Consider the following 106,524-nt stretch of genomic DNA (forward strand, 5'->3'; position numbering starts at 1 on the left):
TTTCTATTTGAGTTTATAACTGAACGGAAAAGGTCTGAATCGAATGTATAAGTTTAAAAACTTAGAGTGTATAGATAGTGTACCTTTTCCGTTCTTTAAAATATAAAAAATTTAAATGCAAATCTAAAGGAGTGTTTTGTCGTAATAAAATGAAGACAAAATGTATCGAGAATAGCTTTTTTTGATCAAAACCCTATTCTCGATACACTTCTCCTAAAGTCGAAGTACTCGAATTGACGGATTTTGGTCAAAAAAAATCTAAATGCACAACTAGTTAATCAACAAAAATTTTAAAAAATGGCATTAGAAAATCTAATCAGTATCGATTTTAGTAAAGAAGAATTAAAAGAACTGGATCATCATATGGCTGGTATCCAAAACATCTTTAAAGGCAAAACAGTCAATATCACCCCAGAGCAAAGAAAACAGTATGGTAGTATTGGTAATCATAATAAGCTTATCGTGGATAAAGCAAAAAGATATATGGAGCAACACCCAAATTGGATTCCGCGTTTTTTGGATAAAGAAGAGTTTGACAGGGATCATAAAACCAGAGAGCAGGTAGAAAGCCGCGTACAGTTACTCGACAACTTATCACAACAGTTATTAGATACCAAAACCTTACTTGATCATGATAACTATACCAATGCACTAAGTTTTTATCGTATGATGCGTTTTTTGGCCGGAGAAAACGAACCAGGTGCCAAACCCGTGTATGAAGACATGAAAGTGCTTTTTAATAAATCTTCGGCAACACGCACAGACGAAACCGAATAATAGTCATTATTTTTCTAGAGAAGCCGCTATACAGCGGCTTTTTTTATATACACTATTACCCCCTATCAATACCCCCCAAAGGGTGGTTCTGAACCACCCCTGACCCGGTTACGAACCCCTTCTACCCTATACCAAAGTGATTCGAAGCGGTTCTGTACCCTTTCGAATAGGTTATATAACGCCTTCGAGGTGGTTATGTACCGTTTATAATAGGTTCTTAACCCTTTCGAATAGGTCTGGAACCGTCTCGAACCACTACAACAACCTATTATAATGAGTATCGTATAGCTTCGAAGGGGTATGCTACCTCTTCGAGATAATAATGAACCCCCAAATCATAAGTAACAAACCCGCTAAAAACGATACATAACCTCCTCGAAAGACTAATCAACCTCTTATACTCATCAAAACATGAAGTCAAGAAATTAATTAGTGTAAAAAATAAAAAAAATAAGTTCTGGATCTTCAACAATATGAAGATCCAGAACTTTTGTTTTCTCTGAAGTACTTAAAATTGCCGAACCCAAACTACTTCTTTTTACTTCTCTGAAACATGCTAAGCAGAAAAGCATGACTAAAAAAAAGGGAAATCATATTTATATAAAACTCACTAGACCTTTAAAATTGAAAGAACTATCTATAGCATGAAAAAAACAATTTTTATCATTATTACACTCGCATGTAGCTCAATGTTATATTCGCAATCTTTACCAATTAATGGAAACAGTTACCATTACTACGGCCCAAATACCACATGGGGAGAATATCTAAAAGTTGGAGGTAATGGTAGAGGTACCACTAAAGCATCAGTAGTTTCTACCAATGGTAATCTGCACCTGGATTCAAAAGATGGTAATGCTACGTACTTGAACCATTATAGTAAAGGGAATACATATCTAAACTCTAGTGGTGGACGTGTCGGTATTGGTTTAACCAACCCTGCTGGTTTACTACATGTAAAAGGAGAAACCTATATTGATGGAGGATGGCTACGAGTTAAGGGAAGTAAAGGAATCTTTTTTCAAGATTTTGGAGGTGGGTTTTATATGACCGATAGTTCTTGGATACGTACCTACGGAAACAAAAACTTTTACCACAACTCTGGTGCTATGCGAACCGATGGTACATTACAGGTAGGACCATCAGGTAATCGTTTTGTTGTCAATACAGATGGTAAAGTAGGAATTAGAACCACATCACCAGAAGAAACATTACATGTTAATGGAACTTCAACCATAACTGCAAATATTGGGATACCCACTACTAATCATTGGCAAACCGGAAGCCACACCCTCGAACTTCAAAATAGTGATCAGGGAGATGTCGTACTATCATTTCATAGAGCCGGTCATACCAATGCGGCCATTAAGCACCCATCGACAGGAGGAATTGCATTTTCTGCTAATGGAATTTACAATCAAAATCATATGTATCTAAAGAGTAATGGGCGTTTGGGTATTGGAACTTCTAATCCTGGTTCTAAGTTTGAAGTAAGAAGCTCTAATAACCTTAGAGTATGGTTAAATCACAATGACCAATCTTCTATTTCATTTGTTCCAAATAACGGTAATTCAGTATTTCATATCAACCATGGTCTGAATAATGATCTTAACATTTCTCATGGAAGTACTGTTGGTGCCGTAAACATTATGACCATCAAAAACAGTGGATCAATAGGAATTGGCACCAATACTCCCGATGCAAAACTCACTGTGAATGGTGATATCCATGCCAAAGAAATAACTGTAGATCTAATAGGATGGCCTGATTATGTTTTCGAGAAAAATTACACCCTGCCTACTCTATTTCAAGTGGAACAACATATCGCGGAAAAAGGTCATTTGATTAATATCCCATCTGCTAAAGAAGTTGAAAAAAACGGAATTCAATTAGGAGAAATGAATAAAAAGCTCCTTGAAAAAATTGAAGAGCTTACCCTCTATACTATTTCACAAGAAAAAAAGATCAAAACTTTACATCAAAAAGTAAATACTCTCGAAAAGCAAAACATGAGAATTAAAAATCTAGAAGAAAAATTAAATACTCTATTAGAAAACTAATCAAAATGAAAAGAATACTCACAATTTTATCTATTAGCGCTTTAATAAGTTCTGGGGTTCAAGCTCAAGAATATGTACAAACAACAACGAATAGTGCTTATGCCAATAAAAGTTTCAGAACATCTGGTAATTTTTCAATTGGGGCCTCAGATACCGAGACTGTTGGAGGATCTCCATTAAATATTCAAAGAACCTGGGGAAACTGGATGGCTCTTGTAGATGGATATAAGAAGGATGTATATGCTTTTCATAACCCTAACAATGGCGGTCGTATGGAACTATTCATACATGATGGGGTAACCAATACTAAAAACTTTGGAGTGTTTTCTATCAGACGAGATGGAAACATTGGTATCGGTACTGCTGCACCAGAAGAAAAGCTACACATCAATGGTAGCATACGCGGTAATGCATCTGGTGGGGCTTTAAAAATAAAAAGTGCACATGGCTATATTGATGTAGGAGCACAAAACGCATCATGGGCACATATCTATACGGATCGACCTAAAATTATTTTCAATAAAGACGTGCATACAGTAACTAATGGATTTTCATCATACAATAATGATTTAATCCTAAAAACTAAAGGAACCGAACGCCTTAGAATTCAGGACGAAAATGGAAATGTTGGTATAGGGACCAATGGCCCTAAAGCGAAACTGCATATCAATGGGGATATGTTTATGAATGCTGGAGAAGGATTTAGAGTATTTGGGGATATAAATTATTTTGGACAGTACAAGGACGGGATCGTTTTTGAAATGCAAGACAGTAATGCAACAAATGGTAATACCGATGGTGGTTTTGTTTTTAGAGGTCATACTCCAACAGACGATATATCCAAAGACTGGATGGTTATAAAAACTGGCGGAAATGTAGGTATTGGCACAAACAACCCCGGAGCATATAAACTAGCGGTAAATGGTAACGTACATGCCAAAGAAGTAACCGTAGATCTAATAGGGTGGCCAGATTATGTATTTGAAGAAAATTACACCCTACCTACCCTATCTCAAGTAGAAAAACATATCAAAGAAAAAGGCCATTTGGTGAACATCCCATCGGCAAAAGAAGTGGAAAAACAAGGCATCCAATTAGGAGAAATGAATAAAAAGCTTCTTGAAAAAATTGAAGAGCTCACCCTATACACTATCGCTCAGGAAAAGGAAATCAAAAACTTACGATTAGAAAACAAAGCACAAAAAGTAAGTAGTCAACACCTGGAAAATCGTTTGGCTAAACTTGAAGCTTTATTACTAAAGAACTAAATGACATTTAATTTATGAAAAAGCTGCTTTTAATTATCATAACTCTAATGGCTATCCATACCAATGCTCAGTCATTAGATCAAAATTTTACCATGTCAATCACACCTAAGGTTGCCATGGATATTAATGAAGTTAATGAGTTAGTGGACATTTCTTCACCAACTTCAGGAAATATAACCATCACAACTCCTGAGAGTAATAAAGATTTTATAGCATCACAATCTATAAAATTAAATCCTGGGGCCAAATTGACTCCTAATGTGGTTCTCAAAATTAATGATGTTAATAATATCAATAGCAATGTTTTTAGAAGTATTACCTACTATGATGGATTAGGGAGACCTATTCAAGCCATCGACATAGGACAAAGTCCGAATAATAAAGATTTGGTTCAGCATTATGAGTATGATCAATTTGGTAGAACAGAGAAAACATATTTACCAATACCTGCGAACCAAAACACAGGAAATCTTATGTCTAATGCAGTATTAGAAACAAATGCATATTATCGTAACAAATATGGTGATACAAACCCATTTGCACAACAACGATTTGATGATTCGCCATTAAGCAGGGTTCTAGAATCTGCAAACCCAGGGAATGATTGGGAATTATCCTATGAATATGATACAGATCATACTGTCAAATATGGATATGACACCAACCGAGAAAATGAAGTAAAGCGATATGATCTTAATCCCGACGGTAGTTTTAATGTATCATACTACCCTGCTAATGTTTTAATGAAAAGCATTACTAAAAACGAAAATTGGCAACCTGAGGATGGTGCGTTAAACACTTCTGAAGTTTTTACTGATAAAAATGGAAGAACAATTGCGCAGATATACTATTCAGGAGAAGGTGCTAATATTGAAAAACTAGTAACTCAGCATGTATATGATGACGAAGGAAAATTAATTTATATACTTACTCCAAAAGCCACCCCAAGAACATATGGAGAAATGAACCAACCTAACCGTTTTAATTGGTCATATACGAAATTTTTACCGGATACTTTTCCAGGAGGTGGAGGTGGATCTTCAACTGTTTATATAGAGAATGGTGTTTTGAAACTTAGTGCAAGTGCAGGATTTAATGCTTCTCCTTTAAAAACAGGAAAAATTGCATTTATTCATGAAAACTTACCCGATATGGATTTAGGGCATATTGTTCCAAATGCTGGTTATTCGAATAATTATACAGCATATCTTAAAGATGGATATTTATGTGTAAGATATAATGCTTATCCTGCATCGGTTACTCTGCTTGGTTTTTCTTTTGAAGTACCAGTAGGAAATTTAACAATACCCACAGATCAAGAAATTATAGACAATTTAGCTTTTCAGTTCGAGTATGATGAATTTAATAGGCAAGTTGCCAAAAAAACTCCTGGTAAGGAGTGGGAATATGTTGTATATGATCAATTAGATAACCCTATCTTAATACAAGACGCCAACCTAAAAAGTGATAACCTATGGCTATTTACAAAACATGATGCTTTTGGAAGAGTTATTTATAGTGGAAAGTATGCAAGTTCCAAATCTAGAGAAGCATTACAATTAGAGGTTGACAATTTTATAAATGGTTCTTCTAACCTTCCAAATGTAGAAGAACGCATATCAGGAACTAGCTCTATTGCCGGTGTTAATATTAGTTATTCAAATAATGCATTTCCAAAAACAGGAATTACCGAAATTCTGGCAGTAAACTATTATGATGACTATAGTTTTATAGATCCTGACAAGCCTGCTACCCCCTCTACAATCGAAGGACAAGTGGTTAACAATAAGACTCGAGGCCTTCCGACTGGTAGCTGGACGAAAACTTTAGAAGAAAACTCATGGTCAAAATCATATACATATTATGATCAAAAAGGTAGAAGTATCAAAATATATGAAAAAAACCATTTAGGTGGCTCTACCACTACCAATAGTAAATTAGATTTTAGAGGGAAAATCGAAAAAGCATCAACTATACATAAAAGAACGGTTAATGCAACGACACTAAGTATTGTTGATCGATTTGAATATGATGATTCTGAACGTATAGAGGCTTCTTATCAAAAAATTAATAACCAACCCGAAGAACGCATTTCAAAATTTGAGTATGACGAGATAGGTAATATTCAAAATAAAAGTTTGGGAGGATTAGCCACAGCGAGCAATGGATTGCAAAAACTTACGTATAAATACAACATAAGAGGATGGTTAAAAGAACTGAATGATGTAGACAATATAGGAAATAACTTGTTTGCCTTTAAGCTAAACTATAATGATCCGATCGAAGGAACAAATACAGAAGCCCATAACCTTTTTAATGGAAATATTACTCAAAGCATTTGGAGATCAAAACTTGACAATACAAAAAAATCGTATGCCTACACATACGATAAACTAAATCGATTGACAAATGCCAATTATTTACGTGGTAATACGCTTATAAGAGATACCAATAACGCCTTCGAAGTTCATAATATAAAGTATGATCTCAATGGAAACATAACCTATTTGGATCGAAATGGTCAATCTGGAAACATGGACCAACTTTCATACAGTTATGGCCCTTTAGGTACGAACCAGGTAACATCGATAACCGATAATGCAAATAAAACCGTAGGCTTTATTGACGGGAACACCAATGTAGACGATTATTCATACGATGATAATGGTAACATGATCAAAGATCTTAATAAAAATATCACCGAAATAATATACAACCACCTGGATCTTATCAAAAAAGTAACTTTTAATGATGGTAAAAGTATTAGCTTTATTTATGATGCCTCTGGAAGAAAGTTATCTAAAATATTTAATTCTGGAAGTAATTCATATAGAACAGATTATTTAGGTGGATTTCAGTATCAGCAAAATCAGCTACAATTCTTCCCAATGGATGAAGGATATGTTTATAAAGATGCTTCTGGTACCTATAAGCATATGTATATAATTTCTGATCATTTAGGGAATAATAGAGTTACCTATAGTGATACTAATAATGATGGTACCATTAGTAGTGCAGAACTATTATCTAATACCGATTATTACCCTATGGGGTTAATCCAAGAAGGAGAGTTTAATAGCGCTGTTACTACAGCATTCAAATATAAGTATCAAGCCAAAGAATTACAAGAAGACAATAATATAGATCTCTATGATTTTGGGTCTAGAATGTATGACCCTACAGTAGGTCGTTGGTTTAACACCGATCCGCAAAACCAATTTGGTAGCCCTTATCTAGCTATGGGAAATAATCATATTTCTATGATAGATCCTAATGGAGAATATGCATCAGAAACCATAATCATTGCAGGAATAGTTGCAGCTACAATTATAGGAGGTACATACGCGGCAATAGCAACAGCAAGTAATGGAGGGGATTTTTATCAATCACTAGGAGCCGGTATCCAGGGAGCAACCGTTTCTGGGGTTAGTGCTACTGTAGGAGCAGCAACAGGAGGAGCCGTAACTAGTACCGGAATAGCCTATGCAGGAACCTTAGCCGCAGGAGCTAGTGCATTAGCCTCAACCACTTCTACCAACTTAATGACAGGTAAAGGCTTTTTTGAAGGTTCTGAAGGTGATGTTATTGGAAGTATGGCAGGTGCATATATTGGTGGCGGTATAGGCGCCTTTACGGGCGGTGCTATATCTGGAGGCATACGTAAAGGATCAGATGGTGGTAATTTTGGCGAGATTGCATCTTCTGCTGGGCTATCAGGTGCCATTTCATTAGCATCCTACGAGGTTGTAGAAGAGCTAAATTATCAAGAATATAAAAATGGTCCAAGAGAATTTGGAAACTTGACAAGAAGTGGTTACAGAAAATTTAGCAGAGCAGGGCAACGTAGCTTTGCAAGAAATAGAGAAAGTGGAGGATACTTTCTTGAGGATGGCAATGTGAGTGATATTAAATGGGGAGGGAAAAGGGATGTAAATCTAGGACCAAGACCCGATAATACAAGGTCCAGATTCCATTTTCATGTAGCTAATCATGCTTCTCCACATCCTTCTTTAATTTCGAACGAGCCAAATGACATTACTAATTTCCAAGATGGATTTGTTATATCATTTAATAATGAAGCTTATTTTGTTAGCGCAGTAGATAAAGTAAGAATTGCTAATAAATATAGAATTAGTGGTAATGAGTTCGATACTGGACTATATGGTTTATCTTTTAATAGAAAGATACAATTACAATATGGTTTAAATATTGCTGCCGAAATAGAATCTTTTTACCATAATGTTAATAGGAATAGCATTACTCTAAAATTATGGGAAGAAAAATATTATTAATCAAAGAAATTCAAGACCAATGGAGTCTTAATTAAACATAGCTTAAAAAATTGAAAACCAAAGTTATAACAATTCTATTATAACCTATACATAAAAAGAAATGAAGAAAATTCTTTTAATAATACTAATAATAATATCCAATCAAACTGTTGTTAGCGCGCAGGGAGTGGATATCGTTACTCCACAACAATCAGATTTTAATAGTGGACAAAATATAGAAGGTCTAGTACAAAGTTCTATTAACGAGCCTACAGGAAAATTGAGTTTTTCGGTTCCTATTACCAAAATAGCTTCTAGAACCGTGTATTATGATGTTTCTTTAAACTACAACGGTAATCTTGCATTTGACGAAGGAACATATACCAACAAGCATATGCCAACCAGCACTGCCGGAGTTGGATTTAAACTAAGTATACCAAGAATAGTTGTAGACAATAAGAATACGGCTGCTAAAGATGATGATGTATTTTATCTTCAAAGTGAAAGTAATAGTACAAAGCTTAACTGTTTCAATAAGATCAATTCTGGAAATTTTGAAGGAGATGAAATATGGGAATTTAATGCTGAAAATTATATGCCCTGGAAAATTAGGTATTACAAAAGCCGTAAAAGATTAACAGGAAACCCTATCAATCCATTTGAAACAAGAGAAACACCTCTTGATTATTGGGTAGTTGTTAATGATGAAGGGGCAGAATATGTATACGGAAACACTCAAAACTCAAGAGAAAACCTTGTTGCCTGGGGCAACTGGATGGGAAACTCTAATAAAAGAGGTGGGACTAAAGAAACTATAGCCTGGAATCTATCAACTATTCAGGATCAATGGAATAACACTATACAATTCGAATATGAGATCCAGGGCAGTACTATAGGAGGTATTCATCAAACCGAGGCATCCTATTTAAAAAAGATAACTGCCTCTGCGGGCGAAAGCATTAGATTTTTATATGCTAATAAAAGTCAAGGAGAAATTTATGAACCCCATATAGAACAATCAGAACCCGATGCTTATCAGGAGCGTTATGAAAAAAAATATCTAGCACAAATACGTACATACAATACTAACAATCAACTTATTTATAACTATAATTTTGCATATTCATTAGTCAATAATAGTTCTGCTAGTGATCAAAAACGATATTTACAAAGTATCACTCAAGAAAATGCAAGTGGTGAATTTTTACCTGGTCAACATTTTGAATATTATACCACAGGCACATTTAAGGGGGGGATTAAAAAGGTTACCTATCCTGCAGGAGGTTCTGTAACCTATGAATACAAAAACAAATACTTACGTTATAACGGTCATAATGCATTTGGCAATGAAGATCCCAGAAATACGGATTACCCATATTATGGTATAGTAACTCGCGATAAATATGCTTTAAGAATGTATCGAAGTCCTTCGCCTGTAAATGGTAAGTACTGGTTCCAAGCTATTAGAAACTTTTGGAATGGAAAATCTTGGATCAGAAATGCATTTAATTTCCCATATCTTATCCCTAATCCGGGAGGGCTTACAATGCAAAATTTTTATACTGCTTTTGGAGACGATTTTTACGCTTTTTTATATCATGAAGGTATTTATGGAAAATTAGATTTATTTCATTTAAACCCTGATGGAGTAACCTGGAATCATAGAAAATATTATAACTTGATTTTAGGAGGAGGAGGCCAACCTAAACTAATGTCAGGAGATAAATTTGTTGCAATTGGCACTAAAATTAATGGTTCTTTACATACATTCACTTGGGATGGTGATTCTTGGGCTAAAAAAACAATAGAACAAGGTACTGGAGAATATTTTTATGGAGCTACGAATAATTATGTTCTATCCCTTAATGAAAAACTTGATGGTTCTAATCTTGACTTTATTACCGGAGAAAACCGAGAAGATTATTATTACATCCATTATTTAGACATTACAAATAATTGGGTTAGTAAATCTTGGTCTGCTATGGCAGATCCTTATATTGCCGGTATTGAAAAACCAAGTTATTTTTACCCGGATAATGCAATGAGTGGTTTTGTTGCTGATGATAACCCAGAGTTATTTTTAAGATGGGATAAAAAGTATAATTTATTGCCACCAAATAATGTATTAGGTGCCTATGATGACAGTAATCCCATGACACCTACATACACAGGGATGTTTACCCTACAAAATAGCTTGTACCAATACCCTTTCAGATATGCAAGATTTACGGGTACTAATTGGAATGTAAGCAACTTACCTGATTCTTATGGAATAAATTTTGCAAAACCCTCTTATGGAGAAGATATTTTAATGTTTCAAAATTATAGAGGAATAAGAAGTATTGGATATGCACAATATGATCCAAACTCAAACCTGTGGTTCTTTAATACTCAGAAAAACAATTATTCGGCTAATCAGAATGAAACTCAAAAACTTACCGGAAATACTCGAGACTTTATTATAGCAGGAAATGATATTTATCTATCTTCAAATGCTTCTAAGTTTTCTCAAACCGTAAAAATCAATAATAATGATAACGTATTTACGCATACTGATGGGTTATCTAACGGTTTTGTAGAGTTAGCCTCGGGGTCTTCAACTCGCTCATCGTCAAGATTTTATTATATCAATAAAAAGACCAATCAATTAGCCTTTATCAACCTTGGCGCTAAATTTCATACCGATGGACCAACACCTTTTGCGGGAAGAACTCCTTTTTTGAGTAATAAATCTATGTGGTTAAGAAGCAATACTAATAGTAATGGTTCTTTTACTACTTATTTATATAGAATAATCGATGGTAAAATCAATAATTCTTTATATGACATTGTAGTGAGTAAAGTTAAAATTGATGATGCTAATGGTGAAATCAGAGAGACTATATACACGTATGATAATTTTAATTCATCTTCTAATAACGAAACGACCTTTTATGGTAATGTAATTGTTGAAAATAAAGGGCATGGAAATTCTTCAATAGGGACTATTGAAAAAAAGTATAACAACGGATCAGAAGATATACAAATGGCTGGGGTGTTGTTAGAAGAAAAAGTAAAAGATATAAATAATACTACTGTAAGTTCAAAAATAAATACCTGGTATAAATATAAACCTGTAGAAGGTTCTTATACGGTTAAACTAACCCAAGAAGAAAACAGTATGGTTTACAATGGTAAACAAATGATATCTAAAAAGTATAATTCTTATTCAACACCACATTATTTTCCATCGATAACCACTGTTACTAATAGTAAAGGGCAGACGGAGAGAACAGATGTTACCTATGCTAAAGATCAATATTCTTTTATGAAGGACAGAAATCTAGTAAGTCAACCCTATGAAACTATTAACAAAATAGATGGTAAAATTGTATCTATTAGCAGAACAATTTGGACAAAAGATGCAAACAATAGAATATACGCTTCCGAAACATGGTCTGGGCCCTCTTCTACTTCTTTAAGAAAAAATTACGAAGTAACAAAGATGAATGAATATGGTCAAATTATAGAAACGACTAATGGTAAAGGACAATATAGTTCTATACTATATGGCTACAATTACAGATTCCCGGTTGCAACTTTATCGAATGTAAGATATAATTCTGTTATAAGTAATCTTGAAGTTTCATTAAGTAACCTACAAAGCCTTAACAATGCAACACTTAAGGCTGAATTATCCAAACTTTATGATAAGCTTTCTAAATCAATGATAGATGCAAACATATACGATATAGAAGGAAAAATTATTACAAAAATTAATCAACGACAAGAAGAAATAAACTACTTCTATGACAGCTTTAATAGGCTGGATTATGTTACAGATTTAAATAACAAAGTATTAGAAAAAAATATTTATAACTATAAAACAAATTAAAATCCTATTATTTCTTATTTAACGAACAAAAGCTACTTGTACAAGTAGCTTTTGGATTTAAAAGGAGGGAATGTAGCTGTTAATTAACAAAGCGAACGTGTATGTAAACGATGATAAAGAAATTACATTAATACTAAATCATCCTAAAATCATAAAATAAGTTCTGAATCTTCAACTTTATACAAATACAGAACTTGAGATCCTTGTATTAACAGTATTATTGTAGTGTTGAGTTTGAAAGGGAAAATAAAAATGGGTACGGTATATTGGGAAAACAAAAATTGCCGTACCTCTTCCCTATTATCATGTACCTCGATTTAGATAAAATCTAAAAAAATAGTAAGTTTATCATTGTTCTCCCAAATAACTAAAAACTTTAAAGGAGCAGCTAACAGATGTACAATGATACAAAGCTATTATCACTTTTCCGAAGATGTAAAAGAAGCTTTTAAAGAGTATCTAAGTCATCACAGGTATACACTTAAAAAGGAAGTATGGTTTCAGGATCAATTTTGTTATAAAGTTGTACTTGAAAATGAGTACAACCTTTTAATCATAGAAGTCGATGAACTAAAATTGATCATTTCTATAGGTTTTAAGAAAGATCAAAAAGTATATCGTATTGATGATTTACTATCTTTCTTTTACCCAAAACTACATATAGATTCCGAAAAAGACATTTATAATATCCATACATATTATGACCTTGCCAAACAGAAAGGAGCCAACTCCAAAGAACTTTCGGAAATACTCGTAAAACATAATCTTTTAGGCGAGTTAATGGCGTATCAGACAATAATTAAAAAACACCTTTCTCACATAGCTTTTGATGGAGATTACTCCTGGTGTAATGATTATAACCAATCAGGAAGAAAAATATTCGATTTTGTTACTGATCCTTAAGCTAAGATCAGGTTTTTTCATGAACTTCACCTTAACCTAATCGTAGATATTTCTGATACAATACTATAAGTTAGAAGTATATTCATATTCAAAAAAACATGCAGCCAAATATGCATATATAATACCATAATCAGGTATTTTTCAACCACTTAAAGATATTGATTGTTGTAATTTTAGTAGGTAACACAAACTATATCTTATTATGAATCCTAGTATTAAAATTCCGACTATTTGTTGGTTACTATTTTCAGTTGTAACCATGACTGCCCAGGAAATCCTAAATGAACCTTGTTCATTTGACGAAATTAGAGAAGAATTCTATAAGGATAATCCCGGAGAACTTAAAAAAGCAGTTGCTTTCGAAAAAAAAGTAAAGCAATATGCAATAAAAAAGTCGACCCTTAATAAAGCTGCGTCTAGCTATATTATACCTGTAGTTTTTCATATCTATGACGCAAAATACCCATTTGAACAACCATTAAACTTAAAATCATGAAAAATCAACTTACCTTATTCCTGGGAGTATTCATTTTTAGTTGTGGTTTCTCACAAACCAATAATTTTTGGACAAAAAATCATGACCCAATTCAGAATAAAAATATTTCTTCCACAAAGAACAATACAGAAACTTCACACCAAAACATGAATAATCTTAGTGTTGAAAAATTTAAAGAAATTTTATCTCATTGTCCTAAAAGATTTAATTCATTTGGTTCATCAAATGTCATTATCACGTTTCCTACTAAAGGCGGAAAATTTAAAGAATATCGTGTAAAAGAAACAAGTGTTTTACATCTGGATTTAGCCAATAAGTTCCCAGATATTAAATCGTATATCGGTACATCTGTTAATGGAGAAGGTGAAGTAGTACATTTCAGTTTGGGGTATAATAACTTTAGGGGTATGATTATGAAACCTGATGCTACGATAACGAATATCAAACCTTCTACTAGTAATAGTAAAATGTATGTGGTTACTTCAAAAACGGATGAACCAGTAAAACCAATTAACTGTCAAACAATTGATAATGCAACTGAAACTTTTTCGGAAAAAAGTACAAGGCAAGCTGAAAAATCAAACAAAGCAAAAAAAGACGCTAATGATGGTCGTCTTAGAGTCTACCGAATGGCTATAGCAGTAACGGGAGAACTGTCTAAAATTTATACTGATGCAGCAAACGTTACAAATGGTTCAACTCAACAAAGGAAAGCCGCAGTACTTGCTGAGTTAAATGCACTCATGACAAGAGTGAATGCCGTTTATGAACGAGATCTTGGAACTACGTTTGAATTAGTACCTAATATTGAGAATTCCATTTTTCTTGATGGAAGAACTGACGGTATTACACACGGGAATACTTCAATATCAGTCAACGAGGGGCAAGGTGTTCTTGATGCTGCAATTGGTAACGCTAACTATGATATTGGTCATGTTTTAGATTCAGATGGGACTGGACGTGGAGCTTTAAATTCTGCATGTGTTGATAGTAAAAAAGCTCAGGGAGCTACAGGAGCACATCCTTTCACATCTGTCGCAGATTATTTCTTTCGCACATTCGTTCACGAAATAGCCCATCAATTCGGTGCTAACCATTCGTTTAATAACTCATGTGGTGGTAATCGTCTTGACGAAGGCGCCGTTGAACCAGGAGGAGGTAATACTATCATGGCATATACAGGTTGTGAGCCTAATACAGAAAATACACAATATGTTTTTTTTCATGCTAAACAAATAGATGAAATGTGGAATCATATTTTAGATGTAGCGAGTTGTGCTACGACAAGATCGATAGATAATAGTGCACCAACAGCTAATGCGGGACGTAATTATACAATTCCAAGATCTACTCCATTTGTATTAGAAGGATCAGGTAGTGATCCTAATACATCTGATCAATTAACGTATACTTGGAACCAAATGGATAAGGAAATAGCCCCTATGCCTCCTCGGGCTAATTCAACTAGCGGTCCTTTATTCAGATATAGACCTCCTGGACCATCTCCAAATCGATATATGCCTGATCTTTCCACTGTAAAAGCTGGAGAATCTTCTTCTGAGTGGGAGGTTGTACCCTCTGTTGCCAGAACTATGCATTTTAGATTTACAGTAAGAGATAATCATCCAGGTGGAGGTAATACAGATTCTGATGATGTTGTTGTTACGGTAAGTGGAACAGCTGGTCCTTTTGAAATAACTTCTCAAAACTCTAGATTTGATGCGCCAATAGGTTCTACTCAAACCGTAACTTGGAATGTTGCGGGAACCACAGGAAATGGAGTAAATGCAGCAACAGTGGATATTTTATTATCTACAGATGGTGGAAATACATACCCAATAACATTAGCTTCTGCAGTACCTAATGATGGTTCACATCAAGTTAGGATACCGAACAATGAAGGAGGTGTAAATAGAATTATGGTAAGAGGTACCAATAATATCTTTTTCGATATTACCAATGCTAATTTTAGTATAACCGATGGAAACTCCAATCCTATGCCCACAAATTATTGTGCTGCAGGTTATCAAGGTACAAATTATATAGCCGAAGTTATCTTTGGTGATATCTCTAATAAAAGTGGAAATGGTGGATTTTCTGACTTTACATACCTGGGAACTAATATTGTTAAAGGCGAGTCTGTTACTTTAACCGTTAATCCAGGAATAGATTTCTGGGATCCAAATTATTTTGGAGCATGGATTGATTGGAATAAAGATGGAGATTTTACAGACGCAGGTGAAGAAGTTTTAATGAAAACCAATGGTGCTGGTGGTGTAACAACAACAGTTGTAGTTCCTTTTTCAGCAAAAAATGGTGCAACTAGATTAAGAGTACGTTATAAACTACATACTGAACCCGACCCTTGTGGAACAGCATCAACAAATGGTGATGAAGTAGAAGATTATTTTGTATTTATTAAAGGGAACGGTACAACAAACCCAACCTGTAATGATGGTATCCAAAATGGTAATGAGACAGGTGTGGATTGCGGTGGTCCTGATTGTAACCCTTGTACAACCGATCCAACATTACCAACGGGTTATTGTAATGCAGGAAGGCAAGGAACCAATTATATAGCAGAAGTTACATTTGGCTCTATTAACAATACGAGTCAAAATAGTAGTTATACCGATTTTACTGCTAAAAGTACTAATGTTAGTGTAGGGCAAACCTTAATATTGACCGTTACTCCGGGAATCACATCTTCTAATTGGTCGTCTAATGTAGTTGGTGGCTGGATTGATTGGAATAGAGATGGAGATTTTACAGATGCTAATGAAGAAGTTTTAATGAAAACTCCTGGAACTGGTGGGGGAACAGCTTCAGTTACCGTACCTAATACTGCTCAAGCTGGAGCAACTAAATTAAGAGTGCGTTACAGATGGTATAGTAATCCTAACCCTTGTGGAACTAGCTCTAATGATGGTGATGAGGTTGAAGATTATACCATTAATATCAGCGGAGGAACTAATAATCCAACTTGTACAGATGGAATCCAAAATGGTGATGAAACAGGAATTGATTGTGGTGGTTCTTGTACCCCATGTATTAATGATGGAACAGTTGTTTACGTCGACATGGAAGATAAGATTACAAATTCAGCAAGTTCCTGGAGTTTCTTTAGGATAGATGTAGGTGATGACAATGGATTTGGTGGTTGGTTTACTAATAATTCTATTCGATTAGTTACATATGGAAAAGATGTCATCTGTAATTATTCATCAAGTAATATTACTCTTTTGGGAGAAGGAATAGAAGTTGGTACCTCTGGAAATTTCAGATCTAATTCTAATAGTTTCATAATAAGTGACTCTTCATATAGCAATTGGAATGGTAAATCAGGTTATGTTGGCTTTTCCTTCAAAATAAATGGCGCAACTCATTATGGGTGGTTCTATATTACTGTCGCTAATAATGGATTATCATATACCATATTAGATTACGCTTATAATACTAGCGCTAATCAAGGGTTATTAACAAAAAGGCCTACTAGATTTAAAGATGGTCTAGAAAAAAATCAGCTTAGATTGTACCCCAATCCATTTAAAGAAACAGTAACTATAGATGTTTCAAAACTGGAGAGTGATAGAATCACTATAAGAGTATATGATTTATTAGGAAAAGAAGTCATCCATGAAAACTACAAAACAAATCCAGGTAAAATAGTTTTGGGTAAAAGAATCAAAATATCCGGAAGCTATTTTGTAAAAATACAAACCGAGACAAAAATAAATATGCTAAGACTTATAAAGCTTTAATTATATAATAAGCTCTTTTATTAGCCTACTATAATAGAATATTAAGTTTTATAGTGAATATTAAACAGCTGTTCAAAAGTACAGCTGTTTTTTTATGATCATCCTGCAAAACACAAAGATTTAAAAATCAACAAATTACAACAAATCATATTTCTAATTACACAAATTATTGGAGATAAAAAAACGAGTTCGTCTTTAGATTTGCCCTTCTAAATTATTAATCAACCTTAATAGAAATCATCAGAAGTAATAAATCTATTATCATCTACTGATATTGTTTTAGAAAACTCCCTTGTACCAGTAGATTTTTCAGTCTCACTATTTCGTTTATATTTTATCAATAAAGAGTCATTATCTTGTACTTCAATTTTTGAACTAAACCTTACAATAGTATTATCGCCTTCAAATTCTTCTTTTGAGCTTAGAAGTATAGGAGAATTTAACATTTTATCCTTACTAAACACAGCTGCAAACCAGTACGAAGCCATTGTTCCTTTTAATGCAAAAGTAAACAACTTGAAGTCCCCCATTGTGTAAGCCGATCCAAGATAATAATCAAACTCACCTGGATTAATCATTCTCATGTCATAGCCTGGAGCTTGAGAATCAAACAAGCTTGCTGACCAACTTAACGAATTTAATAAGGTTTTTTCCTCAAGTTTGTTTGCATAATCAAATTTGAAATCGATATCATTCAGTTCTTCAGCTATTATTTCTTTTTTAGAGTCCTCTAAAAAAACCAGGCATATATGATGAATATTTGTAGCTCCACTTATAGGTGACAATACTAAGTCTAGACTTTCAAAATCATATTTCTCAAGGGTTCTATCAAACCAATCCTTGTCATAGATTTTGATTACCTTTTCGTGTCCGTTAAAAAAATCTTTTGCAGAACCGTCGATTAACCTTCGTAACCAATATCCTACGGCCACTTTTGGAGAAAGATAGGTAGTACTATTCCAAACTTCTTCGACTACATATTCGTCTAAAATTGATCCATAATGGTTCTCTAAATACTCATGACCTTTAAAATCATCATCCTTCATAGCTTCACGATATCGATGTACTTCTTGATCAATACCTTTAGTTCTGAGATAGATATAACTCTCCATCATTAGTCTAAAATATCGTGAACCTATCACATTATAAATATCCTGAAATGTTGCTTCATCCAATACCGTATCAGGATCGGGTATCATATTATCGAATAACCACTGTACCGTTTTAGGATTATAGCAATCAAAACTGACTTTTAGTGCCTCTTGTCGTGCTTTATCATATATTGGTAATCCTATAAAGTTTTCGGCATACGAGAAATCCCAAAAATCATGTTTCTGAAGTTCGTTATCTGCTCCACGCATATGATTAAATCGATGTACCGCGCTTTGCATCCCACTATAATATCCTAAGCCGTACGCTCCATTCAAAAATGCATCATACTCATTACCTAGAATACGAATGGTTTCGGTATCAGGTTCTTCATTATCCCCATAGTACACATAATCATCAACGTTATCCAAAAAAAGCGTCCAGTAAAAATCATAACGTATATTTTCAGTTAATGGAGTTGGTCCACCAGACCAATCAATTGTTTCCTGATAATATCCTTTATAAGGTATTTCTTCTTTACCTTCTTCTTCATATGGGTCTTGGTATGCGTCTTGAGCTTCAATAGCATCTACCCTATTTTTTGATGAAGAGACCACAGTAGCATTGTAAATTTCATATGTCCCAATTTTATTACCATCATAATCATATTCATACCATGTTCCGTCTGAAACATCAATACTACCTTTGCTATCAAAATCACTCAAATATAAATCTTCATATACCGAAACGCCAAGAAATTTTTCTTTTACGTAGACATAACGATAATCGTTGTAACCCGCCCGTTGAACTACATATTCGTCTTCTGTACCGGCTTTACGATAGCGAACATATCTATCCTCGAAAGAAGAATGATTTTCTGCAATTATAATCGCTATAACTCCTAAAGCAGAAATTGTTGCTATCACACCCCCTACTAATGCCACAACATATGTCCATTTTATTTTTTTCTTAGAAAGAAAAAGTAATACCATACAAATTAAAGCTGGTATTAAAACAATTATAACAGTGATCAACTTATCTGAAATTGCATTTTGTGTAAACGTTATAAATATTCCGAAAGAAAAAACAAAGCCGCATAACGAAAATAAAATCCACTTGATAATTTTAGGATTTCTAAGAAAAAGAACTCCAAGTAGAAAAAAGACCGCTAAAAGAAAAAACTTGAACGATATTAAAGATTCAGTTGTAAGATATAAATTACCTCCATTGGTATGTATATAGCCATAAAAACTTTTACCGGTAACTGTTCTAAGGAGGCTAAAAGTGCTAAGTACAAACAATATTATAAAAAAGACTCCCAGTTTCTGTTTCTTGCTAAAATTGATCAATATCATAAGTTATTCATATTATATGCATGGGTTGTATACTACTAAGTTCTAAAAATAATAGAATATTACCCAATCAAATATTATTTATTGAAATTCTATCTTTAACCTAGTGTATTTGTTTTAAAAGAAGCTTTATAACTAAATATATATCAAATAATTACAACTTAAAAACGCTACCCATTAACCACAAATTACGACCTCTACCTATATGATCAACGATTGGCATTTATTTTTTTGGCACGCTGCTTGATACTATAAAAGTGAGCATCGAAAAACACAAATTGAGATGTTTACTTAAAATCAAGAATTATGAAAAAATTTGTTTTACTTTTTACAGGGCTTTTGTTAGCAACTTTTAGTGCTAACGCATCAGAAACCAATACAGAATCAACTGCACGTTATTATAATAGTGGTAAATCTTTTATTTTCTCTGAAGGAGGAATAGATTTCTCAATATATGCAGATGGGCAATTCGATTTCTATCTTAATGGATCTAGAAACGGAGTAAGTGTTGGTGTTAACGCTCCTGGTGTAAATATCAGTTTTAATTCTGGATATGATTATGATGCATATGTACAATATGATGATTATGGTGCAGTAGTACAGATTGAAAATACCCCTATTTTTTATGATCATTATGGTAGAATCATACAGGCCGGAGATGTGTACATAGGCTATAATAGATGGGGAAGAATTGCAAGAGTTGGTGGATTATATGTGCATTATAACAACTACGGAAACTTTCTAAACTGTACTGGTTATATAAACACGTATAACAGACGATATATATACAGACCTTTTCATGCCTACTTTACAGTACCAGTAGTGAGCAGATGTATCGTATACAACAGACCCTATAGAAGATATTATACTCCTTACAGATGTTCGTATACTGTTTATAGAAGTAATTACTATAACGGATATTATCACAGACCTTATAGAAGCCGTACCTATTACAGGCCTCATAATAGAGTAGCAAGTTATAACAGAGGATATAGAGTTTCTAAAGCAAGAGCAACAAATTATAGAACAAGAGATCGTAGAGCGACTATGTATCAAAGAAATGATCGCAACTATAACAAGTATGCTCAAAGCAGAAGCAGGTCTAATACTTATAATACAAGAAATGCTACAAGAAGTAGAGCTAATAATCATTACTCAAAAAATACGGCTAGAAGCAGATCAAATTATAACGGAACAAGAAGCGTATCTAGAACTCGATCTGTAACTCCTGATCAAAGAACACGATCTGTAAACAGAAACGTTCAGTCAAAATCAAGAGTACAATCTAATAAAAGAACAGCACCTTCTAGAAGTTACACTCAAAAAAGTCAAAGAACAAGAAGTTCTGTTGCAAATAGGTCTCAAAATAACAATAGATCAAAATATCAAAGAAGCAATAGATCTCAGGTTCAAAAACCGAGAAGTACGACAAGAAATTATTCTGGAAGTGCAACAAAACGATCTAATAACAGTCGATATAGTAGCAGAGTACCTAGCAAATCTAGGTCTACAACAATAAAAAGACAAAGAAGCAATACTTCTAACAGAGCAACAAGATCAGGAAACTCTAGATCACGTACTGCACGAAGTAGAAGCTAAAAGCATAGAGAACATTTATTTTTTTGGTTGGTTAGTTGGAAAATCCCTTAGAGACAATGCATAAGCACCTCTGGGGATTTTCTTTTTAAAAAAAACGATCAACTATCTAGAAATATATTTCTTTAGCAAGGAATTAATATCTGCAGAAACTCTCAAGGCATAAACAATTACTATATAACTTATTGTAATTAAAAAGCTTTTTAGGGTAATATTGATTACAGGATGAAAGGGAAACTCCCAAAAGTAAAACCCTAAAACAAATAGAACAATAAGCAACACTGCTACAAATGTATTTCTTGAAAATGGATGCATTTTAAATTTAGTGTTAACAATCCATAATTTAGCCAGGTTATAACAAACTACAGAAGTGAATGTTGCCATAGCCGCGCCAGTAATTCCAAAAACAGGAATACAAATTAAGTTTAACACTACCATAAGCACCGCCATCCCTACACCGATATACAAGATAATTCTATAGTAATCAGAATTATAAAGGATCGAATTGTTATTCCCTAAAAAATTATCAAAAAGTTTTACCCCTCCAATAAGGATAACTACCCATATGTACAGCTCATACTTTTCTGGTAACATCGCAAACAATTCATGAACATTACAGATAATCAACACAAATAGCAACCCACTTATCGTCAAAAGAGTAATTGAGCTTTTAGTATATAATTCTTTTAATCCGCTATATGCTTTTTCGTTCATCAATTTTGCGGTAAGAGGATATGTAATTTGATGCATAGCTCTAGACGGAATAATAATTACTATTGCTATAAATGCAGATAATTGATAATCTGCAAGGTTTTCTATAGGCATGTACCGCTCAATCATTGCTTTATCCAAATCTATCAAGAGTGTGGCAACCGATCCGGCTATTAATATTAATGAAGAATACTTCAAAACCGAAACAACATTATCAGGAACAGAAAAGCTAAATTTAAATTGATGCAAACTGAAGGCATAGAGTAGCATTATTAACATTCTAAGAACATAAGCGATAACTAGTGCATAAATAAATTGATCTACAGAAAGTATCTTCAAATACACCATAAATAGTAATGCACTAATAGTTACTCTTAGAAACAGTTCTTTCATCAGGTTACCAAAAACGCTCTTCAGTTTTACCTTAGACCATGAGAAGAAAAGTTCGAAATATGCACCTGCAAATGCCAACACAAAAATTGTCCACACGTAGGGTTTTACAATCGTATTTCCTTCATTAAAAAAGTCAAGTAAGCTACTATAAAAAACGATGGCAATACTGCCTAAAACAAGTGCAATCCCTAGCGGCAATACCAGCATAAGGCTCAAAAACTTGTTTTGTTGTTCTTGATTTGTGTAGGATGAAAAAAATTTAACAAGTGTGTTTTGTACTCCAAAAGCTAACAATGGCCATATCAAATTAGAGGCCGAAATCAGGTAAGAAACCAATCCGTAATACTCTTTTTCTAAAAAATGAGTAAATAAAAACAGTGTGTTCACCGCCCCTATGCCAAAACCTAGACAGGTGATCACTACATTTTTAATAGATTGATTTACTACTATTCCCATTCTTATTTAAACCTCAAATATTTAGAGTTCTTGTTTTATGTTTTTCAATATTTCAGCTAAACTCCTTGTGAGTTCCCTCCTACTATATTTTTCAATTCCTGTTACCCGAGATACTAACTTTTGCTCTTTATACTGCTCAAAATATTCTTTTAAAAGCAATTTTATTGACTCACAGTCTTTATATGTAAAAAAGGAACCTGAATTTGTTTCAGAAATTATTCTTGAAATATCAGCGTTTTCTGGACCTACGGCCAAAATGGGTCTTTTGGATACCATGTATTCAAAAAGCTTTCCCGGAATAATACATTTGGTTTCATTACTGTTAATCTCTATCAATAAAAGAACCTGAGAGCGTTTCTGAATTGTAACAGCTTCACTATGGGGAACATAATCAACCAGCTCCAGAAATTGAGATAAACCATATTGATGCAATGTTTTTAACACGTCTTGACTTACTGTACCTACTAATTTAAGTCGAAACCATTCTGCAAATTCTTTATCGCTTTCTACAAGCTCGGCTAAAGCTCTCCATAAGTTTTCAGGATTACGGCCAGATAGTAACGATCCGATATGCGAAATTGTAAATTTTTGGTCTAAAGATACTTCTTCAACATCTTCAAAATCATATCCATTGGTTATTATGGAGATTGGTCTATTGGTAATATTTTGAAATTCTTCTTTAGTGGTAAAGCTAGTAACAATAATATGATCAGCGTTACCCAGGACTTCTTTTTCAAGTTCTTTATGCTTTAATAGTGATTTTGTTGTAAGCTTTAACTTATCATGATACCCAATAGTAGTCCAGGGATCCCTAAAATCAGCTACCCAATTAAGTTTCATCTGTGCTTTAAGTTTCTTTCCTATAAGATGAACACTATGTGGTGGTCCGGTAGTGATAATTGTCTCTATTTTATGTTCTGAAATATACTTTTTTAAGTATTTTACCGAAGGATTAACCCAAAATTTTCGTGCATCTGGGATAAAAAAGTTTCCACGTATATATAATAATATTCGCTGTACTAACGATTGTTTTTCTTTACCAGAAATGATTCCTTTACTAATTGTTTTAGTTTCTTTTTTTGAAAAAATCTCAGCAAAACGATACGGTTCGAAAATAGGTCGTTTTATTGCCGTTATATCATCCAAAATTTCGGTAAGTAAAGAGTCATCTTCTAGAGGATAGGTTGGGTTTTTAGGGGCATAGACTATGGGTTCTATATCAAATTCTTTTAAATACTTTACAAACTTTAACCATCGTTGCACGCCAGGACCTCCTGCCGGTGGCCAATAGTATGTTATGATTAGAGCTTTCAAAATTTGAGTTACTTATCTTCTTTGGTTAAAGATAGTAAACTACCCGTTTTTTTATATTGATATAACAAACTACCTGCAAACAACAACATAAAAATAATTGAGCTGGTTAGCATAATTGTAGTTCCTGTCTTTACAACTTGTGGTTCAAATTTAAACTCTATCTTATGATCTCCTTTTGGTATCGGTAATCCACGTAATGTATAATTTACCTGTGCATGTGCAGCAGGGACTCCATCAATATAAGCTTGCCAACCCGGGTAGAATATTTCTGAAAAGACAGCAAAACCATCTTCTATATTAGAAGACTTATATACCAAATGATTTGGTTTGTGGTCTGTTAGTGTCAAAGATGCTATGCTATCAACCGCATACTTTGTTTTGGATAACACATCTTCAAATTTAGAATTAACAACAGCTTCTTTTTTACTATCTATATCCTTTAATGCAAGGATTTCATCATTTGTGTTATCCACTGATTTTAACGTAGAAACAAACCATGCATTTCCATTGGCGTATGGGTTATTTAATGCTTTTACTCCATCCTTATCTTGGGTGATAATATACTTCACATTGAGCATATTCATAACTCCAACATCATTTTTTGCAAGATAAAACTCGAACAATTCTTGCATTCGACCTGGTTTTGCCGCATGATAACCACCTATAGCATTATGAAAATAAGAAGCTCTACCCGAGTTAAATGGATTTGCAGTTAGATCATACACTTTAAAATGACCTTCATCTTTCAAAATCTCTTTATCCGCTGCATTAGGAACAAAAGGTTTACTAAACTCTCTAGCAGAAACAAAGTTGCTCTTATTCACATATTTCCAGTCTATGGGCACTAAATCAACAACAAGTAAAACTCCTAATCCAATGACCAACAAGTTTTCTTTTAATTTTCCTTTCAGATAAAGCCAACATCCTGCTGCCGTAAGTAATACTAAAACTAGTGATCGCAAAGCATCTGAAGTAAACATAGCCTTACGGTCTTCTTTAAGTGCGCGAACAAAATCTGGACCTAATTGCTGTATAAAATAACTATCATTAGCTCCACTGAAATCAAATAAAGCCGATTTAAATAGTAGAAGAATTATAGTCAATCCTCCTACAATAGCGGTGGCATATTTTATGGCTTTGATTTTTGTTTCTTGTTCAACCTTTTGGTTTAACAGTTTATGAACTCCTATTATAGCAAGAATAGGTAAACATAGTTCGATAATCACCTGTATAGATGATACTGCTCTAAACTTGTCGTATAGCGGAAAGAAATTAATAAAAAATTCGGTTAGAAAACTAAAGTTTTTCCCCCAGGATAGTAATAATGCTAAAACTGTTCCTCCTACGATCCACCATTTCAATCTTCCTTTAACCAAAAATAAAGCAAGAACAAACAAAAATATCACTACAGCTCCTATATATGCAGGTGCTCCTATATAAGTTTGATCTCCCCAATACGTAGGTGCACCTTCAGTAATGGATTTGGCCTGCGTAGGTGGCATTCCTAGAGTTAGTAATTCTGCGTATATATTAGAATCGGTACCTATATCCTCAGAACTGGACCCTCCCATAAAACGAGGGATAAATAGATTAAGAGTTTCTGCTTTACCATAGCTATACTCGGTAATATAATCAAAATCTAAACCAGAACCATTTTGTTTTTCTTTTCCATCGGATTGGATTGTTAAGCCTGTATTTCCTCTGGTGCTATATTTTGTATATTCTCTGGTTGCAAGAAGACTTGTTGCGTTTAATAACAAAGAAAAAAGTACAGCTACTACCATTACTCCCAACGATTTAAAATAATCAGGAATTTGCTTTTTCTTATAAGCATCTACCAGGTATGAAATTCCGAGTACTACAACTAATAAGAAAAGATAATACGTCATCTGAAAATGATTAGCAGCAATCTCTAAAGCCATAGATACCGCTAACAAGAAGAATCCTAAAATATACTTTTTCCTAAATGTGAGAATAATGCCACTCAAAACCAAAGGCATATATCCTATGGCATGCGCTTTTGCATTATGCCCAACCCCTATAATAATTATAAAATATGTTGAAAAACCAAAAGCTAAGCTTCCTAAAAAAGCTAGTTTATAGTCGACCTTAAGCACGAGTAATAAAACGTAAAAACCTATAAAATATAAAAACAAATAGTCTGCAGGTCTTGGTAAAAATCGAATTAATCGGTCTAATTTCTTAATGTAACTATGCGGATATCGAGCCCCAAGTTGATACGTGGGCATGCCACCAAATGCATTATCAGCCCAATATGGTTCTTCGCCTGTTTGATTTCTAAAATCAGTTTGCTGTTTTGCCATCCCTGTGTATTGTACAATATCACTTTGGCGCATTTTTTTTCCGCTAAGAACGGGATTAAAATATGCTAAGGATGCAATTACAAAACCTAAGATAACAAGTATATGGGGTAAAAATCTTTTAATTAAAGACATGATTTGTGCAAGTTTACAAAATGAAGCGCCAAATTAAAAAATATAAGTTACTTCTGTTATAATATTATCCATTTTTAATTCTTGCATTCATTCATTAAAAAGAATTTGGTACTTGAAGTTTAATTGGTGGTGACTAATCCAATATTTACCATTTCATTTTTGCGAAGCATTATACTTTTTAAATTGATATTTAAGGAATAGAAAAGAAACAAAAAAAATCAATCGACCTCTTCAAAATCGATATATTCACCCACATCTTTATTAGAATAATTTTGCTTAGGTTTTTTGTCAATAGTTACTTCTCCTTCTGGGGATTGTTGTGTATGTTGATACTGACTAAATTGTTGTTGAAATTTTTCTCCAGCCTTCTTTGTCACGTATCTAAGCAATAGAGGACCAAATAAACGCGTTAATACTTTTAGTCCATAATATATTAGTAATATAATGAGAATTACCTTTAACACCCCTTGTAGAGAAGCTACTTGCATATCAATTTTTTTCAAAAATAAGGAACTCTCTATACAATTACATGTTGTTAGTCCTAAAAAAATGATAAAATCTGCTATATTTGAACCAAATCTATCGAATATGAGCCCTAGATCTATTCTATTCTTTTTAACCCTGTTTGTATTGGGTATCACAGCTTCTGCGCAGTATACAGAGAAAATCAATTCCAATAGGCCTGGTACTTCTCAAGGTGCTTTCTCTGTTGGGAATAATGTTTTGCAATTAGAAGGTGGTATGGGCTTTGGTAAAGAAAAGCATAAGATTTTTGATACAAAAACCAACGTCTTTAACTTTGATTATACAGTACGATATGGTCTTCTTATTGAACAGTTAGAGATTAGACTAAATGGTAGATTTAGAGCTGATGGTGTAAAACAAACTGTTGGTGCGAACGAAGAAAAAATAAACAGAAGTAACTTTGAAATCAATACTTTAGGAGCAAAATATCTTATTTATGATCCTTATAAAAAACCCAAAAAAGACACTACGAACTATGAAGCTCTAAAAAGCTGGAAAGAGCATTATAAATTTAGATGGAAAACTCTGATTCCTGCTGTATCAGCATATGTAGGAGCAAATTTTGTAACTTCAGATAATCCCTTTACGTTTCCTGATGACCCTGCGTTTAGTCCAATTTTTGCGGTAATTGCACAAAACAACTGGAGCACAGATTATGGTGGTGATTGGGCTTTCGTAACTAATATTATTGTAGATAAAGTAACGACTGATAATCCTGCTATTGGATGGATTTTAACGGCTACCCATACCGTAAATGATAAATGGGCAGGATTTATAGAATACCAAGGGCAAAAAAGCGATTTTTATAGTGATGATATATTACGGCTAGGTGGTGCTTATTTGTTTGATCAAGACCTCCAATTTGATGCCAATATAGCCTTCAATTTTAAAGATACTCCTTCTATATTTACATTTAGTTTTGGGGCGTCTTATCGTTTTGATTGGCACACCAAAGATGAAATTATCGAAAAACCAGGATTAGAAGGTGGTGTAAAAGAAGGAGAAGAGCAAGAAAATGAAGAACAAGAAGGAGAAGAAGGAATTGATGGAGAATTTGATGAAATTGAAGGTGTTGAAAATGACAGTCTTAAGCTTGAAAAAACACCATTTATCAATACTTTTGAAGATGATAGTTTTAGAGAAGAATTAGAACAAGATCTTGATGAAAGACGTACCGAAGAGCGATTGGAACGAGAACGTATCGAACAAGAAAAAATAGATAAGAAAGAAGGCAAAAAGTTCAAAAAAGAAGAAGCTAGACGTCTAAAACGTGAAGCAAAAGAAGCCCGCGAAGCCGAAAAAGCTGCAATAAAAGCCGAAAAAGAAAAACAAAAAATGATCGAAGATATCGATGCCGAACTGGATAAAATGGAAAAAGAACAAGGTGTTGATGGCGAACTTGATGATATCGATAAGCAGCTTCAGGAATTAGAGCGTATGGAAAATGAGCTCAATCAGGAAGAAAAAGAAGAACAAAAAGCTGAAGAAAAGAAAGCCGAAGAGAAAAAAGAAATACAGGAAGAAGATGTAGACGCTGAGTATGAAAAATATCAATTACAGCAAGAAAGAGCCAAAAAGGAAGAGGCAAAACGAAGAAAGAAAGAAGAAAAGAGACGATTAAAAGAAGAGAAGAAAAGAAAAAAAGAAGAAGAAAAGCGAAAGAGTCAGGAGAAAAAAGAAGATAATGAAAATCTTGATATCGATAAAGAATTAGAAATAATTGATAATTAGTCTATTTGACATCTTTGTGAAGTGATCTTGACCAGCAAGAAAAACCAACTCAATGATCAAAATGATCCAAACTCAATTATAATATTTAAAAAAGGACTTATATTTGCTTTGAATTAGAGATGACATATGATTTATGATTACGATTAAAGAAATTACTTCTAAAGGAGATTTAACAACATTTGTTAAGTTTCCTTTTCAATTATATAAGGAATCACCATATTATGTTCCTTCAATTATCAAGGAAGAACGGGATGTAATGAATCCAAAGAAAAATCCTGTTTTTAAAAATGCTGACGCGAAATACTTTTTAGCTTATAAAAATGACGCTATCGTTGGTAGAATTGCTGCAATAATTAATTGGATCGAAGTTAAGGAGCAAAAAAAACCAAAAGTTCGTTTTGGTTGGTTTGATGTTATTGATGATATAGAAGTAACCAAAGCGCTTCTTGAAAAAGTTGCCGAATACGGCGCTGAACATTCTTTAGAATATATGGAAGGGCCGGTTGGTTTTTCTAATATGGACAAAGCGGGGATTCTAATCAAAGGATTTGAAGAATTAAATACGATGATCACCTGGTATAATTATCCGTATTATGCCGAACATATGGAGCAACTCAATTTTGAACCTGCAGCTACCTGGGTAGAATACAAAATAAAAGTACCAAAAGAAACCAAAGAAAAAGTTATTAAGTTTGCCAAGGTAATTAAAGAACGCTACCAACTCAAACTTCTTAAGTTTAATAAAAGTAAAGAGATTCTTCAATACGCAGATGATATGTTTGATCTGCTTAATAAAACCTATAGTAGTTTACAAACCTTTGTTCCTATACAGCAGTATCAAATAGATATGTACAAGAAAAAGTACTTGCCATATCTTAATCCAGAATACATAACATGTATAGCAGATAAAACAGGTAAGCTTATTGCATTTTCTATTGTTATGCCTTCTTTTTCTAAAGCGTTAAAGAAAATGAATGGTAAAGTATATCCTCTTAGATTTTTACACATTTTAAAAGCGCAACGCAGAAATGATACTGCGGCCTTTTATCTTATAGGTGTAGATCCAGAATATCAAAACAAAGGGGTAACTGCGCTTATTTTCAAAGAAATGAATGAAGCCTTTCTTCGTAATGGAATTGAAATGGTTGAGACCAACCCGGAATTAGAAGAAAATAAAGCAATTCAAGCACTTTGGAATGGCTATGAGCATGAACAGCATAAAATGAGAAGGACGTTTAGAAAGAACATTTAAGTTTTTTCTAGCCCCTCTTTATTACTAACGTAGTAGTTTTCTAATATACTAGTAGTAGTTTTCTAATATACTATTTATTGTAATTCTCCTATTAGTAACCATATTGTTTTATCAGGGTCGTTTTCCCATTTACCAAAATCTGTAATTTCTTTAGTAATCAAAAAACCAGCATCTTGTAATTCAGACTTTACATAGGTATGTGATAAGGTATGTGCTTCCATTTGCTCTTCTCGCGATGTATTGCGCATATGTATTTTAAATTTCTCTATTATAATAATTCTACCCTGAGTTTTAAGAGAAGCTTTTATATGTGCTAATACGGTCAAATATTCATCTATTTCGTGATATGTATCCATTACAATAACGGCATCCAACGTTTCTTCAGGCAATTTAGGATCGTCATAATCGCCAACAATTGTTTTGACGTTTGTTAATTTTCTATGCTTTACATGTCTTTTTAGTTTCTCTAACCGGTCCTCTCTAACATCAACTGCATAGATATTACCAGACTCTCCTACTCTTTTTGCTAAATGAATCGTCAAATATCCTTCATGGCAACCCACATCTGCAACTTTACTACCAGATGTAATGCCAGCAAGTTCAAATATCCTTGAAACATTCATCCAGGTATCCCTATCTGCCCAGTCATTCTCTTTATACTGTGTATAACTTTCTTCCACAGTGATTAGAACCAATAGAAAAATTAAAGCCTTACTTTTTAGTTTCATATCCCTCCTATTTATATGCTAATACATGCTTCAAAATACCGTTTAATAGTATTTCATTGGGCTTCTTTATGAAAAATTTGGCATTTGACCACAGGGTATTTTATATCTCCCTCCCTTGTTTTTACGCTATAAATTGTTAATATTTGTTAAAATAGTACCTTTTTATACATAGTACTGTAACAAAAATGAAATCTTGGCGTCTAGTAAGTATAAACAATCAAAAAAAACAGAAACCATGAGAACTTTAAACAACAATCAAATCATTAAAAAATCAATAGAATCAAAAGGAAATATCTGGAATGCTAAAAGACGATACAGATAATCTTAAAAAAATAATTCATCAATCAAAAAAATATACACATGAGAACTTTAGACAACAATCAAATCACTAAAAAATTATCTTCAACAAAAGGAAATATCTGGAATACCAAAAGACGATACAGATAATCTTAAAAAAATAATTCATCAATCAAAAATATATACACATGAGAACTTTAGACAACAATCAAATCACTAAAAAATTATCTTCAACAAAAGGATATATCTGGAATACCAAAAGACGATACAGATAACCTTAAAAAAATAATTCATCAATCAAAAATATACACATGAGAACTTTAAGCAATAATCAAATCATTAAAAAATCAATAGAATCAAAAGGAAATATCTGGAACGCCAAAAGACGGTACAGATAACCTTAAAAAACTAATTCATCCATCAAAACTATCAACTATGAAAGCCTTAAGAAACTTCAAAAAAAAATTAAGAGAAACCAAACAAAAACAAAACGTGTTTTTAGGTTTCTCACAAAGTAGCCATGACTACGAACAACAAATACGCATACGGTTAAATCGTTATGCCTATTAATAATAAAGCATTACATACAATAATCTAAAAAACCAGGTTGTATTACAACCTGGCTTATGTTTTTACTTGACAATCGAATTTTAAACCCTTTGAGACCTGCCCCGAGGTAATTTACCTTTAGTACTTTAGTCTTATTTGTCTTCTAATTTTTCAGGTTCAAACTTTGCCCCTACTGGTGCACGATATCCATCAAACGGAAGCTTTAATAGCTTGCTGATCTTAGAATTAGAATCTACATCTGGATAAGTATCTACGCCATACACTAAGTCTTCATTTTTAATTTTAGCAAAAGTACCAAACATTCTATCCCAGATAGAAAAAATATTTCCATAGTTAGTATCTGTATATGGCAAAACATAATGATGATGTACTTTATGCATATCAGGAGAAACAATAACCCAACTGATAATATCATCTAATTTTTTAGGCAATGAAATATTTGCATGATTAAATTGTGATAATACTACTGATAATGATTGATAAAGCATTATAATACCAATCGGAGCTCCTACAATAAAAACAGCAAGTGTTGTAAATACAAAACGTATGACACTCTCTCCTGGGTGGTGTCTATTAGCAGTCGTAGTATCCACATGATTATCGGTATGATGAATCAAATGAAACATCCATAAAGGTTTTACCATATGCTCAACATAATGTGCTAACCAGGCCCCTATAAGATCAAGCAAAGCCACACCTAGTAGTATAGAAGCCCAAAGAGGTAAATCCAGCCATTGTAATACTCCAAATTTAGTAGCTACAGTCCAATCACTGGTTTTTAATAATATAAACGCCAGAAAAAAATTAATCAAGATTGTGGTTAACGTAAAAAATATATTAGGCCATGCATGTTTGAATTTTTTGTAATCAAATTTGAATAAAGGTGCGGCATATTCTACCAGCCAAAAGAAAGTAATCCCTCCTACCAAAATTAAACTTCGGTGAGACGATGGGATGGTTTCAAAATAATTAATAATCTCTTCCATAAAAGCAAAATATTATATTTTTTAAATGTAAACAACCTTTTTTAAAGATTATGCTATTAAAATCGTTTAATTTATATCAATTAACCAAACAAGCAACCAAAAAGTTGCGTATTAATATTTTTGAATATATATTTGCAACCAACAAGTTGCATATTAATATTAAATTTTCACAATCATGAACGACGTTATTAGTAAAGAACACATTTTCAGCCATCCAATTGATAAGGTATGGAGTGCAATTACGAAACAGGAAGAGATTTCTACTTGGTTTATAAAAGCGGACTTTAAAGCAGAACCAGGTTATAAATACACCTTTACTGCTCCAGAGGAACAGAACTGCACTCAGATAACTGGTGAAGTGAAAAAGGCCAATCCATATACGCTGATTTATACTTGGGTTGTTGCCAATACAGATACAGAGACTACGGTTAAGTGGGAACTTCAAAAAACTGAAAATGGAGGAACAAAACTACATCTTGAACATTCTGGAATTTCAAATTATCCAGGTGATACAGCTGTAAATATGTTTAACAGCTTTAATGGTGGATGGGACAATTGTGTTTCAGAATTAAAAATGTATTTAAAACAAATGGTCCATGCAGGATAAAATCACCAAAATACTAAAAGCGGTAGCAGACCCAACAAGGCGTGAGATTTTTCATGCTTTAGTAGTCGCGGCTACTGCTTTACCGATCACTCAGATATCCAATCAATTTGATATTAGCAGACAAGGAGTGACCAAACATCTTAAAACACTAGAAGATGCTGGATTAATACAAATAAGTACCAAAGGCAGAGAGCGTTTTTGTTATGCTGATGCTACTCCTTTACAAGAAGTTAACCAATGGCTAAAATTCTATGAACAATTCTGGGATGATACTATACATAACTTAGGCACTTACTTAGATAATAAAGCATAAGAATTTAGGATAAGTTTTACAATGTGTTATTTAAGCTTGTCTTTTATCCATTTTACAGCTTCTTCTATCTGTTCAAAAGTGACAATACCATCTTGATAAAACATATTTTCAATTCTTACACTTGCTTTCTGAAAGTTATTATACGCGACTACCGCAAATGCTTTTATATTAGGAAGTATTTCTTTTATTTTTAGATAATCCATAGGTTCTAAAGAATAAGAATTTATTCTATTAGAAATATACCCAAAAGGTTGATTACCAAAATGTAACTCTGTCAACCTAGATAGTTGTTTAGCTTTTTCATGATTGAAGGAAATACCTTCAGCCACTTCTATGATTAAATAGTTTTTATAGAAAGATACTTTTCCTATTTCTAGGTCATACTTTTTCACAAACTCTCCTTCATTTATAGGCCTTAACATACTTGATTATGGGGATTTTTAATTCAAGAATAAAATAAAACTTAACTCATCTATATTTTTGAGATTGCGAAGCTACTTAAAAACTTGTTAAAGTTATCAACTTTATCATTTCAATAACATTTTTTGTTAAAAAAAAGGGCCGCATATACAGCCCTTTTAGTTATTTCTTATTTGATTATCGATTAATCGTTTTCTTCTAATTCATTGATTAATGATTCTGCAGCGTCTATATTGTTTTGATAAGATTTATACACCCACCTAGAAAAAATAATAAAAAAAGATATTGCCAAGGGTATAGCAATACCGTAAGTCCATACCGAAATACTTTCAGCAAATATATCTTTCCCTTTAATTAATTTTGATGTTACCGGCATAATAACAAACATCAAAATAAACCCAAGATAATAACTAAGTTTCATTACTTTCATGAACTGCTTTTTACCTTTTGCATATTCTAATAATGTCTCTTTATAATTATTCCCCGCAATATCTACTTTGCTCATTCTATTAATGGATCGCAAAGATAAAATTGGAAATAGTAATAAAACTAGAATTGAAATAATGCCCGATACCTGTGTATACCAATTATCTAACATATTAAAATTCAACAAAATCATTACTGCAGCAGTAATGCAAATAATGGCTCCTAAAATTTCCGGATAGGCTATTTTATTAAGCTTATTTCTATACTTTTCTTGTATCATCATAGATATCATTTTATCGGTTAACTTCTTTTGTTTTTCAAGTTGGTCACCCATTTCAGACCATACGGCTTGCATTTCTTCTAATTTCATAGTTTGCTATTTTTTTACGATCTGTGATTTCAATTTTTGTTTTATTCTGGATATTCTTGTTCCCACATTACTTGGCGACAAGCCTGTAATTTCTGCTATTTCTTCATATTTTTTTCCTTCAAGAAGGAGTAACATTACTCCTTTTTCAAGCTCATTTAATCCATGTATATGCGTATAAAGAACTTTTAGTCGTTCCTCAAATTCTGTATCATACTGCTGGGTCTGCTGCATTATAATTTTATCAATTCCTATTTGAATTCCACGCCTCTTCTCTTTTTTTAGTCTTGTGATAGCAGTATTAAGGGCAACTCGATACATCCATGTACTAATTTTTGCTTCGCCTCGAAAGTTTGCATAAGATTTCCATAATTGATATACGATCTCTTGATACAAATCTTTTTGATCATCATGGTTATTAGTATAGATCGTTGTTATTTTAAAAATAACTCCTTCATGTTCTCTAATAATTCGAGTAAATTCAAGTTCTTTACTCATTCTATGGGTTTGTTTTTTTCTTATTAGTATTCTTTAAGAATAAAAAATCACAGAAATTCTAATAATTTATAGGTATCGTATATAAAACAGAAACAACAAGCCAAAAACTATATTTTGCTTATTAAAAGTGAATTCTAGAAAAAAGTTAATCCTTGATTACAATCATAGTGGCTCTCTTACCCGTGGCAAGGTTCCAAGCGTTAAGTGTGATAAGATTTCCTTGATCATCATAAAGATGGAACTCTGCAGTATTAGGTGATGCTGCTCCTTCGTTCAATGCTAACACATCAATTCTATTAAATCCTTTTATTAGATTGATTTTGGTTTTTTTAAAACCTCCACTAAGAAGCACTCTGGCCCCTATAACGTCATCATTAATAAAAACTCTAACTATGTCTCCATCTACTTCTCCATGATCTCTGTAAACCAGGTGAACAAATTTGCCATTACTTTTAAAATCTCCGAAATACTCATCCCCTGTCGTTTTTGATGCATCATCTTCAATTTTTTCAAACCATTTTGGGGTAATATCTGACTCAGGTTTTAAAAAACCATTATCTCCCGTCATATCAAAGGTCTTATTATTACGGCGACTATATTCTTTTAATCCCTCTGGCAAATCATAAAGTGTAGAATTTGTATTTGTATCAGAGTTTGATATGCTATATTTATCTGTAGAAAGATCACTTTCGCTATCAATACGCAATGAAGAGGAATTTTCTATCTGTGCAGATAGCCCCCCCGCTACAAACAATAATATAATTTGAAAAAATCTAAATTTCATACTCTTATTATGTGCATCACTACAATGTAAATATATATATAATATAGACGCTATGATTGTTAATTCCCTACAAAATCTTTGCCAAGATATTGACAATACTAAAAAAACATTCTTACAAACTTGTAAGATAAAACTGATATGATTTATTTTGTTACCTAAACACTGTATCAATGGCCTATTATATCATTGGAGGAATACTTCTAGCCATAATTCTTTTTTTATGGATACAATCCCAAAGTGCAAGAAAGACACTAAAAAATAAAAACAAAGAATTACAATCGTTATATACTGAAACTGAAAAACAGTTTCAATTACAACAAGACTATATTTCTGTACTAAGTCAGGAATTAAGAACTCCATTATATGGAATTATGGGGCTTACAAATCTGTTAGCTGAAGATCATCCTGAACTGAAAAATAATAGAAAACTAAAATCTCTGAAATTTTCTGGAGATTATTTGTTGACCCTAATTAATAACATACTTCATGTAAATTATCTTGACTCTGAAGAAATTCAACCCCAACACATCTTTTTTGATTTGAAAGAGATAACTCAAAATCTTGTCGATTCATTTAGCTATGCTACCGAAAACAGCGATAATATTTTACATTTTGATTTTGATTCGGAAATTGATCAATCTATCAATGGAGATCCTGCAATTCTTTCTCAAATATTAATGAATCTTATCAGTAATGCATTGCGATTTACTAAAAATGGAAATGTATATTTTTCTGTTAGTTTAATAAAGAAAAAAGGAAATACTGCTACTATTTCTTTTAAAATTAAGCATGATGGATTTGAAGTAACCAAAGAAGATAAAAATTCTATTTATCAAGAATTTATAGGGGTTGATAAAGCTAAAAAATCATATTTAGGTACTGGTTTAAACTTTACGATTGTAAAAAAACTTGCAAAGGCATTACAAGGAGAAATTATTATTCAAGATGACTCTCAGACTGGTTCTGAGTATGCATTTGCAACTGATTTTGAAGTTTTACAAAACGAAGACTCGAATAAGCAATTCTCTAAAACCTCTAGTACCAATACAAAATTAAAAGTACTTATTGTAGACGATAATAAACTGAATCTACTAGTCGCTGAAAAAATGTTATCCAAAGAAAATTATGATTGTACAACAATTGATAATGGCTTTGATGCTATAGAATTGGTCAGAGAAAATACATATAGTATCGTTTTAATGGACATTAACATGCCAAAATTAAACGGTATCGGTACAACAAAACGAATACGCGAATTTGACTCAAAAACACCTATTATTGCACTAACTGCAGTAGATGTAACACAATTAAACAGCCAAATTATACAAGCTGGTCTTAATGATTACATTTTAAAGCCATATAACAAGAATCATCTTTTGGAGATAATCTCTAAAAATTTAACCCCATAGTATAATTCTTAAAGTCATTTTTGTTTGTCTATCATGTGAGAAAATTTTTAGAGGTATCTATTTTTGTCACATAGCTTTATCCTCGGCACACGCATAAAGGGCCTATGAAAACAAATAGGTATAAATCAAAATTATAACATATTTTAACTTTTTAAAAAAAGTAATATTTCTCGAGTTAAACGGGGAAAATACACCCTATTCCTTTATTAGCAACTGGCAATCATCATATTATTTTTTCATTTGACGCCGAAATCAAAAAATGAGCGGTCATTTAGCAAAAACTCAATTAACATTTTTTAAGATATTCATATGAAAAGATTAATATTTTGAGTAACAATAAAAGAAATTCCAAATAGTTACAATAACAGAAATATTAATTAGATAACCATGAAAAAATCATTCACACTAATCGCACTGTCAGGTATTATAATGACATCATGCGTTTCGAAAAAAAAGTATGTTGCTTTAGAACAAGAATTGCAAGATACACGTAGCACACTGCAAAGAACCGCAGTAGAAAAAGATGAATTAGAGGATAAATTTGCAAAAATTGAAGCTAGAGTAGCTGATTACAATGCAAAAATAAACTCTTTAAGAGATGAAAGCAATGAAAAAATGGTTATGGTAGATGATATTGTAGCGATTTCAAACAATAGCAAAGAAAAAATGAGGGAGACACTTACAAAAGTAGACCCTAATAAGTTACAGAATGCTAAGACATTAAAAGATTCTATGAATCTGGCAGTTTCTCACAACTTAAAAAGTTCATTAGATGATAGCTTAAAAGATGATGAAGACATATCTATTAATATAGATAATACTGTTGTTATGATCTCTATTTCTGACAAAATGTTATTCAAAACGGCAAGTTATAGAGTGAGTGATAAAGCAAACGGAATTTTACAAAAATTAGCTAACGTTATAAACTCTGAACCGAGTATAGAAGTTATGGTTGAAGGTCATACAGACCCAAGAACAATAAGCAATGCTGTTGTACAGGATAACTGGGATCTAAGTGTTAAGAGAGCCACTTCTATTGTAAGAAAACTACAAAACAAATATAATGTTGCTCCAGAAAAATTAATTGCTTCTGGTAGAAGTAGCTACAAACCTCTTGTTGAGAACAGTTCAGATGAAAACATGGCAATAAACAGGCGTACGAAAATCGTTTTACTGCCAAATATGGATAAGTTTTTTGCAATGCTATCGGCTAACTAACTTAATATATTATTCTCTTTTATTAAAGAATGGGGATGAAACATTACAGTTTTCATCCCTTTTTTTATTGATTTAATTAAACCTTTTTATACTTCTTAAGTCTTAGAGATATACATCATTATAAAATTGAAATATTATGAAGAATATCATACTCCAAAGATCAACAGTCGTATCATTATTATTAGTTATACTTTTTCTAGGAAGCAGTTTTACTGCTACCACTATTAATTACAGATGGGATCATCTAGGTTCTAGAGTAGTAAATTATAGGTTAGATAAAGATGTTATCAAAGTGACCGCCAAAGAAGGTGGATTCAAAAAATTAAAAGTCAAAGTTACGGGAGGAGCACTTAATATGCACAGAATGGTGGTTCATTACGGAAATGGGCAAAAAGATGTGATTAAATTAAGGCATAACTTTTCGCGCAGGAGCGCAACTAGAATAATTGATTTAAAAGGTGGTAAAAGAATTATACGAGACATAACATTCTTTTACGACACAAAAAACTTATCTCAAAAAAAAGCAAAAGTACATGTATACGGAAGGCACTAAAAAATGTGATTTTTAATACAAAAAGCAGTCTAAATATGGCTGCTTTTTTATTTCATTTTAAAGTACCCGCATTTTAGATAAGCTCCCTCAGGAAAAGTAATTGGATGATCTATATCATGATATGTTTTTTCCACTATTTCAAAAGTTCTTCCGGTAGACATAATACTTTCTTCAGAAATTCTGAAAAATTCATCAGCTAATACACGAGATGAACAAGAAGCTAATATCAAAATCCCATTTGAGGATACTAATTGAGCCCCAAGTTTTGCTAATTTTTCATATCCCTTTTTGGCTTTAGAGATCTCACTCTCTCGCTTTGCAAAACTAGGCGGGTCAATTACTACAATATCAAAACGTCGTTTTTCATTAATTAAGTTTTGTAGCCCTTCAAAAGCATCGGCCACCATAATGGTATGCCTACCGCTATACCGATTTAGTTCGGCATTTTCTCTAGCCATTTGTAACGCATGTTTACTAATATCAAGACTGATCACTTCTTTTGCGCCGCCATATAGTGCATGAACAGAAAATCCACCAGCATATGAAAAAACATCTAACACACTTTTGTTTTCAGACAGCTCCCCTACTCGTTTCCGGTTATGTCTATGATCCAGAAAATAACCAGTCTTATGCCCTTTAATTACATTTGCAGAAAATAAAACTCCATGTTCTTTAAATACCACAACCTCATTGGCTAATGTGCCATATATCGTTTTTCCATCATACAAATCATATGTATCCCCTTTAGATTGTAATAACCTGCTTAACCGAAGCACAGCAGTATTACAACCCGTAACGGTTATCAAATGCGGTACAATCCAATTAAGATAAGGAAACCAAATATGAGAATACAGCTTAATTACCAGGACATTGTCATATATATCTGCAATAAAACCAGGAAGACTATCATTTTCACCAAAAAGTAATCGATAGCTGTTTGTGTTTGTTTCAAGAAGAGGTTTTCTAATGGCATAGGCTTCATTTATTTTTGAAGTAAACCATGTTTCATTAATCTGAGCCGGTTTTTGAAACTGAATTAGCTTAATACTAATAGGAGAATATGGATCATATAGTCCACAAGCAAGAAAATTATTCTTCTTCGTATCATAAATAATAACCAAATCACCGACTCCAGCCTCAGAATTTTGCTTCACTATACTATCTTCAAAAATCCATGGATGTCCGCGCTTCACCATTTTTTCTGCAGATGGCCTTAATTTTACAGCCAATCTTTTAGTATCTATATCCTGAATAATTTTCATAGTACACAAGAATACAGATATTTTTTCTATTCTAATACAAAACCAAAAGAAAAAGCACCTACCCCATTAACTAACAGGATAAGTGCTTTTATGTATCGTAAAACTAAACTTTGCATAAGCAACTTATACGTGCTTATACTATTCAGACGAATGGAGATTGATTTTGTTACATCATAACACTATAAAATAGGTATTTGAAATAAATAAAAGGGTAAAATCAAAAAAAGCTACCCTAAAGTAGCTTTTGAATATCAACAAAATAAATTAAAAGTTTTTAATATAATACATCTAAGGCTATTTTGTCATTATTATTAAACGAATCAGCAGGACCACAAGCTTGCATTAAAGAGGTAGCGTCAGAGATTGTTGGTGTACCAGTGATATGGATAGCTCCTACTCCAGCATTACCTTCATTAACATTTTGCCCACAACTTTCTCTTGTCATATAATCTGTATGACGAAAACCAATACAATGTCCTACTTCATGAGCCATTGTACCTGTAACCTCTGCCAGAGAAGGGTTAAGCAATTCAAACCATCTACTATTGATCCCAAATCCTTTAGCAGGATCTCCTTTTCTTGTTGGAAATCCAGCAGCTCTACCCAAAGTAATAAATCCTCCAGATTCCAATTCATAAAATTCTGTTACTTCGATATCAGCTTTTTTCTTTCCTTTTAATCCAAAAGTAGTACGTTCAAACGTTAATTGTAAATTTTCTGCATTATACATACTTATCATAGCATCTAATGCATCAGAACCAAGGTTACCTAAAGCCGGGTCTACGCTAACTTTGATAAGTCTTGGAAGCCCAGTAACCAAATTAGTAGTACGATATTGCTTTTGCAAAGGCCCTGAAATACCCTGTGATAATTCATCAATTTGGTCAAAAGTAAAAAACATATCTTCTACAGCAACACCTTGTTCCCCCATGAAATTAATCATTTTGGCATTTTCTGTACTAAAATGGGCTTTCTCTAATTTTATTAAAACATCTTTTGAGATTTCATTTGCAGATATTTCTTCCTCATTAGAATTATCAGTTTCACAAGAAACAAAAAGCGAAGCTGTTAATATTCCGGCAATACAAAGTGATAAAAATTTACTTCTTTTCATTTTTTAATATTTAAGTTGGACATATTTTAATCGGAGCCGAAATTAATTATTAAATTAACATAAACAAGTTTAATTATGTTAAATATCGACAAAATGTCAAAAATTAAGTTAATATTACGGTTTTCCGTAAATAACAATAGATAAAATATTTGTTTTGAGAGAAAATTCCTTCTTATATGTATTGTTAAAATCCGTACAAAAACATATTTATAAAATTAAATATGTATATTTGTTTATGACTGATAAAAAAATACTAGAAATTACTAAGGCGTTATCAAATGCTACGCGTTTGGATATTCTTAAATGGCTTAAAGATCCTGAGACAAATTTTCCGCCTCATAAAGAATTAGGGCATTTTAATGATGGCGTATGCGGCCAACACATCAAAGATAAATCAGGGCTTTCGCAACCCACAATTTCACATTATTTATCAGGAATGCATAAAGCTGATTTATTGATCACTACCCGGCATGGAAAATGGACGTATTTCAAACGAAATGAAGAAGTAATCAAAAATTATTTAGACACTATACGTCAAAGACTTTAAAAAAAATTATTAATACATATTTATAAAATTAAATATATAATTATGAAAATATTAGTTATTGGTGCCACAGGTACTATCGGCAAAGCCGTTTATGAAAGCCTTAAAAAAGAATATACAACGGTTTATGGGGCTCACAGAAATAGCAGCTCTTATCCTGTAGATATAACGGACAAAAACTCTATTAGAGAATTATTAGAAAAACTTCCCAAACTTGATGCTATAATTAATGCTGCGGGTACTGCTTCATGGAAACCGTTATATGATCTTACAGAAGAGGATTATTACATTGGAATTAAAAGCAAACTTATGGGACAAGTAAATCTCGTGAATATTGCAAAAGAGTATTTGAATGATAATGGCTCAATAACACTCACTACTGGAATTCTTGCAGAACATTATGAACCCGGCGCAGTTGCATTATCTTTAGTAAATGGTGCCTTACATAGTTTTGTTAATGCAGCCTCTAACGAATTAGAGCGAAACATTCGTTTAAATGTCGTCGCACCTGGGGCTATTGCCGGAGACTTCCCAGAGGATAAAAAGTTCGCAGGATACTTTCCGATTCCTATTGATGATGCTATAGCTATGTATCAAAAATCATTAACCGAAAATAATACAGGTCAAATCTTAAAAAAATATTAGCATGAAAATTAAAATGTACCAAATTGATGCCTTTACCAAAACATTATTTGGAGGCAATCCGGCTGCCATTTGCCATCTCCCCCATTGGTTAGATGATACTACCTTACAAAATATTGCGATAGAAAATAACTTAGCAGAAACTGGATATTTTGTAAAAAATGAAAGCGTATATGAAATTAGGTGGTTTATGCCACATGCCGAAATTGATTTATGTGGTCATGCCACCTTAGCTTCAGCCTATGTAATTTTTAACTATATAGATACATCAATACAAGAAGTAGCATTTTCTTCAAAAAGTGGAATTCTGAAAGCAAAAAAAGAAGATAATGGATCGATTACTCTTGATTTTCCATCAAGACCTCCTAAGGAAATTGAAATTCCAAAAGAAGTGTTTCAGGCTCTAAAAGCAAAGCCTTTGGGTGCCTATGCAGCCCGAGATTTGGTAATTACACTTTCTTCTGAAGAAGAAGTACTTGCCGAAAACCCAAATCTCGAAGTGCTAAAAGATCTACCCTATCTTTGTACTATTATAACTGCTAAAGGAAATAATTCTGATTTTGTATCTCGTGTTTTTGATGCTAATGCAAAAGTACTTCCTGAAGACCCCGTTACTGGATCTGCACACGCATCTCTAGTACCATTTTGGGCAAAAGAATTAAATAAAAACAGCCTCAAAGCCCTTCAATTATCGCAAAGAGGAGGCGAACTAGATTGTAAACTGGAAGGAGATCGGGTTTTTCTTAGTGGCTACTCAGTATTATATCTAACAGGAGAAATCTATATCTAATTAATAGCATTATGATGAAAACAATCGGTCTAATTGGAGGAATGAGCTGGGAATCATCGGCAGTATATTACGAACTTATTAATAAACATGTAAAAAAACGGCTTGGAGGATTTCATTCCGCTCAATGCATATTAAATTCGGTTGATTTTTCTAAAATTGAAAAGTTACAACGGGATAATAATTGGGATGAGCTGAATGGACTAATGGTAAAATCTGCCAAACAACTAGAAAATGCAGGAGCAGATCTAATTATACTTTGCACTAATACAATGCATCTTTGTAGTACCGAAATTATCAATAATACCTCTATCCCTTTTTTGCATATCGCAGAAGCAACTGGTGCCAAAATTAAGTCTCAAGGAGCAAGTAAAGTAGCACTTCTTGGAACAAAGTTCACAATGGAAAAAGATTTTTTTAAGAATATTTTAAATGACCTCGGTATCAAAACTATAATTCCTAACAAGAAAGACAGAGAAATCACGCACAACATTATTTATAAAGAACTAGTACTTGGAGACATTAATGAACATTCTAAGCAAGAGCTAAAGAGAATTATAACCGATCTTAAACAACAAGGTACTGAGGGAGTAATATTAGGCTGTACAGAATTGCCTTTATTAATTAAACCGGAAGATGTAGACATCCCTGTATTTGATACCACCAAAATACATGCTGAAAGTGCAGTTGATCTGGCTTTAAATAAAGAAAACATCAAATTATAAAAGCAAGTACATGACCGAATTCAAAAACAAACAATGGATATACACCAAAAGACCTGAGAAATTAGTCGATGATAGCCATTACACTCTAAATGAAAGTACAATTAACACCGCACAATTACGGCCTGGGCAAGCGATAATACACTCAGAGTTCTTTAGTGTTGATCCGTATATGCGTATCCAGCAATCGAGCAAAGATACCTGGGAGGAGCCTCATCCTCTTAATACTATACAAGGTGGTGCTGTCGTTGGCAAAATCATTGCAATAAATGATATACAAAGTGATTTAAATGAAGGAGATTGGGTGTTATCATATACGGGATGGCAAGAATATGCAATTGCAGATATAAGTAGCCTTCGCAAATTAGATCCAAGAGAGGTTCCTGTTACCACGGCATTAGGTGTTTTGGGCATGCCCGCCAGGATTGCTTATTTTGGACTTATTGAAGCCGGAAAACCTAAACAAGGCGAAACTGTAGTCGTTTCTGGTGCATCGGGTGCAGTAGGCCAAGTTGTGGCTCAAATTGCTAAAATAAAAGGATGTAAGGTAGTTGGTATCGCCGGATCTGATGAAAAAACGAAATACCTCAGAGAAACACTTAACCTGGATGCTGTAATTAATTATAAAAAGCACTCTTCTGCTTTAGCTATGAAAAATGTACTTTCAAGAGTTTGCCCAGAAGGGATTGATATCTATTATGATAATGTAGGAGGATATATAACTGACGCAATTTTTGAAGTTATTAATCTTAGAGCCAGAATTATCATTTGTGGTCAGATTTCGCAATATTCTGGTGGATTAGATGATCCAGAATTAGGCCCTAGGTTTTTACATAAAATGCTATATAAGAGAGCTACAATACAAGGAGTTTTGGCTCGTGATTATAATGACCGAATGGATGAAATGCTCAAAGAAATGACCCCTTGGGTTAAAGACGAATCCCTAAAATATAAAGAAACGATTGTTCATGGTTTTGAAAATTTACCTAAGGCACTCAATATGCTTTTCTTTGGTAAAAATACCGGAAAACTAATCGTAAAAAGATAATTAATCATCCATAAAAAGTTGATTAATTTTAGATCTTAATTTTCGTTTATAATCTTCTTCTAACCAATCTCTATAGTTTTTAGTGCTTTTACTAATGCAATACGAGTACCTACGTACACGATATTCTATATCTTGATCTAGTAATTTGCTAAGAATTCTTGCATCAAAAACATCTTCACTATTTTCAACACACATTTTGGCGTGTTGTTCTATAGACTTTTCTAGAACGGTAAGACTTCTAAGGTTATATTTTTTCGTTTTTGCGTATTCCTCTTCAATGTCAAATTCTATATCAGTTGACTTGGCAAACTCTTTTCTGATATCATCTGGAAGTACGTATTTAAAATTTCTTTCAATCTCCTCATCTCCAACCAAACTATCATAATAAAAATCCGGAGATCTAAATATAGATTGCCAATCCATCTCAGCATTCCACAAACCAAATCTGGCTGTATTATTTCCTAAGTCAATAATCGAGAATTCTGGTTTTGTTGGTAACACACGAGACCCCCTACCAATCATCTGGAAATATAACGTAAGCGACTTTGTTGCTCTATTAAGGATAATACTTTCTACTGTAGGCTCATCAAAACCTGTGGTCAAGATACTAACTGAAGTTAATATTGCATCATTAGTCTCCTTAAACCATTTTAAGATATCTTCTCTTTCCTGTTTACTATTCGTATTATCTAAATGGCGAATGGGATACCCCGCCTTTTTAAAAGTATCATACACATAAACAGATGTATTAATACCATTATTAAAAATCAGTGTTTTCTTTCCTTTTGATCGTTCCTCATATGCATGCAACAATTTATCCTGCATCATCATATTGGTATACAACTCTTCAGAAGATTTAACGGTATAATCTCCATTCATACCAATCTTTAGCGATCCCAAACCAACATCATAAGTATAGGTTACAGGCTTTGCCAAAAACCCACTTTTAATTAAGGAGTCTATAGTATCTCCCACAATAAGCTCATTATAATTGTCCTTCATAGGAAGCTTCATATTTGAGCTAAGCGGAGTTGCTGTAACACCAAGAATAAAGCAGTTTTTAAAGAACCTAAAAAGCTTTCTAAATGAATTATAATGTGCCTCATCTATTATAACCATTCCTATATCATGCAGTTCGAGTTTATCATCATTAAGCCTATTGTTTAAGGTCTCTACCATAGCAACGAAACACATATACTCGCCTTGGTCATAAAGTTCTTTAACTGCACTATTGATGATTTTATTCTTTACCCGAAATTCGGTGAGCATCTTAGAAGTTTGACCGCAAAGTTCTATTCGGTGAGTAAGCACAACCACTTTTTTCTTAGTAGCTTCTATATATCGTCTTACGATTTCAGAAAAAATTACAGTCTTACCACCCCCTGTTGGTAGTTGATAGAGAAGATTATACTTTGAAGGAAATTCTTCCAAGCGACTAAATATCTTATCGATATCTCTTTGCTGGTAGTCGTATAAAACTTTTTGTTCTTTTTTTTCTATTTCAGTGGGTAATGCTCCCATTAGGTTTTATTAAAAATAAGCTACAAAATTAAACACTTTAAGAGGTTATACGAAACAATTGGCGAAATATATTTTTTTTCTTGATCGAATTAAAATGTTAATTATTCATAATTCCTTGATTAAAAACCTAGTGTTATCTTAATTTTGAAGCTTGAAATCCTAACTCAAACCAATGAATAAAAAGGATAAAGATTCAATTCCAATTCAAGCACTTTTAGTTCCTAAATCTATACTGCGCACCGGGAAAATACTAAATTGGATATCTCCTCTTCTTGCATCAAGGTTTGCCGCAAGAATGTTTTTGACTCCATTTAGTTATGAAATGCCTGAGCGCGAAAAACCAATGTTCGAGAAAAGTAAAAAAACACGTATACGTATAAAAAAAATTAACCGTGAGATAATGGTATATGAATATGGGCAATCAGATAAGAAAATATTACTAGTACATGGATGGTCTGGCAGTGGCACCCAACTTTCAAAAATAGCCGATCAATTATTAGCAAAAGGATATAGTACCGTTAGTTTTGACGCTCCTGCTCATGGTAAATCTCCCGGAAAAAGAACAATTTTACCTCATTTTCTTGAAGTTATTTATCATTTAGAGAAGACCCATGGCCCTTTTGAAGCCGCTGTAGGCCATTCTCTTGGTGGTATGTCTTTACTTAGAACAACTAAGTTTGGTTTGAAAATAAAAAAATTAGTAATCATTGGTACTGCTAATAGTATAACAGCTGTTACTAAAAACTTTGCGAATAATCTTCAACTTGGGCCAAAAGTAGCTACACTTTTAAAATCCTATTTTGATAAAAGATATGGCGAAGATCTTAACAATTACTCGGGCGCTGTATCTGCCAAAGGAGTAAAAATACCTACCTTGGTAGTGCACGACAAAAATGATGTTGACGTACATTACAGTTCTGCTAATGAAATAGCAAAAGAATTAGAAAATGGAGAGTTATTATTTACAGAACAATTGGGTCATCGCAAAATCTTGGGTAATGAAGAGGTTATTTCTAAAATTGTAAAATTTATTTTGGAATAATTCTTGATGTGTTATTCATTAGAAATTTGTACGACTATATATAGAAACAAATATTCTAAACGTATGAAACAGTTTATCATTTTAATTATTGGAGCTTTAGTCATTAGTTGTACAGGTGTTGCTCAACAAGAAACAAAAAAGCAAAATAAAGCCTATGCCGTTTCTAAAACCAATGCCGAATGGAAAAAAATTCTGACATCAGATCAGTATTACATCCTTAGGCAAGCAGGAACCGAAAGACCTTTTTCAAGTCCGCTAAACAAATTATATGCTTCAGGAACATTTCATTGCGCAGCATGTAACACCCCGTTATATGAAAGTAAATATAAGTTTGATAGTGGTACTGGCTGGCCTAGTTTTGATCGAGCTGTAGAAGGAAATATTGAAAAGGATGTAGATCATAAACTAGGTTACGCTCGTACCGAACTATTATGCAATACATGCGGCGGTCATTTGGGACATATATTTAATGACGGACCAAGAGAAACAACCGGAATGAGGCATTGTATCAATGGAGATGCATTAGTCTTTGTACCTAAAAAATCAAAAAATGAGTAAATATCCAATACAAAAATCTGAAGCAGAGTGGAAATCTCAGCTTAGCGAAGAGCAATATAGGGTACTTAGACAAAAAGGAACAGAAAGACCATTTACAGGCGAGTATAATATGCATTTTGAAGAAGGAACATATACTTGTATGGCATGTGACACTCCTTTATTTAAAAGTAGTACCAAATTTGATTCTGGTTGTGGTTGGCCTAGTTTTGATGAATCAATAGACGGTAACGTTGAATATATTAAAGATACATCCCATGGCATGATCAGAACTGAGATATTATGCTCCAATTGTGGTAGTCATTTAGGTCATGTATTTAATGATGGTCCAACACAAACAGGTCAACGATATTGTGTAAACTCGGTAAGCATAGATTTTGACAAAAAATAAATTCACAACAAATAATTAATATTTATGAAAAAGATTCTTTTTTTACTTAGTATATCTATCGTTTTATTCTCTTCTTGTGAAGGAGATCAAGGACCTCCAGGACCGCAAGGCGAACCAGGTTTAATTGGTGAAGCTTTCGAGAGAACAATTAGCTTTAATGCTGCAAATGAGTTTCTTGAAAGAATCCCGTTAAATCCCAATATAGCACCAAATGACGTAATTTTAGTATACCGCTTAGAAGACGTTATTGATAATCTTAAAGTATGGGAGCCCTTGCCTACAGTTACTCTTTTCTTGAATGATGCAGCAGATACATCTGTACAATATAGATTTAATTTTACTGTAGGGGATATAGATATTATTATGGAAAGTAATAATTTGGATCTTGTACCTGCAAATTTAACAGAGAATCAAGTATTTAGAATTGTGATTGTGCCTGCAGAAGTTGCATCCAGTTCAAATATCAATTTTAATGATTTTAATGCAGTTCAAAGTGCATTACAATTAGAATTCAATTAATCGTTTGATTTCAGAGGTAATACTACCATTACAATAAAAATTTAACACCATCCTTGTGATGGTGTTTTTTTATTATAGCATTTAGCTTCACTCTTATTCTTAGCGAATACTTAATTCCTTTTCAGGTTAGCCGAATTATCCTTAAATTCGTGACTTCAAAAAAATCGACATTTATGAGCACATATGATATCATTGTTTTAGGAAGTGGTCCTGGCGGTTATGTTACCGCAATTAGAGCTTCACAATTAGGATTTAAAACTGCAGTAGTAGAAAAAGAAAGCTTAGGCGGTGTATGTTTAAATTGGGGATGTATCCCAACCAAAGCACTATTAAAAAGTGCTCAGGTATTTGAATATCTTAAACATGCTTCAGACTTTGGGCTTACGGTTGAAAAATTTGACAAAGACTTCGATGCCGTTGTAAAGCGTAGCCGAGGTGTTGCAGATGGAATGAGCAAAGGTGTGCAATTCTTAATGAAAAAGAATAAAATAGATGTTATAGAAGGTTTCGGGAAATTGAAAGCCAATAATAAGGTTACTGTTACTGATAAAGACGGTAAAGCTACTGATTATGAAGCAAAGCATATTATCATTGCCACCGGAGCTAGATCAAGAGAGCTACCAAACCTGCCACAAGATGGTAAAAAAGTGATAGGATATAGAGAAGCAATGACACTAAAATCTCAACCCAAGAAAATGATTGTAGTGGGATCTGGTGCGATTGGTGTTGAATTTGCTCATTTTTACAATGCAATGGGTACAGAAGTTACTATTGTAGAATTTTTACCAAACCTTGTTCCTTTAGAAGATGAAGAAGTTTCTAAACAGTTTGAACGTAATTTCAAAAAGGCTGGAATTAAAGTAATGACGAATTCTTCTGTTGAAAGTGTAGATACTAGTGGTGATGTTTTAAAGGCCACAGTAAAAACCAAAAAAGGAGAAGAAGTTCTTGAAGCCGATATCGTTTTATCTGCCGTAGGAATTAAGACCAACATAGAGAATATAGGATTAGAGGAATTAGGAATAGCTACCGATAGAGATAAAATCGTAGTCAATGATTGGTATCAAACCAATATACCTGGCGTTTATGCTATTGGAGATGTAGTTGCAGGACCTGCTTTAGCACATGTTGCTTCAGCAGAAGGAATCACTTGTGTTGAAAAAATCGCAGGTATGCATGTAGAAGCCATAGATTATGGCAACATCCCTGGTTGTACATATGCTTCTCCTGAGATTGCTAGTGTCGGAATGACGGAAAAACAAGCTAAAGAAGCGGGTTACGACATTAAAGTAGGTAAATTTCCATTCTCTGCTTCTGGTAAAGCTAGTGCAGCTGGAACTAAAGATGGCTTTGTAAAAGTTATATTTGATGCTAAATATGGAGAATGGTTAGGTTGCCATATGATCGGTGCCGGAGTTACAGATATGATTGCAGAAGCAGTTCTAGGTAGAAAATTAGAAACTACAGGTCATGAAGTTTTAAAAGCAATTCACCCTCATCCAACAATGAGTGAAGCCGTTATGGAAGCTGTGGCAGATGCTTATGACGAAGTAATTCATTTATAAGAAAAAAAGAGAGTCTACATAAAAAAATCCGCTATAAAATATAGCGGATTTTTTTATATCATTAAGTGATATTATTTATACTTATTCACCCATTGCAGCAGCTACAGCAGCCGACATACGTTTATAAATACCACTCTCTAATCGTTCACGTATTGCCGAAAATGCAACTAGTGTTTCTTCTATATCTTTCATTGTATGCGATGCCGTAGGAATTAATCGTAATAATATTAATCCTTTAGGAATAACTGGGTACACCACAATAGAACAGAAAATACCATGATTTTCTCTAAGATCTTTAACTAATGCCATGGCTTCAGGAATACTCCCTTTTAAATAAACCGGCGTTACACAGCTTTGCGTAGTACCAAGATCAAAACCTCTATCTCTTAATCCATTTTGCAATGCATTTACATTCTCCCATAGTTTAGCTTTAAGTTCTGGCATGGTTCTAAGCATATCCAAACGCTTCAAAGCACCTACTACTAATTGCATTTGCAATGATTTCGCAAACATCTGAGAACGTAAATTATATTTAAGATAATCTATAATTTCTTGATCTGCAGCTATAAAAGCTCCTGTACTAGCCATAGATTTCGCAAAAGTCGCAAAATATACATCTATCTGGTCTTGCACACCTTGCTCCTCTCCTGTTCCTGCTCCGGTTGCTCCTAATGTTCCAAATCCATGAGCATCATCTACAAAAAGCCTGAAGTTATATTTTTCTTTTAAAGCTACTATTTCTTTTAATCTTCCTTGCTCGCCTCTCATTCCAAAAACACCTTCAGAGATTAATAAAATTCCTCCTCCTGTTTTTTCGGCCATTTTAGTAGCACGCATTAGATTTTTTTCAATACTCTCGATATCATTATGACGATATGTATATCTTTTTCCTTGATGTAGTCGTACTCCATCAATTATACATGCATGTGCATCTACATCATATACTATAATATCATCTTTACTTACCAATGCATCAATGGTAGACACCATTCCTTGATAACCAAAGTTTAATAGATAAGCTGCTTCTTTATCAACAAACTCTGCAAGTTCATTCTGAAGCTGTTCATGTAAATCTGTATGACCACTCATCATCCTTGCTCCCATTGGGTAAGCCGATCCATAATTTGCTGCTGCTTCTGCATCAACCTTGCGAACTTCTGCTTTATTGGCTAACCCCAAATAATCATTAATACTCCAAGTGATTACTTCTCTTCCTTGAAACTTCATTCTATTTGATATAGGCCCTTCTAATTTTGGAAAAACAAAATATCCCTCTGCCTGATCTGCCCATTTTCCTAATGGTCCTTTGTCTTTATAAATTTTATCAAATAAATCTCTCATCTATCAAAAATTTGTTTCTTATAAGTGTGCGAAAATACGGAAAATTGATTTGATGGCATAATTATATTCTAATTCACTTTTACAAAGTTTCATTTTAACAAATCATCATCTCAGTACTCTCAAACAACCAAATATATTAATGTTTTTTGTTAATTTAATGATTAAAAACAAACCAAACACAAGTTTATTTGCTGTTTTCTTGTATTTAGATTTAAAAGATATTATAAAAAAATGCATTTGATCGTTGATCAAATGCATTTTATCTTTCAATTTCTTATGTTTTATTTAATGAACTGAACTTTAGTAGCATCAGCTTCATGTTGGCTATCAAAAAAGCCTTGTTCCATCATCCAATCATCACTAAATACCTTACTCATATATCTTGAGCCATGATCCGGCAGGATTACAATTACATTACTATTTTCATCAAATTCTCCCTGTGCTGCTAGTTGCTTGATTCCTTGAAGCGCAGCTCCACTAGTGTATCCAAGAAACAAACCTTCTGTTCTCGCTAACTCTCTAGCAGTATGTGCACTATCTTCATCATTTACTTTTTCAAACTTATCAATTGCTTCAAAGTCTGTTGCAGTAGGAATTAGGTTTTTACCCAATCCTTCAATGCGGTATGGATATATTTCATCTCTATCAAACTCTTTGGTTTCATGATATTTCTTTAACACAGAACCATAAGCATCTATACCCAAAACTCTAATGTCTTTGTTTTTCTCTTTGAGGTATCTGGCCGTACCCGATATGGTACCACCCGTTCCACAACAAGCAACAAAATGTGTAAGATGTCCATTAGTCTGATCCCAAATTTCAGGGCCAGTTGAATTAAAATGAGCATCAATATTCAATTCATTAAAATATTGATTTATATAAACTGAACCTTTTATTTCTTCATGTAAACGTTTAGCCACCTGGTAATATGATCTTGGGTCATCTGCACTAACATGAGCTGGACAAACATAAACTTTTGCTCCCATATTTTTGAGCATCGCTATTTTATCCTTAGATGATTTAGAGCTAACTGCTAAAATACAGTCATATCCTTTAATAACACTTACCATCGCAAGGCTAAATCCAGTATTACCACTGGTGGTTTCTATAATAGTATCACCTGGTTTAAGAATACCTTTTTTTTCAGCTTGTTCTATTATGTAAAGTGCAATTCTATCTTTTGTAGAGTGCCCTGGGTTGAAGGATTCTATTTTAGCATAGTAATTCCCAGGAAAGCCGTTCATAATTTTGTTCAGTTTTACAAGTGGAGTATTACCTATAAGTTCTAAAACATTATTATAAGCCTGTATATTTTCTCTCATATAGTTGTGTTTTAACAGGCTTGTGAAATGTAATGGGGGTTCCACTAGACCTGTTTCAAAAAACGGTACGAAGTTACACTATTTTTTTTAATTAATCTTTGATATCTTCTAAATCTAATAAAAACGCATATTCTTCAGCTATTTCTTTTAAGGCTTCGAACCTTCCTGAAGCACCTCCATGACCTGCTTTCATATTGGTATGTAGCAATAATAAATGATCATCAGTCTTCAATTCTCTTAACTTAGCCACCCATTTTGCTGGTTCCCAATATTGTACTTGTGAATCATGTAACCCTGTGGTTACTAGCATATTTGGATATTTTTGGGCTGTAACATTATCGTAAGGAGAATATGATTTCATGTATTGATAATACTTTTCTTCATTTGGATTACCCCACTCATCATACTCACCAGTTGTTAAAGGTATACTATCATCTAGCATTGTGGTAACTACATCAACAAATGGAACCGCAGCTACTACTCCATTATACAACTCTGGAGCCATATTAACAATTGCTCCCATTAACAATCCTCCTGCAGAGCCTCCCATTGCATATAAATGATCTGAAGAAGTATATCCTTGTTCAATTAAAAATTTAGAACAATCTATAAAATCGGTAAATGTATTTTTCTTCTTTAAAAGTTTTCCATCTTCGTACCAAGATCTTCCTAAATATTCGCTTCCTCTAACATGAGCAATGGCAAAAATAAACCCTCTATCCAACAAACTTAATCGTACTGTAGAAAAATATGGGTCTATGGTAGAACCATACGATCCATAACCATATTGCAACAATGGATTTTTGCCATTTTTTTCTATTCCTTTTTTATACACCATAGACACTGGAATTTTTGTTCCATCTTGAGCCGTGGCCCATACCCTTTCAGATGTATACTCATTCTTATCAAATTTACCCCCCAGAACCTCTTGTTCTTTTTTAATTTCTTTCTCTTTGGTATCCATATCAAAATCAATAACCGAATTAGGCGTTGTAAGAGAATTGTATGAATATCTCAGCACATTTGTTTCAAAATCAGGGTTAGTACTCACAAAAGCTGTATACGTTTCATTATCAAAAGGCAAATAATAATCTGCAGTCCCATCCCATCTTTTAATATTAATTCTATTAAGCCCATTACTTCGCTCACTAATTACATAATGATCTTTAAAAATTTCAATATCTTCAACCAATACGGTATCTCTATGTGATATTAAGTCTTCCCAATTTTCTTTTTTTGTGTTTTCTTCAGGAACCTTTACTATTTTAAAATTAGTAGCACCATCTGCATTAGTAAGCACATAAAAATTTTGCCCGTAATGTGCAATGTCGTATTCAAGTCCTCGTGTTCTTGGTTGAAAAACTGTGAACTCTCCCATCGGATCATCTGCTCGCAAAATTCTGTATTCTGAGGTTAATGTGCTACTTGAACCAATAACAATATATTTTTTTGATTTTGTCTTATAAACAAACGTATTAAAAGTGTCATCCGTTTCATTATACACCTCTACATCTTCGGCCGAATCATTACCAAGAATATGTCTAAATATCCTATCTGATCTTAGTGTTTCATCATCTTTCTTTGTATAAAACAGTGTTTTACCATCTGCTGCCCAAGTACTGCCTCCTGATGTAGTTTCTATAATATCGGGATATAGCTCTCCTGTAATTAAATTCTTGATTCTAATGGTGTATTTACGTCTACTAACTGTATCAACTCCAAATGCAATATGCGTATTATCTGGACTTATGTTTAGCCCTACCATTCTAAAATAACTATGTCCTTTTGCCTCTTCATTACAATCAAATAAAATTTCTTCTTTGGCATCCAGTGTTTCCTTTTTTCTAGAATATATCGGATAATCCTTCCCTTTTTCATATCGCGTGATATACCAATACCCGTTAAGCTTATATGGAACCGAAGAATCGTCTTCTTTAATACGTCCCTTCATTTCTTCAAAAAGATCTGCCTGAAAATCTTTGGTATGCGCTGTCATTCTATCATTATAATCATTCTCCCGCTCGAGGTAATCAATCACTTCAGGGTTTTCTCTTTCATTTAACCAAAAATAATTATCCACACGAACATCATCATGTTTTTCAAGGTTTGTTGGCTTTTTATCGGCAACAGGCGCCGCTATTTTGGTATCCAATGTCGTCATTTTGTTATTTTTACATGAAGTTGCAAAAGTAAGTGATAATAAAAATATAATGTATGAAGTTTTCATCTATTTATAATAAATTTATCTATTGATTATTATCTAACCATAATATTACTGTTTTTGGCTTTTCTGAACCATTTCATAGTAATTCTCTTAGGCTATTTAAGGCCAAAATACTAATTTTGTTTTTATAATTTTTAAAAAACGCATACATGTTTGGAGATATGATGGGAATGATGGGTAAACTAAAAGAAACCCAAAAAAAAGTTGAAGAAACGAAGAAAAGAATGGACTCTGTTTTAATTGACGAAAGCAGTACAGACAACTTTTTAAAGGTTACAATAACCGCAAATAGAAAAATAACTGGTATATCTATTGACGATGCATTATTAGAAGACAAAGAACAGCTTGAAGATTATTTAATCTTAACAATCAATAAAGCTATTGCTAAAGCTACACAAATACAAGAATCCGAATTAGCAGCTGTTGCAAAGGAAGGAATGCCAAACATTCCCGGATTAGACATGTTTAAGTAATATTGATTGTTTCAGAATCATATTTGTGGTTAAAAAAATACGCTTCGTTGTTTTTACATTTTTCTTTTTGCATTTAATTCTATAATTTTAACAAAAGCTAAAAAATTAACTAAAATCAAATAGTATGTTTGAACTCAAAAACAAGGAAGGGTCAAGTTTTCACTTCACATTAAAAGCAAAAAACGGACAAGTAATCCTTAGTAGTGAAGTATATAATAGCAAATCAGCTGCAGAAAATGGTATTGCCTCTGTAAAGAAAAATTCTCCAGAAGATGGAAGATATGAGCGTAAAACAGCAAAAAATGGTAAATTCTATTTCAATCTTAAGGCTGGCAATGGCCAAGTAATCGGAAGTAGCCAGATGTATTCTTCAGAATCAGGAATGGAAAACGGAATAAACTCTGTAAAAGAAAATGCACCCGGAGCTGATACTAAAGAGGTCTAAAATTTTAAGTGTTAAGTTTATTTATAAAACCAAATAAAGCTGTTCAATGATTATAGAACAGCTTTATTTAGTTTTATAGAGGATAGCACTTCTAAAAAATGCGCGTGCATATCTTTAGTATAATCTAAATGGGTGACAAACCTTAATTTACCTTGTCCCATTCCATAAAAATGAATGTTCTTTGCAGCCATTTTAGCAATAAATTCATTTTCATCACTATCAATGTTAAATATAATGATATTGGTATCTATAGGTTCAACATGTGTTACAAAGGATAGTTTTTGTAATACTTCTCCAATTTCTTTAGCTCTTTGATGATCTTCTGATAATCTATTAATATGATTATCCAATGCATACAATCCTGCGGCAGCCATATAACCAATTTGTCTCATCCCTCCTCCCAAAACTTTACGAATTCTGATAGCTTTTTCCATAATATCCTTATTGCCTATTAAAACTGATCCGACAGGAGCTCCCAAACCTTTACTCAGGCATACCGAGATTGTATCAAAGATCTCTCCGTATTGTTTAGGGTCTTCTTGCTTAACCACCAAAGCATTCCACAATCTTGCCCCGTCCAAATGATAACCAAGATTATGAGCGACACACACCTCTTTGATTTTTTTTATCTCTTCAAAATCATAGCAAGCCCCTCCACCCTTATTAGTTGTGTTTTCTATGCAAACCAAACTGGTTAAAGGACTGTGATAAAAATCCGGAGGATTAATAGATTCTTCTACTTGGGAAGCCGTTATCATACCTCTATAACCATCAATTAACTTACATGACACTCCACTATTAAAAGACACTCCTCCACCTTCATAATTATACACATGCGCATATTTATCTGCAATCAGTTGTTCTCCTAATTGTGTATGCAGTTTTATCGCTGCTTGATTTGCCATACTACCCGAAGGGAAAAACAATGCATCATCCATACCAAACATCTCAGCAATTCTACGTTCTAATTCATTTACTGTTGGGTCTTCTTTATATACATCATCTCCTACTTCTGCATTCATCATTGCATGAAGCATTTCAGGTGTTGGTTTGGTAATCGTATCGCTTCTAAGATCTATTTTCATGTATCCTAATTTTGAAAAACTTTTAAAAATTACATCTAAAGCTCCCAATCGGAGAACCATCAGGAATTTTAGGCGAAGGTACTATTTTAAAATTTTCGGGTTTATCTAAAAAGTCGTTAATCTGTTTCACATAATAATCATTATACATTCTATCCAATACATCTTCACTTTTTCCTTTTAGCACTTTTAATAAACCAACTATTTTTGAATATGCTATTGCATTAACCTGGGGATAAGCATTCTTATCTCTACTCAACTTCATAAGGTGCTTTATCACATTTGAAGCTACAGTATACTGGATTTCTTTATCATAATTAGTATTTGATTTAGTTTTAAACGTTAATTCAATTAATTGATCCAAAGTTTCTGACAACCCTAGTTGATTTTGATCCATGCCTTTTTGTTGTACCAATCGTGAGGCTCTTTCGGGGTGCAATAAAAGAGATAAACTCATATCACTTGCTGTTGAAGCCACACTTAGGGGATCAAAACCAACCCCCGTTTTACTCTTAAAAGACTCTCTTGTTCTATTATACTGAAATGCCCTAGGAGGAAACAACTCCAATTTATCTACCGGAATTGATAAAACTTCTGGTGATAATGTTTTTAACACTTGCGCTAACGCATTTTTCTGTTTTTTTGCATCCACTCTTTCGACTACAATCTGATTATCTCCTTTTACAGCATAATTATAATTTAATCCTGCGATAAGTTTTACAGCAGCTTCGGTTTGATACCTATGAAAGAAATAAAGAGGAACAAAGACATCTTCTAAAACCGAGTATGGCTCATTACTTTTGATATTATCAACAGAAAAATTGCGTATTGCAGTTTTTCTAACCTGTAATATATTCTCTAATTCGTCGGAAGCACTTTTTCCATTATCCCAAAGATGTGCTAATTCATGGGCACCTCCAATTGGTCTGGCATCACTATCCGAAATAAATCGTAGTCCTGATTGATATGCATTATTCAAAATTTTATTGAGTTCTTCAGCTTCATTTACTTTTTTATCGAACTCAGAGTAACTATACGCAACGGTTACCTTATCCCAATCTCCTATCTTGGTATCATAGGCATTAGACAGATCAATATTTCCATCTTTAAGAGATACTTTGGGGTGTGGATAGTCCATCACAGATGCTCTGTTATTTCTACTCGCTGCAAAATTATGTGCAAAACCCAAAGTGTGTCCAACTTCATGTGCTGATAATTGTCGAATACGAGCTAAAGCCATTTCTAACATGGGTTGATAATTATCATCACTATCCTTAAATGGTTGATTTAATAAAGCCTGAGCAATTAAAAAATCTTGTCGAATACGTAAACTACCAAGACTTACATGTCCTTTTAGTATTTCTCCCGTTCTTGGATCTACAACACTGGCACCATAACTCCACCCTCTCGTAGATCGATGTACCCATTGTATCACATTATATCTTAAATCCATAGGATCGGCATCTTCGGGTAATATCTTAACCTGGAATGCATCTTTAAAACCAATTGCTTCATAAGCCTGATTCCACCAACGGGCACCATCCAGTAGAGCAGATCTCACAGGTTCAGGAGTACCAGGATCCAAGTAATAAATAATGGGTTCTTTTGCTTCACTAACATTTTGATCGGGAAATTTTTTCTCTAATCGGTGTCTAATAATATATCGTTTCGTAATTGATTCTTGAATTGGAGTGGCATAATCCATATATGAAATAGATATAGCACCACTTCGTGGATCAAACACTCTTTTTTTATACCCCTGGTCGGGTAATTTCACAAAAGAATGATGTTGAATAACTGTCAAAAACTTAGAATTTGGAGCCACAGACCTTATATTTTCTCCTTTTGCAACTCCTTTGTATGTAATCAACGCTTCAAATTCTATATTCTTCGGAAAAGCTTTTGTACGTTCAAGACTTAATGCACTTTTTTCTTTATCAACAGCATAAACACCTTCTTTTTGAGATTTCAACCACTCAATCACATTATGAGCATCCTGCATCAAAAATGGGGTAAGGTCAATTATATAGGTACCCGATTTTTCTTCCTTAATAGGAAAACCAAACAAAACTGACTTTGCAAATGCCTGTTCAACACTTTTCTTCTCTAGTACATTATCCGTTATTGCTCGATAACGCTGATTGGGTTGCACTAATAATAATTTGTTTCCTGCTTTTTGAAACTTCACTATCACGCCATCTCCAATTTGCCCCCTATCGAGACCTATATCATTAGATCCCAATCCTGTTGTTAAAGAATGAACATATAAAAACTCCGTATTCAGTTGATCAACTTCTAAGTATATTTCATCTTTTTCCCCGTTATAATGAAAATTAAAAAAACCATTATACGGTGTTAGGTTTTTATACTGTTCTAAAAATTGGCCTGATATAGCCCCTGTAACTATCAGAAAGATAGAAAGAAAGAATTGTTTCATAAATAATGATTTATGTGAAAGCATTTACAAAATTTTTAAAGCTATAAAATAATCGAAAAAATGTTTCTTACTGAAGTGTTAAATCCTATTTTTGCCATAAACAATTCGATTATGATCAACACTGAGACTTTACAAGATCTTAGAGAGCGCCTGGTTGCGTTAAGGAGGTATCTTTGACATTGATGCCAAACTCATAGAAATAGCAAACGAAGAAGAAAAAACATACGCCCCTGATTTTTGGGATAATGCCCAAGAAGCTGAAAAACTAATGAGAGCTCTTAATGCTCAAAAGAAATGGGTTGCTGACTACGAAAAAGGAGAATCGTTAGTTGATGATCTCGAGGTTCTTTTTGAATTCTATAAAGAAGGTGATGCTACAGAAGCAGAAGTTTCTGAACGTTTCGAAGAATCCAAATCATTAATTGAAGATCTGGAATTCAAAAATATGCTTAGTGACGAAGGTGATAGCATGAGTGCAGTACTACAAATTACTGCTGGAGCTGGTGGTACAGAAAGCTGTGATTGGGCAAGTATGTTGATGCGTATGTATCTAATGTGGGCCGAAAAACAAGGTTACAAAGTTAAAGAACTTAACTATCAAGATGGTGATGTTGCTGGTATCAAAACGGTAACTTTAGAGATCGAAGGTGACTATGCCTTTGGTTGGCTCAAAGGTGAAAATGGAGTGCATCGATTGGTTCGTATATCTCCATTTGATAGTAACGCAAAACGTCATACCTCTTTTGCTTCTATTTATGTATACCCCTTGGCTGATGATAGTATTGAGATTGATATTAATCCTTCAGATTACGAAATCATCACCTCTCGATCAAGTGGAGCCGGTGGGCAAAATGTAAACAAAGTAGAAACTAAAGTACAACTTACTCACTTCCCTACTGGAATTCAAATTTCTTGCTCTGACTCAAGATCGCAACATGATAACCGCGAAAAGGCGTTGCAAATGCTTAAATCTCAATTATTTGAAATTGAGCTTCAAAAACAAAGAGCACAGCGAGATGAAATTGAAGCTTCTAAAATGAAGATCGAATGGGGCTCTCAAATACGTAATTATGTGATGCACCCATACAAACTGGTTAAAGATGTAAGAACAGCAGAAGAAACTGGTAATGTTGATGCTGTTATGGATGGAAATATTGATCAGTTCCTTAAAGCCTATCTTATGATGATGGGTCAAAAAAATGAAGATTAAAATAATACTGGAATATCATGACAACTATTTATCACAACCCAAGATGTCGAAAGTCTAGAGAAACTCTTGCGATACTTGAAGAACAAAAAGAAGAGTTCAACATCATTAAATATCTCGAAACTCCACCTTCAGAAAAAGAATTAACTGAAATAGTTACGCTTCTGGATATTTCTCCTATAGCATTAATACGAAAGAATGAAGCTGTATGGAAAGAAAATTTTAAGGGAAAAGATATAGATGATAATGAACTGATTAAAATAATGGTCGAAAATCCTATACTAATTGAAAGACCGATTGTTATTAAAAACAACAAAGCGGTAATAGGAAGGCCGCCTGAAATCGTAAAAGATATATTATAACCGAGGTAATGAAACAAAAAAAGGAAGTCAAATGACTTCCTTTTTTAATATATTTTAAATCAGCTATGCCTGTTTTGCCTTGCGCTTAGCTTCTCTTCTCATTTTAAAATTCTCAAGGTTTGCACCTATAATCCAATATGGTATTACAAAAGTTAATAAAAAGATCATTAACCAAAAACCAATAGTAAGGATAGTTAAAAATGCTAAAAAGCCAAGATACTGATCAAATTCAAACATAACGATATTCTAATTTTCAATTTTGACAAAGATAATAAGTCTTATGTACATGTCATAACAGAAATATAATTTATTTTAAAATCTATTTCTATCTAAATAAATATACCAAAAAAACAACTCTTTAAATTCAGAAATAGCTATACAAATGCTTAAATTTGCACTCTTAAAAAAAACAAATCATCACAAGCTATGCAATATAGAATAGAAAAAGATACAATGGGCGAGGTTAAAGTGCCAGCAGATAAACTATGGGGAGCTCAAACAGAACGTTCTCGAAATAACTTTAAGATTGGCGCTCCAGCATCAATGCCTTTAGAGATAGTATATGGTTTTGCTTATCTCAAAAAAGCAGCTGCATATACAAACTGTGAATTAGGTGCATTACCTATAGAAAAAAGAGACCTTATTTCTCAAGTATGTGATGAGATATTAGAAGGAAAACACGATGATCAATTTCCACTAGTTATTTGGCAAACCGGTTCTGGCACACAAAGTAACATGAATGTTAATGAAGTGATTGCCAATAGAGCACATCAAATAGCAGGTAAAACAATAGGCGAAGGAGAAAAAACATTACTACCCAATGATGATGTAAATAAATCTCAATCATCTAATGATACCTTCCCGACGGGTATGCATATTGCTGCGTATAAGAAAATAATCGAAGTAACAATTCCAGGGGTGACTCAATTAAGAGATACTTTAAAAAAGAAATCAGACGAGTTTAAAAATGTAGTTAAGATTGGACGTACACATTTTATGGATGCTACTCCCCTTACTATCGGTCAAGAGTTATCTGGATATGTTTCTCAATTAGATCATGGATTAAAAGCATTAGAGAATACACTCCCGCATATGGCAGAGTTAGCTTTGGGTGGTACAGCTGTTGGTACGGGATTGAATACTCCTAAGGGATATGCTAAGCGAGTTTCAGAATTTATTGCGCAGTTTACTAGTTTACCATTTATCACTGCAGAAAACAAGTTTGAAGCACTTGCCGCTCATGATGCATTTGTTGAAACTCATGGAGCACTAAAACAACTAGCGGTTTCTCTTAATAAAATAGGTAATGATATTCGTATGTTAGCTTCTGGTCCTAGAAGTGGTATTGGAGAATTAATCATTCCTGCCAACGAGCCAGGAAGTTCTATCATGCCTGGAAAGGTAAATCCAACACAATGCGAAGCTCTAACCATGGTATGTGCACAGGTAATGGGTAATGATGTAGCCATAGGTGTTGGTGGAATGCAAGGTCATTTTGAATTAAATGTATTTAAACCTGTTATGGCCTCAAACCTGTTACAAAGCGCACAGCTAATAGGTGATGCTTGTGTCTCTTTTGATGTACATTGTGCACAGGGGATAACACCAAATCAAAAGAGAATTACAGAGTTATTAAATAATTCTTTAATGTTGGTTACTGCACTTAATACCAAAATTGGATATTATAAAGCTGCCGAAATTGCCAATACAGCCCATCAAAATGGTACTACCCTAAAACATGAAGCAGTTGCTTTAGGATACGTTACCGAAGAAGAATTTGAAGAATGGGTAAAACCCGAAGATATGGTAGGAAGCTTGAAATAAGTTTTTCTTAAAAATATATTTAAAAAAAGAGCATTATATTACCACTAAAATTATGGAGGATTTATCAAGAATATTAGCCGAATCGGAGGACCCAATTAGCCAAAAACAAATAAATGAAATGCTAGAAGAGCATCGCTTATTTTTGGAAAATGGAGGAAACAATGGTAAGTTTGAACGCCTTGGGTTAGGCGGTATGACAATGGCTATTTACAATAAAAAATCTACAAAAGGTCAACAATTAAGCTTGAGTAAAAAGAAACTTGCTCCAGGAATTGATCTATCAAAAGCAAATTTATCTTATGCCGACTTAAGTGGTTGCATTGCTGAGGATGTTAACTTTGAAGGTGCAAATCTGGAGGGCTCCATACTTACAGATTCATTTTTTAAAGGATCATCTTTTGAAAATGCATCCCTAGAAAAATCGGATTTATCGGATTCTGATCTTAGAGATACAAATTTTATATCTTCAAAATTTGGTTCTACAGATTTTGAGAGAGCGAAATTAGACGGAGCAAAATTTGATGATACTCCAACAGGAGCTATTAATCTTGTGTTATAAGAAGGTAACATTTTGTACTCTTCATCATTTCCTCTAAGGTATTTTTAAAAATCTGGATAAGAAGAAATACTTCCAAAAAGAAATATCAAAACAATAAAAAAATCCGCATGTAAAGTACATGCGGATTTTTTGTTTCCCCCTTACTATTCTTGCTCCCCCAAGCAATCATAATAAGTTTTTCTAAAACCTAATATTATCTATGAATAGCGTGACTGCTTGCTTTTGGAAGTTGTTGTAAAAATTCTTGTATAAACCTGAAATTAACTCGAAATAGTTTCATAATGCTTTTTGTGTAATATTGTTTTATAATAAAGTGATTTTAATGTAAAAATACGTACTAAGTATCTGAAATGAAATAAGTAACGATACGTATATCTAAAAGTTACTATCTATGTATAGCAAAACTACATGCCTTTGGAAGTTCTCTAACAAATTCTAAAATAAAGTTGAAGTTGATATTAAATGTATTCATGTTCTCTGGGTGTAAAAATGGTTCGTAATATATTCTAATAAGCTGATGTAAAGATACTTCGACAATACATACCGCGCAATGGGGAAAAACACCCTTTTTGTATAGTTTATATCCCCTTACACCTCAAATCAACTGTTTACAATAAAAAAAGCACAGTAAAAACCGTGCTTTTATTAATGCGCATGAAATACTTTATATATGTTCTACTTCTAAGGGTGAAGCATGCTCAACTTTCTCTAAAGCCTGTTCCAAATCCCATATCAAATCTTTGGCATTCTCTACTCCTATTGACAATCGTACCAATTGATTTGTAATATTCATTCGTTTACATTGCTCTGGATCTACTCCTGCGTGTGTCATTGTTTTTGGATGTTCTGCAAGGCTTTCTGTACTTCCTAGGCTTACCGCCAATTTCATCAATTTCAGATGATTTAAAAATGTAAAGGCTTCTTTTTCTCCTCCTTTGATATCAAAAGACACCATAGCTCCAGGTGCAGAACATTGCTTTTTATAAATCGTATGTTCTTCTGTACCTTCTTTTAACAAGCCCAAGTAGTAAACATTTTCAACTTTAGCATGGTTTTGTAAATAATCAGCAATAATCTGAGCATTTTGGGTTTGTTGATCCATGCGTACTTTTAATGTTTCAAGGCTTCTTAACATTAACCAAGCAGTATGTGGGCTTACCATATTACCTAAAAAGGTGCGTAAAGTTTTGACTCTAATCATAAGTTCGGCTCTACCCAAAACGGCTCCCGCTATTAAATCACTATGGCCACCTATATACTTTGTTGCAGAATATAACACCAGATCTGCTCCACATTGTAGTGGGTGCTGCCATAATGGTCCCATATACGTATTATCCACTGCCACTAAAGTTTTTCTATCTTCGGTACTATATCTATTCGCTATCTGGCTAAACTTCTCTATATCCACAATATCATTGGTTGGATTAGCTGGTGTTTCTAGATAGATCATAGCTAGTTTATCTGCCTTACCAGAATCTTCGATCATTCTAATTACTTCATCCATATCCTGATCTGGCATCACTCCTATCGTATCCACACCTATTTTATCCAAAAAATGATGAATAAAGTGATCCGTTCCTCCGTATACAGGGTTACTATATACTAAAAGATCACCCGGTTTAAGAAACTCTAATAAAACCGTACTAATAGCTGACATACCACTTTCAAAAACGGCGCAATCATCTGCTTTATCCCAAAGACAAAGACGGTTCTCTAGAATCTCTAAATTAGGGTTATTAATTCTACTGTAAATAAGCCCTAATTCTTCTTTTGGTGATTTCTCTCTTAAACCATAAGCTAATTCAAAAAAAGCTTTTCCTTCTTCTGCTGTTTTAAACACAAAAGTTGAAGTTTGAAATATCGGACATTTTATTGCTCCTTCTGATAACTCAGGTTTATAACCATAAGTCATCATTAAGCTTTCTGGGTTGAAGTTATGTTTTTCCATGGAATAAAGTTATTCCAAAAAGAATTAAAAACCATATATTGATATATTTTTAGAATATTATTATGCAAAAAACAATATTTAAGAAATTTATTCTATTTTTGATTTTATGAGAAGATAGAAAAAGAAAAATATTATGGACCCAATTGATCAATCTATATTATTATTATTGCAAAAAGATGGTAAAATTACTATCAAAGACATTGCAGAGCGATTAAACCTTACTACTACTCCTATTTTTGAGCGTGTCAAGAAGTTAGAGCGTGAGGGGTATATTAAATCATATAAAGCCATTTTAGATCGAAAAAAAGTAGGGCTTCAACTCATGGCATTTTGCAATATAACACTCAATTTGCATCAAAAAGATTTCATTAAAAAATTTGAAAAAGAAATTCAACAGTTCCCAGAAGTTGTTGAATGCTACCATGTTGCAGGGATGTTTGATTATTTGATTAAAATCTATGCCTCTGATATGGAACAGTATCAGGATTTTTTATCTAATAAATTGGCTTCTCTAGAAAATATTTCTAAAGTACAAAGCTCTTTTGTCATGACCGAGGTTAAGGATTTTTCATACTTACCAATCACATAAAAAATAATCCTTAAGCTTAACAAAAGATTTAGAACTCAAAACGTAATTTTGATATTCAATATCACAAAAACACAACTATGAATATCAAAAATGCAAAAGTATTAATCACAGGAGGTAATTCTGGAATTGGGAAAGCAACAGCCAAACTTCTTAAGGAAAAAGGAGCGGAAGTAATTATTTCTGGAAGAAATGAAACCACACTCAAAGCTACTGCCGAAGAATTAGGAATCGATTACATAAAAGCCGATGTAACCAGCGAAAACCAAGTGACCGATATGGTACAGGAAGCTAAAAATAAAATGAAAGGCCTTAACGTTTTAGTGAATAATGCAGGATATGGTTATATTTCAAAACTTGTCGATATAGAAGCCGATAAATTTACTGATCAGTTTAGAACAAATATTTTAGGAGCTACGCTATGCGCCAAAGAATCTGCCAAGCATTTTATTGACCAGGAATATGGCAACATCATCAATATTGGTTCTACTTCTTCATTAAAAGGCTCGCCGACCGCTTCTCCATATGTGGCTACCAAATTTGCACTTCGTGGAATGACAGAGAGCTGGAGAAATGAATTGCGCCCACACAATATACGTGTAATGCAGGTCAACCCAAGTGAGGTGATGACAAGTTTTGCCGATAATCGTGTAGACAACAATATGAGTCAAAAACAATATACTGAAGCAGAACAACAAACCAAACTAAGAGGCGAAGAGATTGCACATACTATAAGTAGTCTTTTAGAAATGGACGATAGAGGGTTTATTACTGAAGCAACTGTTTTTGCAACCAATCCAAAAATATAATTACGCTACTTTAACAGAAGGCTCTCGTTGTGTTACAGCATTTTTGGTTCTGAAATGGTTAATGATTACTAATAAAAAGATGATTACAAATACACCCGACCCTATCGTAAATAAGGTCATTTGTATACTTTCGAAAAGGATTCCACCTAAGACCAATCCAAAAATACTGGCAAAACTACCCATGCTATTACCATAACCCTGAATAGCTCCTTGCATTTGGTGATTACCAGTTTTAGATAATAAAGATAAAAAATTAGGCCACATTAAGCCATTTCCTAGTGATAACAGTGTGTTAGCTAAGTAAAGAATAATCAAATTTGACACTGAGAGAAGATAAAAACTAAGAGCCAAAAGTATAGATCCCAGTGCAATACAAAACACATTAGATACTTTTCCTGAAAGGTAGGATAACAATGGCCCTTGAACTAGAATCATTATAATACTGGAATACGCCAGGAATATACCCAGTTCTATTGCGGACCATTCTAAAATTGTAGAGGCATAAATTGGCAAACCTGCATAAAAAAGGCTGAATGCCAAAAATGTAAGAAAATATACCGTATACAAAAGTGGGATTTGATCTAGTTTGAGTATTGCCCAAAACGAATTAGTGGCATTAGTATCAGTAATATCATCTGTATAACAATCCTTATGTTCTACCTGAAAAAACCTTCTAAACGATTTTAATCCTGCATTACCCGTATCTACAACGTAAGGATTACTTTCGGGTAACTTTACAATAATTACGAAAATTGCAATAAGAGATATCATGGCTGCCAATATAATTGGTAAAGACTCTCCAAGAAAGGTAGATGCCAAAACTCCTGCAACGGCAGGTCCTAAAACAAATCCCAAGCTTGTTGAGGCTCCCATCATTCCAAAATTTTTGTCACGATCATCGTCTGTAGAAACATCTGATAAATACGCATTAGCTACCGATACATTACCTCCTGTAAACCCATCAAAAATTCTTGCCACAAACAACAAAAGTAATGGCATAGTCATGATATAACTCCCACTTAATTCTGATGATGAAGTCCACAATTGGGTTTTGGGGAGTATAAAAGCCAATAAAAATAACATCCATGCTATAAATGTCCCTGCCTGACTTAGAATAAGAACCTTTTTTCTTCCTATACGATCAGATAGCTTTCCTAAAATCGGAGCTCCGATTAACTGAAAGAAAGGATACATTGCTCCCAAAATACCATAGATAAAACCATTTCCTCCTAAGTCAATTACAATAAATATAAGTATAGGAATAACAATGCTATACCCTAATATTCCAATAAAATTAACTAATAAAATAGGGAAGATATTTTTAGAAAAGAAAGAGAATAATTTCATCCTCTAAAATAAGATTGTTGATTATAAAACCCTGTTAAACAATTGCTAATTAAGCACATTTTCAACATCAGCCCATGATCTTTACCAGAAGTTCTTTGAGAATATCTCCTTGTGCAAGGTTTGCTGCTCCTACTCCTTTACTTTTCACATCTGCATCTCTAAGCAAGGCGATAATCTGACTTACTTTTTTCATAGGATAGCTATGAGCAGCTTCTGTATAATCTTTTACAAAGTAGGGATTAATTTTTAGCGCACTGGCCACATTACGTTGAGATTTATCAGATAAACCGTGATATTGTAATACTTGAGAAAAGAAACTATACAATAAGGAAATAGTAACCACTAAAGGGTTGTCTTTAGGGTTTTGAGCAAAATAATTAATAATTCTATGTGCTTTTACAACATTTCTAGAACCTATCGCTTTCCGAAGTTCGAAATTATTGAAGTCTTTACTTATTCCAATATTCTCTTCAATTTGATTTGCTGTAATTTGCGATTCGGCAGGTATAATAAGCTTTAGTTTTTCTAATTCATTATTAATTTTACCAAGATCAGTTCCTAAAAATTCAACCAGCATCTGTGCCGCTTTTGGCTCTATAGTATACTTAGCACCCGCTAAAACTCTCCTGATCCAATCGGCAACCTGATTTTCGTACAGTTTTTTACCTTCAAAAATAACTCCATTTTTTGCTACGATTTTATAGAGTTTCTTTCGTTTATCTATTTTTTTATACTTGTAGCACATTACCAATACCGTAGAAGACTGTGGATTTTCGGCATAATCAGCTAGTTTTTCAATAGTTCTTGATAAATCTTGAGCTTCTTTAACGATAACTACTTGCCGCTCTGCCATCATAGGAAAACGTTTTGCATTAGCGACAATATCTTCTATAGTAACATCTCTACCATACAATACCATTTGATTAAAGCCTTTCTCCTCTTCAGCAAGAACATTTTTATCAATAAATTCAGAAATCCTATCTATATAATAGGGTTCTTCTCCCATCAAAAAATAGATTGGTTTTATATTTCCGTTCTTTATATCTGTTACAATTTGTTTTACTTCGTCCATTCAGAAAAAATCATCAAATTTGTGCTATGCAAATGAAAAAGCTAAACTTTCCAGCATATCAATTCAGGTTCAAAAGTAGCGAAAATAAAGTTTCTATTTTTGACCGAATTCGCAAAAAATTTATCATTCTTACCCCAGAAGAATGGGTGCGGCAACATATAGTACACTATCTTATTAAAGAGAAAAAATACCCTGAAAGCCTTATTAATGTCGAAAAGCTCGTTAAAGTTAATGATCTTAATAAAAGATACGATATCATCATATTTAATCCCGATGGCAGTATTTATCTTATTGTTGAATGTAAATCTCACTCGGTAAAAATCACGCAAGATGTTTTTGATCAAATTGCTCGATATAATCTCGCATTAGACTCAAAATACTTAATGATTTCTAATGGTCTGGACCACTATTATTGCCAAATGAACTATATTGACAAGCACTATACTTTTCTGAAAGATATTCCTGATTATAAAAAATAAATCTCATTACTTTGCATCCGTGAATATAGCAATAGTCATATTAAATTGGAATGGTAGAACCTTATTAGAAGAATTTTTACCATCGGTGGTACAATATTCTAAAGAAGCCGCAATATATCTTGCTGACAATGCTTCTACAGACGACTCTGTAGCGTATGTAAAAACGTCTTTTCCTGAAATAAAAATTGTACAAAACGATATCAATGGTGGTTATGCCAAAGGATACAATGACGCACTTTCAAAAATTGAAGCCGACATCTATTGCTTACTCAATAGTGATATAGAAGTGACCAAAGGTTGGCTAACACCTATTATTAAAACCTTTAAATCAGGTAATGATATCGCTGCAGTTCAACCTAAAATTCTGGATTATAAAAAGAAGACTCATTTTGAATATGCAGGAGCAGCAGGAGGCTATATCGATACATTGGGATATCCCTATTGTAGAGGCAGAATATTTGATACTATCGAACAAGATCAAGGACAATACGATGATACAACAACAATATTTTGGGCAAGTGGTGCTTGCTTGTTTATTAAAAAACAGGTTTTTGAAGATGTAGGGAAACTAGATGAAGACTTTTTTGCCCACCAAGAAGAAATCGATCTTTGCTGGCGTATTTACCATCATGGATATAAAATAATATATACTGGAGATTCTACAGTATACCATTTAGGCGGAGCAACTTTGGATAGTATGAATCCAAAAAAAACATACCTTAATTTTAGAAACAATTTATATCTATTGATAAAAAATGTTCCTGGCTATAAAGTATGGGGTTTGATTTTTATGAGAATGGTATTAGATGGGTTAGCGGGGTTAAAGTTTTTGTTAGAAAGAAAACCGTTACATTTTGTCGCTATCCTTAAAGCTCACATCAGCTTTTACAGGCATTTAGGTGTTTTTTTAAAAAAACGTAAAAAACTTTCTAAGTCGGGGAAATATTATTCCTTTTTTTCCGTTGTATGGCAGTATTTTATTTTAAAACGTAAATATTTCAATCAATTAAAAGGTTAGAAAAAATTAAATTATTGTTAATGGGCAAACATTGCGTCACATTTTTAATAATTTTGAGTTATATAACCAGAAAAAAGACTTAAAAACAAATTTTCCGATGAAAAAAGTAATGATTATTGGAGCATCTATGGCGGTACTATTATCTTCTTGTGTTTCACAAAAGAAATTTTCCGAATTAGAGGCTAAGCAAAAAGAAACTGAAGACTTATTAAATACTGCAACGGTAAAATTAAATAGCTGTTTAGAAGAAAAAGCTAGTTCTACATCACAGCTTAAGGTACTTCAAGATCAAGTATCGAACCTTAAAAATCAAAACTCTGCACTACTAAATAATGTTGGTAATTTAGCTACACTTTCTACTAAAGAAGCTGAAAACCTTGAAAAATCTTTAGAAAGCATCAAAGAAAAAGACTTGCAGATTAAAACAATGCAGGATGCTATTACCAAAAAAGATTCTGTAACATTAGCACTTGTAACCAGCCTTAAAGGAGCTTTAGGAAATCTTGCTGATGAGGATATAGAAATTAACGTAGAAAAAGGAGTGGTTTATGTTTCTATTTCTGACAAACTTCTATTTAAGAGCGGAAGCTATAATGTATCTGCAAGAGCCAGAGAGGTGTTAGGTAAAGTAGCAAAAGTTGTAAACGACAAACCAGATATCGAGTTCTTAGTAGAAGGACACACAGATAATGTACCTATCAAAAACAAAGTATTACTTGACAACTGGGATTTAAGTGTTAAGCGTGCTACATCGGTAGTTAGAGTTCTACAAAATGATTTTAAAGTAGATCCTAAACGTATGACAGCGGCCGGAAGAAGTTATTATGTTCCTGTTGCAAGTAACGATAGTGCAGCTAACAAAGCAAAAAACAGACGTACAAGAATTGTTGTATTACCAAAATTAGATCAGTTTTATAACATGATTGAAGATGGTATGAAAAAAGCTTCTCAAGGAGGTAACTAGATTCTGTCTAAATACTATTAAAAGGGCTATCCATGTGGATAGCCCTTTTTTAATTTATGTATAAACCACATAAAATACTTTAAATCATTGATCCCAGTAATTATAACAGCTAAATGTTAAAAATTTAAGATATATTTGCTCGCTGAAAACCAAATCTAAATTTAATAAAAATGAAAAAACTTATCCTAACAGGAATATTACTCATGTTTATGGTTTATGGTAAAGCTCAATCCTATATGGGCTTTCTAACCGATAACTACAGTGGTGTTCATGGCGTTATTAGTAACCCGGCCAATATTGTAGATTCACGATTCAAAACAGATATCAATTTAGTTGGTGTTAGCGCCTTTGCAGGAAATGATTACTACGGAGTTAGCTTTAGTGATATTTTTGATGATGATTATGAGTTTGAAGATGATGCCAAAAGATTTCCAGAAGATAAAAACAACTTAATTGGAAATGTAGATGTATTAGGTCCAGCATTTATGTTTAACATTAATGAAAAAAATTCAATTGCGGTATATACCCGTGCAAGAGCTTTCTATAACGTAAATGGAGTAAATGGAGAAACATTAGAGAGCTTAATAGATGACCTGGATGATGATATAAGCTTTAATATTAACCAAGGTGATTTATATGCCAGTGCAAACGCTTGGGCAGAAGTAGGTGTATCCTATGCAAGAGTTCTTATGAACAAAGAAGAGCATTTCTTAAAAGGAGGTATTACACTTAAATATTTACAAGGATTAGGAACCGCTTATGCACGAGGTACCGGTCTAGGTGTTGCATTTGATGCAGACATTACAACTGGTAACGGAAGTGTGACTACTCTAGGTGAAGCGGCTTATGGCTATAGCGAAAACCTTGAAGAAGACTTAGAAGATGTAGAAATCGTAAACGGATCTTCTGGAGTTGGTGTTGATCTTGGTTTTGTATACGAATGGAGAAGAGATTATAAAGAATATACCTCTACAGATAGTAAAGGAAAAGCTTTTACACCAAAAGACATCAATAAATACAAGCTGAAGTTTGGTTTATCATTAACCGATCTTGGATCTATCTCGTATGACGATGGAACCGAAGAAAGATATAATTTCAATAATACACTTACTCAAAATGATTTTGAGGATATAGATATTGATGAGTTGGAAAGGTTTTATGGAACTCCAATTCTTGTTGAAGCTGAAAAAGCGGTATTACCAACAGCACTGCACGCTAATGTAGACTGGAACATCAACCACAAGTTCTATTTAAATTTTAATACGGATTTTTCACTTACTTCAAAAGAAAAAACAAACAGAAGTAGAATTGCCAATGTGGTATCATTAACACCCAGATTTGAAAGTAAATGGTTTAGTTTTTACTCTCCTTTAAGTCTTGTACAACATAGTGGTTTTCAATGGGGAGCTGGACTTAGAGCAGGACCACTTTATGTTGGGTCTGGATCCATATTATCGTTACTTGTTAGTGATCAGTCTAAAGCTGCCGATGTATACGTTGGTCTTAAAGTACCTGTATACCAATCTAGACCAAAAGATAAAGATGGAGATGGTGTACTAGATAAAGTAGACGAATGTCCCGAAAAAGCTGGCCCAGAAGAAAATTTTGGATGCCCATGGCCTGATACTGATGGAGATACAGTATTAGACAAAGATGATAAGTGTCCTGAAGAAGCTGGAGAAGTTGACAATAACGGTTGTCCTTGGCCAGATACCGATGGAGATAGTTTATTAGACAAAGATGATAATTGTCCTGATGTAGCGGGACCAGTAGAAAATCAAGGTTGCCCTTGGCCAGATAGAGATAGTGATGGTGTATTAGACAAAGATGATAATTGTCCTGATGTTGCAGGAACTGTGGCTAATAATGGTTGTCCTGAGGTAACAGAAGAAGTCCAAAAGACGCTTAATGAGTATGCAAAAACCATCTTATTTGATTCTGGTAAATCTTCTATAAAAGCAGAATCTGATCAAGTGCTTAAGGATATCATTTCTATTCTTAATGAATACCCAACTGCAAAATTTACTGTAGAAGGGCATACAGATAGTGCTGGTAGTGCAAAGCTTAATCAAAGATTATCAGATGCTAGAGCTAATGCTGTAAAGAATTACTTAATAGAAAATGGAATTGATCAGTTTAGACTGTCGGCAATTGGATATGGAGAAGACAGACCTATTGCAACGAATAAAACCAGAGCAGGTAGAGCACAAAACAGACGTGTAGAAATCAACCTGGTAAAGCAGTAAATTAGATTTTAAATACAACCTTATAAATACCCCGATTCAATGATCGGGGTATTTTTTTATCCAAAAATTAAAAACAAAAGGCAATACATGTGTATTGCCTTTTGAATTGTGGTTGAGTTAATAAACAATCAAATACTAACTTCTTTTATAAATTGTCTGTCTTTTAAAGAGAAATATATAATATACTTCCCAGATGGGACATCAGAAAAGCTGTAATTTCTCTGAAAAATTAATTCATCGTCCTTCGCTTTTTCAGTAAATAACAAAACCCCATCTTCATCATATATTGTAACCGTAAGTGGAGATTGTTCTACTCTGGTAAATAAAACCTTTGCTATTGTATTATCAACATGTACTTTTGGTTTAAATACAGTTACAGCCGAATTATTTATTAATGCAACTCCTTTTGAATTTTTTAATACCGGTGTAACTTTAATATCAAACTCTGTTTCGGTTTCTACAAAGTATATTCCATCCTCTACAATACCCATATTAAAATATTTTCTATATGAAGACATCGCGTCTAATGTAACATTGAATAATATAGTCCCTGAATAATTTTTTAGATACAATTTCTGTCCCTGACTTATGTTAGACAATGAAACATTAATTGTAGAAGAGTTCTCAATTTTTACAGACAAAACATCTGAAGCTTTCACAGTGGTGCAAAATAATAAAGCACATACAAGCAGACATAGGTTAATTACTCTTTTCATAACTTTCTAGTTTTAGTTGTTAAGGTTTTATAGTACAAATCTACCATGCAAATATTTTATGAAATACAATTATATTTGCATAAATATGTTCTATTTTAACCTTTGTAATAACGGTAAAACCATAATGATGTTAATTTAACACATTTTTAAGGTTATGCTTATATTATTTTAACAAATACGATACAATATTTTTAAAAGCTTAATATTTAATTCTTGTGGGGTTTAAAAATTATAAAATGTAATTGCAATGAGTAAATTTCTTACTACTAAACCATCATTAGAAAAGATAGTTCCAGAATTTGGAAGTTCTTTCTATTATGAAACTTTTTCAAAGAAGAAAATGAACAAAGATCCTATTTGGCATTATCATCCTGAAATCGAAATTGTATATGTAAATGGAGGTACGGGTAAACGGCAAATTGGAAGTCATATGTCATATTATCGTAATGGAGCATTAATGCTTATAGGTTCTAATTTGCCTCATTGTGGCTTTACGGATAGCTTTACCGGTAATAGTCGTGAAACAGTAATCCAAATGCTACCTGAATTTTTGGGAGCAACTTTTTTTGAAATCCCAGAAATGAATACTTTGGGAAAATTATTAATACAAGCCAAAAAAGGAATTGTATATCATGGGGATACCAAAAGAAGAATTGGGGCTCAAATTGAAACTTTAAAGAACCTGGATCCATTTGAGAAGCTTATCGGAATTTTACAAGTAATGAAAGAGATGGCAAAAACTAAGGATTATACCATTCTTAATGCAGAAGGCTTTATTATAGAAACTGAAATCCAGGATAACAATAGGATCAATTTAATTTTCAATTTTGTACAAGAAGAATTTATACGGCCTATCCCATTAGAAGAAATAGCAGACAAAGTCAGTATGAGCGTTCCTGGTTTTTGCAGATATTTCAAAAAAATCACTGGAAAAACTTTTGTTCAATTTGTAAACGAGTATCGCTTGGTACACGCTTCCAAATTATTACACGAAAAACAAATAAGTATTACGGATATATGTTTTGAGAGTGGTTTTAGTAATTTTTCACATTTCAATAAATTATTTAAGAAGTTTACAGGAAGAACCCCTAGCGAATATAGAAACGAATTAACATATACCGTTTCCTAATTATTATAATTCTAGATTATATAATATCGGTAGTTCCCTTACCCTCTCTAATCAAAACAGGTTCAGATTCGGTTAGATCAATAACTGTAGAAGGTATATTATCTCCATACCCTCCATCGATTACAATATCCACCAACTTATCCCATTTTTCTAATATCAATTCGGGATCTGTAGTATATTCAATCACTTCATCTTCATCATAAATAGAAGTAGAAACGATAGGGTTACCCAACTCTTCAACTATAGCAGTACAAATACAATTATCGGGTACACGAATCCCTACGGTTTTCTTCTTCTTAAAAACTGTAGGTAAGTTATTACTTCCCGGAAGAATAAATGTATATGGCCCCGGTAATGACCTTTTCAATAATTTAAAAGTGCTATTATCAATTTGTTTTACATAGTCAGAGAGGTTGCTTAGATCTTTACATATGAAAGAGAAGTTAGCTTTGGCCAATTTTACACCTTTAATATGTGCGATACGTTCTAAAGCTCTGTTATTAGTGATATCACAACCTAATCCATAAACAGTATCAGTAGGATATATAACCAATCCTCCGTCGCGCAAACATTTCACTACCCTCTGAATTTCTCGAGGGTTAGGATTTTCTTCATATATTTTAATGAATTCTGCCATAAAAAAGAAATTACGATAAATGTAATGTAAATTATAATAAAACCATATATCAAAACCTCCTATTGATGAACTACCAGTATACTTTACTATAGTTTTAATCTTTCGAATTGATCTTTTGTCAATTCGTAGCTATTCACATATTGCAAGAAATTAATCCAACCGGGTACTGTTTCATATTTTTTAATAAATTCAAATCCCGCCCTTATAAGAGTTTTATTGGGTGCTATATTTTCAGAATACGGTTCACATATCAATTTTTCTAGTTTAAAATTTTTAAAATAGAATGGAATTGTCTTCTTCAATAGCTCTAGGCCTAATCCCTTTTTTCTTTTGGCATTCTTCCATACATGTAAATGCATTGTTGCAGTATTTCCGAATTCAATATTATTAATGTTTGAATGCCCTATTGGAGTATCATCTAGCAACCATATGATATAATAAAACTCTTTATCTGTATAGGGTTTCTTAAATTCTTGATTTAGTTTTTTAATCCACTCTACTCTATCCGGCAATTTACTTTTATCTGCACCCATCGATTTGAGAAACTCAGAATCTGCATTGACAAAATAGTCAATTATTGATTCAATATCATCTTTTTTCATTTCTCTAACCGATACATTCATCGAATTCTATTTTATAATACTTTCAACTTTGCAAAACGTAGTAGTAGTTTTTTTATGCCTCCTTTTTCAAAATGAATTTCAGCTTTTTTATCTTGCCCTACTCCTTCGATTTTAAGAATTTTCCCTCTACCAAATCTCATATGTTCTACCGCGGTTCCTGGTATCAGATTGTTATCTAAAAGATTTGTTTTAGTATCATTTGATACTGGATCAGAAGTTGGTCTAAGTTTGCGCAATTTTCGCAACTGTTCCTCATTAGGTTTATGGGCCAATGGCGGTGAACCAGAAACTGGTTTTTTGAGTCTCAGTTTACTTTTATCTACTTCTCCAAATATATCAGAATCGATTAACGGCTTGTAACGATATCCTTCCACCGGAGTTAGATATTCGAGATATTGATCATCAATTTCTTCAATAAATCGGCTGGGTTCAGCATCAACCAGTTTACCCCATCGATATCGTGATTGTGTATACGTAAGATATGCTTGCTTTTCGGCCCTTGTAAGCGCCACATAAAATAATCGTCTTTCCTCTTCTAATTCACTTCTTGTGTTCATACTCATCCCTGAAGGAAACAGATCTTCTTCCATACCCACAATATATACATGAGGAAACTCTAATCCTTTGGCTAAATGTATGGTCATCAATGCCACTCTATCATCATCTCCTGTATCCTGATCTAAATCAGTGGCCAGGGCAACATCTTCCAAAAACTCTGCTAAAGATCCTGTTTCGTCTGCCAATTCCTTTTGACCTTCTACAAAATCACGAATACCATTAAGTAATTCTTCAATATTTTCTATACGTGCTATACCCTCAGGTGTACCATCTTTCTTTAACTCCTGCAACAATCCGGTTTTTTTTGCGACCATTTCGGCAAGTACAAATGCATCTGATGTTTGGTTAGTAACCTGAAAACTTTTGATCATTGTCATAAAGTTTTGCAACCTGGTTTTGGTACCACTATTGATTTTCAGGTTTATTCTATCTAAATTTTCGATAACTTCAAAAATGGAACGATCATAATGATTTGCCGCTACAATTAATTTATCTACGGTGGTAGCTCCTATCCCCCGTGCAGGATAGTTGATTACACGCTTTAGGGCTTCTTCATCCTTTGGATTAATAATCAACCGTAGATACGCCAGAACATCTTTAATTTCTTTACGCTGGTAGAATGACAATCCTCCATAAATTCGATATTTAATATCCCTTTTACGCAATGCATCTTCTATAGCCCTGGATTGAGCATTAGTTCTATAAAGCACCGCAAAATCACCATTGGGTAATTGATGCTGCATTTGATTTTCAAAGATCGAACTGGCAACAAACCTTCCTTCGTCTCCATCGGTCAATAATCGATTAACTATAATTTTGGGACCAGGATCATTTGCAGTCCAAACTACTTTATCAAGTTTGGTTTTATTTTTATCGATAATAGAGTTCGCAGCTTCAACAATATTCTTTGTTGATCTATAATTTTGTTCAAGTCGATATTGTTGTACATCATCGTAATCACGCTGAAAATTCAGAATATTATTAATATTTGCTCCGCGAAAAGCATAAATACTTTGTGCATCATCGCCTACTACACATATATTTTGAAACTTATCAGACAAAGCTCGTACAATTAGATATTGCGAATGATTGGTATCTTGATACTCGTCTACCAATATATATCGGAATCGATTTTGATATTTTGCCAACACATCAGGAAAACGATTTAACAACTCGTTAGTTTTCAATAAAAGATCATCAAAATCCATCGCACCTGCTTTAAAACAGCGCTCCACATAATTTTGATAGATCTCTCCCATTCGGGGTCGTTTTGCCATAGCATCTGCTTCTACCAATTCTGCATTTTGGAAATAGGCTTTAACGGTAATTAAACTATTCTTATATGAAGAAATGCGAGAATATACCTGTTTATACTTATAGATATCTTTATCCAGCCCCATTTCCTTAATAATAGAAGCTATAAGCCGTTGAGAATCCTGGGTGTCATATATCGTGAAATTTGAAGGATACCCTAACTTATCAGCCTCAAACCTCAATATTTTAGCAAAAATCGAGTGAAATGTTCCCATCCACAGGTTTTTAGCTTCACTTGGTCCTACGATACTGGCAATACGTTTCTTCATCTCACGTGCTGCCTTATTCGTAAATGTTAAGGACAAAATATTAAAAGAATCAACTCCCTGATGCATCAAATATGCAATACGATATGTAAGTACTCGAGTCTTGCCAGATCCTGCTCCAGCAATTACTATCATAGGACCATCTTTTTGAAGAACGGGTGCCCTCTGTGCGTCATTTAACTCTGCTAAATATTCTTCCAACGTAACAATTTTTAAAAAGTGAAATTTAAGCAAAGAATGATGGTTTTGAAACCATAAACAAGTCTTTTTGTAAACAAATCTTGGTCAATAACTTTTAGTCAAAAAATTGAATACGAAATGATACAAATATGTATTGAACTGCGATTATCATGCCCTTACACACATCGTCCACTGATCAAATGAAAAAACGATATTGACAACAAAGAAGGTTTTTTCTTACACCTTAATGAATTAAAAACAAAAAAAATGGATAAAAAGCATTATTTTAAGACAAAAAGTGCTATATTTAAAAAAATTTAATTCGAAAATTCAATTTTTATACGATTAAAACATAACCAAATCTAACACTATGGCCCCAAACTTGAATGTACAAATTATTGAAAAAGAACAGATCAAATTATTGAAATTCCCCAAAGAAGATGTCTTAAACAAAAGAAAGGATCAAATTGATCGTTTTTTAGAGTTACAAAGAGCACTTTCACTTGGCAACCTAGAACATCAAAAAGTAAGAATCATTTTTGTAGATGATCAAGGTTTTAAAAAAGTAGAGACTACTATATGGGGTATAACCGATAAAGAGGTTATACTAAAACAATCAACAATTATCCCTTTAGAAAGAATCATCAGTATTACATGATTTTTGAATCAATAGCTATACCCAATTTAATTGATATAACTAAATTTGAGTTTTTTTATCTAAACTCTTATTTTTTGGTAGGAGACGTATTTTGCAAATAAAATACGTCTTAACCATTTTATAATGTAAGATTTTACTTGTACATATAAGATATTTCACTTTTACTCGTTAGTTATTTCATAATAGCGTTTCAAAACACTATTACCACATCAAAATCAATCAATTAGACGAATACAAACTATAATATACCAAAAAAAATTAACGCTAAATAACCCACATAAAATGAGAAAGAAATTATTGAAGTATTTTCTTCTAATCATTACACTTATCAATGTGCATATTGCTAATGCACAATCAGGCCAACCTCATTTAATAGCAAAGAATCAAAAAGCTTTTATTAATACCTTGATTAGTCCTAAAAAATCTAAACCTCTTGCGATAAAAATCGATGCCAATCAATCTTTGGCTCTTAATCTTACCGTGAAAACAGAAATTGATCAAACACTTACCCTTATCGGAAATGTAAATGGAGAGCAATTATCCACATTCAGTTTCTCTGAAGTCAATGGTAAATTAGAAGGTTCAATTGTTTTACCAAACAGTAAAAAAGCATATTCTTTATACTCTGAAGATGATGGCAAGGTATATATCAAACAAACAGATATCAACTCAATTTTATGTGTAGACCTTGAAAAAACTCCAGATCAAAAGAGAACGATAAAAAAATCAACATCAATAGCAATGGCCGCACCAGAACTTGAGAGTTTACCTGGTGCTACAGGTATTATATATCTAGATTTTGATGGAGAGGTTGTTTCTAATACCAGCTGGTTATCAGGAGCTACAATTAATGCACAGTCGCCAAATTATACAAATGCTGAAATTATAGAAATATGGAAAATCATGGCAGAAGATTTTCGTCCATTTAATCTAAATGTAACTACACGTAGGGATCTATTTGATGCCGCCCCAAGAAACCGTAGAATGATGTGTATTTTTACTCCTACTAAAGATGCAGCACCCACATCTGGTGGTGTCGCTTATGTAAATTCTTTTTCTTCGACTAGAGATAATCCATGTTGGGTATATAATTTGTCAATACGTGCTGCAGGAGAAACAGGATCGCATGAGGTAGGACATACATTAGGTCTAAGACACCATGGAAAAGGATCTACAACCTATTATAACGGCCACGGGCAATGGAGTCCAATTATGGGATGGAGTGCCAGTAGACCTATTGGACATTGGAGTGCAGGTGAATATGAAGGAGCTTCTAACCCTGGACAAGATGATGTAGCGATTATTGCGAATAGTAGAAATGGCGTTGGTTTTCAGGATGATGATCATGCAGATGATATTAATACCGCTACATCAATAAGAGTAAGTCCGGCCGGAGATGTAAGTGCCAGCCAAAACTTTGGACTTATAAGCACCAGAGATGATAAAGATGTATTCACTTTTGCCATAGAAACAGGACCAGTGTCTTTTTCTTTCGAACCAGACCCCGACTATCCCAACCTAAATATACAAGCAAGAATCTTAAACGAACTGGGACAAGAAGTTGCCATTTCTGATCCTGCAGGACTTTCTGCATCGATATCACAAAATCTCTCTGAAGGTATCTATTTTATAGAAATTGATGGTGTAGGTGAAGGAACCGTAAATAATGGGTATTCCGATTTCTCTTCCTTAGGTAATTATACCATTTCTGGAAGTTACATTCCAGGAGATGATAAGAACCCTCCTTTATCAGAGTTTGAATCGTCTCAAGATTGTACTCAAATCCAATTTACGAGCACTTCTACCAACAGAATAAATTCATATTTATGGAACTTTGGAGATGGTCAAACCTCTACGCAGCAAAATCCTACGCATACCTATGCAGCCGAGGGAGATTATACAGTATCGCTAACCACAACAAATGATTCTGGTAGTGATACAGAAGAAAAAATAAATTATATAACTATACGAACGCCAAGTCAACCCATAATTTCTGATCAAAATATTTGTAGCGGAGAATCTATAACATTATCACCAACCGGAAATAGTGATTTTAATTGGTATAGCGCTCCTTCAGGAGGCAGTCGTATCGCTTCTGGAACTACTTATACAACCCCAGAGCTTACGTCTAATCAAACATATTATGTTGAGGGAGTTATAGGTGGATGTACTACCGCAACCAGAACACAAGTAAATATAACTGTTGCTCCTAGTCCTAATCAACCTTCGGCTGTTGATCAAAGGATTTGTAGTGGAGAATCAGTTACATTATCTGTATCAGGAAATAGCGAATATAATTGGTATGAATCATCAACTGGAGGTACACGTATTGCTACAGGAAGTACATATGAGACTCCTACTCTAACTTCTTCAAAAACGTATTATGTTGAAGGTATACTAGGAGATTGTAGTACTGCCACAAGAACCGAAGTACGAGTTGAAGTAGCACAATCAATCAACCAACCAACTGCGTCTGACCAAAATATTTGCAGTGGAGAATTTACAATTATAACCGTAACAGGAAATAGCGAGTATAATTGGTATGAAACACCAACCGGAGGCACTGTAATTGCAACCGGAGATAGCTATCAAACCCCTATACTCAAGTCTACAAAAACATACTATATAGAAGGTGTTATCGGTGGCTGTTTCAATACTACCAGAACAGAGGTTAAAGCTATTATATCAGAAAACCCGGAATCTCCAGTCATTTTTGTAAATCAAAACCAAAGCTTAGCTATTAATTCTGAATTTTCAACATACCAATGGTATTTTAATAATAGTCCAATAGAGGATGCTAATCTTGCAACTTACACACCACTACAAAGTGGAGAATATCAAATAGAAGTATTTAATGATTCAGGATGTAATGCTATTTCAGAAAAATTCTCTGTAGACCAATCTATGTTGAATGCAATTAGAGATAACAACGTATATACATACTATCCAAATCCTGTAAAGGCAGATGGTCTTTTAAATATTGAAGGCTTTACAATAGAGGATTATGATGTAAGAATTGTAAATATTCAAGGTCAAATATTAATAAAGTCAACCCCTACTTCTCAATTAGATTTATCAGAACTGTCAAACGGTTTATATATCTTGCTGATTAACAATAAGCCTGTAGGTAAGTTTATAAAACAATAATTTTATATATATAACGATCAAAGCATATTATCTTTCTTGGATAATATGCTTTTTTTATATGTAAAAATATCTAGGCTTCATTTTTAACTTTCCTTTAATAGATTTTTGAATATCTTTAGAAACCAAAAATCAAAACGTTTGAAAAAGAACCTAGCGACCTATTTTATTTTTACCATACCCTTCCTGTTCTTCTCTCAAAAAAAGGGCAATGTAATACCAGAGTATGGTAAAACATATAATGTGGTTAATCCAGATTATAAAACAGATACTTTACATGACCTAAAGGTTGTTTTTGATATTGGAAGAACCTTTGCAGATAGCTCAAAAGTAAATCCCCTTATCAATACAGCCGCCAGATTTCTCAATATGCATGAAGGAGCAGGTGTTTCTACCGAAAAGTTAAAAGTAGCCTTAGTAATTCATGGTTCAGCGGCATATGACATTTTAAATAATGAAAACTACAAAACAAAATACGGCATAGATAATCCTAATGCAAAACTCGTATCGGCATTATCCGAAAAGGGGGCACACATAATTTTATGCGGTCAAACGGCAGCTTATCGTAATATCACAAAAACAAAAACGCTTCCAGAAGTGCAATATGCACTTTCGGCTATGACGGCACTTGTACAATTACAAAACGAAAACTACAGACTTATTAATTTCTAAACCTAATGAACACGAACACACAATCAATTTTCTTCTTAATTTTTGCATTTGCTTTTTGCGCTATACAAGCTCAACAGATTAATCCTGAGATTAATTCGATGGCTGAAAAGTTAGAATCAAAAGTAATCGAATGGAGAAGAGATTTTCATCAAAACCCCGAACTTTCGAATCGCGAATTCGAAACGGCAAAAAAGATTGCGAAACACTTAAAAGATCTTGGTCTTGAAGTAACCGAAAATGTAGCCAAAACAGGTGTTGTAGCCATTTTAAAAGGTAATACTCCTGGAAAAACTGTTGCGCTTAGAGCAGATATAGATGCTCTTCCAGTTACAGAAAGAGCTGATGTACCTTTTAAATCAACAGTTAAAACTACTTTTCTTGATACCGAAGTTGGTGTTAGTCATGCATGTGGTCATGATACCCATACTGCTATTCTTATGGGTGTAGCAGAGATTCTTACCAAACATAAAGACAAAATAAATGGTACCGTTAAGTTTATTTTTCAACCTGCAGAAGAAGGTCCGCCACCAGGAGAAGAAGGTGGAGCAAAATTAATGATAAAAGAAGGAGTATTAAAAAACCCAGATGTTGATGCCATTTTTGGTTTGCATATCAATTCAGGTACCGAAGTAGGAAAAATACGTTACAAACCCGGGGGAACAATGGCTGCGGTAGAACGTTTTGTGATTAACGTAAAAGGAAAACAAACTCATGGTTCTGCTCCTTGGACAGGAGTTGACCCTGTACTAATTTCTGCTAAAATAATTGATGGACTCCAAACTATTATTAGTAGAGAATCGCCATTGGTAAAAGAGGCTGCAGTAATTACTGTTGGTAAAATAACCAGTGGAGTACGCTTTAATATTATACCTGAAAGTGCCGAAATGATCGGAACCGTTAGGACACTAGATCCAAAAATGAGAGAACTTATTATTAGAAGAATGAATGAAATGGTGCCTTCAATTGCTAAGGCCTATGGTGGAGATGCAACTATAGAATTTCAAAATAACACATCAATCACGTATAATGACCCCGCTTTGGTAAAACAAATGTTACCAACAATTGAAGGTATTGCCGGGAAAGAAAATGTAATCTTATCAAAAGCAACCACCGGAGGCGAAGATTTCTCATATTTTCAAGAAGTAGTACCCGGATTTTATTTCTTCTTAGGAGGAAAATCAAAAGGAACCGAAAAAGCTGCAGCTCACCATACACCAGATTTCTATATAGACGAAAGCGGTCTGTTATTAGGTGTTAAAGTGATGTCTCAATTAACCTTAGATTATCTAAACGCGCAATAAAAACTGGGCACCCTAAAATATATGGAAAGCATTATTAATTTTTTGAGTTCAATATCATGGTGGATGTGGCTTATTGTTGTTATCGTATTAATAGCAATAAGAGACATATTTTTTAATAAAAAACACACCATAAAACATAATTTTCCGGTTTTAGGGCATCTACGGTATATGCTAGAAAGTATTGGACCAGAAATGAGGCAATATTTTGTGGCCAATAACCGCGAAGAATTACCTTTTAATAGAATTGAAAGAGGTTGGGTATATGCATCTTCAAAAAACGAGAATAACTATGAAGGTTTTGGGACCGATCGAGATATCTATTTACATCAGCACATTTTTGTAAAAAATTGTTTGATTCCGTTTAAAATGGAAAAAGATCATCCCAATAAAGAAGATAAAACCTTTCTTCCTTGTGCTAAAGTTATGGGGCAATATAATCAGCGTAAAAAACCATATCGACCAGGCTCTATTGTTAATGTTTCTGCCATGAGTTTTGGCTCCCTTTCTGCCAGAGCGGTAGAATCATTAAATATTGGAGTAGAAAAGGCTAATGCATATCATAATACTGGCGAGGGTGGTCTTTCTCCTTATCACAGTAATGGTGGAGATGTTATTTTTCATTTTGGTACAGGATATTTTGGAGTTAGAGACGAAAATGGAAATTTCTCGATGCAAAAAATGAAAGAACTGGTAGCTCAAAATCCTTTTGTAAAAGCCATAGAAATTAAACTTTCGCAGGGCGCAAAACCAGGAAAAGGAGGTGTTTTACCCGGTAAAAAAATAACTGCAGAAATTGCAAAAATCAGAGGAGTCGAAATTGGTAAGGATGTCCTCTCCCCTTCTGCGCACACAGCTTTTACGAATGTCCCAGAGTTATTACAATTTATTGAAGATATTGCAGATGAAACCGGGCTTCCGGTAGGTATCAAAGCTGCCATTGGTAAAACCGAACAATGGGAACTTCTTGCAGAGCTTATGAGTAAAAGTAACAGAGGACCCGATTTTATAACCATTGATGGTGGCGAAGGTGGTACAGGTGCTGCACCTCCTAGCTTTGCAGATCATGTATCCTTACCATGGGTATATGGTTTTACCGCTATTTATAAAATTTTTCAGAAGCATAATCTTACCGAGCGTGTTGTTTTTATTGGTAGTGGTAAACTTGGATTTCCTGCCAAAGCTGCTATGGCATTTGCTATGGGGGTAGATTGTATTAATGTTGCTAGAGAAGCTATGATGAGTATTGGCTGCATACAGGCACAAATATGTCATACAAATCGATGCCCTAGTGGTGTAGCTACGCAAAGTAAGTGGTTACAAAATGGAATTAATGTTCCTTTAAAATCAGATCGTTTGGCACAATACTTCAAGACATTTAGAAAAGAATTTATAGAAATTACCCATGCTGCAGGGTATGAACATCCATGTCAATTTACAATGCGGGATGTTGATCTAAATGTTGATGATGGAGAACTCACCAAAACTCTTGAAGAATCATTTAAATATACCAAAACACCAGTTACCTATACCTGTGCTCAAGATTTAAAAGATTGTACGTATCTTGGTGGTCAGTACAAAAAAGAAGTTGAAGTAACACAATAATAACACCTTTAATTTAACGAATGGATTTCGATATTATACCTTTAGTCATTTCTCTTATCCCTGCAACGCTTATCACGTTAATTGCTTTTTATTTTTTTAAGCTTCATACTACCAATGAAGAAAGGCGTCGTCGATTTCTTTTACATAGAGAAAATCAAAAACAGGCATTACCTCTTAAGCTACAGGCATATGAGCGTATGGTATTATTTCTTGAAAGAGTATCTCCAGGTAAGCTATTGACTAGAATGCCTCCTGTTGGCGAAAACAAAAAAGAGTATGAGTCTTTATTGGTTCATACTATCGATCAAGAATTCGAACATAATCTTACCCAGCAGATCTATGTTTCAGATGAATGTTGGAATGCTATTAAAACAGCCAAGAATACCACCATCGCTTTGATAAGAAAAACAACCTTAAAAGACGAGGTAACTTCTGCTGATAAAATGAGAGAAGTCATTTTAACGGAGATTATCGAAAAAGGAGCTCCTAGCGATACAGCATTGGCATTTATTAAAGAAGAGATTGGGGATTTGTTTTAGCTTAAAATATGAGAATATTTATATTACTAATTGCTATTATATAATTCTTGTAGCACGAGCCCGAAATGAATTACATAAAGAATAAAATAGAACTTAAAGAAAATGGATATTCCGTTTTAGCCGACTTATATTCAGAGAGCTAAATAGCTTAAATTTCAAACTGTATAGAAAATACTGAACCAATCGGAAATTCATTTCTGAAAACAAAAGATTTATTTGCTATTGGACAATTGATTAAAAGTGTTTCGGATTTAATTGATTTGGTTTTTAATCATAAGATGACCAAGTTGATTTTCGACCTTTCGCAATCAAACTATTTCTTGACAAAAGCCATCTATTTCGACAAACCATGTGAATCGAATTGGTTTGTTGCCTATCACCAAGACTTAAGCATTTCTGTTGACAAAAAACTAATTTGAAAAATTATATGAATTAGACTTTTAAAAAAGGACAGTAAGAAATGCTAAAAATGAATTTATTTATGAGATAAAAAAAGGGGGCCTATCCTAATGAAGCCCCTAATTTTACATGCTTCAAACAAAACAACAAATGGAAAGAAAAGAAGAGTTATTCGTTTAGAGTCTAATAAACATAAACTGACAAAACCACTGAATTGGTTGGAGTATTGGAACGGAAAAGCCAGCGTATAACATTATGTATGTGATCATAGCAGCCAGATGACTAAGAGGGTGATCTGTCTATTTTGTAGAAGTGCAACACTCGCTTGAAAAAATATAGCAACAAATGCGCCGAAAATATCGAAGGTTCTGTAACATTTTATCCCTCTACGACACATATAATAAAGGTTAAATTCAATAGTGAAAATAAAAATGAGTAAACAAAAACTAATTAAACGATTGAAAAATTATTATCCAATGGAAAGATTTCATGCTTTTGTGACATTTCCATTGATTTTTGTTTATCTAATCCTTAAAAATTCATTTATAGATATATTTTTTCTGTTATACGGACTTTTAATCTGTATAATAGTATTAATTCAAGGACAACACTATTGGAAATTGAAGTTATACAGATTGATTAATAAGCCGTTCAACCAAGAAAAAAACTTAAACATTTTCAAGAATTCTAAAAAATTCAATTTGATATTAATTGGTCTGATTCCAATAATATTTGGAATTCAAATATATCAAAATGATTGGCAAATTATACCTGAAAATATAATCGTTTGGGGTATTATAGCCAATGTTTTTGGCATTCTTGAACATATAAATTATTATAATCGTCAGTTAATGATTGACAATTTATCGGATTTAGAATATATAAAGCGGAATAAAAGACTAAAAATTGCAAGTTTAGCTAAAGATTTAAAAGAGAACGAACTATAAAACCTGGTACTAAATAGACAACTAAAGTACTTTAATCCAAATTACCCTGCCATATCAATATCCTTTAGTTTATTCTCTTCGGCTTGTTTGGCCTTTCTGGCAGCATACATAAACCCTTGTCGCCACCAATTACCCATAAGTTTTTTGTCAAAAATCAAAGAGTTTTCGGTTAGTTTTGATGGCGTATAATATAAATTGAGAGGAACGTTCTTATTTATTGCGGCTAACTTGCCCACTACGGTATCGTGACCTTCGACCTGATCAAGCATGTATCCAAATAAATTGACCATCAATGAAAATGGATTTTTACCGAGGACCTTGTTGTGCTCCATATTTTCAGACTCTAAGATAATCGCATCAACCTCGGTGGCTCCTCTACGTATGGCTTCACGAATAGGCACCATACATCCAAAGCCTCCATCGGCATATTCGTATCCATTTTTGGTGGCCAAGCTCATAAAAGGCACATAATTACACGATATCCAGATCCAGTCACAAAAATCCTCATACGAAAAATCGTTAATCGACTTATATTCTGTTCTGTTTTTAGTAAGATTTGAGACGGTTACCACTACATCAACTGATTTTCTTCGTGCTAATCTAAATTCGGCTTCAGAGAAATTCTTGCGTATAGAGGTCCTAAGATTTTGGCTCTCACCAAACGTGCGTTTCTTTTTAATAAACTGCCATAGCGAAGCAAAAAAGTTAATCGAAACAAACTCTCTATTTCCTTTCTTACGTACTACAAAAGGGTTTACATTAAAAATGGTATGCTGATTAACATTAGTATAGATATCATACATCTTACCGATATTACCCAAAGCGAGCTGAGGCACTAATAGACTTCCTGTTGAAGTACCAAGAAACAAGTCATATTTCCGACCTGCTTCATTCATTAAATATTGTGCTACACCGCCGGCATAAGCTCCTTTACTACCTCCTCCCGAAATTACTAATGCACGCATATTTAAGAAATGAATTTGAATTCTAATATTACCAAATATAGTTCTATTTATCAATTTTGAATTATTAAAAATAACTCCTATAAATTCTTATCATTAGAAGGCAACAAATTAAACTACTCTAGAAACATTGGATGATTTTGACGTTAATGAATCCTCAATAACTTTTTCATATTCATCCAGGTTACTTCCTGATAACATTATGCCTACCGCCATATCATCTATTTTTTCTCTAACCAGTAATGATAATTCAACTTCTATGAAGCCGTCTAAATCTATTAATACAATCAAACATTCATTTTCCAAAAACTTAGTTTTTTCAAGTGTTTTACGAAATAAATCTGACATGTAATCATGCTCTATTTCAATGATAGAATTTTTTACTAATATTTTAAAATCAAAATATGTCAACTCCGCTAAGAGCATAAAAGCTTCCATAATATTATTTTTGAATACAATCCATTAATTTGTGAATATTAAAGATTGAGTAACATTGGCATAAAATTCTTTTATCTCACTTATTTTTGATAGAGCAAGATAGATACTAACAAACTCCCTATAGAAGTTCTCAAAAACAAATCATATTTTCTATCTAATTTTTGTAAAAGATACCATGCAGTGTCAAGGGCATAAGCTCCTTTACTACCTCCTCCGGAAATCACCAATGCTCGCATATAATTTTTACTATGGGGTTAATTTTTGTTGTAAAAAATCTTGTTGATTCTTTGGCAAATTATCCTTTAAAACTACGTATTTCTTTTTATATTTTTCGTCTTTTAATAATTTATCAAGGATTTTCCTGCAGGAATTCCTAAAACGCCAATTGTGATGTGTGGCACCATCAATAAGATCTTTTAATGATTGGTCGGAAAATGCTTGTAAACTTTCTAAATAGGCAAAAGCGTTCTCTCTGGCACTAAAGTGGTGTTTTGGTGATGTATACCCAGAGAGTTCATTAAAATACTTTTGATGCTGATCAGTTTGATAGTCTTTGGTACTTAAAACCAAAACCAACCAAAGTACTCTTACATTTTTATCACTAAATCCAATAATTTCTTGTGTTGCATCCAGATACTCTTTGCGATGCTCTGGAAAATTGGACCATAAATGATATAATGCCGGTTCTATAGTAGCGTAAGATTCATCTTTTAACAATGATTCATATTGCTTCTTTAAATCTAATGGTATTGTGCTTAGCGTATTGGCAATAGCCTGTCTCACAAAAATATTATTGGTAGCAAAACCTTTCTCATAAAGCGCTATGGCTTCTGGAGAAGTTTTTCCTTCTAATTGATAGATCGCTTCTTGTCCCAAATAATCATTGGTAGGAAACCCTAAAGCATTCTCTAAAACTTTCCATTTGCCTGCCATAGGCTGTGTACGCTCTTGTGCGAGGCTCAAATATTCTTGAATAAATGAAGATTTTGTTAGAATATCCAGTGCTTCTTGCGATGGAAACTTTACATTCTCCAACCATAGCTTTTTATATTCTGATAGATCTTTCCCGCTCACTTCTTCGGCTATAGAAATAAAATCATCTGTCGTTGCATTCTTAAACTTATACTTCTCCAGGTAGTTATGAATTGTAATTTTAAAACTAGTATTTCCTATTAAATTTCGAAGTGCATGGATAGCCCACGCTCCTCGTTGATAAAAAGTAAGTGAACTAGCCTTAGGGTCTAATAATGCCGTTGCACTGGGTGTTTTTGAAAGCGCTGTAAGTTGTTCTGCACTCTCATATAATTTGTATAGAAAGTAATCCTCTCCAAAAATCTCTTTTTCAGCTAATAATGCATAATAGGTTGCAAATCCTTCTTGTAACCAATGATGTGTACCTTCGGTCTCGGTGACCAGGTCTCCAAACCATTGATGCGCCAATTCATGAGCATTAACATTAATATAATTGCGATCTATAAAAGCCGTTTCGTCGACTACAAAAGCGTCAGAAAAAATAGTAGCTCCTGTATTTTCCATACCTGCGTATAAAAAATCTTTTACAGGAATCTGTTTATAGTTTTGCCACGGAAACGAATATCCTATTTCTTTTTCCAGAAAATCAAATATCTTTTTACTATGTCTATACGTAGACTCAAACCTATCTTTATCTGTTGGATAATAATACATCTCCAAAGGAATCCCGTTAGCCGAAGTTTCTACTACCTTGTCGTATTTACCAATGGCCAATGCCAGCAGATAACTACTCATAGGCTGTTGCATATCATAATGCCAACGCTGAATCGAATCATTTACAGCTTCGGTTTTTACTAATTTTCCGTTAGCGATTACCTCAAAGCCTTTAGTATAATCAACAGTAAGATCAAACTCTACTTTTTCATTCATTTCATCAAAACTAGGCAACCAATTCGAAGTATATTTTCCTTGCCCTTGTGTCCATATTTGATCCTTCCCCTCATAATCTTTAACAAAATACAATGCCTTTTTTGGAGTGGCAGTATAAACTATAGTAATACTATGATTGGCGGTTGTTTTAAAATCTGAAGCAACGGTGATTTTCTTATTATCATATTCAAAGTCGACACGTTTATCGTCAAGTTCTACACTAGTAATCTTCATCTTTTGCGCATCGATAAAAATAGATGTAGTTGGTTTCAATACTTTAAAACTGTAGGTAACTTTTCCTTGTACAGTTTTCGCCTCGGCATCTACTGTAATATCAATCTGACCTTTTAAAAAATCTACCGAATCTATTTGTTGTGCTACATTTCCGAAAGAAATAAGACTTATAACTATGTATATTATAATTCGCATATTCTGATATAATCAAATGTTCTGCCAAAATAACGATTTTAAGCTAGCAATGTGACAAATATCGTATTGAACTATTTTCCAATAAATACTATCTTCGCCCTAATGAATCCTAATATTTTACAAACTCCGATAGACTATCTAAAGGGCGTTGGCCCTTCTCGAGCTTCTTTACTACGATCGGAGTTAGGAATTCATACCTATCAAGATCTTATTAATTTGTTTCCGAATCGATACATTGATAAAACACAGTATTATAAAATCAACCAATTGCAACGAAACTCTGCCGAAGTGCAAATCATTGGTAAACTTATAAACATCAAAACTGTAGAGCAAAAAAAAGGAAAACGTCTGGTAGCAAAGTTTATAGATGACACTGGTGAAATGGAATTGGTTTGGTTTAGAGGGCAAAAATGGATTCGCGAAAATCTAAAGTTAAATACTCCCTATGTGATCTTTGGAAAAACGAAATACTACAATGGATTTAGTATGCCGCATCCAGAGATGGAACTGCTAGATGAACATAAAGCTAATCTAAGAACAGCCATGCAACCGGTATATCCTTCAACCGAAAAATTATCTAATAAAGGGATTACCAATCGAGTGATCATGAAGATGATGCAACAACTGTTTGTAGAGACCAATGTGCGTTTTTATGATACGCTTTCAAAAGAGATTCTTGAAGAATTGAAACTTATTTCAAAAAGTGAAGCTGTTTTTAATGTTCATTTTCCGAAGAGCCAGGAGCTATTAGCCAAAGCACAATATCGATTAAAATTTGAAGAGTTGTTTTATATTCAGTTACAGCTTATCACCAAAAAATTAATCCGAAAACAGAAAATAAAAGGTTTTCCGTTTACTGAAGTAGGGGCTCATTTTAACAACTTTTATAAAAACCATCTTCCTTTTGATCTTACTAATGCTCAAAAACGAGTGATCAAAGAAATCAGAAATGACATTGGCAGCAGTGCACAAATGAATCGTTTGCTACAAGGAGATGTGGGCTCTGGTAAAACAATCGTCGGTTTGATGACAATGCTATTGGCAATTGATAATGGATTTCAGGCTTGTTTGATGGCGCCCACCGCAATTTTAGCCAATCAACATTATATGGGTATCAAAGAACTTACTCAGGATCTGGATATTAATATAAAATTATTAATGGGTAGTTCTACGGCCAAAGAACGCAGAATAATTCATGAAGAATTGGAAGAAGGGTCCCTACACATTTTGATTGGCACCCATGCTATTCTTGAAGATAAGGTACAATTTAAAAATCTGGGATTAGCCATTATCGATGAGCAGCATCGATTTGGTGTTGCACAACGCGCCAAATTATGGCATAAAAACACCTATCCACCACATATACTGGTGATGACTGCCACACCCATACCAAGAACACTGGCCATGAGTTTGTATGGCGATCTGGACATTTCGGTTATCGATGAACTACCCCCTGGGAGAAAAGCCATAAAAACGGTACATCGCTATGATAGTAATCGATTAAGGGTATTTAAGTTTATTGCCGATGAGATTCAAAAAAGAAGGCAAATCTATATTGTATATCCTTTGATACAAGAGTCTGAAGCTATGGATTATAAAGATCTTATGGATGGGTACGAGAGTATTGCACGCTCCTTCCCTACTCCAGAGTATCAAATCTCTATTGTGCACGGTAAGATGAAGCCCGCCGATAAAGATTATGAGATGGAACGTTTTGTAAAAGGCGAAACCAACATTATGGTTGCTACCACAGTGATCGAGGTTGGTGTAAATGTACCCAACGCCAGTGTAATGATTATTGAAAGTGCAGAACGGTTTGGGCTATCGCAATTGCATCAATTACGCGGGCGTGTGGGTCGTGGTGCAGAACAAAGTTATTGTATCCTGATGACCAGTCATAAACTATCATCAGATAGCAAAACCCGATTAGAAACTATGGTTCGAACTAATGACGGATTTGATATTGCCGAAGTAGATTTAAAACTTCGTGGACCAGGTGATATTATGGGTACGCAGCAAAGCGGTGTGTTAAATCTAAAAATTGCAGACATCGTAAGGGACAATGATATTTTAAAAACCGCACGATATTATGCTATGAAAATTCTGAATGACGATCCGGCATTGTCTGCAGAAAAAAACAAAGTATTACTGTACACCTACGGGCAAATGGCAAAACATAAGAATATTTGGAATTATATTAGTTAGTTGTCAGAAGTCAGAAGTTAAGATTTCTGAATTTTGAATTTGGGGCTAGTATTAAGCAATAAAAGCGACCCTATCCCGGATCGCTTTTTTACATATATGGTATTGATAATCATTATGCCATAAACTCTTCTACAGTATCTTGTTGATTGTTGGTTTCTGAAGACGAATCTCCTTTTCCTCTACGATCCAGTACTACTTGATTATATTGATCAATAGCGGCGTTGATATCATTAACCAGGTGATCTCCCTGGTAACTTTCATCCATTTCTAAAATAGCATTAAGTCGAGTAACAAAAGCTCTATAGGTTTCTTCAAGCTTAGTAATCAGATCAGCCATTTCGGCTTCTACTCGCTCCCCTTTTTCTTGGGTACGCTGTATATACATATCAGAAAAGCTAATATTGGCTTTTTGCAACGCATTAATATAATCTCGAACGACCTGAAGCGTAGTGATATCATTATTAAGCTTTGGTTCGGTAATTAAAGCATCGATAAGATCGGTGGTTGTTTGTGTTTGCAACTGTAAATTTAAACGATAGATTCTTTTACCATAACTATCTATTCGTTCTAACAGTCGTTTTGCTGCTTCTTGATACGTTAAGACGGGATGTTTGGTAAGCCCCAAAAGAAGGGTTCGCAAACCTATCGTAAGCTCATCTCGCTGCTTATCGAAAGCAATAATATCTTCGGTATTGGTAAGTTTTTTACTCGGTTCAAAAGCTTTGGCAGCTTTGATTTTGGCTGTAGATAATTCATCAAACCTAACTTGAAGTTTAGGGTGTATAGGTCCTCTTTTTTGAACAAATACCAAGAGATCATCTACAAATTGAATCAATTCACCGTTCCTGTAATTGCCGGTGAACGCAGTTTTAATAGTTTTCATAAGGTGTTGGTTTTAAGAATATATCGAAAGCTACAAAAATGCTATATAAAGTAACATTACATGCAAAAAACTTTACAAAAACTTGATGTTAATGACACATTCGGATCTTGTATCAAGGAAACTGTCATGTCAACGACTAGAACAAATCCGGTCTCGCGGAAAGCTTTATGTCAATGACTTGAACGCATCTAGTGTTGAGGAAACATTCATGTCAGTGACTAGAATAAATCTAGTGTTACGGAAACCTCCATGTCAATGACTTGAACGATTCTAGTGCTGAGGAAACCTTCATGTCAATGACATGAGATATTGCCTAAGTAAAGACTAAAAAAAGCATTATGTAGCTAATCTGGTTACTTTACAATTTCTTCATTTTAAAAAAACAATAACTTTAAGAATCCATATAGTCTTGCCAGGTAACCAACACATATTTTTTCTTATGAGCATCTTTTAACTCCAGGTATCCATATTCATAACAAAACAGATATATCTGTCCCTTTTTGTTTTTCCAGTAATGGGTAAAATAGTTAGGGTTAAAACCTTCTTGAATTATTTTTTGTGCAGCAACAGTTGCTAATCCTGCTTTATTGTATGTTTTAAGAATTTTGCGATTCGTCTTTAATTGCTTGTCTATGGTTTTAAATAATGTATCTTCTTTTTCTTTATTCTTTTGATAATGAAAAGCAGACCTACAATAGGGAGAACAAAATTTTTTATCGGTTCTACCTTCGATCTCATTAGCACAGTGTAGGCAATTTACCATCTTTATATGTAGAATTAAACGTTTATTATACGTATAAATCTACACTAATTCTTGATAAATGCATCTATGCTTTTAATATTTGACATATGGTCTCTGGCAAAAAGCATATTACATTAAAACACTTACTCATTCAAAAACAAAAGATGATTGGGTTACAGTTTTATCCGGATAAAGTGATACAGGCCTTGATTAAAGAGTTGCCAAATCCCAAATGGAGTAGGGAGTTTGGAATGGTTTATATTATAAATACCAAAGAAAATCTAGATATTATTTTTAACACCTTTAAGGGAATAGCCTGGATTAATGGAAGTTTCTTTTTTAAAGATAGAATGATAAACACCAATAACCCTTCTATAGATATTACATGGTTTGAGAGGCGAAGAACAGAATCAAATTATAGAATATGCCCTCATAGTTATTTGCAAAAATTAATATTAAAAAGATATTCAAATAACACTATAAAAAGTTATGTATCTGCCTTTGAAGCTTTTATTAATTATTACAAGGATCACGAACTATTAGATATTAATGAACAGGATATACGGCATTATTTACAAAAACTGATACAACAAGGAAAGTCAAACTCATATATAAATCAAGCTGTAAACAGTATTAAATTTTATTATGAAATTGTTTTAGGCATGCCTAATCGATTTTATATGATAGAACGACCTCGGAAACAACAAAAGTTACCACAGGTACTATCAAAAGAAGAAATACTAGAACTTATTAACAACACCAATAATATAAAGCATAGATGCATTGCTAGTCTTTTATACTCGGCCGGGTTACGTAGAAGCGAGTTATTACATCTAAAGCTTACAGATATTGATAGTAAGCGTATGTTAATCAGAGTCGAAAATACCAAGGGAAACAAAGATCGATATACATTGCTCTCTAACACATTGCTTAAAGACTTAAGAACGTACTACAAGCGATGGAAACCTAAGGAATATTTGTTTGAGGGGCCAAAAGGTGGTCCCTATAGTGGTTCTAGTGTAAAAGAAATTGTGGTTAGAGCAGCAAAGAAGTCTGGAATATCTAAAAAAGTTACCCCACATATATTACGACATAGTTTTGCAACACATCTGTTAGAAAACGGTACTGATCTAAGGTATATACAGAGCTTACTAGGACATAGTAGTAGTAAAACAACAGAGCTATATACTCACGTTGCTGTAAATAATTTTAGAATGATTAAAAATCCATTAGATTTGTAGTCGACATAAAAAAAATAATAGCAATTGTTATTATGCAATTGTTGTAGCACATTAGACCAACCCAAAAACGAATGAATAAAACTACAGTATTATTACTACTATTGGCAATCGGAATTATATCCTGTAAAAATTCTGAAAAGGAATTTGATAAGCTGGAAATCGCTGAAAAATATTTCGTGGCACTTGACGAATCTAATAGTTCTAAAATGAAAGAATTATTAACTGATAGTCTGATAACAACGATACCGAAATATGACTATGAAGTGAGATACTCTAAAAATGATTATGTAGGTAATTGGTTAAAATGGGATTCGGTGTCTGAACCAACTTATAAAGTGCTTGAAATGAATTTAGAAAACGGAACTGTCAAAGCAAAGGTTTCAAAAACTGACAAGAGGATTCTTTTCTTTATGCATAAAACTTTTTTGTCAAATTATATTGTCAAATTTCAAAATAATAAAATAGCATCTGTAGAAGAGGAGTATTTGAATTTTGATGAGGCCACTTGGGGAAAGAACAGAAGTGAACTTCTAAATTGGACAAAAGAAAATCATCCTGAACTGAATCTAGACCATTTCATTAACATACAAAATGAATCTGGAGGTAAGAAGTTATTAAAGGCAATAGAACTTTATAAAAACAAAAAATAACGTGCTACAACACTGTGTATAATTAATTGCTTGGTCACTGCCGACTTACGAACATTCCTGCGGAATATTCTATCTGTGATTTGTTTGCTAACTTAGTTACTGAAACACGCAACTAACCATACACAAAACCGTTACCCATAATTACAATGAGGACTAAAAAAGCTAAAAGGTACGATGAGCAAATTGACCGAGAAATTGAGAAAGCTGTCTCAAAATTTTCCGAACACCTTATGTCAAACTCAAAATGGGTTCGGCTTATTGACGAACTTGTTAATAATTCTGATAAGATTAAAAAACTTGAATTTAAAAAAGTTCAAAAAGATCATATTGGTGAATTGTATCTGACTGAGGACACAACTTATGGGTTTGACTATTGGCAAAACGGATTTGAAGGTCATAATTCACTTGGTGGCTGGTTAACATTTAAAGAAATTGAATTTTTGTTTTTCCCGAGGTTTATTGATTCGGACGAGCATCTTGAACAGGATTTGATGGAGATTGAAAATTTGATATATAAAGTCGGACAGTTCTCTCTTGATATTGACGAAAATGGAATTAAACTGATCTGTTATAAATAAAACACTATGGGTAACACTATATATGTGATCATAGCAGCAAAGTAATCAATCGAATGGTTCTTGTATTTTTGGTAAGGCGCAATGATTGCAGAATGGAAAAGTTAGCAAACAATGCGCAGAAAAACCGAAAAGCAAGGTAACATTTTGCCCTGCTACGACACATATATTAAACGTTAACAACAATTATTAAAATGAAAAAAGCATTATTATTTATTAGTGTTACTTGTTTATTGTTTAATTGTACAAACGGAAAGAAAAGTGATTTTCAAGAATACATAAAATCATTGGATACTATCGAACTTCCTTTCCAATATAATTCTACAAAAGGTTTTTTCGTAGAACAAAAATCTGAAAACTACAATCAAGATTTATATAAGAAATACAAACAATCTTGGGCAGAAAGACCTGTTGGAATATTATATAATAATGGTAAAAATATTGTTATTCCAGAAATAGTGATTGCTGATTATGCAGAAGCGCCGTATCTAATGGTTTATGATAACAATGGAAAAAAACTGGATTCTTTAAGTGTTTTTAAAAAAAGTGGGATAGACATGTTATTTGAAGCATTTGAATATGTTACTATTGACGCCAAAATGGAAATATCTGTTATAGATTCAATTTATAAATGGAAAGAAAATAAAGATAAAAATGACAGAGATCCTCTTACAAAAACTCTTTCTACTGGTAAGACAACTTATAGATTGAACGCCATCGGGAAATTTGAAATTAAAAAATAGTTGTTAACATTATATATAAAATCAAAGCAAAGTTTAGTGTTAGATCGAAAGGTCATTTCCTTTTTGTAATGGCGCTAGACTTTTATAAATTAAACCTACCTACCTGGCGGATGGCAGGCGGGCAAGAAATAAAAATACACAGATAGATCGATTGGTTCAGGTTTGCCTTGCTCTGATTCATATATTTAACGTTATACCCAATTAAATGAAGAATGTAATTATTCTGGATTTAGATGGAGTTTTAATATTAACTCCCAACTGGAAATCTGATGGAATACACTCTGACGGTTATTCGGAATTTAACAGTGATTGTGTACAGAATTTGAATTCTTTAATGGATAATCTGGATGCTGAATTATGGTTAAGCTCAACAAGGCGATTAAGCAAAAACTTAGGGCAATTTCAAGAAATTTTTAAAAACCGGAATATTAAAGTACCTCTTGCTGGTTTTTTACCAGGAGGAACTTTAGGAACTGAAAGAAAAATGGAAATTGATACGTTTCTTGATCATGAACCCATTCGGAATTTCCTAATTATTGATGATGATAAATCCCTAAACGGACTTGAATCGGACAGAAAACAATTCTGGGTCCAAACTGAACTTTTAATCGGATTCAATACTGAAAAGCTAAACGAAGCGCGGGAAATAATAAAAAAATGGGTATAACACTATATATGTGATCATAGCAGCAAAGTGAAGAATCGAATGGTTATTGTATTTTTATGAAGGCGCAATGCTTGCAAAAAGGAAAAGTTAGCAACCAATGCGCAGAAAAAACGAAAAACAGGGTAACATTTTGCCCTGCAACGATACATATATTAAACGTTAGCATTAATTAAATATCTATGACAAAATATATTACTTTCCTGTTTTTATTCTTACTCCTTTCTTGTGGTGAAAAAAGTGTGAATATTCTTGGTAACAAAACCATTTATTATGATACCGGTGAAATAAAATCGAAAGGTAACGAAAAGGAAAATTTAAAACAGGGTAAATGGATTTCCTACCATAAAAATGGTAAAAAATTATCTGAGGGAAGTTACAAGGATAACAAAAGAAATGGTGAATGGATTTTCTGGTTTGAGAATGGTGTACAACGTGCTAAATCAAATTGGAAGGAAAATTTACAACATGGAAAATTTCAAGCATGGCATGAAAATGGACAAAAAAGAACAGAATCAAACTGGATAGATGACAAACAAGACGGAAAGGTTCTTTTTTGGTGCGAAAACGGACAGTTAAAGACAGAAGCCATTATGAAAAATGGAAAATTAAATGGTGATAGGTCTGAATGGTTCTGTGATGGAACTAAAAAATCAATTGGAAGTTTTGATAATAGTAAACCGACTGGGATATATAAAATATGGTTCCAAAATGGACAACTAAATGAACAAGGGAATTATACTTCTTCTGGTCAACCTGATGGAGAAATAAAGAAATATTTTAAAAATGGAAATTTAGAGTTTAGTGTTAAATTCCAAAATGGACTAAAAGAGGGTATTTGGAAATTTTATGATAGTTTAGGAACTGAGGTAAAAGTAGAAAACTATAATAAAGGAAAATTGGTAAAAAACTAATGCTAACAATTTGTATAATTCATATGCTCCCTTCGGGAAGCAAACGCACCATACAAGGGACGTTAGGCAACATTAAGAAAATGAAAATTTTAATTAACATAATTATCTTAGGACTTATCTCTTCCTATTCAGCTACAAAAACTCCTGTAATTTTAAAAGAAAGTACTTTTAAATCTATTACTCAAGCTTCTTATAGTGCAAAAAGGAGTGGTGAATTGACCAGGGAACAAGCATTTAATCAAAGTCTTGACCTGAAGAATTTTTATAATGAAAAAGGAGAATTAATTGAATATTGGAAATATGAAATTGATGGGTCAATTTTTCAAAAGGTAGATCTAGAAAAAAATCAACAAGGGAAGTTAATTAAAAGTACATCATACGATAAAGAAGGAAACTTAAAAAGTTATACAAATACAGAATTTGACAGTAATGGAAATATTGTGAAATATAAAATTTACAACTCAAATAAAGAACTGACTTCAATACAAGATAATGAATATGATTCGAACGGTAATATATTATCAGTAACGAGAACCAACGTAACTTCTAACCGAACTTTCAAAACTAAAAGCAAATACAACTTGAAAAATCAACTAATTGAAGAGACTGATTTTAAACCCAATGGTTCAATTAAAGATGTTAGGACTTTTAAGTATGATGATAAGGGTAACGAAATAGAATCTGACTTAACCAAAGCAAATGGAAATTACACTAAATTTATTTCTGAATACGACAAAAACAATAACATAATCTCCCAATATTGGTATAATAAAGATGGAAGTCAAAAGCATTGGACCTCATTTTCCTATGAATACGACGAAAATAATAATTGGATTACTAAAAAAAGATATTCAAATGGTGAATTAGGTTTTGTTTGGGAAAGAAAAATAGAATATAATTAAAACATTGCCTAACAACATATATGTGATCATAGCAGCTAAGTGATCAATCGAATGGTTGTTGTATTTTTGGTAAGGCGCAATGCTTGCAATGAAGAAAAGTTAGCAACCAATGCGCAGAAAATGTCGATGGCTAGGTAACATTTTGCCCTGCTACGACACATATATAAAACGTTATCTGCAAGAATAAATAGTTTGAACAAGGAAACTTCAAGATACATAATAAATTACTATGGTGGACTTCTTTCTGAACTAGAAAGTAAAGCTTACCGACATATCATTTCATTAGCTAAACTTGGGAATCGAAGAAAAAATAAGAAGCTTTGGGAAGTCTATGAAAAAAAAGAGTTGATTTCAAGCGATCCTAAAGTACTTGAATTAGTTAAAAATGGATCTGATGAATTTTTTAGAAATGCTGCTAAAAGAATATTAAAGGAAAATCCAGAAATTGTCTTCTTAAACAATTGTGAAAAATGTGGAATGTTGGCGAGAACCCCAGAAGCCAGACAATGTAGACATTGTGGAAATAAATGGTTTGACAAAGGAAACTAAATATAAAAATGCAGATAACACAGTGTATGAATTAATTGCGGCGGAATTTCCCTATCGGAAATTCACTTGCATTAATTATCTTTAGCAACGGCGGAAAGTACTCGTGCACTTTCTCGCAACTAATCATACACAAAACGTTGTGCGTAAGTTGACAAATTCAATGAGAAAATATACAGGCATTGTCTTTTCTTTGATTATTATCATAGAGCTTAGCTGCAAATCAAATACAAATGAAGTAAAAATGGAACAGGAAGAAAAACAAATCATAGCAATGTGCCAAGAGTTTGCTAAAAAAGCGGACGAATTGGAAAGTAAAGCATTCGGCAATTCAGACTATAAAGAGAATGGATTTGTTAGTGACTTTAATAAATTATTCGAATATTACGCATTTGGAAAACAAAACAGAACAGTATCTGGTTTAAATTTTAGGCAGCCCCCAAGATATTCGCATGTTGAAAAGGCGGTTTCCATAGAATCAGTTAAAGTGAATAAGTCAAAATATGAGGTCTATTTTTGGGCTGAAAAGTCTTTTAATTCTATAAAATTTATAGTCCAGAAAAAAGATGATGAATGGAAATTAATAAAATTTCAAACTTGTTTAAAAGCAAATCCAAATGAAAGTGACTGTAGTTGGAGAACTCATAAACTATAAAAAGCCTACGCACAACACAACCTATAAACAATACGGGCTTCGGGCTTAATCGCAGGTTTGTGTATTTTTATGAAGTTCGCAAAATCTATTGGATTTTGCTCTGAACAGGAAAAATAAATCAAAACAAAAAGATTTCGCTAAGAGCATGGCCGAAAGCAAACGATAGTTTGCCTCCGTACTGTTCATAGCTCAACCGTTAGGCTCCATTAATCGAAATGATAAACTTCAAACTAAAAAAAATAGAGGACGTAAGACCATCTGGAAGTGGAGAAAATGCTAGAATGAGTTGGTTTTGGCTTACTGATGCAGATTTGTGGTTATCGTTTAAAGGAACAAATATCTACGAATATACTAAAGAAGCGCTTGAATACTTCGGAGATAAACCTTCACCATATAATCATTACCCTTTAGTTCGTTTTATAGAAGATTTTACGCATATTTTTATCGAAATAAACGAGTCTATTCCTGAAGAGCTGTATAAATTAACAAAAGACCTTTCAACCTTTAAAAAAGATGCTCAAAAATGGCTTGATATTTATGAAACTGATGAAAATGAGTATAGCGACTTTTATTTTGAAGAATATGATAATTTAATTTCTTGGACTTATAAGAGGACTTTTGATTCTGGACATTTAATTGGAGGTCCTCATTTATCATTTTACAGAAATGACAATAAAATAAGAATAGTATGGGATGTTAGTCACAAACTTGACAACGGAGTTGATTTGTGGACAGCAAAAGATGGCTTTGTTGAATTAGATTTTCCTGATTTTATTGAGATGGTAAAGGACTTTGGAATTAGATTTTTTAAAGAAATGGACAAACAAGTAGAACTAGCAGTTCAAAAAGACTGGAAAACTGTTCAAATTGACAAAAAACGATTATTAGAAGAACATAAAGAAAGAGAAGAAGAATTTAAAAATCAATTGAGTTTGTTAAAACAAGAAATGAATAACAAAACTGACTGGAGTTTAGTTACTGACCTATATTCTCGAATGAAAAATGAAATAAAAACGAAAGCCTAACAATTTGTAAATTGCATATGCCGCCTTCGGCAGGCAAACGCAACATACAAGAGACGTTGTACACCATATGAAAAAAATACTCACTACCATATTGTTCTTAATCGGACTATTAACATTTGGACAAAAGAATAATCCAAAACAAATTGATCTCGAGGTGAATTCAATAGATTCGAACTCTGAACTTACTATAACTGAGTTCGATTGGGTTGAACTGACAGGAATGGCAACAGACGGTGGTGGAATTTTAAAAATCTGGAAGGATAACAATAATATTCGCAAAGTCATTCAAGAAATTGGACTTTCCTATGGAAGAATTAGGACGACTATTTATTTGACTAATGGAATCCCTATAAAAGTTATAGAAACTGAAGAAAACTTTGAACAAACAGGTGACGGTTTAAATTACTCAAAACTCAATCAAGTTTTTAAACAAGAGCTTTTTGTTTTCAACTGGAAAATGGGAGAAGGAAAATACAAAAAGAATGGAAAAAGAGTGATGAGCGAAGGTGGTTGTTCTCACTTTGATTATGAACCAATTATAGAACTTGCAGAAAAAGCATTAACGAAATAAAACGGTGTACAACACGATATATGTGATCATAGCAGCTAAGTCATGAATCGAATAGTTATTGTATTTTTGGTAAGGCGCAATGCTTGCAAAAAGTAAAAGTTAGCAATCAATGTGCATAAAAACCGAAAAGCAAGGTAACAATTTGCCCTGCTACGACACATATATTAAACGTTGTACAACATATCCAAAAAACTGACAATTAATGACAAATCGGATTTTAACAGCTCTAACTTTGAGAATAGCTGGAATATTTTTATTCATTAAAATATTCGACCATTTTGGCTCATATTTCCTTTCAATTTATGGAACAGCAACAATGGTTCAGTTTGCTGAATTATTGGAAGAACCAATTGATAAATTTTATTTCACCGGAACATTTCTAACCATTGCTAATATTGTTGTTTCTTTATTTCTGTTTTTAAAAGCGGAATGGATTTCTAAAAAGCTAATTAAAACCGATAAAGAAATAATTACCGAATTAAGCCCTAAATCATTATCGAAAGTGATTTTAATAACAGTTGGAATTGTTTGGTTAGCTACTTCAATTTATTTGATTCCCGAGTTTCTAGAATATTGTATTCAATTGACTTCTCAACTGAATGGAAATGAAAACGCAGACATTTCTGACTTTAGCGCAGCTAAATATATTATAAGAACAATAATAGCTTTAATTTTAATCTTTCGGATCGAAAAAATATCGAATTGGATTATAAAACGTATATAAAAACGTTGTACAACAACGTGTCCTATGAAAAGCCTTAGTCCAGTTCTCTAAAGTTAATAAATATTTCCTTTTTGCTTTAAACCATCTTTTTTCTTTTAATATAACTTGCTCAGCATCCTATATGTGATACACCATTTATGGGGTTCACCG

Annotated in this window: 93 protein-coding genes; 61 read left to right on the forward strand and 32 right to left on the reverse strand. The window is 33.3% G+C overall.

Going from position 1 to position 106,524, the window contains the following annotated elements:
* Nucleotides 1–297 precede the first annotated feature (297 nt).
* From JJQ60_RS19925 to JJQ60_RS19960, 8 genes are all read left to right on the forward strand, one after another.
* On the forward strand, nt 298–777 hold the full coding sequence (locus JJQ60_RS19925; protein ID WP_201924223.1) for a hypothetical protein: 480 nt from the start codon (nt 298–300) through the stop codon (nt 775–777).
* Between the two features lie 644 nt (nt 778–1,421).
* Nucleotides 1,422–2,837 (forward strand): shufflon system plasmid conjugative transfer pilus tip adhesin PilV, encoded by a 1,416-nt coding sequence (gene pilV, locus JJQ60_RS19930; protein ID WP_201924225.1) that lies wholly within the window; start codon nt 1,422–1,424, stop codon nt 2,835–2,837.
* A 5-nt stretch (nt 2,838–2,842) separates the two neighbouring features.
* Complete coding sequence (locus JJQ60_RS19935) at nt 2,843–4,105, forward strand: hypothetical protein (protein ID WP_201924227.1); 1,263 nt, start codon at nt 2,843–2,845, stop codon at nt 4,103–4,105.
* 14 nt (nt 4,106–4,119) lie between these two features.
* A complete protein-coding gene (locus tag JJQ60_RS19940) occupies nt 4,120–8,397 on the forward strand; it encodes a DUF6443 domain-containing protein (protein WP_201924229.1) in 4,278 nt (1,425 codons plus the stop codon).
* A 100-nt stretch (nt 8,398–8,497) separates the two neighbouring features.
* Entirely contained in the window at nt 8,498–12,250 is a 3,753-nt protein-coding gene (locus JJQ60_RS19945) for a hypothetical protein (RefSeq protein ID WP_201924230.1), read from the forward strand.
* 402 nt (nt 12,251–12,652) lie between these two features.
* A complete protein-coding gene (locus JJQ60_RS19950) occupies nt 12,653–13,153 on the forward strand; it encodes a hypothetical protein (RefSeq protein WP_201924231.1) in 501 nt (166 codons plus the stop codon).
* Between the two features lie 202 nt (nt 13,154–13,355).
* Nucleotides 13,356–13,649: a hypothetical protein gene (locus JJQ60_RS19955; protein ID WP_201924232.1), complete on the forward strand. Its 294-nt coding sequence runs from the start codon at nt 13,356–13,358 to the stop codon at nt 13,647–13,649.
* Nucleotides 13,646–17,410, forward strand: coding sequence for a zinc-dependent metalloprotease (locus tag JJQ60_RS19960; protein ID WP_201924233.1), 3,765 nt, complete (start codon nt 13,646–13,648; stop codon nt 17,408–17,410). Before JJQ60_RS19955 ends, JJQ60_RS19960 begins: the two co-directional genes overlap by 4 nt.
* Before the next feature lie 227 nt (nt 17,411–17,637).
* On the opposite strand, the gene JJQ60_RS19965 is transcribed toward JJQ60_RS19960, so the two are convergent.
* Nucleotides 17,638–19,854 (reverse strand): M15 family metallopeptidase domain-containing protein, encoded by a 2,217-nt coding sequence (locus JJQ60_RS19965; protein WP_201924234.1) that lies wholly within the window; start codon nt 19,852–19,854, stop codon nt 17,638–17,640.
* 303 nt (nt 19,855–20,157) lie between these two features.
* On the opposite strand from JJQ60_RS19965, the gene JJQ60_RS19970 reads away from it, so the two are divergent.
* Complete coding sequence (locus JJQ60_RS19970; RefSeq protein WP_201924235.1) at nt 20,158–21,450, forward strand: hypothetical protein; 1,293 nt, start codon at nt 20,158–20,160, stop codon at nt 21,448–21,450.
* Between the two features lie 102 nt (nt 21,451–21,552).
* On the opposite strand, the gene JJQ60_RS19975 is transcribed toward JJQ60_RS19970, so the two are convergent.
* The 4 genes from JJQ60_RS19975 to JJQ60_RS19990 form a co-directional block, all read right to left on the reverse strand.
* Complete coding sequence (locus JJQ60_RS19975; RefSeq protein WP_201924237.1) at nt 21,553–23,007, reverse strand: oligosaccharide flippase family protein; 1,455 nt, start codon at nt 23,005–23,007, stop codon at nt 21,553–21,555.
* A gap of 21 nt (nt 23,008–23,028) precedes the next feature.
* Complete coding sequence (locus JJQ60_RS19980) at nt 23,029–24,321, reverse strand: glycosyltransferase family 4 protein (RefSeq protein ID WP_236669179.1); 1,293 nt, start codon at nt 24,319–24,321, stop codon at nt 23,029–23,031.
* 8 nt (nt 24,322–24,329) lie between these two features.
* Nucleotides 24,330–26,777 (reverse strand): YfhO family protein, encoded by a 2,448-nt coding sequence (locus JJQ60_RS19985; RefSeq protein WP_201924239.1) that lies wholly within the window; start codon nt 26,775–26,777, stop codon nt 24,330–24,332.
* 218 nt (nt 26,778–26,995) lie between these two features.
* Nucleotides 26,996–27,265 (reverse strand): DUF4834 family protein, encoded by a 270-nt coding sequence (locus tag JJQ60_RS19990; RefSeq protein WP_201924241.1) that lies wholly within the window; start codon nt 27,263–27,265, stop codon nt 26,996–26,998.
* Between the two features lie 100 nt (nt 27,266–27,365).
* Between JJQ60_RS19990 and JJQ60_RS19995 the strand changes: the two genes are divergently transcribed.
* Both JJQ60_RS19995 and JJQ60_RS20000 read left to right on the forward strand, forming a co-directional pair.
* Entirely contained in the window at nt 27,366–29,033 is a 1,668-nt protein-coding gene (locus JJQ60_RS19995) for a transporter (RefSeq protein ID WP_201924243.1), read from the forward strand.
* Nucleotides 29,034–29,166: 133 nt separating this feature from the next.
* Complete coding sequence (locus JJQ60_RS20000; RefSeq protein ID WP_201924245.1) at nt 29,167–30,285, forward strand: GNAT family N-acetyltransferase; 1,119 nt, start codon at nt 29,167–29,169, stop codon at nt 30,283–30,285.
* A gap of 74 nt (nt 30,286–30,359) precedes the next feature.
* On the opposite strand, the gene JJQ60_RS20005 is transcribed toward JJQ60_RS20000, so the two are convergent.
* Nucleotides 30,360–31,013, reverse strand: coding sequence for a class I SAM-dependent methyltransferase (locus tag JJQ60_RS20005; protein WP_201924247.1), 654 nt, complete (start codon nt 31,011–31,013; stop codon nt 30,360–30,362).
* 732 nt (nt 31,014–31,745) lie between these two features.
* Here JJQ60_RS20005 and JJQ60_RS22205 point away from each other — a divergent pair.
* Entirely contained in the window at nt 31,746–31,880 is a 135-nt protein-coding gene (locus JJQ60_RS22205; RefSeq protein ID WP_262896681.1) for a hypothetical protein, read from the forward strand.
* 131 nt (nt 31,881–32,011) lie between these two features.
* Here JJQ60_RS22205 and JJQ60_RS20010 read toward each other — a convergent pair whose 3' ends face one another.
* Nucleotides 32,012–32,866 (reverse strand): sterol desaturase family protein, encoded by an 855-nt coding sequence (locus JJQ60_RS20010; protein WP_201924249.1) that lies wholly within the window; start codon nt 32,864–32,866, stop codon nt 32,012–32,014.
* A gap of 175 nt (nt 32,867–33,041) precedes the next feature.
* On the opposite strand from JJQ60_RS20010, the gene JJQ60_RS20015 reads away from it, so the two are divergent.
* Nucleotides 33,042–33,473 (forward strand): SRPBCC family protein, encoded by a 432-nt coding sequence (locus JJQ60_RS20015; RefSeq protein ID WP_201924251.1) that lies wholly within the window; start codon nt 33,042–33,044, stop codon nt 33,471–33,473.
* Nucleotides 33,463–33,786 (forward strand): ArsR/SmtB family transcription factor, encoded by a 324-nt coding sequence (locus tag JJQ60_RS20020; RefSeq protein ID WP_201924252.1) that lies wholly within the window; start codon nt 33,463–33,465, stop codon nt 33,784–33,786. The genes JJQ60_RS20015 and JJQ60_RS20020 overlap by 11 nt, the downstream gene beginning before the upstream one ends.
* 26 nt (nt 33,787–33,812) lie before the next feature.
* Here the strand turns inward: JJQ60_RS20020 and JJQ60_RS20025 are convergent, their stop codons facing one another.
* From JJQ60_RS20025 to JJQ60_RS20040, 4 genes are all read right to left on the reverse strand, one after another.
* Nucleotides 33,813–34,208: an STAS/SEC14 domain-containing protein gene (locus JJQ60_RS20025; protein WP_201924253.1), complete on the reverse strand. Its 396-nt coding sequence runs from the start codon at nt 34,206–34,208 to the stop codon at nt 33,813–33,815.
* A 182-nt stretch (nt 34,209–34,390) separates the two neighbouring features.
* Nucleotides 34,391–35,002 carry a hypothetical protein gene (locus JJQ60_RS20030; protein WP_201924254.1) on the reverse strand — a complete coding sequence of 204 codons (612 nt, stop codon included), beginning with the start codon at nt 35,000–35,002 and terminating at the stop codon, nt 34,391–34,393.
* A 6-nt stretch (nt 35,003–35,008) separates the two neighbouring features.
* The gene (locus JJQ60_RS20035) at nt 35,009–35,497 is read right to left on the reverse strand and encodes an RNA polymerase sigma factor (protein WP_201924255.1); all 489 of its coding nucleotides are present in this window, start codon (nt 35,495–35,497) and stop codon (nt 35,009–35,011) included.
* A 145-nt stretch (nt 35,498–35,642) separates the two neighbouring features.
* Nucleotides 35,643–36,281 carry a hypothetical protein gene (locus JJQ60_RS20040; protein WP_201924256.1) on the reverse strand — a complete coding sequence of 213 codons (639 nt, stop codon included), beginning with the start codon at nt 36,279–36,281 and terminating at the stop codon, nt 35,643–35,645.
* Nucleotides 36,282–36,451: 170 nt separating this feature from the next.
* On the opposite strand from JJQ60_RS20040, the gene JJQ60_RS20045 reads away from it, so the two are divergent.
* The 3 genes from JJQ60_RS20045 (at nt 36,452) to JJQ60_RS20055 (ending at nt 39,461) form a co-directional block, all read left to right on the forward strand.
* A complete protein-coding gene (locus JJQ60_RS20045; protein ID WP_201924258.1) occupies nt 36,452–37,690 on the forward strand; it encodes a hybrid sensor histidine kinase/response regulator in 1,239 nt (412 codons plus the stop codon).
* Between the two features lie 387 nt (nt 37,691–38,077).
* Nucleotides 38,078–38,908, forward strand: coding sequence for an OmpA/MotB family protein (locus tag JJQ60_RS20050; RefSeq protein ID WP_201924260.1), 831 nt, complete (start codon nt 38,078–38,080; stop codon nt 38,906–38,908).
* 136 nt (nt 38,909–39,044) lie between these two features.
* Complete coding sequence (locus JJQ60_RS20055; RefSeq protein WP_201924262.1) at nt 39,045–39,461, forward strand: DUF2541 family protein; 417 nt, start codon at nt 39,045–39,047, stop codon at nt 39,459–39,461.
* A gap of 47 nt (nt 39,462–39,508) precedes the next feature.
* Here JJQ60_RS20055 and JJQ60_RS20060 read toward each other — a convergent pair whose 3' ends face one another.
* Complete coding sequence (locus tag JJQ60_RS20060) at nt 39,509–40,723, reverse strand: class I SAM-dependent rRNA methyltransferase (RefSeq protein ID WP_201924264.1); 1,215 nt, start codon at nt 40,721–40,723, stop codon at nt 39,509–39,511.
* Nucleotides 40,724–40,997: 274 nt separating this feature from the next.
* Nucleotides 40,998–41,837, reverse strand: a complete 840-nt coding sequence (locus JJQ60_RS20065; protein ID WP_201924266.1) for a M57 family metalloprotease — start codon at nt 41,835–41,837, stop codon at nt 40,998–41,000.
* A gap of 235 nt (nt 41,838–42,072) precedes the next feature.
* Here JJQ60_RS20065 and JJQ60_RS20070 point away from each other — a divergent pair, with 235 nt between their 5' ends.
* From JJQ60_RS20070 to JJQ60_RS20090, 5 genes are read left to right on the forward strand one after another with little or no spacing between them, the layout of a single operon-like run.
* Complete coding sequence (locus tag JJQ60_RS20070; protein ID WP_201924268.1) at nt 42,073–42,384, forward strand: ArsR/SmtB family transcription factor; 312 nt, start codon at nt 42,073–42,075, stop codon at nt 42,382–42,384.
* Between the two features lie 42 nt (nt 42,385–42,426).
* Complete coding sequence (locus JJQ60_RS20075) at nt 42,427–43,026, forward strand: short chain dehydrogenase (protein ID WP_201924270.1); 600 nt, start codon at nt 42,427–42,429, stop codon at nt 43,024–43,026.
* 1 nt (nt 43,027) lies between these two features.
* Nucleotides 43,028–43,813 (forward strand): PhzF family phenazine biosynthesis protein, encoded by a 786-nt coding sequence (locus JJQ60_RS20080; RefSeq protein ID WP_201924272.1) that lies wholly within the window; start codon nt 43,028–43,030, stop codon nt 43,811–43,813.
* Between the two features lie 11 nt (nt 43,814–43,824).
* Nucleotides 43,825–44,535 carry an aspartate/glutamate racemase family protein gene (locus JJQ60_RS20085; RefSeq protein WP_236669180.1) on the forward strand — a complete coding sequence of 237 codons (711 nt, stop codon included), beginning with the start codon at nt 43,825–43,827 and terminating at the stop codon, nt 44,533–44,535.
* A 10-nt stretch (nt 44,536–44,545) separates the two neighbouring features.
* Nucleotides 44,546–45,580 (forward strand): NADP-dependent oxidoreductase, encoded by a 1,035-nt coding sequence (locus tag JJQ60_RS20090; protein ID WP_201924273.1) that lies wholly within the window; start codon nt 44,546–44,548, stop codon nt 45,578–45,580.
* Here the strand turns inward: JJQ60_RS20090 and JJQ60_RS20095 are convergent, their stop codons facing one another.
* Entirely contained in the window at nt 45,581–47,101 is a 1,521-nt protein-coding gene (locus tag JJQ60_RS20095) for a DEAD/DEAH box helicase (protein WP_201924275.1), read from the reverse strand. It lies immediately after the preceding gene.
* 172 nt (nt 47,102–47,273) lie between these two features.
* Here JJQ60_RS20095 and JJQ60_RS20100 point away from each other — a divergent pair, with 172 nt between their 5' ends.
* From JJQ60_RS20100 to lpdA, 5 genes are all read left to right on the forward strand, one after another.
* On the forward strand, nt 47,274–48,143 hold the full coding sequence (locus tag JJQ60_RS20100; protein WP_201924276.1) for an alpha/beta fold hydrolase: 870 nt from the start codon (nt 47,274–47,276) through the stop codon (nt 48,141–48,143).
* Between the two features lie 63 nt (nt 48,144–48,206).
* A complete protein-coding gene (gene msrB / locus JJQ60_RS20105) occupies nt 48,207–48,701 on the forward strand; it encodes a peptide-methionine (R)-S-oxide reductase MsrB (RefSeq protein WP_201924277.1) in 495 nt (164 codons plus the stop codon).
* Nucleotides 48,694–49,089, forward strand: coding sequence for a peptide-methionine (R)-S-oxide reductase MsrB (gene msrB / locus JJQ60_RS20110; RefSeq protein ID WP_201924278.1), 396 nt, complete (start codon nt 48,694–48,696; stop codon nt 49,087–49,089). The genes msrB (JJQ60_RS20105) and msrB (JJQ60_RS20110) overlap by 8 nt, the downstream gene beginning before the upstream one ends.
* Nucleotides 49,090–49,113: 24 nt before the next feature.
* The gene (locus JJQ60_RS20115) at nt 49,114–49,608 is read left to right on the forward strand and encodes a hypothetical protein (RefSeq protein WP_201924279.1); all 495 of its coding nucleotides are present in this window, start codon (nt 49,114–49,116) and stop codon (nt 49,606–49,608) included.
* A gap of 173 nt (nt 49,609–49,781) precedes the next feature.
* On the forward strand, nt 49,782–51,173 hold the full coding sequence (gene lpdA / locus JJQ60_RS20120; RefSeq protein ID WP_201924280.1) for a dihydrolipoyl dehydrogenase: 1,392 nt from the start codon (nt 49,782–49,784) through the stop codon (nt 51,171–51,173).
* Between the two features lie 81 nt (nt 51,174–51,254).
* Here the strand turns inward: lpdA and JJQ60_RS20125 are convergent, their stop codons facing one another.
* The 3 genes from JJQ60_RS20125 to JJQ60_RS20135 all read right to left on the reverse strand — a co-directional run bounded on the left by JJQ60_RS20125 (nt 51,255) and on the right by JJQ60_RS20135 (nt 56,063).
* Nucleotides 51,255–52,514 (reverse strand): aminotransferase class I/II-fold pyridoxal phosphate-dependent enzyme, encoded by a 1,260-nt coding sequence (locus JJQ60_RS20125; protein WP_201924282.1) that lies wholly within the window; start codon nt 52,512–52,514, stop codon nt 51,255–51,257.
* Nucleotides 52,515–52,795: 281 nt separating this feature from the next.
* Nucleotides 52,796–53,836 (reverse strand): PLP-dependent cysteine synthase family protein, encoded by a 1,041-nt coding sequence (locus JJQ60_RS20130; RefSeq protein WP_201924284.1) that lies wholly within the window; start codon nt 53,834–53,836, stop codon nt 52,796–52,798.
* Nucleotides 53,837–53,927: 91 nt separating this feature from the next.
* Nucleotides 53,928–56,063 carry a S9 family peptidase gene (locus JJQ60_RS20135; protein ID WP_201924287.1) on the reverse strand — a complete coding sequence of 712 codons (2,136 nt, stop codon included), beginning with the start codon at nt 56,061–56,063 and terminating at the stop codon, nt 53,928–53,930.
* 146 nt (nt 56,064–56,209) lie between these two features.
* On the opposite strand from JJQ60_RS20135, the gene JJQ60_RS20140 reads away from it, so the two are divergent.
* Complete coding sequence (locus JJQ60_RS20140; RefSeq protein WP_201924289.1) at nt 56,210–56,533, forward strand: YbaB/EbfC family nucleoid-associated protein; 324 nt, start codon at nt 56,210–56,212, stop codon at nt 56,531–56,533.
* 124 nt (nt 56,534–56,657) lie between these two features.
* Nucleotides 56,658–56,978: a YegP family protein gene (locus JJQ60_RS20145; RefSeq protein WP_201924291.1), complete on the forward strand. Its 321-nt coding sequence runs from the start codon at nt 56,658–56,660 to the stop codon at nt 56,976–56,978.
* A gap of 50 nt (nt 56,979–57,028) precedes the next feature.
* Here the strand turns inward: JJQ60_RS20145 and JJQ60_RS20150 are convergent, their stop codons facing one another.
* Together JJQ60_RS20150 and JJQ60_RS20155 are read right to left on the reverse strand one after the other, a co-directional pair.
* Complete coding sequence (locus JJQ60_RS20150) at nt 57,029–58,063, reverse strand: threonine aldolase family protein (protein ID WP_201924293.1); 1,035 nt, start codon at nt 58,061–58,063, stop codon at nt 57,029–57,031.
* Between the two features lie 22 nt (nt 58,064–58,085).
* Complete coding sequence (locus JJQ60_RS20155; RefSeq protein ID WP_201924295.1) at nt 58,086–60,497, reverse strand: zinc-dependent metalloprotease; 2,412 nt, start codon at nt 60,495–60,497, stop codon at nt 58,086–58,088.
* Between the two features lie 111 nt (nt 60,498–60,608).
* On the opposite strand from JJQ60_RS20155, the gene prfB reads away from it, so the two are divergent.
* Nucleotides 60,609–61,707, forward strand: a protein-coding gene (gene prfB, locus JJQ60_RS20160) for a peptide chain release factor 2 (protein ID WP_201924297.1) whose coding sequence is annotated in 2 segments (ribosomal slippage) — nt 60,609–60,671 and nt 60,673–61,707 — 1,098 coding nt in all. Because the reading frame shifts where the segments join, the coding sequence is not laid out codon by codon here.
* A 17-nt stretch (nt 61,708–61,724) separates the two neighbouring features.
* Nucleotides 61,725–62,066 (forward strand): arsenate reductase (glutaredoxin), encoded by a 342-nt coding sequence (arsC, locus tag JJQ60_RS20165; protein WP_201924299.1) that lies wholly within the window; start codon nt 61,725–61,727, stop codon nt 62,064–62,066.
* 63 nt (nt 62,067–62,129) lie between these two features.
* On the opposite strand, the gene JJQ60_RS20170 is transcribed toward arsC, so the two are convergent.
* A complete protein-coding gene (locus JJQ60_RS20170; protein WP_201924301.1) occupies nt 62,130–62,303 on the reverse strand; it encodes a hypothetical protein in 174 nt (57 codons plus the stop codon).
* 189 nt (nt 62,304–62,492) lie between these two features.
* On the opposite strand from JJQ60_RS20170, the gene fumC reads away from it, so the two are divergent.
* Nucleotides 62,493–63,890, forward strand: coding sequence for a class II fumarate hydratase (gene fumC / locus JJQ60_RS20175; protein ID WP_201924302.1), 1,398 nt, complete (start codon nt 62,493–62,495; stop codon nt 63,888–63,890).
* A gap of 52 nt (nt 63,891–63,942) precedes the next feature.
* Nucleotides 63,943–64,449: a pentapeptide repeat-containing protein gene (locus tag JJQ60_RS20180; protein ID WP_201924303.1), complete on the forward strand. Its 507-nt coding sequence runs from the start codon at nt 63,943–63,945 to the stop codon at nt 64,447–64,449.
* Between the two features lie 664 nt (nt 64,450–65,113).
* On the opposite strand, the gene JJQ60_RS20185 is transcribed toward JJQ60_RS20180, so the two are convergent.
* A complete protein-coding gene (locus tag JJQ60_RS20185; protein ID WP_201924304.1) occupies nt 65,114–66,397 on the reverse strand; it encodes a cystathionine gamma-synthase family protein in 1,284 nt (427 codons plus the stop codon).
* Nucleotides 66,398–66,530: 133 nt separating this feature from the next.
* On the opposite strand from JJQ60_RS20185, the gene JJQ60_RS20190 reads away from it, so the two are divergent.
* Both JJQ60_RS20190 and JJQ60_RS20195 read left to right on the forward strand, forming a co-directional pair.
* A complete protein-coding gene (locus JJQ60_RS20190) occupies nt 66,531–66,986 on the forward strand; it encodes an Lrp/AsnC family transcriptional regulator (protein ID WP_201924305.1) in 456 nt (151 codons plus the stop codon).
* Nucleotides 66,987–67,063: 77 nt separating this feature from the next.
* A complete protein-coding gene (locus JJQ60_RS20195) occupies nt 67,064–67,792 on the forward strand; it encodes an SDR family oxidoreductase (protein ID WP_201924306.1) in 729 nt (242 codons plus the stop codon).
* On the opposite strand, the gene JJQ60_RS20200 is transcribed toward JJQ60_RS20195, so the two are convergent.
* Together JJQ60_RS20200 and holA are read right to left on the reverse strand one after the other, a co-directional pair.
* Nucleotides 67,793–69,139, reverse strand: coding sequence for an MFS transporter (locus JJQ60_RS20200; protein WP_201924307.1), 1,347 nt, complete (start codon nt 69,137–69,139; stop codon nt 67,793–67,795).
* A gap of 67 nt (nt 69,140–69,206) precedes the next feature.
* Nucleotides 69,207–70,211 carry a DNA polymerase III subunit delta gene (holA, locus tag JJQ60_RS20205; RefSeq protein ID WP_201924308.1) on the reverse strand — a complete coding sequence of 335 codons (1,005 nt, stop codon included), beginning with the start codon at nt 70,209–70,211 and terminating at the stop codon, nt 69,207–69,209.
* Between the two features lie 32 nt (nt 70,212–70,243).
* On the opposite strand from holA, the gene JJQ60_RS20210 reads away from it, so the two are divergent.
* The 4 genes from JJQ60_RS20210 (at nt 70,244) to JJQ60_RS20225 (ending at nt 74,918) form a co-directional block, all read left to right on the forward strand.
* Nucleotides 70,244–70,690 carry a type I restriction enzyme HsdR N-terminal domain-containing protein gene (locus tag JJQ60_RS20210; protein ID WP_201924310.1) on the forward strand — a complete coding sequence of 149 codons (447 nt, stop codon included), beginning with the start codon at nt 70,244–70,246 and terminating at the stop codon, nt 70,688–70,690.
* A 19-nt stretch (nt 70,691–70,709) separates the two neighbouring features.
* Nucleotides 70,710–71,708: a glycosyltransferase family 2 protein gene (locus JJQ60_RS20215; protein ID WP_201924311.1), complete on the forward strand. Its 999-nt coding sequence runs from the start codon at nt 70,710–70,712 to the stop codon at nt 71,706–71,708.
* A gap of 97 nt (nt 71,709–71,805) precedes the next feature.
* Nucleotides 71,806–72,672: an OmpA/MotB family protein gene (locus JJQ60_RS20220; RefSeq protein ID WP_201924314.1), complete on the forward strand. Its 867-nt coding sequence runs from the start codon at nt 71,806–71,808 to the stop codon at nt 72,670–72,672.
* Nucleotides 72,673–72,842: 170 nt separating this feature from the next.
* Nucleotides 72,843–74,918 carry an OmpA family protein gene (locus JJQ60_RS20225; RefSeq protein WP_201924316.1) on the forward strand — a complete coding sequence of 692 codons (2,076 nt, stop codon included), beginning with the start codon at nt 72,843–72,845 and terminating at the stop codon, nt 74,916–74,918.
* A 128-nt stretch (nt 74,919–75,046) separates the two neighbouring features.
* Here the strand turns inward: JJQ60_RS20225 and JJQ60_RS20230 are convergent, their stop codons facing one another.
* Nucleotides 75,047–75,634, reverse strand: coding sequence for a hypothetical protein (locus tag JJQ60_RS20230; RefSeq protein WP_201924317.1), 588 nt, complete (start codon nt 75,632–75,634; stop codon nt 75,047–75,049).
* A 247-nt stretch (nt 75,635–75,881) separates the two neighbouring features.
* On the opposite strand from JJQ60_RS20230, the gene JJQ60_RS20235 reads away from it, so the two are divergent.
* Nucleotides 75,882–76,763 (forward strand): AraC family transcriptional regulator, encoded by an 882-nt coding sequence (locus JJQ60_RS20235; RefSeq protein WP_201924319.1) that lies wholly within the window; start codon nt 75,882–75,884, stop codon nt 76,761–76,763.
* Nucleotides 76,764–76,779: 16 nt separating this feature from the next.
* On the opposite strand, the gene JJQ60_RS20240 is transcribed toward JJQ60_RS20235, so the two are convergent.
* The 3 genes from JJQ60_RS20240 to JJQ60_RS20250 form a co-directional block, all read right to left on the reverse strand.
* Nucleotides 76,780–77,400, reverse strand: a complete 621-nt coding sequence (locus tag JJQ60_RS20240) for an L-threonylcarbamoyladenylate synthase (protein ID WP_201924321.1) — start codon at nt 77,398–77,400, stop codon at nt 76,780–76,782.
* Nucleotides 77,401–77,486: 86 nt separating this feature from the next.
* Nucleotides 77,487–78,023 carry a GNAT family N-acetyltransferase gene (locus JJQ60_RS20245; protein WP_201924323.1) on the reverse strand — a complete coding sequence of 179 codons (537 nt, stop codon included), beginning with the start codon at nt 78,021–78,023 and terminating at the stop codon, nt 77,487–77,489.
* Between the two features lie 11 nt (nt 78,024–78,034).
* Nucleotides 78,035–80,362: an ATP-dependent helicase gene (locus JJQ60_RS20250; protein WP_201924325.1), complete on the reverse strand. Its 2,328-nt coding sequence runs from the start codon at nt 80,360–80,362 to the stop codon at nt 78,035–78,037.
* Between the two features lie 349 nt (nt 80,363–80,711).
* Here JJQ60_RS20250 and JJQ60_RS20255 point away from each other — a divergent pair, with 349 nt between their 5' ends.
* The 8 genes from JJQ60_RS20255 (at nt 80,712) to JJQ60_RS20290 (ending at nt 89,603) form a co-directional block, all read left to right on the forward strand.
* Complete coding sequence (locus JJQ60_RS20255; RefSeq protein ID WP_201924327.1) at nt 80,712–80,999, forward strand: hypothetical protein; 288 nt, start codon at nt 80,712–80,714, stop codon at nt 80,997–80,999.
* 282 nt (nt 81,000–81,281) lie between these two features.
* Entirely contained in the window at nt 81,282–84,146 is a 2,865-nt protein-coding gene (locus JJQ60_RS20260) for an Ig-like domain-containing protein (protein WP_201924329.1), read from the forward strand.
* A gap of 138 nt (nt 84,147–84,284) precedes the next feature.
* A complete protein-coding gene (locus JJQ60_RS20265) occupies nt 84,285–84,815 on the forward strand; it encodes a DsrE family protein (protein ID WP_201924331.1) in 531 nt (176 codons plus the stop codon).
* 5 nt (nt 84,816–84,820) lie between these two features.
* Nucleotides 84,821–86,116 (forward strand): amidohydrolase, encoded by a 1,296-nt coding sequence (locus JJQ60_RS20270; RefSeq protein WP_201924333.1) that lies wholly within the window; start codon nt 84,821–84,823, stop codon nt 86,114–86,116.
* A gap of 21 nt (nt 86,117–86,137) precedes the next feature.
* Nucleotides 86,138–87,718, forward strand: a complete 1,581-nt coding sequence (locus tag JJQ60_RS20275) for an FMN-binding glutamate synthase family protein (protein ID WP_201924335.1) — start codon at nt 86,138–86,140, stop codon at nt 87,716–87,718.
* 20 nt (nt 87,719–87,738) lie between these two features.
* Nucleotides 87,739–88,257: a DUF7935 family protein gene (locus JJQ60_RS20280; protein ID WP_201924336.1), complete on the forward strand. Its 519-nt coding sequence runs from the start codon at nt 87,739–87,741 to the stop codon at nt 88,255–88,257.
* Between the two features lie 509 nt (nt 88,258–88,766).
* Nucleotides 88,767–88,907, forward strand: coding sequence for a hypothetical protein (locus JJQ60_RS22140; RefSeq protein WP_236669181.1), 141 nt, complete (start codon nt 88,767–88,769; stop codon nt 88,905–88,907).
* A gap of 180 nt (nt 88,908–89,087) precedes the next feature.
* Entirely contained in the window at nt 89,088–89,603 is a 516-nt protein-coding gene (locus tag JJQ60_RS20290; protein WP_201924337.1) for a hypothetical protein, read from the forward strand.
* A gap of 41 nt (nt 89,604–89,644) precedes the next feature.
* On the opposite strand, the gene JJQ60_RS20295 is transcribed toward JJQ60_RS20290, so the two are convergent.
* From JJQ60_RS20295 to JJQ60_RS20305, 3 genes are all read right to left on the reverse strand, one after another.
* Nucleotides 89,645–90,568: a patatin-like phospholipase family protein gene (locus JJQ60_RS20295; RefSeq protein WP_201924338.1), complete on the reverse strand. Its 924-nt coding sequence runs from the start codon at nt 90,566–90,568 to the stop codon at nt 89,645–89,647.
* A gap of 108 nt (nt 90,569–90,676) precedes the next feature.
* A complete protein-coding gene (locus tag JJQ60_RS20300; protein ID WP_236669182.1) occupies nt 90,677–91,003 on the reverse strand; it encodes a hypothetical protein in 327 nt (108 codons plus the stop codon).
* Between the two features lie 246 nt (nt 91,004–91,249).
* Entirely contained in the window at nt 91,250–93,334 is a 2,085-nt protein-coding gene (locus tag JJQ60_RS20305; RefSeq protein WP_201924340.1) for a M1 family metallopeptidase, read from the reverse strand.
* A 102-nt stretch (nt 93,335–93,436) separates the two neighbouring features.
* Between JJQ60_RS20305 and recG the strand changes: the two genes are divergently transcribed.
* The gene (gene recG / locus JJQ60_RS20310; protein WP_201924341.1) at nt 93,437–95,539 is read left to right on the forward strand and encodes an ATP-dependent DNA helicase RecG; all 2,103 of its coding nucleotides are present in this window, start codon (nt 93,437–93,439) and stop codon (nt 95,537–95,539) included.
* Between the two features lie 112 nt (nt 95,540–95,651).
* Here the strand turns inward: recG and JJQ60_RS20315 are convergent, their stop codons facing one another.
* Nucleotides 95,652–96,422 carry a DUF6261 family protein gene (locus JJQ60_RS20315; RefSeq protein ID WP_201924342.1) on the reverse strand — a complete coding sequence of 257 codons (771 nt, stop codon included), beginning with the start codon at nt 96,420–96,422 and terminating at the stop codon, nt 95,652–95,654.
* A gap of 391 nt (nt 96,423–96,813) precedes the next feature.
* Nucleotides 96,814–97,185, reverse strand: coding sequence for a hypothetical protein (locus tag JJQ60_RS20320; RefSeq protein WP_201924343.1), 372 nt, complete (start codon nt 97,183–97,185; stop codon nt 96,814–96,816).
* 143 nt (nt 97,186–97,328) lie between these two features.
* On the opposite strand from JJQ60_RS20320, the gene xerA reads away from it, so the two are divergent.
* From xerA to JJQ60_RS20380, 12 genes are all read left to right on the forward strand, one after another.
* Entirely contained in the window at nt 97,329–98,405 is a 1,077-nt protein-coding gene (gene xerA / locus JJQ60_RS20325) for a site-specific tyrosine recombinase/integron integrase (protein WP_201924344.1), read from the forward strand.
* Between the two features lie 71 nt (nt 98,406–98,476).
* A complete protein-coding gene (locus JJQ60_RS20330; protein WP_201924345.1) occupies nt 98,477–99,055 on the forward strand; it encodes a hypothetical protein in 579 nt (192 codons plus the stop codon).
* A gap of 146 nt (nt 99,056–99,201) precedes the next feature.
* Nucleotides 99,202–99,633, forward strand: a complete 432-nt coding sequence (locus tag JJQ60_RS20335) for a hypothetical protein (RefSeq protein ID WP_201924346.1) — start codon at nt 99,202–99,204, stop codon at nt 99,631–99,633.
* 191 nt (nt 99,634–99,824) lie between these two features.
* Nucleotides 99,825–100,373, forward strand: coding sequence for a hypothetical protein (locus JJQ60_RS20340; RefSeq protein ID WP_201924348.1), 549 nt, complete (start codon nt 99,825–99,827; stop codon nt 100,371–100,373).
* 205 nt (nt 100,374–100,578) lie between these two features.
* Nucleotides 100,579–101,040: an HAD domain-containing protein gene (locus JJQ60_RS20345; RefSeq protein ID WP_201924350.1), complete on the forward strand. Its 462-nt coding sequence runs from the start codon at nt 100,579–100,581 to the stop codon at nt 101,038–101,040.
* 179 nt (nt 101,041–101,219) lie between these two features.
* A complete protein-coding gene (locus JJQ60_RS20350) occupies nt 101,220–101,951 on the forward strand; it encodes a toxin-antitoxin system YwqK family antitoxin (RefSeq protein WP_201924352.1) in 732 nt (243 codons plus the stop codon).
* Between the two features lie 80 nt (nt 101,952–102,031).
* Entirely contained in the window at nt 102,032–102,853 is an 822-nt protein-coding gene (locus JJQ60_RS20355) for a hypothetical protein (RefSeq protein WP_201924354.1), read from the forward strand.
* 192 nt (nt 102,854–103,045) lie between these two features.
* Nucleotides 103,046–103,402 carry a hypothetical protein gene (locus JJQ60_RS20360; protein WP_201924355.1) on the forward strand — a complete coding sequence of 119 codons (357 nt, stop codon included), beginning with the start codon at nt 103,046–103,048 and terminating at the stop codon, nt 103,400–103,402.
* 160 nt (nt 103,403–103,562) lie between these two features.
* On the forward strand, nt 103,563–104,054 hold the full coding sequence (locus JJQ60_RS20365; RefSeq protein ID WP_201924357.1) for a hypothetical protein: 492 nt from the start codon (nt 103,563–103,565) through the stop codon (nt 104,052–104,054).
* Nucleotides 104,055–104,269: 215 nt separating this feature from the next.
* Nucleotides 104,270–105,079 (forward strand): DUF5984 family protein, encoded by an 810-nt coding sequence (locus JJQ60_RS20370; protein WP_201924358.1) that lies wholly within the window; start codon nt 104,270–104,272, stop codon nt 105,077–105,079.
* Between the two features lie 67 nt (nt 105,080–105,146).
* Nucleotides 105,147–105,650 (forward strand): hypothetical protein, encoded by a 504-nt coding sequence (locus JJQ60_RS20375; RefSeq protein WP_201924359.1) that lies wholly within the window; start codon nt 105,147–105,149, stop codon nt 105,648–105,650.
* Nucleotides 105,651–105,852: 202 nt separating this feature from the next.
* Nucleotides 105,853–106,374 (forward strand): hypothetical protein, encoded by a 522-nt coding sequence (locus JJQ60_RS20380; protein WP_236669183.1) that lies wholly within the window; start codon nt 105,853–105,855, stop codon nt 106,372–106,374.
* Nucleotides 106,375–106,524 lie beyond the last annotated feature (150 nt).

It is taken from the genome of Aquimarina mytili (assembly GCF_016735115.1).
Classification (GTDB): Bacteria; Bacteroidota; Bacteroidia; order Flavobacteriales; family Flavobacteriaceae; genus Aquimarina; species Aquimarina mytili.

Coding starts and splice junctions, on each gene's coding strand:
- JJQ60_RS20135 (WP_201924287.1), bottom strand. CDS start 56,063: ATGAAAACTTCATACATTATATTTTTATTATCACTTACTTTTGCAACT.
- JJQ60_RS20150 (WP_201924293.1), bottom strand. CDS start 58,063: ATGAAAATAGATCTTAGAAGCGATACGATTACCAAACCAACACCTGAA.
- JJQ60_RS20095 (WP_201924275.1), bottom strand. CDS start 47,101: ATGGGAGCATTACCCACTGAAATAGAAAAAAAAGAACAAAAAGTTTTA.
- JJQ60_RS19935 (WP_201924227.1), top strand. CDS start 2,843: ATGAAAAGAATACTCACAATTTTATCTATTAGCGCTTTAATAAGTTCT.
- JJQ60_RS20335 (WP_201924346.1), top strand. CDS start 99,202: ATGAGGACTAAAAAAGCTAAAAGGTACGATGAGCAAATTGACCGAGAA.
- JJQ60_RS20295 (WP_201924338.1), bottom strand. CDS start 90,568: ATGCGTGCATTAGTAATTTCGGGAGGAGGTAGTAAAGGAGCTTATGCC.
- JJQ60_RS20020 (WP_201924252.1), top strand. CDS start 33,463: ATGCAGGATAAAATCACCAAAATACTAAAAGCGGTAGCAGACCCAACA.
- JJQ60_RS20300 (WP_236669182.1), bottom strand. CDS start 91,003: ATGGAAGCTTTTATGCTCTTAGCGGAGTTGACATATTTTGATTTTAAA.
- JJQ60_RS20370 (WP_201924358.1), top strand. CDS start 104,270: ATGATAAACTTCAAACTAAAAAAAATAGAGGACGTAAGACCATCTGGA.
- JJQ60_RS20125 (WP_201924282.1), bottom strand. CDS start 52,514: ATGAGAGATTTATTTGATAAAATTTATAAAGACAAAGGACCATTAGGA.
- JJQ60_RS20025 (WP_201924253.1), bottom strand. CDS start 34,208: ATGTTAAGGCCTATAAATGAAGGAGAGTTTGTGAAAAAGTATGACCTA.
- JJQ60_RS19955 (WP_201924232.1), top strand. CDS start 13,356: ATGAATCCTAGTATTAAAATTCCGACTATTTGTTGGTTACTATTTTCA.
- JJQ60_RS19990 (WP_201924241.1), bottom strand. CDS start 27,265: ATGCAAGTAGCTTCTCTACAAGGGGTGTTAAAGGTAATTCTCATTATA.
- JJQ60_RS20330 (WP_201924345.1), top strand. CDS start 98,477: ATGAATAAAACTACAGTATTATTACTACTATTGGCAATCGGAATTATA.
- JJQ60_RS20040 (WP_201924256.1), bottom strand. CDS start 36,281: ATGAAATTTAGATTTTTTCAAATTATATTATTGTTTGTAGCGGGGGGG.
- JJQ60_RS20280 (WP_201924336.1), top strand. CDS start 87,739: ATGGATTTCGATATTATACCTTTAGTCATTTCTCTTATCCCTGCAACG.
- JJQ60_RS20240 (WP_201924321.1), bottom strand. CDS start 77,400: ATGGCAGAATTCATTAAAATATATGAAGAAAATCCTAACCCTCGAGAA.
- JJQ60_RS20035 (WP_201924255.1), bottom strand. CDS start 35,497: ATGAGTAAAGAACTTGAATTTACTCGAATTATTAGAGAACATGAAGGA.
- JJQ60_RS20245 (WP_201924323.1), bottom strand. CDS start 78,023: ATGAATGTATCGGTTAGAGAAATGAAAAAAGATGATATTGAATCAATA.
- JJQ60_RS20075 (WP_201924270.1), top strand. CDS start 42,427: ATGAAAATATTAGTTATTGGTGCCACAGGTACTATCGGCAAAGCCGTT.
- JJQ60_RS20185 (WP_201924304.1), bottom strand. CDS start 66,397: ATGGAAAAACATAACTTCAACCCAGAAAGCTTAATGATGACTTATGGT.
- JJQ60_RS20070 (WP_201924268.1), top strand. CDS start 42,073: ATGACTGATAAAAAAATACTAGAAATTACTAAGGCGTTATCAAATGCT.
- JJQ60_RS19965 (WP_201924234.1), bottom strand. CDS start 19,854: ATGATATTGATCAATTTTAGCAAGAAACAGAAACTGGGAGTCTTTTTT.
- JJQ60_RS20210 (WP_201924310.1), top strand. CDS start 70,244: ATGAAAAAGCTAAACTTTCCAGCATATCAATTCAGGTTCAAAAGTAGC.
- JJQ60_RS20230 (WP_201924317.1), bottom strand. CDS start 75,634: ATGAAAAGAGTAATTAACCTATGTCTGCTTGTATGTGCTTTATTATTT.
- JJQ60_RS19945 (WP_201924230.1), top strand. CDS start 8,498: ATGAAGAAAATTCTTTTAATAATACTAATAATAATATCCAATCAAACT.
- JJQ60_RS20350 (WP_201924352.1), top strand. CDS start 101,220: ATGACAAAATATATTACTTTCCTGTTTTTATTCTTACTCCTTTCTTGT.
- JJQ60_RS20130 (WP_201924284.1), bottom strand. CDS start 53,836: ATGAGAGAAAATATACAGGCTTATAATAATGTTTTAGAACTTATAGGT.
- JJQ60_RS20065 (WP_201924266.1), bottom strand. CDS start 41,837: ATGAAAAGAAGTAAATTTTTATCACTTTGTATTGCCGGAATATTAACA.
- xerA (WP_201924344.1), top strand. CDS start 97,329: ATGATTGGGTTACAGTTTTATCCGGATAAAGTGATACAGGCCTTGATT.
- JJQ60_RS20260 (WP_201924329.1), top strand. CDS start 81,282: ATGAGAAAGAAATTATTGAAGTATTTTCTTCTAATCATTACACTTATC.
- JJQ60_RS20275 (WP_201924335.1), top strand. CDS start 86,138: ATGGAAAGCATTATTAATTTTTTGAGTTCAATATCATGGTGGATGTGG.
- JJQ60_RS20170 (WP_201924301.1), bottom strand. CDS start 62,303: ATGTTTGAATTTGATCAGTATCTTGGCTTTTTAGCATTTTTAACTATC.
- JJQ60_RS20195 (WP_201924306.1), top strand. CDS start 67,064: ATGAATATCAAAAATGCAAAAGTATTAATCACAGGAGGTAATTCTGGA.
- JJQ60_RS20365 (WP_201924357.1), top strand. CDS start 103,563: ATGAGAAAATATACAGGCATTGTCTTTTCTTTGATTATTATCATAGAG.
- JJQ60_RS20145 (WP_201924291.1), top strand. CDS start 56,658: ATGTTTGAACTCAAAAACAAGGAAGGGTCAAGTTTTCACTTCACATTA.
- JJQ60_RS20270 (WP_201924333.1), top strand. CDS start 84,821: ATGAACACGAACACACAATCAATTTTCTTCTTAATTTTTGCATTTGCT.
- JJQ60_RS20085 (WP_236669180.1), top strand. CDS start 43,825: ATGATGAAAACAATCGGTCTAATTGGAGGAATGAGCTGGGAATCATCG.
- JJQ60_RS20155 (WP_201924295.1), bottom strand. CDS start 60,497: ATGAAACAATTCTTTCTTTCTATCTTTCTGATAGTTACAGGGGCTATA.
- msrB (WP_201924278.1), top strand. CDS start 48,694: ATGAGTAAATATCCAATACAAAAATCTGAAGCAGAGTGGAAATCTCAG.
- JJQ60_RS20050 (WP_201924260.1), top strand. CDS start 38,078: ATGAAAAAATCATTCACACTAATCGCACTGTCAGGTATTATAATGACA.
- JJQ60_RS19950 (WP_201924231.1), top strand. CDS start 12,653: ATGATACAAAGCTATTATCACTTTTCCGAAGATGTAAAAGAAGCTTTT.
- JJQ60_RS20060 (WP_201924264.1), bottom strand. CDS start 40,723: ATGAAAATTATTCAGGATATAGATACTAAAAGATTGGCTGTAAAATTA.
- JJQ60_RS20340 (WP_201924348.1), top strand. CDS start 99,825: ATGAAAAAAGCATTATTATTTATTAGTGTTACTTGTTTATTGTTTAAT.
- holA (WP_201924308.1), bottom strand. CDS start 70,211: ATGGACGAAGTAAAACAAATTGTAACAGATATAAAGAACGGAAATATA.
- JJQ60_RS19975 (WP_201924237.1), bottom strand. CDS start 23,007: ATGGGAATAGTAGTAAATCAATCTATTAAAAATGTAGTGATCACCTGT.
- JJQ60_RS20000 (WP_201924245.1), top strand. CDS start 29,167: ATGATTACGATTAAAGAAATTACTTCTAAAGGAGATTTAACAACATTT.
- JJQ60_RS22205 (WP_262896681.1), top strand. CDS start 31,746: ATGAAAGCCTTAAGAAACTTCAAAAAAAAATTAAGAGAAACCAAACAA.
- pilV (WP_201924225.1), top strand. CDS start 1,422: ATGAAAAAAACAATTTTTATCATTATTACACTCGCATGTAGCTCAATG.
- lpdA (WP_201924280.1), top strand. CDS start 49,782: ATGAGCACATATGATATCATTGTTTTAGGAAGTGGTCCTGGCGGTTAT.
- fumC (WP_201924302.1), top strand. CDS start 62,493: ATGCAATATAGAATAGAAAAAGATACAATGGGCGAGGTTAAAGTGCCA.
- JJQ60_RS20220 (WP_201924314.1), top strand. CDS start 71,806: ATGAAAAAAGTAATGATTATTGGAGCATCTATGGCGGTACTATTATCT.
- recG (WP_201924341.1), top strand. CDS start 93,437: ATGAATCCTAATATTTTACAAACTCCGATAGACTATCTAAAGGGCGTT.
- JJQ60_RS20045 (WP_201924258.1), top strand. CDS start 36,452: ATGGCCTATTATATCATTGGAGGAATACTTCTAGCCATAATTCTTTTT.
- JJQ60_RS20190 (WP_201924305.1), top strand. CDS start 66,531: ATGGACCCAATTGATCAATCTATATTATTATTATTGCAAAAAGATGGT.
- JJQ60_RS20305 (WP_201924340.1), bottom strand. CDS start 93,334: ATGCGAATTATAATATACATAGTTATAAGTCTTATTTCTTTCGGAAAT.
- JJQ60_RS20375 (WP_201924359.1), top strand. CDS start 105,147: ATGAAAAAAATACTCACTACCATATTGTTCTTAATCGGACTATTAACA.
- JJQ60_RS22140 (WP_236669181.1), top strand. CDS start 88,767: ATGAAGCCCCTAATTTTACATGCTTCAAACAAAACAACAAATGGAAAG.
- JJQ60_RS20255 (WP_201924327.1), top strand. CDS start 80,712: ATGGCCCCAAACTTGAATGTACAAATTATTGAAAAAGAACAGATCAAA.
- JJQ60_RS20320 (WP_201924343.1), bottom strand. CDS start 97,185: ATGGTAAATTGCCTACACTGTGCTAATGAGATCGAAGGTAGAACCGAT.
- JJQ60_RS20100 (WP_201924276.1), top strand. CDS start 47,274: ATGAATAAAAAGGATAAAGATTCAATTCCAATTCAAGCACTTTTAGTT.
- JJQ60_RS20140 (WP_201924289.1), top strand. CDS start 56,210: ATGTTTGGAGATATGATGGGAATGATGGGTAAACTAAAAGAAACCCAA.
- JJQ60_RS20180 (WP_201924303.1), top strand. CDS start 63,943: ATGGAGGATTTATCAAGAATATTAGCCGAATCGGAGGACCCAATTAGC.
- JJQ60_RS19960 (WP_201924233.1), top strand. CDS start 13,646: ATGAAAAATCAACTTACCTTATTCCTGGGAGTATTCATTTTTAGTTGT.
- JJQ60_RS20290 (WP_201924337.1), top strand. CDS start 89,088: ATGAGTAAACAAAAACTAATTAAACGATTGAAAAATTATTATCCAATG.
- JJQ60_RS19970 (WP_201924235.1), top strand. CDS start 20,158: ATGAAAAAATTTGTTTTACTTTTTACAGGGCTTTTGTTAGCAACTTTT.
- JJQ60_RS20055 (WP_201924262.1), top strand. CDS start 39,045: ATGAAGAATATCATACTCCAAAGATCAACAGTCGTATCATTATTATTA.
- JJQ60_RS20315 (WP_201924342.1), bottom strand. CDS start 96,422: ATGAAAACTATTAAAACTGCGTTCACCGGCAATTACAGGAACGGTGAA.
- JJQ60_RS20090 (WP_201924273.1), top strand. CDS start 44,546: ATGACCGAATTCAAAAACAAACAATGGATATACACCAAAAGACCTGAG.
- JJQ60_RS20005 (WP_201924247.1), bottom strand. CDS start 31,013: ATGAAACTAAAAAGTAAGGCTTTAATTTTTCTATTGGTTCTAATCACT.
- JJQ60_RS20235 (WP_201924319.1), top strand. CDS start 75,882: ATGAGTAAATTTCTTACTACTAAACCATCATTAGAAAAGATAGTTCCA.
- JJQ60_RS20010 (WP_201924249.1), bottom strand. CDS start 32,866: ATGGAAGAGATTATTAATTATTTTGAAACCATCCCATCGTCTCACCGA.
- arsC (WP_201924299.1), top strand. CDS start 61,725: ATGACAACTATTTATCACAACCCAAGATGTCGAAAGTCTAGAGAAACT.
- JJQ60_RS20015 (WP_201924251.1), top strand. CDS start 33,042: ATGAACGACGTTATTAGTAAAGAACACATTTTCAGCCATCCAATTGAT.
- JJQ60_RS20080 (WP_201924272.1), top strand. CDS start 43,028: ATGAAAATTAAAATGTACCAAATTGATGCCTTTACCAAAACATTATTT.
- JJQ60_RS19925 (WP_201924223.1), top strand. CDS start 298: ATGGCATTAGAAAATCTAATCAGTATCGATTTTAGTAAAGAAGAATTA.
- JJQ60_RS20200 (WP_201924307.1), bottom strand. CDS start 69,139: ATGAAATTATTCTCTTTCTTTTCTAAAAATATCTTCCCTATTTTATTA.
- JJQ60_RS19995 (WP_201924243.1), top strand. CDS start 27,366: ATGAGCCCTAGATCTATTCTATTCTTTTTAACCCTGTTTGTATTGGGT.
- JJQ60_RS19985 (WP_201924239.1), bottom strand. CDS start 26,777: ATGTCTTTAATTAAAAGATTTTTACCCCATATACTTGTTATCTTAGGT.
- JJQ60_RS20225 (WP_201924316.1), top strand. CDS start 72,843: ATGAAAAAACTTATCCTAACAGGAATATTACTCATGTTTATGGTTTAT.
- msrB (WP_201924277.1), top strand. CDS start 48,207: ATGAAACAGTTTATCATTTTAATTATTGGAGCTTTAGTCATTAGTTGT.
- JJQ60_RS20380 (WP_236669183.1), top strand. CDS start 105,853: ATGACAAATCGGATTTTAACAGCTCTAACTTTGAGAATAGCTGGAATA.
- JJQ60_RS20345 (WP_201924350.1), top strand. CDS start 100,579: ATGAAGAATGTAATTATTCTGGATTTAGATGGAGTTTTAATATTAACT.
- JJQ60_RS19940 (WP_201924229.1), top strand. CDS start 4,120: ATGAAAAAGCTGCTTTTAATTATCATAACTCTAATGGCTATCCATACC.
- JJQ60_RS20355 (WP_201924354.1), top strand. CDS start 102,032: ATGAAAATTTTAATTAACATAATTATCTTAGGACTTATCTCTTCCTAT.
- JJQ60_RS20115 (WP_201924279.1), top strand. CDS start 49,114: ATGAAAAAGATTCTTTTTTTACTTAGTATATCTATCGTTTTATTCTCT.
- JJQ60_RS20030 (WP_201924254.1), bottom strand. CDS start 35,002: ATGAAATTAGAAGAAATGCAAGCCGTATGGTCTGAAATGGGTGACCAA.